Below are 111698 nucleotides of genomic sequence, written 5' to 3' on the forward strand. Positions count from 1 at the left end.
ACGAGGGGGGAGATTGGATGTCGCGACCGCTTCGCCAATTTTCAGCGTTGCAAGACGAGAGCCGGCGCCGCAACTGCCAAACTCCCCCCTCGTGGGGGAGATGTCCGGCAGGACAGAGGGGGGCGCGTAGAGTGCCAGCAAGAGAATTTCTGATGCGGACAGCGATTTGACCACCAACCCGCTCCTTGACGCCACCGGCGTCGCCAAGAATTACGGTGCAGTTGCAGCACTTCGCAACGCTTCGCTGTCGGTGCTGCCGGGCGAGGTCCATGCGCTGATGGGCGCCAACGGCGCCGGCAAGTCGACGCTGGTGAAGATCCTGACCGGCGCTATCCACGCGGACGCTGGCCGCGTACTGATCCGCGGCGAGACGCGCGACATACGCTCGCCCGCCGCCGCGCGCCGCGCCGGCCTGCTTCCCGTCTACCAGGAGCCGTCGCTGATCCTCGATCTCGACGTGCTCTCCAATCTGCGCCTGACCGGCACTCCGGTCGAGCCGTTCCGCGCCTGGGTGCGCGAGCTCGGCATTCCCGACCTCGACCTGCGCGACACCGCACGCGACATCCCGCTCGCCGTTTTGCGCGTGCTCGACCTGGCGCGCGCGCTGGCCGTCGAGCCCGACGTGCTGCTGCTCGACGAGATGACGGCGGCGCTGCCCGCGAACCTCGCCGAAAAAGTGCTGGAGGTGGTGCGCCGGCAGGGCGACAGCGGCCGCTCGGTGATCTTCATTTCGCACCGCTTCGTCGAGATCTCGGCGCTGTGCGACCGCGCCACCGTGCTGCGTGACGGCGAGACTGTCGGCGTCGTCGACATCGTGCCCGGCGTCGAGGAAAAGATCGTCGAACTGATGCTCGGCGCCAGGATCGTCAAGACCCAAATGGCCGCGCGCCAGGCGAGCCAAGTCGCATCGCCGGCCGCAAGCCGCCCGCGCCTTGGCGTGCGCAATCTGCGCGTCGGTTCCAAGCTCAACGACGTCTCCTTCGACCTCGCCAATGGCGAAGTCGTGGGCGTCGTTGCGCTCGAGGGCCAGGGCCAGGATGAACTCTTTGCCGCCCTTGCCGGCTCCATCCGCCCCTCGGGCGGTACGATCGAAGTGGACGGCCAGGGCGTAAAATTCACCCACCCGAGCGACGCCATTCGCGCCGGCATCGCCTATGTGCCGGGCGACCGCACCGAGGCGCTCGCCATGCAGCGCTCGGTGCACGAGAACATCGCGCTGCCCTTCAGCGCGGCACTGCGCAAGTGGGGACCGATCCGGGTGCACAAGGAGCGTACGGTGGTCGCCAGCGCCATCGCCCGCCTGCAGATCGACACCCGCGCGCAAGGCGAGGTGCAGCGGCTCTCGGGCGGCAACCAGCAGAAGGTAACGATCGCCCGCTGGATCGCCGCCAACGCCCGCACCATCCTGTGCTTCGACCCGACGCGCGGCATCGACGTCGGCACCAAGCAGGAGATCTACAAATTGCTGCGCGAGCTCGCCGGCCTGGACAAGTCGGTGCTGTTCTATACCTCCGAACTGGAAGAGGTGCAGCGTGTCTGCGACCGCGTCATCGTCATCTTCGGCGGGCATGTCGTCGACATCTTCCCCGTCGAACTCGCCGACGAGCCGGCGCTGATGCGTGCCGCCTACGGCCTGCCGCGCGGCGTCACCGCCGATGTCGGCATCCTGGCCGACCCGACGTCGAAACCGCCGCAGACCCCGGAGGCGGCCCCTTGACCCGCTTCTTCCGCAACCAGGGCTGGGTCGCCGGCCTGTTCACCCTCTTCGTGCTGCTGTTCGTGCTCACCAAGCTGATCCAGCCGGGCTATGGCAGCGGCGATTTCGGCTCGCTGGTGCGCGCCGTGCTGCCCTACGCCTTTGCGGTGGCCGCCCAGACCGTCGTCGTCATCGCCGGCGGCATCGACCTCTCGGTCGCCGCCATGATGGCGCTGACCAGCGTCACCGCCGCCTCGATGATGAACGGCGCCAGCGAGGAATACGCACTGTTCGTGGTGCCCTTCGTGCTGGCCATGGGGCTGGTGCTCGGCGCGCTCAACGGCATCCTGATCGTCGTCACCCGCGTGCCCGACATCGTCGTCACCTTGGCCACTTTGTTCGTGCTGCAGGGCGCGGCGCTGCTGGTGCTCGGCGCGCCGGGTGGTGCTGCCGCCGAATGGCTGAAGGCCAGTATCGTCGGCACGCTGCCGATCCCCAGCCTGCCCGACAGCATTGACGCCTGGGTGCCGAAGGCGCTGGTGCTGCTGGTCGTCTGCCTCTGCATCATCTGGATACCGCTAAGGCGCTCAAAGCTCGGCCTCTCCATCTACGCCATCGGCTCGAGCGAGCTGGCCGCCTTCCGCAGCGGCGTGCCGGTCGCGCGCACCCGCATCATCGCCTACGCGCTGTCGGGCCTGTTCGCCGCCATGGGCGGGCTGGCACTGACCATGAGCACCGGCATCGGCGCGCCCATCCCCGGCCCCTATCTGCTGGCCAGCGTCGCCGCGGTGGTGCTCGGCGGCGTCGCACTTGGCGGCGGCAAGGGCGGCCTGCTCGGCCCGATCGTCGCCGTCTTCGTGCTGCGGCTGGTGCGCACCGATCTGACGCTGCTCGCCATCGACCCCAATGTCACCGCCATCATCGAGGGCGCCATCATGGTCGCCGTGGTGATGTTCGGCGCCTTCATCACGATAAGAGGCCGCCCGGCAGGAGCAATGCCATGACGCTGGCGTATCGGCATGAAGTAGGGCGTAGCGATCCTTCGCGCCCCCCTCTGTCCTGCCGGACATCTCCCCCACGAGGGGGGAGATTGTATGTCGCCACGGCCTTCGCCAATCTCCGAAGGTGCAAGAAGGGCGCCGAGGGTGAAGCCGCCAATCTCCCCCCTCGTGGGGGAGATGTCCGGCAGGACAGAGGGGGGCGCCGTAGAGCACCATCCTCACGAAACGCCACCAACATCAGGCGAAACCAGTCGCCACCACGAGCCGCCCCATGAGCGCCACCGCGATCACCCCCGTCCCCTTCGGCCGCCGCGTAAAACGCTTCATGGCCGACCGGCCGCTCGTTCCCCTGATCATCCTGCTCGTCATCCTGGTGGTGATCCTGCAGATCCTGCGGCCCGGCATCGTCAACGAGCGCTGGCTCGCCAACACGGTGAAGTTCGCCATCCCGCTGGCGATCCTCGCCGGCTGCCAGACCATGACCATGCTGACCGGCGGCATCGATCTCTCGGTCGGCACGGTGGCGACGATGAGCGCCTTCATCATGGCGACCCAAATCGTCAGCCAGGACCCGGCGGTGGCCTTCCTGCTGGCGATGATGCCGGCGATACTGATCGGCCTGATCAACGGCATCGGCGTCGGCGTCTTCCGTGTCCATCCGCTGATCATGACGCTCGGCACCAGCCTGATCGGCACCGGCTGCCTGCAGGTCTACCAGCGCACGGTGATCGCTTCCGGCGCCAAGATCCCGGATTTCCTGAACTGGCTGGGCACCGGCCTGACCTACGGCTTCCCCAACGCGCTGCTTTTGTTCGTGCCGCTGGCGGTGCTGATCGTCTTCACGCTGCGCCGCACCGGCTTCGGCCGCCTGCTCTACGCCGTCGGCGACAATGAACGCGCGGCGCGCTTGTCGGGCGTGCGCTACTGGCAGGTCATCACCGCGCTCTACGTCATCTCCAGCCTGCTCGCCGGCATCACCGGCCTGCTCTACATCGGCCTGATCAAGGCGCCGTCCCTGTCGCTCGCCGAACCGCTGGTGCTGCCTTCGGTGGCCGCCGCCGTGATCGGCGGCACCTCGATCTTCGGCGGCCGCGGCGGCTACACCGGCACCATCATCGGTGCGCTGATCCTCACCGTGCTGACGACGCTGCTGACCATCCTGCAGATGCCGGAAGGGGCAAGGCGGATATTGTTTGGGCTGATCGTGCTGTTCGTGACGGCGGCGTATTTGCGGATTGTGGAGGAGCGGTAGGGGAAGCGCTGACGCGGCATTCAGCGGGGTTCTTCTTCCGGCCTCACGATTTTCAGAACCGGATGTATCCAAACACGGGGATATTGCGGGCACGTCCTTGGGCACCGTTCACTGAAGGGAGGGGTCATGACATGCAGGCAATGCCGATAGCACATCACACGGAGCAAGCTGCCGCTGGCCCCATGTCCTCTATGACCGGTGGCCAAATGGGTTGCGCCTGAAATGCCGCCCTGGGGCCTCTGCTTCTGGCGGTTGGCCCTGGCCTGCGCCATCCTGCTACCGATCGTGCACCGTCATCACGACGCGATGATAGGGCTTGTACGATCCCGGGCGGTGGAGATCGTCGCCGTCGGAGCGATCGGCCTCACGCTGTGCCAGGGCATGATCTACCACGGCCTCAGTGACACCGACGCAACCACGGCCGGCATCATCATGGCGCTGTCCCCTGTCATGACGATGGTGCTCGCGCGTTTTGTTCTTGGCGAGCCGCTCGGGCTTTGGAAGTCGCTTGGCGCGCTGCTCGCTTTGGCCGGGATGATGGTCATCGTCGCGCACGGGAACCTGACGGCGCTCCTTCAACTCCGGTTCAATCCCGGCGAGTTGTGGATTGTCGGCAGCGCCTTCTGCTGGGGTCTGTACACCGTGCTTTTGCGCCGTTCCAAATTCGGCCTCGAACTCCTGCCCCTGGTCGTGCTCCTGCTCGGAGCCGGCGCGCTGGTCGCTTTGCCTTTCCACCTGTGGGAACTGTTCAACGACGAACGCTCCGCCATGAACATCAATGGCTTGCTCGCGCTCGCCTATCTGGCAGGCCCGGGCGGCGCCTTGATGTACTACCTCTACAACCGAAGCGTGGAAACGCTTGGCGCGAGCAGGGTCAGCATGCTGCTCTATCTGCAAACGATGTTCGTCGCCATACTCGCCTATCTGTTGCTTGGAGAGAGCTTGCACGATTACGATCTGATTGGCGCTGCCTTTATCGTTGCGGGAATCGTGCTCGCCACTGTGCTCAAACCTAAGACGAGTCACGCCCGCATCTCGTAAAAATCTACCGAGTGACAGGGCGAGGAATTGGCCGTTCTGGAATGCCCGCTCCAACTGCCCCCAAGCGGACTCACTTCTTCTTAACCCTTGCCGCTGAGTTGTGTCCGGGGGCCTCTGGAGGATAGCAATTATTCTGCTGAGGGGCTTTTCATCATGACAACCCGCTTGGGTCTGCTGGCAATCTCTTGCTTGATCGTCGCAGGTTTATTTCTGCCCTTGGTTGCTACCGTATCGCATGCCGCAAAGCAGCAGACGCCCGAAGAATGGCCGATGAATTTCGCTCTGGTTAGGAACGGCGATTGCAAAGTAAGTTGCGTCCAATGGATATCTGCCGAAGGCACGATAACAGCTGACACAGCTACGCAATTTAAGAAGTTTCTGAGGCGCCTGAAGGGCCAAAGACTTCCTGTCGTGTTTCAGTCTCGCGGCGGGTACGTGGACTCCGCGCTCGCGATTGGACGTATGATCCGGGCCGCTGGCCTCGAAACCGCGGTGGGCAGGACGCAGTTGAACGGCTGCCCGATGCTGGTGCCGCGCTGTCCGGAAAAGATCGTCAAGAACGGCTGGTCGGAAGGCGAAGTTCACGCAGGCGGGGCGTACTGTTTCTCGGCTTGCCCCTTCGCGTTGGCTGGGGGGTCAGGTCCGCGCCGCGGCTGTCGGTGCCAGGATCGCCTCCATCAAATAACGGACGGCAGGAAAAGAGCGCCTGCACCGACGGGGCACAGAAACCTCGATGAAATTTCGACGAGGCCCGATCCGGCCCTGAAGCGGATGCTTTCCGACTATTTCGACGAAATGGGCGTCCGCAGCGGCGATGTGTTTGCCATGATGGGCCTGGCAACGCCGGAGGGCCTCTATAACGTCTGGAGCGAAGCGCTCAAATCAGGCATCATTACGAAAGTCTTCTCATACTCGGACGAACCGGGCTACGTCATTGGTGGAACCGATGACGAACCGGGCGACGTCATCAATATCCCGCCTGGGATCGAGCATTTGCTCAAATAGGCGGCCAGCCCGGGAGCCAATCAACCCAGAAGGTTGCGCGCCGTGCGCATGAATATTCTGGATCCGATCGGGATCAAATCGTCTGGAAAGTCATAGTCGGGATTGTGCAGCGCCGGGTAGCGCTCGCCGGCACCGAGGAAGAACATCGCCGACTTGGCCTTGTGGCCAAAGATGCCAAAATCTTCCGAGGCGCGCATCGGCAGGGCTTCCTCTGTGCGTGGCACGCCTTCTTCGTCCAGCGCGCGCTGCAGATGGTTCACGGCATCCGGCGCGTTGACGCTAGCAACGAAGATCTCGTGGTAGTCATAGCGGGCCGAAAGGCGATGCTCTCCCGCGATCCTTGTGGCCAGCGCTTGCGCGGCGGCGCACAGGTCCGCCATGCGCTCGTCGCGCCTTGTGCGCAGCGTCGCCCACACTTCTGCATGTCCCGGCGCAATGCCGAACACGGCTTCGCCCATCAGGGCATGGGTGACGGTCACCATGCTGAAGTCGTCGTCGGCAAAGGTTCCGTGCCCGAGCGCAGGCAGCGCCGGCATCAGCTGGCTCACCGCCAGCATTGGCGAGACGCCCGTTTCGGGCATCGACGAATGCGCGGTCTTGCCCTCCAGCACGATCCGCATGCCGCGTGAGGCACAGTTGACCACGCCGGGTTTGATGCGCACCTCGCCGAACGGCACGCCGGGCAGATTGTGCAGCGAGAAGGCGAAATCCGGCGCGATCTCGGAAAAGCGCGGATCGGCGACGACGCCGGCGGCGCCATTGCCGGTTTCTTCGGCCGGCTGGAACATCAGCACGACGCGGCCGCGGGCAGGTCTTTCGCGCCCGAACTGGCGGCCAAGTGCGGCGAGGATCGCGGTATGTCCGTCATGGCCGCACATATGCGACTTTCCCGGCACCAGCGATGCATGAGAAACGCCTGAAAGCTCGTAGATCGGCAGCGCATCGAGTTCCGACCGGAACAGGACCGTCGGTCCGGCCTTGCCGCTTTCGTAGACCGCCGCCACACCGTGGCCGCCCAATCCGGTCAGCACCTTGTCCGGCTCCGTGTCGGCGAGGAAGTCGACAACCTCGCTCGCGGTCTTCTCTTCCTCGTTCGAGATTTCCGGATGCTGGTGCAGCTTGCGGCGCCATGCCGTCAGCTCGACAATGTCTCGATTGGTCAGGGTCATGTTTTCCTGCTCCGCTTGGCACAATTCCAGGAAAAACGCGTAACGGTTTTCCGTCCGGAATTGCGTAAAACAAATACTCTAGCGCTGCCGTCTCCATAGCACGCCCAACTGGAGCACGATGCCATCACCTGCAATTTCGAACCAGGAGGACAGCGCCATCCGCCTGTCGGCTATGCCGGCAGGCAAGCACGAAAAATCACAGCCCCTTGCAGATCGGCACCGGCTGCGGCGGCGGTGCTGGATGATCCTTCCTGTACTGGGCGATGATCGGCTCGAGCGTTTTCCGCGGCCAGAATTTCGGCGTACCGATCTCCTTCAGGCAGGATGCATTCCAATAGGCGCCTGCTTTCGCGACGGCGGCGATGTCGCGCGATTCTGGATAGATGTAGAGCGTCGTCGGGTTGTTCTTCACCATCGCGATCATCTGCCGGGCATCCGCCGACGACCAGCTGGTGCAGCCATTGCTGCGCCCGCCGGCGTAATCCACCAGCTTGCCGAACGGCACGTAGCCGTCATGGTCGGCGTAGGAGCTTTTCGGGCTTTTGCGAAGGCACATTCCCCTCAGCACCTGCGCCGCGTGCCCGCCGATCACCCGCTGCCTGGCGTTGGCGGCTTCGCCTTCGCCGTCGAACTGTATGAAGGTGCGCAACAGCACCGTGTCCTGTTTCGCGCCGACGCGGTAATAGCCCTTGAACGAGGTTTTCGCCTCGCCGGTCATATAGGCGCCGCCGGTCGTCAGTGACGAATCCAACGCATTGCCGAAGTTTTTCGCGCAGCGTCTTCCGTTGGAGAAATCGACGACGCCTTTCAAATTGCGGCCGCTGCCGTGACCCGACGAAATCGCACGAAACGACTGCTCGGCCTCGCAGATGACGTAGTATCGACGCCCCAGCACGCCATTGCCCATATCGCCAGGGCGCGTCGCGTCCATGGCGAAGTAGCAGGGGTTTTTGACGGCGCCCTGGCCCACTTTCTTCAGGTAGAGCGCGCGGGCCCGCTCCAGCACCACTTGCGCGACTTGCCCGTCGCCGGCGCCGACATGGGCCTGCAGCCAGCCGGGGATATCGGATCGTGCGGCGAAAGACCGGGCCGACGCCGTCAAGGCGATGACGGCGACGAGGAGGCCGAGGATACTGACGACACCCAGCGGAACAGATCTCAACCGCACCGGATCAATTCTCCTGCCAAAACCGTTCTGCGAATCATCGCTGCGTTAGCATAAAAGGCCTCGCGCCAATCGGCGAAACACTTCTGGTTTAGCGCGCGTCATCGATCACAGCGCCAGGCTCCCCTGCTCCGCCTCCTCGGCGTTGGGGTCGCCCGGGGCCGTTGCCCAGGCGAGTTCGACCAGCGTCACCGTGCGCCGGCCGGTGCCGTCGAGCTGGCACACGATGAGGCCCTGCTCCTCGATGTAGGTCAGCAAACGCCGGGCGCGGCGCAGCGAGTGCGAGCCATAGGCGCGGGCGATCGCGGCGTCGCTGGGACAAGGCCAGCCCTCCTTCGCCGCACGGGCGATCATCATGAACACGCCCTGCATATCCTCGGGCAGCAGCGAGGCGCGCACCGAGACGTCCTGCCAGGCGTCATCCTGCGCCACATCCGAGCCAAGGCCGGCGCGGGCGCGTGTCAGCATGCGGCGGAACGCCGGAAGATCGGGCACGACCGAGGCAAGGCCCTCAATGCGGCAGCGGACGACGAACTCCTGATAGAGCACGCCGATCACGCGAAAACCCGCATCAGGCTCCGCCAGCACGGCACGCAGAACCCGGTCCACCCGCTCGCGGCGCTCCGCCAGATCCTCGGCGCTGATCGGCGCCTCCGCCGGTTCGGGACGGATGTCCAGCGCCGCCGACTTCGCCGCCATCAATTGATCGAGTAGGTCCGGCGACGCCGCCCGCCGCTGCGGCCGCACAGGCTCGGGCGGCGGGGCGGCCAGAATGATCGCGCGGGCGTCCTCGAGGGCTGCCTCCGGCAGCGGCATCAGCCGCGGCGTGCCATTGCGCGGATTTGTATCGGTCGGGCCGATGCGCAAGCCCAGCGGCCGGCGCGACAGCGCCGGGCCGAGCGCCATGAACTGCCCGCGCTCCAGGTCGCGAAACGCCTCCGCCTGGCGCCGCTCCATGCCCAGAAGATCGGCCGCGCGCGCCATGTCGATATCGAGGAAAGTCCGGCCCATGAGGAAATTGGAAGCCTCGGCCGCGACGTTCTTGGCGAGCTTGGCCAGCCGCTGGGTGGCGATGATCCCGGCCAGCCCGCGCTTGCGGCCGCGGCACATCAGGTTGGTCATGGCGCCGAGCGAGAGTTTTCGCGCCTCGTCCGATACCTCGCCGGCGACGGCCGGCGCGAACAGCTGCGCCTCGTCCACCACCACCAGCATCGGGTACCAATGGTCGCGAGCGACCTCGAACAGCCCGCCGAGGAAGGCGGCGGCGCGCCGCATCTGGTTCTCGGCGTCGAGCCCTTCGAGATTGAGCACCGTGGAGACGCGATGGATGCGCGCCCGCTCGCCGGCGCTCTGCAGGCCGCGCTCGGTATGCTCCTCGGCATCGATCACCAGATGGCCGAAACGCTCGCCCAACGAGACGAAATCGCCTTCGGGGTCGATGATGGTCTGCTGCACCCAGGGCGCGCTCTGTTCGAGCAGCCGGCGCAACAGATGCGACTTGCCGGAGCCCGAATTGCCCTGCACCAGCAGGCGGGTCGCCAGCAGCTCCTCAAGGTCGAGGGCCGCCGGCGCGCCCGCAATCGTGTGTCCCATCTCGATCGCAACGGTCATGTCGACTCAAGGCTCTCCTTCGCAGACGGGCTTATCAACCGCATGGCAGCCCGTCGAGCGCGCAGAGCCGGCCGCTCCGTGTTGCGCACAAGCTGGGCGATCGCCATCAGCCTAGATGGGCAGCAAACCCCAGATGCCGGCCTGCCTGGCCTCTTCGACACCGCCTCACGCAGGCTTGACCGGCGCCAATGGCGGCGCATCCAGCCCCTTGAAGGGGTCGCACCAGGCGTCGATGTCTTCGAGCTGGCCATACCAGCTGAGGACGGAAGGATAATCATCGAGGGGCAACCCGGCGGCATCGTTGAAGGGCAGGAACGTGGCCATGCGGAAATCGGCATAGGAAACGGAATTTCCGACCAGCCATTGCCGCCGGGAGAGCTCCGCCTCGAGGATCGCAGCCGCCTTGCGGAACTCTGCCAGCCCCTCCTCGATCTTTTCCGGATCGATCGGGCCAAGCCCATAGCGCTGCTTGGTGCCGCGCTCGAAATGCACGGTGTCGCAGGCCCACACAAAATTCTCCTTGCCCCAGCTCAGCCAGCGGATCATGTCGGGTTCGTCATCGCCGCTGCGCCAGAAATCCGAATTCGCGTCGCGCGAAAGCCGGCAGGCAATGGCGTCGGCCTCCCAGAGGCTGTCTCTCGAACCTGCCAATATGGGCAAGGTAAGATTGGGGTTGAGCGGCAGAAATCGCTCGGCCTGCCCGGGCGCCATGGGTGCGGCGAATTCAAACTCGACCTTCGCCTCGAGGGCGCGCGCGACCGCCACCGCGAGGCGAGGATTTGGATTGCGGCTGAAGAACAGTTTCATCTCGAATGACGGTCCTGGATGGGGTATCGGCTCGACCTTATCACACGCAGAATTGCGCCTGCCTTCCTCTCTTGTTCGGCCAGCCGACAACGCGCCTTGCCAACTGGTCGGACCACCATTTCGCTGGCGGAAATTGCCGTTCGGCGTATCATCCTTTTCGGGAGGGTTCATGGCAGGAGGTGGCCAATGAACGTCGTGCTGAACGTGCCTGTCATCGACATGACGGCGCAAGAACTTGTTTCTTCTGCGCTTTCAAGATTCCGCGCCGGCGACACCATTTCGACCAGGGCGGCGATCGAGGCGATCCGCCGGATCAGCCCGGCCTGCGAGGACAGCGACGACGATCTCGTCGAACTCATCGTGATGGCGGCAATTGGTAAGACCATGGGGGTGGTGTTCGATCACCGGACCCACTGAGCAATTCCGGGAAAAGTGCGAAGCGGTTTTCCGTCCGGAATGCGTCAAAGCATATGGGGGGAGCCGCAGTTTCGACTGCATGGGAACGAATAGCCTGTTGCGCCGTTCGATTCGTTGGAATCGAGGAGTGGCGTCAATGCGTGATGAACAATTCGACGTTCCCGTGACCATCGAAACTGAACGAACAGGTCGGTTCCTGACCGTAACCGGCACGGTCCAGGCCGCCTCGCTGCTGGTCGACAAATGGCCGCAGGCAAAGCGCGGCCCGAAATACCGCTCGGCCTTGAAAGCGATGATGGATGCGATGGAGCAGCGGCGGGCGGTTGGCACCGCGCGGCGGGCATTCACCGCCGCCGCCAGGGAGGCGCATGTCTTCGTCGGCGAAGGCCGACACTAGCCTGGCTCGGATTGCGCCTGGGAACTCCTGGAAATCTTGCTCGTTATGCTCTTGGTTGAAACGAGGGACGCAGTCATGGCCGATGACAAGACCAAGACCGACAACCGCGACCGCTCGCAAGTGGCCCGCGACGAGGACTACGAGGTCCGGCATTTCGCCGAGGAGGCGGGCATCACGCCGGAGCAGGCCCGGACACTCATCAAACGGCATGGCACCGATCGCAAGGTGCTGCACGAAATAGCCGAGAGCATCAAGGGATCGTAGAAACGTCCTAGGGCCCGATCGGCGGCGACGCTGCTAGCTGCCTAACGGATGCGGCATATAGCCGACAAATCCCGCTATCTTCCAGCGGCCGCTGACTTTCGTGCAGAAATAGAGGGTCTGCCATTTCAACCGGTCGACGCTGCCGTCGGCCTTGGCGACGGAACCGTTGAACTTCTTGTGCAGCACCGCACGGTCGCCGTCGACATCGATGTCGCGCATGTTGGTGACCCGAAACAGCGCCTCGCGCAGCGGCTCGGCAAATGCCGTCGCAGCGGTCTCCCTGGCTTGGCGCAGCCATTCGTCGCGATAGGCAGCAAGCGTCGGGAACTGCAGGCGCCAGGCGTCGGCATCGCTAAGAAAATGCGCGTGCATGCCGAAGAAGCTTTCGGCAACAAAGTCGTCCTCGACCATCGACCAGTCCTGTCCGAGAAACGCGTCGATGTCGCGCCGCACCAGCATCTCCCACAGCGCGTTGCGATCGGCGTCGCCGGCCGGAAACGGGTTCTTGTCGAGAGTCATTTTCTTTCTCCTGGCTGGAAACGCGCCGGCAGGCACCGACCCCGCTTCGCCAAGGGTGATCGCATTCGGCAGTGGCGGGCGCAAGATGCTGGGCCGCCTGCAGAAAAGCAACATCGGTTTTCGAAAATGTTGCTTTCCAACTGGGCCTCTATGAGGATCGCGCCGATAGGCGTAGAGGGTCGGCAACGGCGCGACCACGAACGGTCCTGCTAGGTCTGAACAGGAGTTTTTTCTTGCCCAAGCAGTGTTTTGGAACATCCCATGTGCCGCTCTCGCCCGCCGTGCGGGCCGGTGACTTTGTCTATGTCTCAGGCCAGGTGCCGGTCGGCAGCGATGGCGTGGTGGTCACGGGCGGCATCACCGAACAGACCGAGCAGGTGCTTTCGAACATCAGGTCGGCACTGGCGCTGGCCGGCTGCACCATGGACGACGTCGTCAAGACCACGGTCTGGCTCGAGGATGCGCGCGATTTCAGCGCCTTCAACACCGTCTATGCCCGGCATTTTCCGAAGGATCCGCCGGCCCGCACCACGGTCGAATCGCGGCTGATGATCGACATCAAGATCGAGGTCGAAGCCGTCGCCTACCGGCCGCTCTGACCGGACAGTGCAACGCAACGGAGGCTGGCCGATGCAATTCGATCTCCTGGTAAAAGGCGGCCGCCTCATCGATCCGGCCTCAGGCCTCGACGCGTCGCGCGATCTCGCCATCGCCGACGGCAGGATCGCGGCGATCGATGCAGCCATCGATGCCGAACATGCCACTCGAATCATCGATGCCAGGGATTGTATCGTCACCCCCGGCCTCATCGACCTGCATAGCCATGTCTATTGGGGCGGCACCTCGCTCGGCGTCGACGCCGACCGCCTCGCCGCCAAGAGCGGCACCACCACCTTCGTCGACGCCGGCAGCGCCGGCGCCGGCAATTTTTTGGGCTTTCGCCGCCACGTCATCGAGCGCTCGAAAGTCCGCATCCTCGCCTACGTCAACATCTCCTTCGCCGGCATATTCGGCTTTTCGCAGACGGTTTCCGTCGGCGAATGCAGCGATCTGGGGCTCTGCGAGCCGCGCGAGGTCGTGGCGGCAGTGCGCGAGCACGCAGACGTGGTCGTCGGCGTCAAGGTCCGCTCCGGCCGCCATGCCGGCGGCACCAGCGGCATCGCGCCAGTCGATCTCGCGCTCGAGGCCGCCGACAAATCAGGCATGCCGCTGATGGCGCATATCGACGAGCCCCCACCTGGCCGCTCCGAAGTGCTGCCCCGGCTGCGCAAGGGCGACATCCTCACCCACTGCTTCCGGCCGTTCCCCAACGCGCCGGTCTTTGCCTCGGGCGCGGTGCGCCCCGACATGCGGCTGGCGCGCGAGCGCGGCGTCATCTTCGACATCGGCCACGGCATGGGCTCCTTCGACTTTGAGGTGGCGAGAGCCATGCTCAGGGAGGGGCTGGCGCCCGATGTGATCAGCAGCGACGTGCATCTCTACTGTGTCGACGGTCCCGCCTTCGACATCCTGGTCTGCATGTCGAAATTGCTGGCGCTCGGCATGCCGCTGGTCGAGGTGCTGCGCGCCGCCACACAGCGGCCGGCCGAAGCGATCGCGAGGCCCGATCTCGGCACGCTCAAAGTCGGCGGCATAGGCGACGTCGCTGTGCTCAGGCAGGTACCAGGCCGCTTCACCTTCGTCGACGCCGTCGGCGCCTCGCTGGTCGCCGAGCAGCGGCTGGTCTCGGATGGCATCGTCATCGGCGGCAAATGGTGGCCGAACGAGGCGGCCGGCGATGTCAGTGAGACCGAGCGTTTCGAGGCGCATAGCCACCACACCCATGTCGAGGTTACGGCCAGGCATTTCGGCCACAGCCACGAGTAGCGCTCGGAGTCAGGTGCCGAAGTTACTCGGCGCCCCATAAACCGGCGTTGCAATCCCTTCCATCCGCGCCTTGATCTGCAGCGCCACATATTTCGAATAGAACCGCGACAGCGCCAGATTGCCGCCATGGAACCACAGCGCGTCCTGCGCCGTCGGCTTCCACATGTTGCGCAATTCGCCCTGCCACGGTCCTGGATCGCCTTTCACGCCGGAACCCAGCCCCCAGCATGGACCGACCTTATCGGCAACCTCGCGCGAGACGATCGCGGCAACTGTCTCGTTCATCGACTGGTAGCCGGTGCACGAGATGATTGCGTCGGCGGCAAGCTCGCTGCCGTCTTCGAAGAGAATGCCGCTCGGCGTCAGCGACTTGATCCCGACACCGCTGCGCACGCCGATCTCGCCATTGATGATCAGCTCGCAGGCGCCGACATCGATGTAGAAGCCCGAGCCGGTGCGATAGGCCTTCATCAACAGCCCGGTCTCGTCCTCGCCGAAATCGATAGCGAAGCCCGTGGCCCGCAAGCGGTCGTAGAACGCAGCATCACGCGTCCTGATGACATCGTAGAGCGCCCGCTGCCCCTTGGGCACCAGCGCGAACGGCGTCGAGGCGACGATCATATCGGCCTTCTCGGTAGAGATGCCGCGCGCCAGCGCCTTCTCGGAAAAGATCTCGAAGCCGACCTCCATCAGCGTATCGGATTTGACCACAGTCGTCGGCGAGCGCTGGACCATGGTCACCTCGGCGCCGCTCTCCCAGAGGTCGACGCTGACATCATGCCCCGAACTTGCCGCACCTATGACCGCAACACGTCTGCCACGGAATTTCTCGCCGCTGGAATATTGGCTGGAATGCAGCAGTTCGCCTCGGAAGGTCTCGGCGCCCGGCAGCGCGATCTGCCGGGGCGGACCGTAGGCGCCGGTGGCGAAGACGATATGCTTCGGCTTCAGCGTGATGTGCTGGCCGACCCGATCGACCACGACCGTCCAGACCTTCTCGGCTTCGTCATAGCTGGCGCTGACGCATTTGGTGGCGACCCAGTAATTGAGCTCCATGACCCGCGTATACATCTCCAGCCAGTCGCCCATCTTGTCCTTGGGCGTGAACACCGGCCAGTTCTCCGGGAAAGGAATGTAGGGGAGATGGTCGTACCAGACCGGGTCGTGCAGCACGAGCGAGCGGTAGCGGTTGCGCCAGGAATCGCCGGGGCGCGCGTTCCTCTCGATGATGAGGGAGGGCACGCCGAGTTGCCTCAGCCGCGCGCCCAGCATGATGCCGCCCTGGCCGCCGCCGATGACCAGGCAATAGGGCTGCTCGCGCACGCCGAGGTCGCGCGCCTCGCGCGCCCTCGCCTCCGCCCAGGTCTCGCGACCGGGATCGGCCTTGTGGCGGATGCCGAGCGGCCGCGCCGGACCCTTCTGCTCCTCGAAGCCCTTCAACTCGCTCATCGCGGTGAACAGCGTCCGGCAGCGGCCGTCCTGCAGCCGCACAATGCCCTCGCCTCGCGCCACGTCCGTTTCGAAGCTGAACCAGGCCTCGACAATGCCCTCGTCCGCGCTCGTCTCACCGGACAGGTGCCAGTGAGACGGCTTCGCGGTCGCCAGCGTCGCCTCCAGCATCTCGCGGATCGCCGCCCGGCCTTCCATGGTCTTGATGTTCCAGGTGAAGGTCAAAAGATCGCGCCAGTAGCAATCCTCGACGAAGAGGTTGGTCACGGCGTCGACATCGCCCGCTTCGAGTGCCCGGCCGAAGGAGCCGAGCCAGGTGGCTGCCTGCTGCGATGGTGCGATGTCGAGCATCTGTCTTCCTTCGTCAGTTCCCGATGCGCCGACAGGATGCTCGGTCGCCGCGTCGTCGCAAGGTAGGATAATTGGAGCCGACCTGTCACGCTGCAGCTCTGATCACATTCATGGCCGACCGACAGGACGACAATCCCATGCGGGCCGCGAAGCGGCGCGTGGCGCTTTTCGACACCAGCCCTGAAATCAGGGCACCAAAACGTTTATAGGATTCCTATTTCTTTCCGCCCTGCCCCGTCTCGAACCTTTATGGCGATCGGGTCCATATTCCATCACGAGCAAAACGCCCCGGACGCCGTGACCGTTCAAGGTACGGCGGGCGTTTTCATGGAATTTATGACCTGCCAGGCGCGATCGCCAAGCACAAAACGAAAGCAAGGAACATCACAATGGACGTTGTTGTCATCGGCATAGGGGTTTTGTTCTTCGCCCTTTCCTTCGCCTACATCAAAGCCTGCGACAATCTCTGAGCAGAAGGATCGAAAAATGCTTCTCGACTACATCCTCGGTGGCGGTGTGACCTTGTTCCTCCTCGTCTACCTGACATACGCCCTCGTTCGCCCAGAACGCTTCTGACAGCAACTGGCGCCAGGCACGGAAAGCCACTCTCATGACCCTCATCGGATGGATACAGATCCTTCTCTACTGCGTGATCGTCGTTTTGCTGGTGAAGCCGCTCGGCGGCTACATGTACCGCGTCTTCAACGGCGATCGCACATTTCTCTCGCCCATACTCGGCCCGGTTGAACGCGGCCTCTATCGCATCTCGGGAACCAGCGAGCGCGAAGAGCAGCACTGGACCACTTACGCGGCCGGCATCATGTTCTTCAGCCTGGTCAGTTTCCTGGTGCTGTATGTCATGCAGCGCCTGCAAGGGATCCTGCCCTATAATCCGGCCGGCATGACCGCCGTCGAACCCAACCTTGCCTTCAACACCGCCGTCAGCTTCCCGACCAACACCAACTGGCAGAATTACGGCGGCGAAAGCACGATGTCCTATCTCGTGCAGATGGCCGGGCTGACCGTGCAGAACTTCATGTCGGCCGCCGTCGGCATCGCCATTGCGGTGGCGCTGATCCGCGGCTTTGCCCGCGCCTCGGTCAAATCGATCGGCAATTTCTGGGTCGATATGACCCGCTGCACCCTCTACATCCTTTTGCCGCTCTCTATCGTGCTGACCCTCGTCTATGTCTGGCTCGGCATACCGCAGACGCTCGGCCCCTATGTTGACGCCACAACGCTCGAGGGCGCGAAGCAGACGATCGCGCTCGGCCCGGTCGCCTCGCAGATCGCCATCAAGATGCTCGGCACCAATGGCGGCGGCTTTTTCAACGCCAACGCCGCGCATCCGTTCGAAAACCCCGACGCGATCTCCAACCTGATCCAGATGGTGACGATCTTTGCCCTAGGTGCGGCACTCACCAACGTTTTTGGGCGTATGGTCGGCAACCAGCGTCAGGGCTGGGCGATCCTGGCCGCCATGGGCACTCTCTTCATCGCCGGTGTCGCCGTCTGCTACTGGGCCGAGGCATCAGGCAATCCGCTCGTCCATGCGCTGGGCATCGACGGCGGCAACATGGAAGGCAAGGAGACCCGCTTCGGCATCGCGCTATCGGCGCTGTTTGCGGTCATCACCACGGCCGCATCCTGCGGCGCGGTGAACGCCATGCATGACAGCTTCACTGCCATCGGCGGCCTGATCCCGATCCTCAACATGCAGCTTGGCGAGGTCATCGTCGGCGGCGTCGGCGCCGGCTTCTACGGCATCTTGATGTTCATCGTCATCACCGTATTCGTTGCCGGACTGATGGTCGGGCGCACGCCCGAATATCTCGGCAAGAAGATCGAGGCCAAGGAGGTCAAGATGGCAATGCTGGCCATCCTATGCCTGCCGCTGGCGATGCTGATCTTCACGGCCATCGCGGTGGTGCTGCCCACCGGTGTCGCTTCCATGGCCAATGGCGGCCCGCATGGCTTCTCCGAGGTGCTCTATGCCTACACTTCGGCCGCGGCCAACAATGGCTCGGCCTTTGGCGGCCTCAGCGGCAATACACCCTGGTACAACATCACGCTCGGCATCGGCATGCTGATGGGCCGCTTCCTGGTCATTGTCCCGGCCCTCGCCATCGCCGGCTCGCTGGTGGCGAAGAAGTCGGTCCCGGCCTCCGCCGGCACCTTCCCGACCGACGGTCCGCTGTTCGTCGGCCTGCTGGTCGGCGTCATCCTGATCGTCGCCGGCCTCACCTTCTTCCCGGCGCTGGCGATCGGACCGATCGTCGAGCATTTGGCGATGATCCACGGGCAGACTTTCTGATACGGCCCACCTTGGATAAAAATCATGTCCTGGTTCAACATCGGGCGTCGCAAGGCCCGGTCCCGAGCCGACAATGAGGGGGAGGCAACCCCCCCTCCCTTCCCGACCTTGTCCACCTTCATCGGCATCGCGGCGGTCATGATCGTCATCTGGCTGCTGGCCTACGGGCCACCGCATCTTTTTTCGGCATCCGATCGATCGGCGCCGTCCAACACCATCGATACTGGAGCCACCAAATGAGCCAGTCCAAATCCGCTGTAATCATGGATGCCCGCATCCTGTGGCCCGCAATAGGCGGCGCCTTCAAAAAACTGGACCCGCGTACCCTGATCAAGAACCCGGTGATGTTCGTCGTCGCCATCGTGTCGCTGCTCACCTCGGTCCTCTTCCTCAGGGACCTGGCGACCGGTGGCGGCGACTTCGGCTTCACCCTGCAGATCATCATCTGGCTGTGGTTCACCGTGCTGTTCGCCAACTTCGCCGAAGCCGTCGCCGAGGGGCGCGGCAAGGCGCAGGCCAACTCGCTGCGCAAGGCGCGCACCGAGACCCAGGCCAAGCTCTTGAACGGCGAGGGCCGCGCCAAGTTCAAGCTGGTGCCCGGCACCAGCCTGAAGGTCGGCGACATCGTGCTCGTTGAAGCCGGCGACATCATCCCGTCCGACGGCGAGGTGATCGAGGGCGTCGCCTCCGTCAACGAGGCTGCGATCACCGGTGAATCCGCGCCGGTCATCCGCGAATCCGGCGGCGACCGTTCGGCGGTGACCGGCGGCACGCAGGTGCTGTCCGACTGGATCCGCGTGCGCATCACCGCCGCTTCAGGCCACACCTTCCTGGACCGCATGATCTCGCTGGTCGAGGGTGCCGCGCGCCAGAAGACACCCAACGAGATCGCGCTCAACATCCTGCTCGTCGGCATGACGCTGATTTTCGTGCTGGCCACCGCAACGATCCCGAGCTTCGCCTCCTATTCGGGCGGATATATCTCGGTGACCGTTCTCGTCGCGCTGTTCGTAACCCTGATCCCGACCACCATCGGCGCGCTGCTGTCGGCCATCGGCATCGCCGGCATGGACCGCCTGGTGCGCTTCAACGTGCTGGCCATGTCGGGCCGCGCTGTCGAGGCGGCGGGCGACGTCGACACGCTGCTGCTCGACAAGACCGGCACCATCACGCTCGGCAACCGCCAGGCCACCGAGTTCCGCCCGGTCAAGGGTGTCACCGAGCAGGAGCTGGCCGATGCGGCACAGCTCGCCTCGCTTGCCGACGAAACGCCGGAAGGCCGTTCGATCGTCGTGCTGGCCAAGGAGAAATACGCCATCCGCGCACGCGACATGGCGACCCTGCACGCCACCTTCGTGCCCTTCACCGCGCAGACTCGCATGAGCGGCGTCGATATCGACGGCTCGTCGATCCGCAAGGGCGCGGTCGATTCGGTACTCGCCCATGTCAATCAGTCGACGCTCGCCAGCAGCGGCACGCGGCCCGGCAGCGACGCCGTCCGCGACCTGCAGGCGATCGCCGATGAGGTCGCGAAGTCGGGCGGCACGCCATTGGCGGTCGAGCGCGACGGGCGCCTGCTCGGCATCGTCCACCTTAAGGACATCGTCAAGGGCGGTATCCGCGAGCGCTTTGCCGAACTGCGCAAGATGGGCATTCGCACGGTGATGATCACCGGCGACAACCCGATGACGGCGGCGGCGATCGCGGCGGAAGCCGGCGTCGACGACTTCCTCGCCCAGGCGACACCCGAGGACAAGCTGAAGCTGATCCGCGACGAACAGGCCAAGGGCAAGCTGGTCGCCATGTGCGGCGACGGCACCAACGATGCGCCCGCCCTTGCCCAGGCCGATGTCGGCGTCGCCATGAACACCGGCACGGTCGCCGCGCGCGAAGCCGGCAACATGGTCGACCTCGACAGCGACCCGACCAAGCTGATCGAGATCGTCGAGATCGGCAAGGCGCTGCTGATGACGCGCGGTTCGCTGACGACCTTCTCGATCGCCAACGACGTCGCCAAATACTTCGCCATCATCCCGGCGATGTTCGCCGTCTTCTACATCGCGCCGGGCCAGACCACCGGGCCGCTGCAAGCGCTCAACATCATGCATCTGGCGACGCCGCAAAGCGCCATCCTGTCGGCCATCATCTTCAACGCGCTGATCATCATCGCGCTGATCCCGCTGTCGCTGAGGGGCGTCAAATACCGCGCCATCGGTGCCGGCGCGCTGCTCAGCCGCAACCTGCTCGTCTACGGCCTCGGCGGCATCATCGTTCCGTTCGTCGGCATCAAGGCGATCGACATGATCATCACCGCCATCGGCCTCGCCTAAGGAACCACGTCCATGCTCACCCAAATCAGACCTGCGATCATCATGATCGTCTTCTTCACCGTGCTGACCGGCCTCATCTATCCGATCGGCATGACCGGCGTCGCCCAGGCGCTGTTTCCGCGCCAGGCCAATGGCAGCATGATCGAGAAGGACGGCAAGGTCGTCGGTTCCGAACTGATCGGCCAGGCCTTCGCCAGCGACCATTATTTCCACGGCCGCCCGTCGGCTGCCGGCGACGGCTACAACGCGACCTCCTCCAGCGGTTCGAATCTCGGCCCCACCAACCAGAAGCTGATCGACCGCATCAAGGGCGACGCCGAGAAGCTGAAGGCGGAGAACCCGAACCAGCCGGTTCCGATAGATCTGGTGACGACCTCCAGCAGCGGCCTCGACCCGCATATCAGCCCGGAAGCGGCCTATTTCCAAATTGCCAGGGTGGCCAAGGCCAGGGGCGTCGATGAAGCCAAGATCAAGGCGCTTGTCGACAGCCATGTCGAGGCCCGCGAGCTTGGCTTCATGGGCGAGCCCGTGGTCAACGTGCTGGCCCTCAACCTTGCGCTGGACGAGACCACGAAGCAGTGAATGGCATCGGCCGGGGTCGACAGCGTCCCCGGCGCCGTCCATATCTAGAGCAATTCCAGGAAAAAGTGCGCAGCGGTTTTCCGTCCGGAATTGCGTGAAAACAAAGAGATAGAGCGGTTCTGCGTTTCCGTGAAACGTTGGCCCGCTAGGATCAAATGCCAGAGGACAGAAGCAACGACAACAGACCCTCTCCGGACGCCCTGCTGGAGCATGCGGAGCGGGAGGAGCGCGGCCGCCTGAGGATATTCCTCGGCGCCGCACCCGGTGTCGGCAAGACCTACGAGATGCTGATGGCGGGCCGCGCCAGGCTGGCCGACGGCACGGACGTGGTGATTGGCGTCGTCGAGACGCACGGCCGCAAGGAAACCCTGGCGCTGGTGGCAGGCTACGAGGTCATCCCGCGCCAAAAGGTCGACTACAAGGGGCGCGTGCTGGACGAGATGGACATCGATGCCATCCTCGCCCGCCGCCCCAAGCTGGTTCTCGTCGACGAACTCGCCCACACCAACGCGCCGGGCAGTCGCCATCCCAAGCGCTATCTCGATGTCCAGGAAATCCTGGCGAACGGCATCGACGTCTACACGACGCTCAACATCCAGCATGTCGAGAGTCTGAACGATGTCGTGGCGCAGATCACCCATGTCAGGGTGCGCGAGACGGTTCCCGACTCCATCATCGACCAGGCCGACGACATAGAGATCATCGATCTCACCCCCGACGACCTGATCCAGCGGCTGAGGGAAGGCAAGGTCTATTTTCCCAACACCGCCCAGCGCGCCATCGAGAACTATTTCTCGCCGGGCAATCTGACGGCACTTCGGGAACTGGCGCTGCGGCGCACGGCCCAGCGCGTCGACGAGCAGTTGCTCAACCACATGCAGGCGAACGCCATTCCAGGGCCGTGGGCGGCAGGCGAAAGGGTCCTCGTCTGCGTCGACGCACGTCCGGGCGGGGCGGCTCGCGTCCGCTATGCGCGCAGATTGGCCGATCGGCTCCGCGCGCCCTGGACGGCGCTTCACGTCGATACACCTCGTTCGGCTGTCGTGTCCGAGGAGGACAAGGATCGGCTGGCGACATTGCTGCGCCTTGCCGAGCAACTCGGCGCCGAGGTGACGACGATTCCTGGTCAGTACGTCGCGCAGGACATCGTCCGCCACGCGACTGCGAACAATTTCACCCATATCGTCATCGGTAGGCCGACCCGATCGCGCTGGCGCGAACTGATCGAAGGTTCCCTCACCTACGATCTCATCCGCAATGCCGGCGACATCAGCGTCCATGTCATTTCGGGAACCGAGCGGGGCATCGAGGCCAACGCCAGGAGCGTCAAGGCGGCGGACGAGCAGTGGCAGTTCGATATCTGGCCCTATCTCAAGGCCACGGCCTTCGTCACCGGCTCGCTCGCCTTTGCCGTGCTTCTCGACCAGTTTCTCGACGTCCGCAATCTCGCGATCATCTTCCTCATCGGGGTGTTGACGTCGGCGGTGACCGGCGGGCTCTGGCCGGCGCTGTACGCCTGTTTCGTCAGCGCCCTTGCCTTCAACTTCTTTTTCCTGGAGCCGCGCTACACGCTGACGATCCGGGACCCGGAAAGCATTGTCGCGCTTGCCGTCTTCCTCGTTGTCGCCGTCATCGCCAGCAACCTGACGGCGCGCGTTCAGCGCCAGGCGATCGCCGCCCGCTCCCGCGCACGGGCCACGGAAGATATTTATCTCTTTTCAAAGAAGCTCGCCGGCGCCGGCACGCTGGACGACGTGCTGTGGGCCACCGCCTTCCAGATCGCCTCGATGCTGAAGCTGCGGGTCGTGCTGCTCCTGCCCGAGAACGGCACGATCACCGTCAAGGCCGGCTATCCGCCCGACGACACGCTGGCCGAGGCGGACATCGCGGCCGCCCGCTGGGCCTGGGAGCACGACCGCGCCGCGGGACGCGGCGCCGACACGCTGCCCGGCGCAAAACGCCTCTACCTTCCCCTGCGCACGGGACGCACGGCCGTCGGCGTCGTCGGCCTCGACAATGACAAGCAGGGGCCGCTGCTGACACCGGAGCAGCAGCGTCTGCTCGACGCGCTCGCCGACCAGGCAGCCGTCGCCATCGAGCGCATCCAACTTGTCGCCGACGTCGACCGCGCCAAGCTCGCGGCCGAGGCCGACCGTTTGCGCTCAGCGCTGCTGACCTCGATCTCGCATGACCTAAAGACGCCGCTCGCCGCCATCATGGGCGCCGCCGGCACGCTCCGCGAATTCGCGCCGGCGCTGCCCGAGAAGGACCGGGCCGAGCTGTTGTCGACCGTGCTCGATGAATCCGAGCGGCTGAACCGCTTCATTGCCAATTTGCTCGACATGACCAAGATCGAATCCGGCGCCATGGAGCCGAACTACGCCTTCCACTTTGTCGGCGACATCGTCGGTTCGGCTTTGAGCCGGGCGCACAAGATCATCGGGGAGCACAAGACCGAGATAGACATCCCCTCCGATCTGCCGATGCTGCGGCTCGACCCCGTCCTGTTCGAGCAGGCGCTGTTCAATCTCCTCGACAACGCCGCGAAATATGCGCCGCCCGGATCGACGATCCGGCTGCAGGCCTGGGTCGACAATGGTTTTGTCATCCTGCAGATCATGGACGAGGGTCTGGGCATTCCACCCGCCGATCTGGAGCGGATTTTCGACAGCTTCTACCGGGTGCGCAAGCGCGACCAGGTGCGCGCCGGCACCGGCCTTGGCCTGTCGATCTGCCGTGGTTTCATCGAAGCGATGGGAGGCACCATCTCGGCGGCAAACCGGACAGACCGCCCGGGCGCGATCTTCACCATCCGCATGCCGGTGCCGACGGAGCTGCCTGAGGTGACCGAGCCCAAATCGGACGACCAGACTGTTGGTGATTTGGCATGACGCATCAGAACGTCACCATATTGGTCGTCGATGACGAACCGCCGATCCGCAAACTGCTTCGCGTCGGCCTCGGCAGCCAGGGCTATGCGGTCTCGGAGGCGCCAAACGCAAAGGCGGCGATTGAGCTCATGGAAACGGAGCGCCCTGACCTGATCCTGCTCGATCTCGGCCTGCCCGGCATGACCGGCCACGAGCTGCTCGGCAAGTGGCGCGACGACGGCCTCGATATTCCCGTGGTCATCCTGTCCAGCCGTACCGACGAGACCGGCATCGTCCAGGCGCTCGAGCTCGGCGCCGATGATTATGTCACCAAGCCGTTCGGCATGAACGAGCTCGTCGCGCGCATCCGCGTGGCGCTGCGCCACAAGTTCCAGCAGCAGGGCGAGAAGCCGGTGTTCCACACCGGCGACCTCATGGTCGACCTGGTCAAGCGCATCGTCAAGGTCGAAGGCAAGGAGGTAAAACTCTCGCCGAAGGAATACGACATATTGCGCATCCTGGTGCAGCACGCCGGCAAGGTGCTGACCCACCATTTCCTGCTGAAGCAGGTCTGGGGCGATTCCACCGATGTGCAATATCTCAGGGTCTACGTCCGCCAGCTCAGGCAGAAGATCGAGAGGACGCCCGACCAGCCGCGCTACATCACCACCGAGACCGGCGTCGGATATCGCCTGCGCGAGGTCGACTGAGCGCGCTCAAACACGCCTTCTGAGCGTTCGCGCGGGCGGCGCTCAGTCGGCCGAGAGTTCGGCAGTTCTGGCCAGCGCGCCGCCGAAGCCGTTGAGCGAGATGGCGAAGCTGATCGGTTGTCCCGAATCCACCGCGACCGCATTGATCTTCAAGGTGGTGCCGTCTGCAGCAGTGGCATGATGTCGGCGTTGAACGCCACCGGCACCAGGCCCCATCGCCCATGGCACCGCCGGTCAAATGCCCTATATAAATGGCAGGTTCTTCACGCGGGAGCGGATCGATGCCGCAGCTTCGTCTATCGACGGTCTTCATGTCGGCCATGCTGGCAACAGTCATGCTGCCGGTTGCAGCCCCGTATGCCTTGGCGCAAGCCGTTACTCCAACAAATCGTAATATTCTGATCCAGCAGAACGACTTGCAGGCCTTGCAAAACAGGATGCAGCGGCGGCAATTCCAGCAACAGCAGCAGCAATATCGCGCCGAGGATCGTCAAATCGTGCCGCAGCCTCGACCGCAGGTGCCGGTGGTCAAGCCGCCTTGCACGGTGCTGGGCAACGCAGTTCTAACGGGCTGCCGCTGACAAGCCGGCATTTTCGATTTATTTAGCCGACTTATCTGCCGGAAATGTCACATTGCATCGAGGGCGGGTTTGGGGTTTGCACGACGGCAGCTCTCTCGCGCAACGGAGATGCTGTCTCGACTGGGTTTTGGGCAAATGGCGCCGACCAAGAAGAAAGCGGTACGCAGGGCAAAAAAGGGTGACCGGATCCGCCAGGTCGCGGCCATTCCCTTTCGGCTGGGCGCGGATGGCGATATCGAGGTCATGCTGGTCACGTCGCGCACGACCAGGCGGTTCATCGTGCCCAAGGGCTGGCCGATGAAGGGCAAGAGCGGGCGCAAGGCAGCCATGATCGAGGCGCGGGAGGAAGCCGGCGTTCTCGGCAAGACATTGAAAGACCCGGCCGGCAGCTATTCCTACTGGAAAAGGCTGGCTAGCGGCTTCATCCGTGTCGACGTCATTGTCTACCTGCTGGAAGTGACCGAGGAACTGGCGAACTGGCAGGAGGCCGAAAGCCGACAGCGGGCATGGCTGGCGCCGGAAGACGCGGCGCTGCTCATCGACGAGCCGGATCTTTCCACGCTGCTCAGGGATTTGAAGCTCCCCCAGGCTGAGCCCGCCGGCGGGCTCTGACGCGTCGCCTCAGTGGCTTTCCTCGTCGCGCCCGGGAAATGGCCGCACAGGCGTGCCTGTATAGGCCCACAGCCATTCCCGTGGCAGTGGCCCCTTGTTGCGGTCGCTCTGCTGCGATTGCTCCCACGCATGCGCCAATATGCCCACCGAGCGCGACAGCACGAACAGGCCGCGCGTCAGCGCCGGCGGAAAGCCGAGCTCGCCATAGATCACGGCGGTAGCGCCATCGATGTTGAGCGGGATAGTTTTGCCCTTGCGCTGCGCAAGCTCGACCTCAATCGCTTCGGCGATGTCGGCGAAGCGCCCGCCGATGACGCTGCGCGCGGCAAAATCGCGGGTCACTTCGATCAGGCGCGGGGCGCGTGGATCGATGGGATGGAAGCGATGGCCGAAACCCGGCACATAGCCCTTTTCCTCGGCGAGGAACCGATCGAGCCGCGCCGTCACGGCATCGGCAAGCGCCGTGCCTTGATCCATAGCCGCGGCAACATCGCCATAGAAGGAAAGCGCCTGTTCGCCGGCGCCGCCATGCACGTCGCCGAGCACATTGATGGCCGAGGCCATGGCGCTGTTGATGCCGACGCCGCAGGTCGCTGCCATGCGGGCAATGGCGATCGATGGCGCCTGCGGACCGTGATCGACGGCCGCGCCCAGCGCGATGCCAAGCAGCGCCGCCTGCTCCTCGCCTGGCAGTTCGCCGCGCAGCATCAGCCAGATCATCGCCGGAAAACTGACGCGGCCGATCAGCTCCTGGATTTCATAGCCGCGCAGCCGGATCACGCCTGGCCGCATCTCGATGATATCGGTCTGCCACCACTCCTCGCCGCGCTCGCGGCCGGTCTTCTTCTCCGGACCGCTCATGCCCGCGCCCTTGTCTTGGCTCGCGGCGGCAGGTCGGCGAAAATCTCGTCCATGTGCTCGCCCAGCACCGGTGGCGCCCTGGTCGGCAAGGGGGCCGCGCCGTCGACCATGAAACCGCCGCGCACGACGGTCAGCGGCCTGTCCAGGCCGGGCAGGCCATCGAAGCGCGTGGTCATGTCGCGTTCGATGACTTGCTTTTCGTCGAGCACTTGCGGGATCGTCAGCACCCGCCCCGCCGGCACGCCGGCGCGGCTGAGCTTCTCTTCCCAGACGGCGGCCGAGGCGCCCGCCAGGGCTTCCTCGATCAGCCCTTTCAGCGCAACGCGGTTCCTCTTGCGCGTCTCGCGCTCGGCAAAGCGCGGATCCGACACCAGTTCCGGCCGACCGATCAACTGGCACAGCGTAACGAACTGCTCCTGCTTGTTGGCGGCGATGTTGAGCAGGCCGTCGCCGGTGCGGAACGCGCCGGAAGGAGCCGCCGTCATGTTCTCATTGCCCATCGGTTGCGGCTCGACGCCGGCCGTCAGATAGTTGGACACCGGCCAGCCCAATGCCGAGAGCGTGCATTCCAGCATCGACACGTCCAGGAAGGCGCCCTCGCCGGACACTCTCTGCTTCACCAGTGCCGCGGCGATCGCAAACGCCCCGACCAGCCCGCCCAGCGTGTCGGCGACCGGGTAGCCGACGCGCAATGGCGCCGTCTCCGGCGTGCCGGTGATGCTCATGATGCCGGAAAGGCCCTGGATGATCTGGTCATAGGCTGGATTGTCGCGCATCGGCCCGGTCTGGCCGAACCCCGATATGGCGCAATAGACTAGGCCGGGGCGGACCTCTTTCAGCCTCTCATAGCCGAGGCCAAGTCGGTCCATGACCCCCGGCCGGAAATTCTCGACCAGTGCGTCGGCGGAGGCGACCAGATCGAGGAAGCGCTCGCGATCGACTTCCTTCTTCAGATCGAGCACCACCGATCGTTTGCCGGCGTTCTGCGCCAGGAACGAGGCGCCCATGCCGGCCTGGTTAAGTTTCGGCGAGGCACCGAGCTGACGCGCCAGGTCGCCGCCTTGCGGCGCCTCGACCTTGATTACATCGGCGCCGAGCAGTGCTAGCTGGTAGGCGCAGTACGGGCCGGCCAGCACATTGGTCAGATCGAGGACGCGGATGCCGGAAAGCAGATCGGTCATGATGCTCCAGACAGGTCAGGCATCGCCGGGCACATTCTCTGGCCCGCGCCGCCGGCGATGCTCGATGAAGGCCCAGATATGCGGCCCCGCCAGGCCGATGAAGGCCAGCGTCAGCAGCGTCAGCGACAGCTTGTGCGTGTAGAACACCGACCAGTCGCCATTTGAGATGGTCATCGCCCGACGGAACTGCGTCTCGGCGAGTGGCCCGAGGATCATGCCGATGATCACAGGCGCGGTCGGGAAATCGAAGCGCCGCATCAGGAAGCCGGCAGCACCCAGCAGATAGAGGATGACGAGATCGATCGGCGATTGCGAGATGCCGTAGGTGCCGACGGTGGCAAAGACCAGGATGCCCGCATAGAGCTGCGGCGCCGGGATTTTCAACAGCCGCACCCAGAGCCCGATCAGCGGCAGGTTGAGGATGACCAGGATGACGTTGGCGATGAACAGGCTGGCGATCAGGCCCCAAACCAGATTGGCCTGCGTCGTCAAGAGCAGCGGCCCTGGATTGATGCCGTAGCTCTGGAAGGCCGACAGCATGATCGCCGCGGTCGCCGAGGTCGGCAGGCCGAGCGTCAGCATCGGCACCAGCACGCCGGCGGCCGAGGCATTGTTGGCCGCTTCCGGACCGGCAACGCCTTCGATGGCGCCGACCGTGCCGAACTCCTCCTTGTGTTTCGAAAGCTTCTTCTCGATGGCGTAGGACAGGAAGGTCGGGATTTCGGCGCCGCCGGCCGGCATGGCGCCGATCGGAAAGCCGATCGCCGCACCGCGCAGCCACGCCTTCCACGAGCGACCCCATTCGGCCGCGGTCATGTAGAGCGAGCCTTTCAGCGGCACGATCTCGTCCTTGCCGGCGTAGCGGCGCGACGCCATGTAGAGCGTCTCGCCGACCGCGAACAGGCCGACCGCAACGATGATGACGTCGACACCGTCGAGCAGTTCGCCCATGCCGAAAGTGAAGCGTGGCTGGCCGGTCTGCAGGTCGACGCCGATCATGCCAATGACGAAGCCGGCGAACAGGCTGGTGAGCCCCCGCACCGACGACGAGCCGAGCACCGCCGACACGGTGATGAAGGCCAGCACCATCAGCGAGAAATACTCGGCCGGCCCGAATGCCAGCGCGAACTTGACCACGATCGGCGCCAGGAAGGCGACGCCGAGCGTGCCGATGGTGCCGGCGACAAAGGAGCCGATCGCCGACGTCGCCAATGCCGCGCCGCCGCGGCCGGAGCGTGCCATCCTGTTGCCTTCCAGCGCCGTGACGATGGTGGCGCTTTCGCCCGGCGTGTTGAGCAGGATCGACGTCGTCGAGCCGCCATACATGGCGCCGTAATAGATACCGGCGAACAGGATGAAGGAGGCTTCCGGCGCCACCTGGTAGGTGATCGGCAAAAGCAAGGCGATGGTCAGCGCCGGCCCGAGGCCGGGCAGCACGCCGATCGCCGTTCCCAATGTCGTGCCGAGCAGGCACCACATGAGGTTGACCGGCGTGAAGGCGACCGAAAATCCATGGGCGAGTTGATTGAGGGTTTCCATCGCTTCAGCCCCTCGCCATGCCGATGATCGCGTTGATGACCGTGTTCAGCTGGTTCTCGATGAAGCCGGCACCAATGTTGACGCCGAGCGCTCTGGCGAAACCGAAATAGGCCGCGAGCGCCAGGATCAGTCCAAGCAGTGCATCGCGCAACGGATGCTTGCTGCCGAACCCGTAGCAGATGAGGACGAACATGATCACCGAGGCGGCGGTGAAGCCCAGCGGATGGATCAGCAGCAGGTTGGCGACCAGTCCGGCAGCCACGAAGCCCATCGCCTTCCAGTCGGTCGGCGTTTCCTTTTCCTCCTCCGGCTGCCAGCCGCCCCTCAGCGCGGCGACGATGAGGAGCAGGGAAAGCACCAACATGCCTGTCATGGTGAGATAGGGAAAGACGGTCGGGCCGACCTTGGAGTAAAGCGGCGATACCGGGATCGCCAACGTCTGCCAGGCCACGGCCGCGGCGCAGGCGAGAAGCCCGATGCCGATCAACAATTCGGGCATTGCAAGGTGCCGCGGCGGCGCCTGCTGGTCGCTGGTGCTCATGAATGTCCTCCCAAGATGGCCAGCCTCCCACGGCCGGCCCTGACCGCAGTCTCACCCGCGATGGATCGCATGTCCATGCGGTTGCGGAGCCTCCAGAAAGGGGCGGCGCGGGCCGCCCCCTTGGGAAGCATCAGGCGAGGCCGAGATCCTTGAGGATCGCAGTGATACGGGCAGTGTCCTCGATGAGGAACTTGGCATAGTCGTCACCGGTGAGCAGGATCTGCGTCCAGTTGCGGTTCTTGCACTCCGTTGCCCAGGCCTCGCTCTTGGCCATTGTCTCGACCAACTTGACCATCGCCGCCTTGTCAGCGTCGGAGACACCGGGCGGTGCAAAGACGCCGCGCCAGTTGAACAGTTCGACATCGATGCCGGCCTCCTTCAGCGTCGGCGCGTCGATGCCATCCTGGCGCTTGTCGGCCGAGATCGCGAGCAGCCGCAGCGCGCCCGCCTTGACCTGTTCGGCGAACTCGCCATAACCGGAAATGCCGGCCGCGACCTGGTTGCCGAGCAAAGCCGAGAGTGCCTCGCCACCGCCGGCGAACGGCACGTAGGAAAGGTTGGTCGCCGGCACGCCGGCCGTCTTGGCGATCAGGCCGAACAGGATATGGTCCGAGCCGCCGGCGGAGCCGCCGGCCACCGGCACCTTGGTCGGGTCCGCCTTCAGCGCGGTGACGAAATCGGCGGCCGTCTTGAACGGCGAGGCGGCCGGCACCACCAGCGCTTCGAATTCCCCGGTGAGGCGTGCGATCGGCGTCACCTCGGTGAGGTTGTTGGCCGACTTGTTGGCGATGATGGCACCGACCATGACCATGCCGGCCACCATCAGCGAATTGCCCTTGCCGTTCCACTGGTTGACGAACTGCGGCAGGCCGACCGTGCCGCCGGCGCCGCCGACATTGGTGATCTGCGAGCCGGAAATCAATTTTTCAGAACGCAGCACCTGGTCGATAGTGCGCGCCGTCTGGTCCCAGCCGCCACCGGGCGCAGCCGGCACGAAGATCTGGATCTGCGGTGCGTCCTGTGCGAAAGCGGGTGTGAAGTGCAGTGCGGCGAAACCGGCGGCGCCTGCCGCGGCGGTGCTCGTCAGGAATTTGCGTCTGTTCAGCATGGGATTCCTCCAAATCGCGACACCTCCTCCGGTGCCTGCCAGAAACGTGGCCTGAATTCAGACCCGCCTCCAAGTTCAAGCAGATGTTACCGCGTTCTGTCAACAGGAACAGCATTCTACTGGACAGAATGCGTGGCATCCGGCATAGTTTGCCCGGTTGGGGTCTTCGTCCGAACCGGGAACCGAAACGAAATCGTCAAACAGATGAATGACATACGGCCCAGATCCGCATCAGCGGACGGCGTTGCCGCACTCGATCGCGCCATCGCCATTCTCGACGCCTTCGCCTCGGTTGACAAGTCGCTCAGCCTTGCCGAAATCGCCGCACGCACCGGTCTCTACAAGAGCACGATCCTGAGGCTGGCGGGTTCGCTGCTGCGCGGTCAATTGCTGGAACGCCTGGATGACGGCCGCTACCGCGTCGGCCCGGCAACCTTCCGGCTTGGCGCGATCTACCAGCGTTCGGTGGCGGCGGTCGACATCCTGCTGCCGATCATGCGCGACCTGGCCGAGCAGAGCTGGGAGAGCGTCGCCTTCTACGTCCGCTCGGGCGATTTCCGCACCTGTCTCTACCGTGTCGAATCCAAGCATCCGATCCGCTACACCATCAGGGAAGGCGACGTGCTGCCGCTGCGACTGGGTTCGGGAGGCCGCGTGCTGGCGGCGTTCTCCGGCGAGCCGGGCGAGCCCTACGAAACCATCCGCGCGACCTATCATTATCTGTCGGTGGGCGACCGCGACCCCGAGACGGCGGGCGTGTCCGCACCGGTGTTCGGCCCGGGGCGCACTCTGCTTGGCGTGCTGACGCTGGCCGGCCCGAGCACACGTGTCGATGCGGCCTTTCTGCGGCGCATGACGCCATCCCTGCTGGCGGCGGCAGCCCGCGCCACGCGCGCTTTCGGGGAAGACGCATCGATGCTCGAACATGCCCTATCGAAAGCCGATCCCCACGCGTAAAGCGCCGGCGTGTCCACGGTTTCTGGTCTGTGCCTGCTCTCCTGCATTACAGACGTCAGACAGTTAAGAGCATTCAAAACCAATCGGATGCAACGAAATGGCCTGGGTGCAACGCCTGCACGCCGCGCTGGAAGAGGACCGCTTCAAGCTTCATGCGCAGAAGATCTGGCCGCTCAACGCCGCCGCGGCCGAGGCCGGTGCCCATGTCGAAATACTGCTGCGGTTGACCGACGAGGATGGCCTCATCGTTTCGCCGGCCAGCTTCATTCCGGCAGCCGAGCGTTATGGCCTGATGCCGTCGATCGACCGCTGGGTCGTGCGCAACACTTTCGGCGTTTTGGCTGCCCGCCTTGCCAACCCGCAGGCCGCTCCCATCGCCACCTGCGCGGTCAATCTATCCGGCGCAAGTTTCGGCGACGACACCTTCCTCGGCTTCCTGCGCGAACAATTCGACGTCCATGGCATTCCGCCGGGCATGATCTGCCTGGAGATCACGGAGACCAGCGCGATTGCCGACCTCACCAACGCCATGCGTTTCAAAGCCGACCTGCGCGAACTGGGCTGCCGCTTCGCCCTCGACGACTTCGGCTCCGGCATGTCGTCCTTCGCTTATCTGAAGCACCTGCCCGTCGACTATCTGAAAATCGACGGCAGCTTCGTCAAGGACATGCTGGACGATCGGATCGACCGCGCCATGGTCGAGATGATCCATCATATCGGCAAGGTGATGGGCAAGCGCACCATTGCTGAGTTCGTCGAAAGCGAAAGCATCGTCGAGGCCTTGAAGACAATCGGCGTCGACTATGCGCAAGGCTATGCGATCGCCGGACCGCAACCTTTCGACGCTTCGACGCCCCTGCTGAAACCTGGTGCAGGACCGGGCATCGACGACCCTTGGAGCGAGCTTGCGCGCAAGTTGCGCAAGCTCGGATAACGGGGCCGCTGAGCACTTTCCTGGAATTGCTCTAAGCCTGCCGTTCCAGGAGGATCGTCGCCGCATCGTGATAGGTGGTCCGCAGCAATTCCTTGTAGCCGCACTTTGCCGCGACATTCAGCGATGCGGTGTTTTCCGGATCGATGATGCAGACGGTTCTTGCACCCTTGAACATCTCGTCGCCCCAGGCGAGAACCCGTCTCACGACTTCGCTGGCCAATCCCTGGCCGTGCGCCTCAGGTGCCAGCGCCCAGCCGGCCTCCGGCACGCCCTCGATCGACGGCTCGATATCGCGCTTGAGGTCGTGGAAGCCGGCCTCGCCGATGAAGCTGCCGGTGGCCTTGTCCTCGATTGCCCAGAAGCCGTAGCCCAGAAGCGACCACAGGCCGGCATGGCGCAGGAAACGCATCCAGCTTTCCTCGCGCGTGCGCGGCTTGCCGCCGATGAAACGGGTGACGCCGGGATCGGCCCACATGGCGACATAGGTGTCGAAATCATCCAGCCGGTGCGTCCTGAGAATGGTGCGCGCCGTTTCGATGACCGGTGCGCCGGCTGCCTTTGGACTGACCATGGGATTTGCCTCGGTTGAGCTGTCCTGCGCCTAGCAAATGGCTTGCGTGGGGCAAGGGCCACGACAGCATGGATCATCTTCCAGGACGACCGGACTGTCAGCAGATGGCGTCAATAGCGCCGACGGCCAGATGTCCACCACCGGCGTATCTGGGAATTTTGATCGACGATGCTACTCTTCGGCCGGTGCCGATTCAGGCGCTCCTTGCCGCGCCGTCCGATCGAAGGGAGAAAGCATGGATACCACCGACCTCGTGCTGGCCATCATCCATCATCTGCTGGTGTTTTCGCTGGCCGGCATCATCGGCGCCGAATTTGTGCTGATCCGCAGCGACCTGCCCGCCGCGACGCTCAAGCGGCTTGCCGGTATCGATCGCCATTACGGCATCATCGCCACGCTGATCATCATCGTCGGCATCGGTCGCGTCTTCTATGGCCTGAAGGGCTGGGAATTCTATGCCTACAACTGGATGTTCTGGGCCAAGATGGCGGCCTTCGCCACCGTCGGTCTGCTGTCGATCATCCCGACCGTCCGCTTCATCTCCTGGAACAGGCAGGTAGCCCCGGCTTCCGGGTACCGGCGGCGGAACTCGCATCCGCGCGCAGCTATGTGCGCGCCGAAGCGTTCATCTTCCTGCTGATCCCGGTCTTTGCGGCGGCAATGGCACGCGGCTACGGCTACTAGATTGCGCATCCCTTCACCCATTGGGTGCGGACAGTTGCGGATATCAGCAGTTTGCCGTTTCAGTCCGATTGCAATCTGCTAGCTTGCGCTAATTATTGCTCTATCCACAGCCGGTGTTGAGAGGAACTCCGCGCAGTGGTTGCAGATCAGAATTCTGGGAGGAACCACTATGAGAAAATTTGTCGCCGCTCTCGCAGCCGCCGCTGCTGCCATCCTTTATCCGTTCGCCGCAGGCGCCCAGACCTATCCCGAACGCACCATCACTGTCGTGGTGCCGTTTGCGGCCGGTGGCCCGACCGACACGGTGACGCGCCTCGTCGCGGAAGCCATGTCGAAGGATCTCGGCCAGCAGGTCATCGTCGAGAATGTCGGCGGTGCCGGCGGCACGCTGGGCGCCGGTCGCGTCGCTAAAGCGGAGCCGGACGGCTATACGCTGCTCCTGCATCATATCGGCATGGCGACCAGTGCGACGCTATACCGGAAGCTCGCATACGACACGCTGAACGCCTTCGAATATGTTGGCCTCGTCACCGAGGTGCCGATGACCATTGTTGGCCGCAAGGACCTCGAGCCGACCGACTTGAAGGGGCTGGTCGAGTACGCCAAGGCCAACAAGGACAGCATCACCGTGGCCAATGCCGGCATAGGTGCGGCCTCGCATCTGTGTGGCATGCTGTTCATGAGCGGCATCAAGACGCCGCTGGTTACCGTGCCATACAAGGGCACTGGCCCGGCGATGACCGACCTTCTCGGCGGCCAGGTCGACATCATGTGCGACCAGACGACCAATACCACGAAGCAGATCAAGGGCGGCACGATCAAGGCCTACGCAGTGACCTCGCCGGAACGCCTCGACGTGCTGCCGGACGTCCCCACGACGACGGAAGGCGGCCTTCCCGAGGTGCAGGTCGGCATCTGGCACGGCATCTATGCCCCCAAGGGCACGCCGGCCGAGATCACCGAACGGCTGTCGAAATCGCTGCAGGTCGCACTGAAGGACCAGAACGTCGCCGCCCGTTTCGCCGAACTCGGCACCAAGCCGTCACCCGAGGCCGACGCGACGCCGGCCGCGCTGAAGGCCAAGCTGGAAGGCGAGATCGGGCGCTGGAAGCCGATCATCGAAGCCGCCGGCCAGTACGCCGACTGAGATTTCGAACGGGCCGCCACCAGCGCCCCGTTTTCGCTTCGGCCCCGTTTTCGCATGCAGCGTCTCGCGCTCCAGACGCGAGCCTGGGAGGAACGTCATGAAACCTTTCGCAATCGACAGGACCAACGGCCTATGCGCCGCGCTGTTCATCGCTTTCGGCGCATTTTTCGCGGCTCAGTCGCTCGGTCTCGAAATCGGCACCGCCTTCCGCATGGGGCCAGGCTATTTCCCGTTGGCCCTGGCGGTCGTGCTGATCCTGCTTGGCGTCGTCATCCTCGTCCAGGCGGTGCGCTTCGAGAGCGAGCCGATCGGCCACATTGCTTGGCGCGGCATGTTGTTCATCCTCCCCGCTCCGATCTTCTTCGGCCTGACGGTGCGCGGCCTCGGCTTCATCCCGTCGATCTTCCTGACGGCGCTGATCGCATCGTTTGCCAGCGCCCGCATGAAGCCGCTGACCGCGCTCATGCTGTCGGCCGGCCTGACGCTGTTTGCGTTCCTCGTCTTCAGTTACGCACTCGGCCTGCCGTTCCAGCGCTTTGGCCCGTGGCTGCCAATGTGAGGAGATGACCATGGAACTCCTCGCCAACCTTGCGCTCGGCTTTTCGACGGCGACATCGCTGACAAATCTTGGTTTCTGCCTGATCGGCGTCCTTCTCGGCACGCTGATCGGCGTCCTGCCCGGCATCGGCGCCACCGCAACCATCGCCATGCTCTTGCCGATCACCTTCCAGATCGGTGACCCGGTGTCCTCCCTCATCATGCTCGCCGGCATCTATTACGGCGCGCAATATGGCGGCTCCACCACCGCCATTCTCATCAATATGCCCGGCGAATCCTCTTCGGCAGTCACCGCAATCGACGGCTATCAGATGGCCAAGAATGGCCGCGCCGGGGCGGCACTCGCGATCGCGGCGATAGGCTCGTTCTTTGCCGGCACGGTGTCGACCTTCCTCGTCGCCATCTTTGCCCCGCCGCTGACGGCGATCGCGCTGGAATTCGGCGCGGCCGAATATTTTTCGCTGATGATCGTCGGCCTCGTCTCGTCCGTCGCGCTTGCCCATGGCTCGATCGTCAAGGCGCTGGCGATGGTCGTGCTCGGCCTGCTGCTCGGCATTGTCGGCACCGACATCTACACCGGCACGCCGCGCTTCACGCTCGGCATCACCGAATATGCGGACGGGCTGAATTTCGTCGCGGTGGCGGTCGGCGTCTTCGGCGTCGCCGAGATCCTGCGCAACCTCGAGAACGAGCATGAGCGCTCCGTGCTGATCCGCAAGGTCTCCGGCCTCATGCCGACCCGCGAGGATTTTCGGCGCATGGCGGCGCCCATCGTGCGCGGAACGATCATCGGTTCGGCGCTCGGCATCCTGCCGGGAGGCGGCGCGATCCTTGCCGCCTTTGCCTCCTACACGGTCGAAAAGCGCGTATCGAAAAATCCGGGGGAATTCGGCAAGGGCGCCATCGAAGGCGTCGCAGGACCGGAATCGGCCAACAATGCCGGCGCCCAGACCTCCTTCATCCCGATGCTGACGCTCGGCATTCCGGCCAACCCGGTGATGGCGCTGATGATCGGCGCGATGATCATCCAGGGCATCGTACCCGGCCCCAATGTCGCGACCGAACAGCCGGCCCTGTTTTGGGGCATCATCGCCTCGATGTGGATCGGCAATCTGATGCTGATCGTCCTGAACCTGCCGCTGATCGGGCTTTGGGTGAAGCTCCTCACGATCCCTTACTACGTGCTCTTCCCGATCATTATGGCGTTCTGCTCGATCGGCGTTTACAGCGTCAGCACCAACGTGTTCGACCTCTACGCCGTCGCCTTCTTCGGCATCCTCGGCTACCTCCTGACCAAGCTGCGCTGCGAACCCGCGCCATTGCTGCTCGGCTTCGTGCTTGGCCCGCTGCTTGAGGAAAACCTGCGCCGCGCCATGATTCTCTCGCGCGGCGACCCGAGCACCTTCGTGACGAGACCGATCAGTGCCGGCCTGCTTTTCATTGCGCTCGCCGTGCTCGTCATCGTCTTCCTGCCCGCGGTCAAGAAGAAGCGCGAAGAGGTGTTCGTGGAGGAGAATTAGCCACTTCGTCCGCCAGACCGAGCGGCCCGATCGGCACCAGCGGCGCCGGCACATCGGTCGTCTTCTCCGCCGCCTTGCAGATGTCGGCGATGACGCAGGCCGGACAATTCGGCTTGCGCGCCTTGCAGACATAGCGGCCATGCAGGATCAACCAGTGATGCGCGTGGCGCATGTATTCGTCCGGTATGATCTTCAGCAGCCCTTGCTCGACTTGCTCCGGCGTCTTGCCGGGCGCCAGGCCGAGCCGGTTGCCGATGCGCAGTATATGCGTGTCGACCGCCATCGTGTGCTGACCGAAGGCCATGTTGAGCACGACGTTGGCGGTCTTGCGCCCGACCCCCGGCAACTTGACCAGTTGCTCGCGGTCGTCGGGCACCTCGCCGCCATGGTCCGCGATCAAGGCCTGCGACAGCGCAATGACGTTCCTGGCCTTGTTGCGCCAGAGCCCTATCGTGCGGATGTAGTCGCCGACCTTGGCCTCGCCCAGCGCCAGCATCTTTTGCGGCGTATCGGCGACCTTGAACAGCGCCCGCGTCGCCTTGTTGACGCCGGCATCGGTGGCTTGAGCCGAAAGCACCACCGCCACCAGCAGCGTGAAGGCGTTGACATGCTCGAGCTCGCCCTTCGGCTCCGGCCGCTGTATGGAAAAGCGCCGGAAGATCTCATGCACTTCGGCCGCGCTGTAGAGCGACCGTGATCTGACCGGCCTCGGTCGCGGCTTGGCGTTCGAGCCGTCGCGCCGGCCGGGCGGCAATTCCTTCTTGGGCATCGGGGAATTTTTGGGCATCGGGGATTTTTTGGACTTGGGGCTCGCCATACCCTTCCTATAATATCCCGGCATGAGCGATACAAACGCCTCTTTCCAGGCCGACGAGCCCTTCTTCCACGTTTTGCTGACACCGCACCGTTCGCTCGGCCGCACCGGCTTTTTCGTGCTGATGGGCACGCTGCTGTTCGGCTGGCTGGTGACAGGGGCGTTCTTCCTGTCGCGCGGCGCATGGCCGGTGTTCGGCTTCTTCGGCCTCGACGTGATCGGCGTCTACATCGCCTTCCGCGCCAACTACCGCGCCGCCCGCGCCCGCGAGGAGGTGTCGGTCTCCCGAACCAGCCTCGACATCCGCAAGACGGCGCCGTCAGGCAAATCGGAAGCGCATCGCTTCAATCCGTTCTGGTCGCGTTTCTCGATCGCCCGCCATGCCGAGATCGGCATCACCAGGATGGTGGTGGAGGCTCAAGGGAAGTCCGTCTCGATCGGCACCTTCCTCAACCCCGACGACCGCGAGAGCTTTGCCACGGCCTTTTCACGCGCGCTGGCAACCGCCAAGGCGCGCTGAACCAGCGCTTCAGAACCGATAGCGCAAAAGCCTGCCGATCTTGCGCAGTGCGGGAATGTATTTCCAAAGGCGAACGAACAATTTCGCTACCCTGCCCATGCGGGCGGCGTGTTCCGGCTTGTAGGCCGAGATGTCCTCGACGAACCGCAGCTTCGGAACGGCGCGCTCCAGTTCGTGCGGATCCTCGATGGCCCAGTGGACCTCGGCGCCCGTCGCCCTGACCGACGGATTGAGGCGAAGCAGCTTCAGGCCGAAATGGCTGTAGGCGTCGAACATCAGCTCGCCACTGGCAAGATGCGAGACAAGCCGTGAAAACAAACGTGGCCCTTCCTCGGCGGCGAGATAGGGTGTCAATCCTTCCGCCACCACCATGGCCGGGCGATTTCGGGGCACCTCAGTCAGCCAGTCCAGTTCCGTCACCGACGAAGCGATCAAATGGTAATGCTGCCGGGACGGGTAAAGCCTGCGCCTGAGCGCGATGACGTCCGGATAGTCGACATCGAACCAGTCCACGCCTTCTGGCGGATCGACGCGAAATATGCGGGTATCGAGCCCACAGCCCAGATGCAGCACGATGGCGTCGGGATTTCTGGCGAAAAAGTCCTGAACGTGGACGTCTAGCGTCTTTGCTCTGATCGCCAGCCCGATGCCGAGATTGCTATCAACCTTGAGCCTGGAAAAATCATAATCGATCTTGCGCACCGCCTCGTCGGCGAACCGATCCTCAAGCAGCGAATGGGGTAGCCGGCTCTCCAGCGCCTTGCCGTAGAGCGTCAACAGCAAGGTCTCCCTTGCCCCGGTCAGATTTACCTTCTCGCCGAACATGATTGTCCACTTCCGTTCGAGCCGACTCTATCTGGGTACGGGCAGCGGGAAGGCAAGTTTCGGGTGGTGGCAAAGGGCAGGAAGAACGATATTCGCGGTCAAGGAGATATTGCCATGAACGCCCAGATGACCATGAATACCCGCATGAAACCGACCGCGATCCTTGAGAACGACATCACGCCCGAAGGCAGCGACTATGAGGTGGTCCGCCGCGCCATCGAGAAGATCAGTCTCGACTATCGCGACCAGCCCTCGCTGGAGATTCTGGCCGAGGAGGTCGGCGAGACCCCGACCGGCCTGCAAAAACTGTTCACCCGCTGGGCCGGTCTGTCGCCCAAGGCCTTCCTGCAGGCGGTTACGCTCGACCATGCGCGCAAGCTGCTCGATTCAGGCATGCCGCTGCTCGAAACCTCGTTCGAGCTTGGCATGTCAGGACCTGGCCGGCTGCACGATCTCTTCGTCACCCACGAAGCGATGTCGCCGGGCGACTACAAGACGCGTGGCGCCGGCCTCACCATCCGCTACGGCTACCACATCTCGCCCTTCGGCATCGCCTTGATCATGGTCACCGACCGTGGGCTGGCCGGTCTCGCCTTCAACGATCCAGGCGGCGAGCGGGCGGCCTTCGCCGACATGTCCAGCCGCTGGCCGAACGCCAACTATGTCGAGGACATGAGCGCCACCGCGCCTTATGCGGCGCGCATCTTCGATCCGACGCTGTGGCGCGCCGACCAGCCGCTGCGCGTGGTGATGATCGGTACCGACTTCCAGCTGCGCGTCTGGGAAGCCCTGTTGCGCATCCCGATGGGCAAGGCCTGCACCTACTCCTCGATCGCCGAAAGGATCGGCGCACCGAACGCCAGCCGAGCTGTGGGCGCAGCGGTCGGCGCCAACCCGATGTCTTTCGTCGTGCCGTGCCATCGCGCACTTGGCAAATCCGGAGCGCTTACCGGCTATCACTGGGGCCTGACACGCAAGCGCGCCATCCTCGGCTGGGAAGCAGGGCAGGTCGCGTCCTGAAACGTCGATTTTTTCCGTTTCAGTTGCATAAAACCGCAGATATCAGTATCAACAAGTATTCCTATAATTACTCTCCAGCGATTAGAAGCTATACAACCGGCGACAACCTATGGTTTCGCCGGTTTTCTTTGTTACGCCGAAGCAATATTATTTAAGTTTACCCTAAATTAACCACGATAAAGCGAGGATACCTTTGGATTAGGTCGGACTGTCCGGCTTGATAGGAGGATTCGATGAAGCTCTTCCGCACCGCCATCGGTGCAGCTGTTCTTGTTGCCTGTATCGACCAGACGGCATCGGCCGCGACCGGAAACGTCCTGTTCAACGGCACCATAACCGCGACCTGCACGCTGACGGTGAATTCCAACGGCACGATGACCGTCAGCACCAACCTTCAGTCGCTGAGCTCCCACAATGCCGGCGGTTCGGCCGGCAGCGTCCAGGTGGACACCACGGGCGGTGTCTCGCTCAGCGTCGATCCGGTCACATCCACCACCGTGCCCGCCTCTGATGTCACGGCCACCACCTGGACGCCGACCTTCGCCTCCACCGGTGCCCACACCATTGCGGAAACCGGCACCACGACCGCGCTTGCCGCGCCCGGCACTTCGACCGTCGCGGTCAATCTCGCCGGCACCAAGGGCGGCAGCAACCGCTTCTCCGCCGGCAACTATCAGGCAACGGTCACGCTTCGCTGCGAATGACACCCTCGCGAAAGGAGGGAGCTTTGACACATGTTCGAATTCTGGCGGCGGCACTGGCTGTCGCCCTCGTTCCCATTGCCGCGTCGGGCCAGTCGATGACGCCGATGCGCGGCGAGGTCAGGTCCTTTACCGACGCCTTCGCCGTGCGGGTCTTCCCGGGCAACCCGTATGACCAGCGCATACGCGTCGAAATCCATGTCTATGACCAGAATTTCCAACCCGTCGATGCCAGGATCACGCCGAACGCCTTCCTGCTGGCTGGCCAGGCATCGCGCCCAGTTCTGGTGGTCGTGCCGTTCGACGGCGCGACCGAGCGTAAAGTGCGTATCTGTACCGAGAGTATCCCCTTTCCAAGCGAGCAGACGCAAATAAGGGCACAGATATGCGGAAAGTTTTTCGGGCATCGCAGGTTCTGACCCTTTCCTTGCTGCCCGCTTGGGCGGTCGTAAATCAGGGGTTTGCCGAGGATATCCTGAACCTGAACCAGAACCAGACGGGCTTCACTCTGCCCGGCGTCACCTTGCCCCAGGGCCAGGACGAGGTTCATGCGTCCGACGGCACGACCTGCCGCTCCGCAGTTTCCGGCAGCGGCGCCTATCTCGACGTCGGCGTCATCAGAGGCAACAGCAACAGCCAGTCGAACAGTGACCTCGCCACTTACGGCCGCGTGGTGATCCCGATGGGGCGGAAGCCGAAGCGCGTCGATTGCAGCCGCCTCTACGAGCTCGAGGTCGAGCGACTGCAGCTTGAACTGAAGCTGCTGAAGATGGGCCTCGGCGCCGACGGCCAGACGGCAAGTGTGACCCCCGCCCCTGCCGCCACATCACCCGGATGGGCCGACGAAGGCTGGAGCATCAGAACCGGAAACGGCCATGGCAAGAAAAAGAAGAAGAAATAGCAGCGCGCTGCTTGCCTTCGCCGCGCTCGCCGGCTTCTGCCTGCCGGCACAGTCGGCGATCATCGGCACCTGCATGATCATGATCGGCGCCTCGGGAACGATGACGCCGAACCCGGCGATCAACATATTCGGCTCCAAGCAGGCCGGCGGGTCGAGCGCCGGCGCCACCATCACCGCAAGCTCCCTGCTCTGCTCCATACTCAATTTGCTCGATTGCTTTTCGGTTTCGGCGCCGCCGCCTATCGCCTTTACCTCCGCGCCAAGCGGCGGCGACACCAACACCACTTTCGCCACCGTCTTCCGCCTCGATGGCTCGGGCACCGACATCCCAGGCAGTTCGCCGCAGCGCGTCACCAACGGCACCCACACCATCCAGGTCGACCTCGCCGCAACCAAATCTTCAGGCATCTTTCCGGCCGGCAACTATCAGGGCATGGTCACGGTGCGCTGCGAATGACAAGAGACGCACGCGGCACCCGGATGGACTGGCAACCGGCAGTCTTACGGGTTAGCCTCCCGCGCAATCAGCAGGAGGCACTTCTTGATTATCGTTGTCGGCTCGATCAACCTCGACCTCATCGCCAATGTCGACCGCTTGCCAGCACCTGGCGAGACGGTGCGCGGCTCGCATTTCGCCACCGCGCCCGGCGGCAAGGGCGCCAACCAGGCATTGGCTGCCGCGCGCGCCGGCGCCAAGGTGCGCATGGTGGGCGCGATCGGCAAGGATAGTTTCGCCGCCGAGGCAACCGCATTGCTCAGGGACGGGAAAGTCGATCTGTCTGGCGTCGGAGAGAGCTTCGCCTCGACTGGCACGGCGCTGATCCTGGTCGGCGCCGACGGCGAGAACGTCATCGCCGTGGTGCCGGGCGCCAACGATTCGGTGCTGCCGGCCGACATTACCAAAGCCCTGCTGAAAAAGAACGATGTCGTGCTGCTGCAGCACGAGATCCCGCTGCAGACCGTCGAGGCCGCGCTCGACGCGACCCGGGCGGCCGGCGCGATCAGTGTGCTCAACACCGCGCCGTTTCTCGCGGAGGCGTCCGACCTGCTTGCCAAGGCCGACTATGCCGTCGCCAACGAAACCGAATTCGACCTCTATGGCGAGGCGCTGTCGCTCGCCGGCCGCGACCGCTCGGCGCGGATGCGCGACTATGCCGGCAAGACCGGGCGCACCATCGTCGTCACGCTCGGCGGTGACGGCGTGCTGGCCGCGACGCCGGACGATTTCCTGACGGTGCCGGCGCTGAAGATCACCCCGGTCGACACCGTCGGCGCCGGCGACACCTTTTGCGGCTATTTCGGCGCCGGCCTGTCGTCCGGCCTGCCGCTCGAGCAGGCGCTCGTCCGCGCCGCCGCCGCCGGCTCGCTTGCTTGCCTGAAGCCCGGCGCCCAGCCGGCGATCCCGCTGGCAAAAGATGTCGACGCCGCCTTGCAAGAACCTGCCAGCTAGACCTGCGGGCTTAAGGGGATGACAGCCATGCGACCCGTGACGAAACATGCCGTGGCGCCGGCCAGCGAGATTTGCCGGCTGTCCGCCATGGAGCTTGCCGAGGCAATCAGGCGACGGCGCCTGTCGGTGCGTGAGGTGGTCGCGGCCTTCCTCGACCGCATCGAGGCGGTGAACCCACAGGTCAACGCCATCGTGTCGCTGCGCGAACCCGCCGACATCCTGGCGGAAGCCGACAGGGCCGATGCCCACCTGGCGCGAGGCGGCGAGGCTGGATCCCTATTCGGCCTGCCGATCGCCATCAAGGACCTTGCCTTGACCAAGGGCCTCAGAACCACCTTCGGCTCGCCGATCTTTGCCGATTTCGTCCCCGGGGAGGACGATTTCTTCGTCGAGCGCGTGCGCAAGGCCGGCGCCATCATCATCGGCAAGACCAATGTTCCCGAATTCGGATTGGGTTCGAACACCTACAACAGCGTGTTCGGCCCGACGCTCAATGCCTTCGACCCGGCCTTGACCGCCGGCGGCTCGAGCGGTGGTGCTGCGGTCGCGCTGGCGCTCGACATGCTCCCCGTCGCCGACGGCAGCGACTTCGGCGGCTCGCTGCGCAATCCAGCCGCCTACAACAATGTCTACGGCTTCCGCCCATCGCAGGGGCTTGTCCCGGCCGGTCCCGACATCGATGTCTTCCATGCGCAGATGGGCGTGGAAGGTCCGATGGGCCGCAATGTGCGCGACATCGCACTGCTGCTCGACGAGCAGGCCGGCTACCATCCGCGCGCGCCGCTCTCGCATCATAAGCAGGGCTCTTTCCTGGAAGGACTGCAAACGCCGGCGGGCGGCGGCCGCATCGCCTGGTTCGGCGATCTCGGTGGCCATCTGCCGGTGGAAGCAGGCATTCTCGATCTTTGCGAGGCAGCTTTGGGCAGGATCGCCGGCGCGTCGTTCCAAAGCGAGGCGCTGGTGCCGGATGTCGACTTCGAAGCGCTGTGGCAGGCTTTTGTCACGTTGCGCCAGGCAAGCAGCGGCTGCGCGCTGAAAGCCCACTACGACGATCCGGCAAAGCGCAAACTTCTCAAGCCCGAGGCCGTGTGGGAAGTGGAGCAGGCGCTGCACCTCACCGCGCCGCAAATCCACTCCGCAACGGTGCGGCGCTCGTCGTGGCACAAAACGCTGCTGTCGCTGTTCGAGCGCTTCGACCTCGTCGCGCTGCCGACCGCGCAGGTCTTTCCCTTCGCGGTCTCCACCCACTGGCCGAACCAGGTGGCCGGGCGCGACATGGACAGCTATCACCGCTGGATGCAGGTTTCCGCCTTCGCCACGCTGGGCGGCTGTCCGGCCCTCAACGTGCCGGTCGGTTTCGACGAGAGGGGCCGGCCGATGGGCATGCAGCTGATTGGACGGCCGCGCGGCGACCTTGCCGTGCTCAAGGCGGGAGCGGCCTATGAGGCGACGCTGCCATGGCAGGTCGCCTCCTCCTGAAGCCAGCCTGGTTCTATCGGTGCCAATTCCACCGGCTTGCGCCGACGGCGATCCCATGCATTGATTTGACATGGCCGCGTCGCATAGCGGCATTCTGTCGAGGAAACCCCCATGTCGCTGGAACTCTACGCCGCCTATCTGCTTGCCTGTCTCGTCATAATCCTGGTGCCCGGACCGACAGTGACGCTGATCATCGCCAACAGCATCCGTCACGGCTCGCGCGCCGGCCTTGCCAATGTCGCCGGCACCCAGGCCGGGCTTGCCATCATGATCGCCATTGTCGGCATCGGCCTGACCTCGCTGATCGCGGGCATGGGCCATTGGTTCGAATGGGTGAGGCTGATCGGCGCCGCCTATCTGATCTGGATGGGCGTGCAGATGTTCCGCTCGAAGGGCACGCTGAACGCCGACGGGACGGCGCGGAAGCCGCGCGGCGGCTTCTTCCTGCAGGGCCTGCTGGTGGCGCTGAGCAACCCGAAGACGCTGGTGTTCTTCGGCGCCTTCTTCCCGCAATTTATTTCCCCGGAAGGCAACTATGCGCTGCAGATCACGGTCATGGGCCTCACCGCGATGATCTTCGCCGCCGTGTCGGATTCGACCTACGCACTCGCCTCCGCCCGCGCCGGACGCCTGCTGTCGGCCAGCCGGGTCAAGCTGCTGTCGCGGATCAGCGGCAGCTTCCTGGTCGGCGGCGGCCTGTGGCTGGCTTTTTCGAAGGCGAAGTGAGCGCACCCTTCCCTCACCCGTTTACGGGGAGAGGGTGGTCGCGCAGCGACCGGGTGAGGGGCAGCTCCGGTGTTGCAGGCAATTATCGACGTTTGCGCGGCCCCTCATCCCCCTGCCGGGACCTTCTCCCCGTGAACGGGGAGAAGGAGGCTTTCAGAGCCGCCCCAGCCTCTCCAGCAGCAGCGCGAAAAACGCGTCGTGGTCGATGTCACGCATCACCATGGCGTTCTGCGGCCGCTTGGTCACACCCCACCAGTCGATCACGGTCATGCCCATGGTCAGCTCGGACGAGGTTTCGACCGTCACGTTGCAGTTGCGGCCCTTGAACAGCTCCGGCTTCAGCAGATAGGCGATGACGCAGGGGTCGTGCAGCGGCCCGCCGTCGGTGCCGTATTTCTCCTCGTCGAAGCGCTCGAAGAACTCCAGCATCTCCGCCGTCGCCGTGCCGACCCTGGTGCCAAGCTTGCGGAAAGCCTGGGTGCGCGTGGCGGTGGTCAGCGCCTTGTGGGTGACGTCGAGCGGCATCATGACGATCGGAATGCCGGCCTTGAACACGACATCGGCGGCATGCGGGTCGACATAGATGTTGAATTCGGCAGTCGGCGTGACATTGCCGCCCTCGAAGAAGCCGCCGCCCATCAAAACGATCTCCTTGATGCGCGGCGCGATCCTCGGCTCGCGGATCAGCGCCAGCGCGACGTTGGTGAGCGGCCCGAGCGCGCAGAGCGTGATCGTGCCGCTCGGCTCGTTGATCAGCGTCTCGACGATGAAATCGACCGCATACTGGTCCTGCAGCGTCATCGTAGGGTCGGGCAGCTGCGGCCCGTTGAGGCCGGTCTTGCCATGCACTTCCTCGGCGGTGACCAGTTCGCGTGCCAGCGGCCGGATGGCGCCGGCATAGACCTTGATATCGGGCCGTCCGGCCAGCTCGCAGATCTTGCGTGCATTCTTTTCGGTAAGGTTCAACGGCACGTTGCCGGCAACAGCTGATATGCCGACGATGTCCAGCTCGGCGCTGCCGAGCGCCAGCAATATGGCGACGGCATCATCCTGGCCGGGATCCGTGTCGATGATGATCTTGCGGGTATGGGGCATTTCAATTCCTTGTCTGGGAGTCTTTTTGGGCGGGGTTTTTGATGGCTTGAACTTGGCCGGGGGGCAGACCATATCAAGACCATCGGGAAAAATGCCATCTGGGTTTTTCCAGTTTATGTCGCTCTTGAGAGGACACTGTAACATGAGCCGAATGACGCCCTTTTCGAGTCCGCTTCTCCTTGGCTTCGACGCCATGGAAAAGACGCTCGAACGCCTGGCGAAGTCCGGCGACAGCTACCCTCCCTATAACATCGAGCGCCTCAGCGGTGCTGACGGCAATGCCGAAAGGCTGCGCATCACGCTTGCCGTCGCAGGCTTCGCCGAAAGCGATCTCGATGTCACCACGGAGGAGAACCAGCTCATCGTGCGCGGCCGTCAAAATGACGACACCGAGCGCGAATTCCTCCACCGCGGCATCGCCGCGCGCCAGTTCCAGCGGTGTTTCGTGCTGGCCGACGGCATGCGGGTGATCGCGGCGGAGCTGAAGAACGGCCTGCTGTCGATCGATCTCGACCGCCCGGAGGCCGAGCGGCTGGTACGGAAAATAAACATATCGGTGAAAGACTGATCCTCACCGATGGCTCTCATGCGAGGCGGCCTTGAGCGGCGTCCTCGCGTCAAGGAGGCTTGAAATGACCAGAACTGACGAAAATCTCGCCATGTCCAGCGGCGAATTCGCCCATCTCGGCGAAGGTACGGTCGCCTATCTGAGGAAAGTGTCGAGCGACGATCTGCGCGGGCGCTTCCCCGGCCTCGGCGAAATCGCGCCCGGCATGGAGCTGTGGGCGCTGTTTGCCGCCAACGGCCAGCCGATCCTGCTTTCGGATGCCCGTGACCGGGCTCTGGCGGGCGCGCTTGAGAACGACCTGACCACCGTCGCTATCCACTAAAGCGACTGCTGGCCACTGAAATGGACAGGGCCGCCTGCGGCGGACCTTGGAAGATTTATCCCAAAGAAACTTCAGGCCGCGTGCGAGGCCTGTGTGTCCGACAAAAGCGCATGGATCGCGACCGCGTCGCGCGTGCCCCTGATCTTGGCCACCGTGTCGGCATCGCGCAGCACACGCGCGATGCGCGACAAGGCCTTGAGGTGGTCGGCGCCCGCACCTTCCGGCGCCAAGAGCAGGAACACCAGATCGACCGGCTGATCGTCCAGTGCCTCGAAATCGACCGGTGTCTCCAACCGGGCAAAGACGCCCGCAATGCGCTTCACCCCGGCCAGCTTGCCATGCGGAATGGCGATGCCGTTGCCGACGCCGGTGGAACCCAACCGCTCGCGCTGCAGGATGGTGTCGAACACCTCCCGCTCCGGAATGCCGGAAATCCCCGCCGCCCTTTCGGACAGCAATTGCAGCAGCTGCTTCTTTGAGTTCGCCTTCAACGCCGGCATGATCGCCGGAACGTTGATCAGATCGCTCAGATCCATGCTTGAAATTCCCTTGTTCGCCCGCCGCCCGCCAGTCCTCGCCCCCTCGCGCGGCTGGCTTCTTATCCCTGTGCGACTTTGGTCGTGGACGGATCGATCCAGCCGATGTTCCCATCCGGCCGGCGATAGACGATGTTGAGATGATCGTTCCCGGCATTGCGGAAGACGAAAACCGGGCTGTCCTTCGTGTCGAGCTCGATGACGGCCGACGCCACCGACATGGTGCGCAGCGTCATTGTCGATTCGGCGACGATGGCCGGCGCGAAATTGTCCGGTATCTCCTCGTCGTCATCGGCAAGCGGGGCCATCACCGTATAGGCGATGTCGGTGGGTTCGCCGTTTCCATTGCCGGAATTGTGCGACTTCAGCCGGCGCTTGTAGCGCCGAAGCCGCGTCTCCAGGCGGTCTGCCGCAGCCTCGAAGGCCAGCGTCGGATCCTGGGCGTCGCCGGTCGCCTGCAGCGATGCGCCGGAATCGAGCCGGATCATGCAGTCGGCGGAATAGCGCGACCCTGATTTGATGACCGTGACATGCCCTGAAAAACCGCGGTCGAAATATTTTCCGATCGCCTCGCCGACACGGTCGTTGATGCGCGTACGAAACGCATCGCCGATATCCATGTGTTTTCCCGATATGCGCAGTTTCATCTGAAAACTGACCTTCCCTGCTCAGGCTTCAAACTGCCCCGAGTTTATACTCGTGGTCCGTGCGCACAAGCTTTGCGGCGGCACTCCCGCTGTTTTTAAATCCGGACTTTCCGATTGATCACAAGCCGCCTTCTTGGCCGTCCCGTGGCCTTCACCGTGACGGACCATTCGCATGCGGGCTTCGAGCCCGTCTCATGCGGGCGGGCTTCTAGCCACTTCATTGCGGCTTGTCAATGAAGCACGAGAACTGTGGAAATCCGGCCGTCTCGCAGGGCCCGTTTTGGGACCGTATCAACGCCCGACGCTGGCCAGGGCCCGTTTTTCGCGCCGCCGCTGCACCGACGAGGGAATGTTCATGCCTTCCCGGTACTTGGCGACGGTGCGCCGCGCGATGTCGACGCCGCTTTCCCTCAGCATATCGACAATGGCGTCGTCGGAAAGCACGTCGACGGGCTTTTCCTCGTCGATCAGTTGCTTGATGCGGTCGCGCACCGCTTCCGAGGAATGAGCATCACCGCCTCCCGCCGAAGCGATCGAGGCGGTGAAGAAATAACGCAACTCGAACACGCCGCGCGGCGTCAGCATGTATTTCTTCGCCGTGACCCGGCTGACGGTCGATTCGTGCATGCCGATGGCATCGGCCACCGTGCGCAAATTGAGCGGCTTCAGCTGACGCACGCCATGGACCAGAAACGCGTCCTGCTGGCGCACGATTTCCGACGCCACCTTGAGAATGGTCTTCGCCCGCTGATCAAGGCTGCGCGTCAGCCAGTTGGCGTTCTGCAGGCACTCGGCCAGGAAATCCTTTTCCGTCTGGTTTTTCGCGTGGCCGGAAACCCGCGCGAAATAGATATGGTCGACCAGCACGCGCGGCAGCGTCTCGGCATTGAGCTCCACCGTCCAGCTGCCATCATTGGCCGCCCGCACCTCGACGTCGGCGACGATCGCGTCACTGGCGCCGCCCAGGAATGCCGTGCCGGGCCGCGGGTCGAGCGCCCGGATTTCGGCCAGCATGTCGAGAAGATCCTCCTCGTCGACACCGCAGATGCGTTTCAGCGTCTGGAAATCGCGCCGCGCCAAAAGCTCCAGATTGGCGACCAGCGCCTTCATCGCCGGATCGAGCCGGTCACGCACGGCAAGCTGCAGCGACAGGCATTCCGCAAGGTCGCGGGCAAACAGGCCGGCGGGCTCGAATGTCTGGCAAACGTCAAGCACCTTGGCCACCGCCGCCGCGTTCGCGCCGAGACGGACGGCGATTTCGGCGGTGTCGGCGCGCAGGTAGCCGGCCTCGTCGAGGCCGTCGGCAAGCTCGCCGGCGATCAGCCGCGCCGCCGGATCGGCGAAGGCAAGGGCGATCTGCTCGCCGACATGTTCGCGCAGCGTGATTGCCGTGGCCGCCATGTCGCCGACGTCGAAGCCCTCGGACGACGATCCGCCGGCGTTGCCGCCGGAGGCCGATTTCCATTGCGCCGTAAGGTCGGGCCCGAGCCGTTCGCTGGTGCCGGGATCGTCCGGAAAAAGGTTTTCCAGCGAGGAGTCGAGCTTGTCCGAGATCGCCTCGGCGCTCCATTGCGTCTCGGCTTCGAACCAGTCCCCGTCTGAAGCGGGCTCAGGCGCGGCGTCGTTCTTCTGCGCCTGGTCGCTCGCCGCATCGTCCTGCGGCTCGGCGCGCTCAAGCAGCGGATTGCGTTCGATCTCGTCGTCGATGAAGCGGTCCAGCTCGACATGAGTAAGCTGCAGCAGCCGAATCGACTGCATCAGCTGCGGCGTCATCACCAGCGACTGGGACTGTCGTAGCTGTAGCTTTGCCGCCAGAGCCATGGTTCGGTTTCAAACGCCTTCTCTACCCACTGGGAAGTCTACGCATCGGAACAGCCGGAACAAATTTTCCGACCGGGCATAGAGACTGGCCCGGCTTTTGCTTGTCAAGCGAAACGCTAGCAAGAGTCGCTTACCGGAGCGTTATCCGGGCGAAAAAAAGCAAAAAACAACCGAGAATTGCCCCAAATTCACTGCGGGGAAACGTATTTCACGCTCAGAGCGTAAAACCCTCGCCGAGATAGAGACGACGCACATCCGCATTGGCGACCACTTCGTCGGCGCGGCCATGCGTCAGCACCTGGCCGGCATGGATGATGTAGGCGCGGTCGATGAGGCCGAGCGTCTCGCGCACATTGTGGTCGGTGATCAGCACACCGATGCCGCGCGCCGTCAAATGGCGCACAAGCTGCTGGATGTCGGCGACGGCAATCGGGTCGATGCCGGCGAAAGGCTCGTCGAGCAGCATGTAGGCCGGGCGCGTCGCCAGGGCGCGGGCGATCTCGAGGCGACGCCGTTCGCCGCCGGAAAGCGACAGCGACGGCGCCTTGCGCAGATGGCTGATGTGGAACTCCTCGAGCAGTTCGTCGAGGCTGCGCTCGCGCTCCTTGCGGCTCTTCTCGACCACTTCGAGCACGGCGCGGATGTTCTGTTCGACGCTCAGACCACGGAAGATCGATGCTTCCTGCGGAAGGTAGCCGATGCCGAGCCGGGCACGGCGATACATCGGCATCGAGGTGACGTCGAAGCCGTCGATCTCGATCGTGCCTTCATCCACCGGCACCAGGCCGGTGACCATGTAGAAACAGGTGGTCTTGCCGGCGCCGTTCGGGCCGAGCAGCCCGACCGCCTCGCCGGCACGCACGCCGATGGTCACGCCGCTGACGACCTTGCGGCCCTTGTAGCTCTTGGTCAGGCCCTTGGCGATCAAGGTGCCCTTGAACTTCGCGGAATCGACGTTGGCCGTGGCCGGTGTCCCTAATTTGCCGGCGGCCCGCCCCGGAAGGCGGGCCAGCAGCGACGCTACGCCGGCCATTAGTTCTTCGGCGCTCCCTGCTTCGGTGGCGGTGTCATCGACATGATGACGCGCCCGCCGCAGCCGTCGACATTGGCAAGGCCGGTCTTCATCTGCACGGTGAGCTTGCAGCCCTTCAGCACGTTGGGGCCTTGCGACAGCACCACTTCCTTGCCGGACAGAACGAGCACCTGCGTCTTCATGTCGAAAGTACCGTTGTCGCCGGTGGCGATCTGGTCATCCGACTTCATATAGACTTTGTTCTCGACCACCAGATGGTCGATGTTGGCCGAGCCGGTCATCGCCGAGGCTCCTGCGGCCGCGCCCTTTGCGGCATTGGGATCCTTGACATAGTACACTGTCATCTTGCCGGCCTTGAGCATGGTCGGCCCCTGCGTGACGGTAACGTTGCCGCTGAACACGGCGACACTATCCGCCTGGCGGACTTCCAGCTTGTCGCTTTCGATCTGGATCGGCTGGTCGCCCGACAGTTTGAGGCCGGACTGACTGGTCGCGCCGGACTGGGCAAACGAAGGCACCAGGCCGAGCAGCAGGAGCGCCGATGCCGCGCCCACAAGCCGTGCCGAACTACTGGGACGCATTCGATTCTCCGCTCTTTGCCTCCGCCGCCTTCAGGCTGGCGGCGTCGATGTTGACGCGCACTCTGTTTTCGAAAACCAGCACCTTGCCATTGTCCTGGATCGACATCGTGTCCGCCGTGATCCGCGAGCCGCCGCGGCTGACATCGACCGGATCATTCGTCTTCATAGTGCCTTTGCCCATGTCGAGGAAGATGGATTTGAGCTTGGCCTCGATGCCATCGGTTGTCGTCACCGTGATGTCGCTGGTCAGGTTCATCGTGTTGCCGTCACGATCGTAGATGCCGCGCGTCGCGTTGACGGTCGCCACGTTGTCGGGCGCCAGCGGCAATTTGGCATTGATGCCTTCCAGATCGATGATGCCTTGCTTGCCGACGTCCTGGATGGCCCGCAGCGCCGTCAGCGAATAGGGCAGCTTCTGCTTGGTGAAGCCGTTAAGCTTGGGATTGGCCATCACCAGCTTGCCGTCGGAGAAGGCGCTGCCGTCGGCCTGCACCGAGATCGACACGGGCGCGGCGAGATAGGAGTAGACCGGAAAGGCAACGGCGATGATGGCTGCAAGCAGCGGTACCGCGAATTTCAGCACCCGCACCCGGCGCGAATGCCGCTGCGCGAGGTCGAAGGCGTCACCACGCGTGCCGGCTGGCGCCGCAGGCGCCAAAGCCGTCTCGGCATTGGTCTGTTCGTTCGATCGCGCTAGCATGACTATTTTCTAATAAACCCTTGCCCGCCAAAACACCGCCTATAGGTGGGATGCCGGTCCCCGCAAGCAAGCACAAGCCGAGGAAAACCGCAAAAATATGACGGCCGCTGTCTTACAAACGGAAATGAAGGCGACACAATTTCCGCACTTCATAGCAGATAGGGACAGGCAGCGTTAATTTTTCGTGAAACGCCGCTTCGCAGCCGCAGACAATCTTGTGTCCTGCGCAAACCTTAGGAAACGGTAGCCGGGCGTTGGCGCTTGCTTTAAAAGCATCTCTTCCCATCGACCGTGAGGCTGACCATGGCACTGAGAGCCGACGACCTGATCGACCGCCGCCGTTTGCGCCGCAAGCTGACATTCTGGCGCGTTGCCGCGCTCGGCGTCGCGGCGGCCGCACTGATCGCGCTGTCGGCGTGGGTCTACAGCGACGACTTCACCGGTTCGGCGGTCGACCACATCGCCAAGGTCAGGATCGAAGGCACCATCACCGAGGACGAGGATCTGATCAAACGGCTGGAAACCATCCGCCAGTCCGCGAAGGTGAAAGGCGTCATCCTGTCGATCGATTCCCCCGGCGGCACCACGGTCGGCGGCGAATCGATCTTCGAAGAGGTGCGCAAGCTCGCCGCCGACAAGCCCGTGGTGGCGGAGGTCGGCACGCTCGCCGCATCCGCCGGCTACATGATCGCAAGTGCCGCCGACCACATCGTCGCCCGCAAATCCTCCATCGTCGGCTCGATCGGCGTGCTGATCCAGTATCCCGACGTCAGTGGCTTGATGGACAAGCTCGGCATCAAGCTGGAGGAAGTGAAATCCTCGCCGCTGAAGGCCTCGCCCTCGCCCTTCAAGCCGACCAATGACGACGAGCGCGCCATGGTCCGCAAGCTCATCCTCGACAGCTACGACTGGTTCGTCGGCATCGTCGCCGAACGGCGCAAGATGACCCGCGAGCAGGCGCTGGCGCTTGCCGACGGCTCGATCTTCACCGGCCGCCAGGCGCTTGCCAACCACCTGATCGACGCCGTCGGCGGCGAAACCGAGGCGATCGACTGGCTGGCGACCAAGGGCGTCGACGCCAAGCTCAAGGTGGTGGAATGGAAGGACACGGAAGGGCGCGGCAGCTTCCTGTTCTCCAAGACAATGGCCAGGACGATTGCCGGCGCGCTCGGCCTCCCCGACGCCGGCGGTGACGTGATTCAAGAAATTGGAGCGGACCGCTTGTTTCTTGACGGTCTCGTTTCGGTCTGGCACCCTTGACGGGCCGTTTGGGACGGATGAAAAAGCAAATAAAATCATCCTCATAATTTGACCGCAGTGCTTTCACGGGGACCGTTCTCATGATCAAATCCGAACTTGTGCAGATCATTGCCACGCGCAATCCGCATCTTTTCCTGCGCGACGTCGAAAACATCGTCGGCGCCATTTTCGACGAGATCACCGACGCCCTTGCCGAAGGCAACCGGGTCGAACTGCGCGGTTTCGGCGCTTTTTCGGTGAAAAACCGCCCCGCCCGCACCGGACGCAACCCCCGCACCGGCGAATCCGTCGAGGTCGAGGAGAAGTGGGTGCCGTTCTTCAAGACCGGCAAGGAGTTGCGTGAAAGGCTGAACGGCGGCAAATAGGCGCCGCGCGGGGTCAACCCGGCCTTTCGACAGGAAACCTTATGTTCAATCGCTTCATGCTCATCGTGGTCTTCGTGCCGCTGGCCGTCATCCTGATCGCGCTGGCCGTCGCCAACCGCGAACTGGTCGCCTTCACGCTGGATCCGTTCAATCCCGGCAACCCGGCGCTGACGCTCACGCTGCCCCTCTTCATCTTCCTGTTCCTGGCTCTCGCCGTCGGCATGGTCGTCGGCAGCCTGGCGACTTGGGTCAAGCAGGGCCGCTACCGCAAGCTGGCGCGCCAGCGCGGGGTCGAGGCCGAGAACCTGCGCCAGGCGGTCAGCCGCGCCCCTGCGGCGCCGCAAGGGCCGGCCCAAGGGACAGCTTTGCCGAAGCCGACGGCCTGAAGCACGGTTTGGTGCCTTTCGCTCCACGGAGTTTTTCATGCTGACCATTTCGGCCGCCGAGGTCGACCATGCCCTGAGCTTCAAGGGACTGGTCGAGACGTTGCGCAGTGCCTTTCGCGACGGCGCTCTGCAGCCGGTCCGTCACCATCACACCATCGAACGGCCCGATGGTGCGGCCTCTACGTTGCTGCTGATGCCGGCCTGGACCGATTTCAACGCTGCCGGCATCTCGGCGGGCGGCCATATCGGCGTCAAGATCGTCACCGTATCGCCCGACAACAACGCCATCGGCAAACCCGCAGTGATGGGGCTTTATCTCCTGCTCGATGGCGCGACCGGTGAGCCCGAGGCCATGATCGACGGCCAGCGGCTGACGCAGTGGCGCACCGCCTGCGCCTCGGCGCTGGCCGCGTCCTACCTCGCCCGCGAGGATGCGTCGCGGCTGCTGGTGGTCGGCGCCGGCGCGCTGTCGCCGTTCCTCGCCAAGGCGCACTCGGCGGTACGGCCGATCAAGACCATCCGCATCTGGAACCGCACGCCGGCCAATGCCGAAAAGGTCGCGGCTGAATTGCGCGCGGAGGGTTTCCCGGCCAGCGCCGCCGGCGACCTCGATGCCGAACTCGGCGAGGCCGACATTGTCTCGTCGGCGACCATCACGACGGCGCCGCTGATCAGGGGCGCACTGCTGAAACCAGGCGCTCATGTCGACCTGGTCGGCGGCTTCACGCCGACGATGCGCGAAAGCGACGACGAGGCGATTGCGCGCGCCCGCGTCTATGTCGACACCCGCGCCGGCGCCACCAAGGAAGCGGGCGATATCGTCCAGCCGCTGGCCTCCGGCGTGCTGAAACCGGAAGCCATCGTCGCCGATCTGCATGAACTGGCCCGCGGTGAAAAGCAGGGCCGGCAGAGCGCCGACGAGATCACGCTGTTCAAATCGGTCGGCGCAGCCCTCGAGGACCTCGCCGCCGGCATCGCCGTCTACAAGGCGCTCAAGCGCTAAGACGGTGTAGACGAGTAGGGGGATAGGCCTGTCCTACTGCCCTGCCTCTTTCAGCCAGTAGACGCGCAGCCGGTGATTGTCGGGGTCGAGCGCGACGAAGGTTCGGCCGAAATCCATGTCGGTTGGCCTCTGCAAGATGTTCAGGCCTCGCCCGGCCCAGTCTTCATGGGCGGCGTCGACCGCATCAGGCGTATCCAGCGCAAAGACCAGCTCGGCGCCGCCACCCGCCGCCGCGGCCGCCGGCTCCACAGTGTGGCGCGACCACAGGCCGAGCTTGAAGCCGCCGTCGAGCACGAACAGCACGAAGGTTGGCGACGCCTCGACCGGCTGGTGTCCGAGCAGCGCGCCATAGAAGGCGCCGCTTCGCTCGGGGCTGTCGACATAGAGGATGACGAAATTAGGGGGGTTCATGCCTGCTCTCCAGAGTGTTTCGATTGGAGGAACATAGGCGGTCCCACTGTCAGATTCTGGCAGCAGCCGATTTGAAGAACACGAAAAAGTTCGGACGGGATCAACCGCCAGGCGGGAACCGCGGCGTATCCAGCGTCGTTCGCCATTCCCTGAGCAAGGCCTGCCGCCGGCGCGGGTAGCGGACATCGGTGGCGTTGGAGCCCGGAGATGCGATCGGCGCGAAAATGACGAAAATCCTGCCTCGCCTCGCACCAGGCCACGACGACCCGCACGTTGGCGAAGAAGCCGAGTGCAAACGGCCAGACCATGCGCTCGGAGGCAGCACCGCCGGCGTCACGGTAGAGGAAGCCGAGCTTGCGCTCATTGCGGATGGCCTGCCGCACCAGGCTGAGATCTATGCCTTCGACGGCGCCAGCGGCCGGCCCGACCAGCAGCGTGCTGGCATCGAGGTCCTCGCGCAGATCGTCCGGCAGCACCGCGGCGATCTTGGCCAGCGCGTCTGTGGCGGCGGCCGATAGCCGCGAATCCGGCTGCTTGGCCACCCAGCGCGAGCCGAGCACGATGGCCTCGATCTCTTCATCGGTGAACATCAGCGGCGGCAGCATGAAGCCGAGCACATAGCCCAGCCCCGCCTCGCCCTCGATTGGCGCGCCCTGCCCCTGCAGCGTCGCGATGTCGCGGTAGAGCGTGCGGATCGAGATGCCCATTTCGCTGGCAAGCGTGCGCCCGCTCACTGGCCGGCGATGGCGGCGCAGGATCTGGATCAGGTCGAGCAGGCGTTCGGAGCGGGACATGATCCCAGATTTGCCTGTTTCCTCGGGCGAGGTCCATCGCATGCGCCGGACCATTTTGTTGCGAAGCCGGTGGCCCTATGTCAAAAGCGGCCTGCCGTTCCGGAGACCTTTCTTGAAATCCTTTCGCGACCGAAACCGCGACAACCGCCCGCGCCAGCCTGCGAGATCCGGGACGGAGCAGTCACGCCCACGCGACGGCGGTCATCCGGTCAAGCGGTCGCCAAAGCCTGACGAAAGAAACGAGATACGAGCGCAGGACCGGTCCGAACCGAAGCCTACACCGCGCATCCTTGCCCGCCGCGACGGCGTCTTGCCCGCCGAACGGCTGCCGCTGATCCTCGAAGTTGCGCCCAATGGCGATTATGCGCTGCTCGACAGCGGCGCCGGCCAAAAACTCGAGCAATATGGCCCCTATCGCATCGTGCGGCCCGAGGGCCAGGCGATCTGGCAGAAAGCGCTGCCGGCAAGAGACTGGGAGTGCGCCGACGCCATCTTCACCGGCGACACCGACGAGGAAGGCATCGGCCGCTGGCGCTTCCCGCGGACGCCGCTCGGCGAGACCTGGCCGATGAAGCATGACGGCATCGACTATCTCGGCCGCTTCACCTCGTTTCGCCATGTCGGCGTCTTTCCCGAGCAGGCTTCGCACTGGGACCATATGGCCGGCCTGATCGCGGCGGCGAAGCGGCCGGTCAAGGTGCTGAACCTGTTCGGCTACACCGGGCTTGCCTCGCTGGTGGCGGCCCGCGCCGGGGCCAAGGTCACCCATGTCGATGCCTCCAAGAAGGCGATCGGCTGGGCGCGCGAGAACCAGGAGATGGCCGGGCTGGGCAACAAGCCGATCCGCTGGATCGTCGACGACGCGGTGAAGTTCGCTGAGCGCGAGGAGCGCCGGGGCAGCCGCTACGACATCGTCCTGTTCGACCCGCCCGCCTATGGCCGCGGGCCCAAGGGCGAGGTCTGGCAATTGTTCGAGGATCTGCCGGGCCTGACCGACCTCTGCCGCGCGATCCTGACGCCCAAACCGCTCGCCGTGGTGCTGACCGCCTATTCGATCCGCGCCTCCTTCTTCGCCATCCACGCCTTGATGCGCGACACTTTTGCCGGCATGGGCGGCACGGTGGAGTCGGGCGAATTGATCATCCGCGAGAAATCCGCCGGCCGGGCGCTGTCCACCTCGCTATTTTCGCGCTGGGTGGCCTGAATGAGCGAGCGACACGCAGGCGCGCCAGGGCAGGTCAAGGAAGTCACCAGCCTCGCCAATCCGCTGGTCAAGGACATCAAGGCGCTCGCCTTGAAGAAATTCCGCGACCAGCAGAATGCCTTCATGGCCGAGGGCCTCAAGCTGGTCATCGACGCGCTCGACCTCGGCTGGTCGATCAAGACGCTGATCTTCGCCAAGGCAGGGCGCGGCAATGCGGCGGTCGAAAAGGTCGCGGCGCGCACCGTCGCCGCCGGTGGCACCGTGCTCGAAGTTTCCGAAAAGGTGCTGACGGCGATTACCCGCCGCGACAATCCGCAAATGGTGGTCGGCGTCTTTGCCCAGAAACTCCTGCCGCTGAAGGACATCCGCGCCAGGGACGGCGATGTCTGGGTGGCGCTCGACCGGGTGCGCGACCCCGGTAATCTCGGCACCGTCATCCGCACCGTCGATGCCGTCGGCGCCAAGGGCGTCATCCTGGTCGGCGAAACCACCGATCCGTTCTCCGTCGAGACGGTGCGCGCCACCATGGGCTCGATCTTCGCCGTGCCTGTGGCCAAGGCGACGCCCGAAGCCTTCCTCGCCTGGCGAAAGAGCTTTTCCGGCCTCGTCGCCGGAACGCATCTGAAGGGCGCGGTCGACTACCGCTCGGTCGATTTCTCCAGGAGCCCGGTGCTGCTGTTGATGGGGAACGAGCAGCAGGGCCTGCCCGACAGCCTGGCCGAAAGCTGCGACCGGTTGCTCAGGATCCCGCAGGCCGGCCGCGCCGATTCGCTCAACCTCGCAGTGGCGACGGGCGTCATGCTGTACGAGATCCGGCGCGGCGCGCTGAAGCTGGGGCTGGAGAACACCAAATCGTGAAGTCATGGTCCCCCTATGCCGTGCTGGTCGTCGTCGCCATCGGGCTCGACCAGTGGATAAAACAACTGGTCGAGACCGGCCTCGCCTTTCAGGAGAAGGTCGACCTGGTACCGTTCCTGGCGCTCTTTCGCACCTACAACACCGGTATCGCCTTCTCGATGTTCTCGTCCTTCGGCGACACCGGCCTGGTGGTCATTGCCGCCCTCGTCGTCGCCTTCGTGCTCTATCTCGCGACGCGCACGCCGGCCGGCCATGTCCTTTCGCGCACCGGCTTTGCCCTGATCATCGGCGGCGCGCTCGGCAATCTGATCGACCGCGCCGTCTATGGCCACGTCATCGACTACATATTGTTCCACACGCCGGTTTGGTCCTTCGCCGTCTTCAACCTCGCCGACGCCTTCATCTCGGTTGGCGCAGCACTGGTCGTCTTCGACGAACTGATCGGCTGGCGGCGCGAAGCCAAGCCCCAGGGGCCGGACGCCTGAACGCCCGACTCGCTTGAAAGATTGACCTCGCCGGGCCGTCGCCGCACAGTCCGCGCATCGCAATTTCGAGGAGAAAAAAGTGTCCAAAACCTTCAAAGCCATCCTCGTTTCGCGCGACGCAGAGAAAAAGCAGTCAGTGGCGGTGACCGACCTAACCGAGACCGAGCTAATGGAAGGCGACGTCACCGTCGCGGTCGAAGCGACGACGGTCAACTACAAGGATGGGCTGGCCATCACCGGCAAGGCGCCGGTCATCCGGCGCTGGCCGCTGGTGCCGGGCATCGATTTCGCCGGCACCGTCGTCTCCTCGTCCCATGCCGACTGGCGCAAGGGCGACAAGGTCATCCTAAACGGCTGGGGCGTCGGCGAGACGCATTTCGGCGCTTACGCCGGTCGCGCCCGCGTCAACGGCGACTGGCTGGTGCCGCTGCCTGAGGGCATGAGCCCGCATGATGCGATGGCGGTCGGCACGGCAGGCTATACCGCCATGCTTTGCGTCATCGCGCTCGAGCGGCACGGCATCGTGCCCGATCGCGGCCCGGTGGTGGTGACCGGTGCCGCCGGCGGCGTCGGCTCGGTCGCGGTCTCGCTCCTGTCCAGCCTCGGCTACCATGTCATCGCCTCGACCGGCCGTAATGCCGAAAGCCCCTACCTGATCGATCTCGGGGCTGCCGAAGTGATCTCACGCGATGAGCTTGCCCAGCCGGCAAAGCCGCTGGCCAAGGAGCGCTGGGCCGGCGGCGTCGACGCGGTCGGCAGCCATACGCTGGCCAACGTGCTGTCGATGACGTCCTATGGCGGCGCGGTTGCCGCCTGCGGGTTGGCCGGCGGCATGGACCTGCCTGCGAGCGTCGCACCCTTCATCCTGCGCGGCGTCTCATTGCTCGGCATCGATTCAGTCATGGCGCCGAAGCCGGTCCGACTCGAGGCATGGCGCCGTATCGGCACCGATCTCGACCATAAGAAGCTCGCCACGCTTTCCACGACCATCGGTTTCGACGGTATTGTCGCGGCCGCGCGCGACATCGTCGACGGCAAGATCAGGGGCCGCGTCGTGGTCGATATGCAGCGTTGACAAGGCAAAACGGCGCGATCGCTAAAATTCGAACGATCCGCCGCAGTCTTCCATAATCTCTCTGTGGCAAGGCTTTCCGCATGATCGCGGAATCCGGCATCAGAGCTCCGAGCAGTGCCGAAGGCGTCGACGGGCCGGGCCCCGAGGCGCCAAAGCGGCTGCTTATCGCACCGCCGCCGCTGGCACCCGCATCGCCGCCGGCCAACCCCGAAGGCCTGCCCTTCCTGACCATCGTCGCCACCGCCGTGTTGGCTGGACTGGCTCACCTGACCGGCGCACCGATCTTCGTCACCATCGGTTTGCTAGCGACCGGCCTGGCCGGTCTCGGCATGCACCTGCGAGCCAAGCGCAATGAACGCCGCACGGCGGCCCTGCTCGACGAGACCGCCGCCCGCAGCCGCGCCGAGATCGAGACGCTGGCCGACCGCATGTGGGAGATGCAGGAGAGCGAGGAGCGCTTCCGCGGGCTGATCGACGCACTCGGCGATCTCGTTGTCCATCGCGATCGCGACGGCAACATCGTCTTTGCCAACAAGGTTTTCGCCGATCTCGTCGAGATCGACCAGCGGCACCTTGCCGGCAAGACCTTGTCCGAGCTTGGCATCGATGTCGGCATCGTTCCCGACGCCGCCTTCTCGGATCACGAATGCCTGAGTTCCACCGACGTCGCAATTCGCACGCCGAGCGGCCCGCGCTGGTTTTCATGGATCGAGCTGTCGGTACGCGACAAGGACAACGGCACCGTCTCCCATCGCGCGATCGCCCGCGACATCACCGCACGCAAGCGCGCCGAATCCTCGCTGATCACCGCCCGCGAGCGGGCCGAATATGCCAGCCAGGCGAAGTCGCGCTTCCTGGCCACCGTCAGCCACGAGATCCGCACGCCGATGAACGGCATCATGGGCATGGCCAAGCTCCTGGTCGACACCGATCTGTCGCCCGAGCAGCGGACCTATGTCGGCGCCGTCTCGACCTCGGCCAGCGCCCTGCTGGCGCTGATCGAGGACCTGCTCGACTATTCCAAGATCGAGGCCGGCCGTTTCGACCCGGAACCGCAGCCGACATCGCTGCGCGAGATCGCCGACAACATCATCGAACTCATGGCGGCGCGCGCCTTCGGCAAGAACATCGGGCTTGGCTGCTATGTCGAGCTCGACGTGCCGCAGATGATCACCGCCGATCCCGGCCGGGTGCGCCAGGTGCTGCTCAACCTCATCGGCAACGCCATCAAATTCACCGACACCGGCGGCGTGCTGGTGAGCGTGGCGCGGGCGCGCACCGAGACCACCGACCGTATCTGTTTCACCGTCACCGACACCGGTCCCGGCCTGCGCGAGGAGGACATGGAACGCATCTTCGAGGAGTTCGAGCAGTCCGACGGCACCTCGACCCGGGTGCATGGCGGCGCCGGCCTCGGCCTCGCCATCTCAAGGCGCCTGGTCAATGCCATGGGTGGCTCGATCTTGGTGTCGAGCCGGCTTGGCGAGGGATCCGAATTCGTCTTCGAGCTCCCCGCCACTGCGGCAACCGAGCCGCCGCAGAACCGGCAGAGCATCCTGGCCGGCCGCCGTGCCGTGATCGTTTCGAAGAACGCCATCGAGGCGGACGCCATCGCCCGCACCATCCGCGCCCATGGCGGCGCGGTCGATCTGGCGACGACGCTTGCCCAAGCGACACCTTTCGCCGCCGGCTGCGACGTGCTGCTGGTCGATGCGGCGATGGAAAACAGCGATGGACGCCTGCTCAAGCGCTTGCGCCAGAACGGCTTTGCCGATTGCGAGGCGATCACGCTGATCGCGCCGACCGATCGCGGCATGCTTGGCGAGTTCCGCGCCAATGGCTATGCCACCTTCCTGGCCAGGCCGGTGCGCGGCGAGACGCTGCTGCGCGTGCTGTTGACCAGCCATGCGCCGGTCCTGCCCCAGCCGAAATCGGACAAGCACGGCGCCCCGCCCGTGCGTGCCGGCGCTGGCCGCCGCGAGCACGGCCTGTCGGTGCTGATCGCCGAAGACAACGACATCAACGCCATGCTTGCCCGCGCCACGCTTCTCAAGGCCGGGCACCGCGTCAAGGTGGTCGGCAACGGCAAGGCAGCCGTCGAGGCCATCACCGATGCCGGGCTCAAGCACCGCTTCGACGTGGTGCTGATGGACCTGCATATGCCGGTCATGGACGGGCTGGACGCGATAGCCGCCATCCGCCGCCATGAAGAAGAGATGGCCGTGCCGCCGGTTCCGATCATGGTGCTGTCGGCCGATAGCCAGGAAAAGACCCGTCACGCGGTGCTCGCCCACGGCGCCAGCGGCTTCGTCACCAAGCCTCTCGACCCCGACGCCCTGGTCCACGCCGTCGAGGGTCAGGTCGCGGCCTGACGCCCGCATCGGCTGTCTCTCATCACGTAAACGTAGCCGGTTGACCGTATTCGCCAGCCGACGAAGTATTGCTCGTCGCGCCGTATCACGGTACTGTCACAATCCTGTTGCACCTACACCGTATCCCCGTGCCAAGAGGGATGGCTCGAAGGAGAATCACTCGTGCATACAGTTATGCCTGAATGTGACACTCGGCCGAACGCCGGCGGCGCCATGCTCGCCGCGCGGACCGCCGATGCCGTCGCAACTGGGGCACCTCTGGGCCGTATCGGCAATCTCGAAGTGCGGTTGGCCCGCAATGCGGCCGAAATCGCCGCCGCGCAGGAAGTGCGCTACCGGGTATTCTATGACGAGCTTGGAGCCAGGAAGGATCTGTTCCAGGCGCAGGATCGTCGCGACGCCGACCGTTTCGACCCGCTCTGCGATCATCTGCTCGTCCTCGACACTTCGCTTGCCGGCCCCGAGCACCGCCGCATCGTCGGCACCTACCGGCTGCTGCGGCAGGAAATCGCGGCGACGGCCGGCGGCTTCTATTCCGAAGGCGAGTTCGAACTGACCAAGCTGATCGCCCGCCACCCCGGCCAGCGCTTCCTCGAACTCGGCCGCTCCTGCGTCCTGCCGCAATATCGCTCCAAGCGCACCATCGAGGCGCTGTGGCAAGGCATCTGGGCATATATCAACCATTACGGCATCGGCGTGATGACCGGCTGCGCCTCGTTCCATGGCGTCGTGCCGGCGGCGCATGCCGAGGCGCTCACCTATCTTGCCCATCACTGCCGCACCGACTCGGCCTGGGATGTCCGGGCAGTCGCCGGCCGCTACTGCTCGATGGACCTGATGCCGATCGAGGCAATCAACGCCAAGGCGGCGATCGCGGCGATGCCGCCGCTGGTCAAGGGCTATTTGCGCGTCGGCGCCCGCATCGGCGACGGCTGCGTCATCGATCACGAATTCTCGACCGTCGACGTGTTCGTGGTCATGCCGGTCAAGGAGATCGGCGCCCGCTACGTCAACTACTATGGCGGGGAAGCCCAGCGCTTCGCCGCCTGAGACGTTGGGCAACGATCTTTCCGGTGCTTTGCAGACATTGCGGCTTGCCGCGCGCGACCTGCCGGACGTCATCGAAAGCACATCCTATGGCACGCCGGCGCTGAAGGTCGGCAAGAAGCTGCTGGCCAGGGTAAAGGATGCCGACACCGTTGTGCTGATGTGTCCGCTCGACGAGAAGGAGATGCTGCTCGAAGCAGCACCGGAAATCTATTTCGAGACCGATCACTACAAGGGTTGGCCGGCGATCCTCGTCAGGGTGCATGTGATTGCACCCGACGAATTGCGTCACCGGCTCGAACGCACTTTTATGGCGCAAGCGCCGAAGGCGCTGCTCAAGGCGTGGCAGGCATCTCGCTCAGCATCCTGATTTTCAGGGGATGTCTTCTGGCCTCCGGCCGGGCCGGCTCTTGTAGGACGGAAAGGTCCAACCGAATTTGAGCGCGCCGCCGCGCACCAGGAACGCCGCGGCAAAGCCCGCCAGGCCGGATGCCAGTGGCGGCAGCCGGGCAAGATCGCCGAGTGTAAACAGCGTGGCACCCGCAAGGGCGGCCGTGACGTAGATCTCCGGCCTCAGGAGCACCGACGGCTCGCCGGCCAGCAGATCGCGCAGGATGCCGCCGAAAGTGGCCGTCAGCACGCCGGTGACAACGGAGACGACCGGCGACCCGGTAATCGCCAGACCCTTGGCCGCGCCCATCACCGAAAAGGCGGCAAGGCCGATGGCGTCGAGCCAAAGCAGCAGTTTCCAGCGCGATTCCACCCGGTGTGCGCTGAAGAAGACCAGCACCGCGACCACCATGCAGATCAGCACATAACTGGAGTTGCCGACCCAGAACACCGGCAGGTTGAGGATGACGTCGCGAAACGTGCCTCCGCCGATGGCGGTGACGCTGGCCAGGAACAGGAAGCCGATAATGTCGAGTTGCTTGCGCGAGGCCGCAAGTGCCCCGCTCGCCGCAAAGACGGCGACGCCAGCATAGTCGAGAAGGTCGATCGGGTTCATGGGTGAATAATGAAATAGTGAGCGGGGAATAGCGAGTGGCCCCCACGAAACTGGATTGACCTTAGGCAAATTAAATGATTGAATAGTTCATTCAAATTTTTCGAGTGAGCGACTATGTCTCCTCGCCGCTACAGCATGGGTTCCCGGACTGTCGCCTTCGCCAAGACGCGGCAGCGGATTCTCGAAGCGACAATCAAGCTGCACACCCAGAACGGGATCTTTGGCACGACTTGGAAGGACATCGCCACGGAGGCCGATGTCGCCGTTGGCACCGTCTACAAGCATTTTCCTACCCTGGATGACCTGGTGCCTGCCTGCGGCGAATTGCTGATGGAGCGCCTGCGTCCTCCGTCGCCCGAAACAGTGACCGAGATAATCGGCGGGGCGACAGACCCAAAAGAGCGGTTACGCCGGGTCGCGAACGCGCTATTCGCCTTCTACCATCGTGGTGGACGGCATCTCGAGAGCGACCTGCGCGAGCGGGAGCTTCCGGCCATGCGGGAATGGGAAGAGTATCTGCGGAACATGGTGGCCGGCTTCGTGCGCGAGGCACTGGCGAAGGACGATCCCGGCGATGATGTCGTTCAGGCAATCAGCTTCCTGTTCGACTTTCCGACGTTCAGCGCGATGCGGATACGCGGCATGACGGTGGATCTCGCCGCCGAAACGGCAACGGGAATGGCGCTCTGCTGGCTCAAGGGCAAGGGCCGGACGAGCACATCTTGAACGAAGAGAATGAGGAGGCGAAACAAGGGCGAAAGCCAGATTGCGAAGGAGGAAGTCATGGACACGAAAGTCGTTGAAGTCACCGAATTTGCATTGAAGCCCGGATTCACCGAGCAGATGTTCTTGCAAACCAGGGATGAAGTGAATGACGAGGTGCGGAAGCTCAAGGGTTTCCTCAATCGTCGCCTCCTCAAATCCGCGGGAGGCTGGACGGAGATATTTGAATGGGCGGACATGGACAGCGCAAAGGCGGCTCGAGAGGTCTGGGCCACGCTGCCCGGCATCACAAACTATTGCTCGATGGTCAACATCGCCTCGCTCAAGGTCGGCTACCACTCTGTCGCGGCAGTGGCAGGCGGTGAAGCTGACAGGGGCATCCCCAGCGCCTTTTGCAGCCACGCCCTAGAAGGAGAGGCGCGCTGGTGGCTTGGCTCGCTGGCGGTGATCAAGGCGACGGCAGCCCAGACGGCGGGCCAGTTCACGCTGATCGAAGTGCTCGAGAACGAAGGCGAGGCGCCGCTGCATGTCCATCATCGCGAGGACGAGTCATTCCAGGTGATGGAAGGCGAGATCGAGTTCGAGATCGGCGGCAAGAAGATAATGGCTGGGCCCGGTTCGTTTCTCTTTGGGCCACGCGATGTGCCGCACCGCTATACGGTCAAGCGTGGGCCGGCCCGGATGCTGTTTTTCTTCACGCCCGGTGGTTTCGAGGACCTTTTGAGGGCAACCAGTGTGCCCGCCAACGACAGGCGCATTCCTCCGGACGGCGAAGGAATGCCGGACATGGAGACATTTCCCGATGTGGTCAGGCGCTATGGGTGCGAACTGCTTGGTTGAGGACATGGCAAGCGCTGCACAGCAGAAGTGGCGACTGGGTTGATCGCCCCTGAAATCGGACAGGTTTCGGGGGCGTCGTCGATCATACCTCCGGCTTTGATGGTGGTTGCGGCGGCCGAATAGCGCGCTATTCCCCGGTCATGCGTCCTTTTCCGCCTGCTCATTCACCGGTCCCGGCTCGACCGGTGCTTCGCCGGCCGCCTGCTTGGGGCCGCCCTTGGCGACGCCGACCATCGCCGGCCTGAGCACGCGCTCGCCGATCGAATAGCCCGGCTGCACCACCTGGACGACGGTGCCGGCGGGAACCTCGGGATTTGGCACCTCGAACATCGCCTGATGGAAGTTCGGGTCGAACTTCTCACCTTCCGGCGCGAGCTTTTTCACCCCATGCCGCTCCAGTGCCGACAGCATGGCGCGCTCGGTGAGGTCGACGCCCTCGATCAGCGCCTTGAAACCGGCGTCGCCCGCGGCCTTGGCCTCGGCCGGGACGGCATCGAGCGCGCGGCGCAGATTGTCCGACACCGACAGCATGTCGCGAGCGAAATTGGCAACCGCATAGGTGCGCGCGTCATGCACGTCGCGCGCGGTGCGGCGGCGCAGGTTCTCCATCTCAGCGGCAACGCGAAGGGCCCGATCTTTCAGTTCCTCGTTTTCCTTCAGCAGCCGCACAAGCGCTTCGTAGTCGCCGTCGACGCTGCCTTCGGTACGTTCGCCCGCCGCCGCCTCAGTGGCTTCGATTTCCTCGGGCGCGCGTTCGTCTTTTGCCTGGTCGCTCATCGCCGTTTCCCGTCATTTTCGAATGGTCTGGATTTGCGCCCGATATCGAGGTTTGGCGGCCAAAAATCAAGGGGCAAGCCATATTGGAGGCTGCCGGCGCTCTTTCGATATTAATTCAAATTTTACCGTAACGGCCGGGTTTTCTTGCCAGGCCGCTGCAATGCGGGAACCATTACCGGCCTGGAGGAGTTTCGAAGCCAACACAGGATTTTGGGACAATGACAGGCAACAAGCGCGACAGGCGCGAGGAACTCGCCGCCGATATCAAGCGCCAGGTCGGCACCGAGACGACGAAGCGGTTCCTGCGCACCCTGCCGGCATTCCGCCTGCAGGCCGACCTGCCCGAGCATCTCAGGGAGTTGCTCGACCGTCTTGACGGGGCGGAGGCCAGCGTGGCCGCCAGCGAGCGCCACTAGGCGTGTATTCCTGAAGACGGGAACATCGGTCGCAGCCGCCATGGCCTGCCATCGCGCGACAATTACGCGCAGTAATTTTGCGTGAGCTTTGCCTTGCGGCGGCGGGGCCTGTTGCTTATGCTTCCTGATGAACATGATTTCCCCCGAGGCGGTTGCCAATAGCAAGCGCGCCTGGCTGAAGATTCTGGCGCGCTACAAGAAGCCTGACCGGCGGCGCAGCGCGCTCGAACTCGCCATCACCCTCATCCCCTTCGTGACGCTCTGGGCGCTCTCCTCGGCCGCTTATTCCTACGGCCACTGGTGGGGTTTGATCCTCATTCTTCCCGCGGCCGGGTTTCTGGTGCGCATCTTCATGATCCAGCATGATTGCGGCCATGGCTCCTTCTTCGCCAATCGCTATGCGGACGACTGGATCGGCCGCGCGCTCGGCGTCCTGACGCTGACGCCCTATGATTGCTGGCGGCGCGCCCATGCCACCCATCACGCCAGCGCCGGCAATCTCGACGAGCGCGGCATGGGCGACATCAAGACCCTGACCGTCGCCGAATACCGGCAAATGTCATGGCGGGGCCGGCTTGCTTACCGGCTCTATCGCCATCCGCTGGTCATGTTCGGCCTAGGGCCGATCTGGCTTTTCATCTTCGAGCAAAGGCTGCCGGTCGGCATGATGCGGGGCGGCCTGACGCCCTGGGTGTCGTCCATGGCGACCAATCTCGGCATCGCGCTTGTCGCCGCGATCCTCATCTGGTTCGTCGGGCTAGGCGCGTTCCTGGTTGTCCACTTGCCGATCGTCATTCTCGCCGGTTCGGCCGGCGTCTGGCTGTTCTACGTCCAGCACCAGTTCGAAGAGACGGAATGGGCGAAGGATACCGAATGGGAATTCCAGCATGCCGCGCTGCATGGATCGTCCTACTACGACTTGCCGGCCGTGCTGAACTGGTTCACCGGCAATATCGGCGTCCATCACGTCCACCACCTCTCGGCCAAGGTGCCGTGCTACCGGCTTCCGGAAGTGCTGCGCGATTTTCCGGAACTGCGCGACATCGGCCGCGTCACGCTTCTCGACAGCCTGCGCTGCGTCAAGCTTGCGCTGTGGGACGAGAGCCGCCGGAAACTTGTGTCGTTCCGCGAAGCCCGAATGGCCGCGTAAAGAAGACCGCCGCACCAGTGGTGCGGCGGCATTCTCACCTAAGTCAGCTCAGGCCGCCTTGCGCTCGTCGCGCATCAGGGCCTTGCCGTCGCGGATCTCGGTGCCGAGCACCTTCAGGCATTCGCGCATGAAGGCGGCGAGGCCCGGCCAGCCCTTGGCCGACACCAGATTGCCGTCGACATGGGCGCCGGTCGGCGCAACATCGATGTAGATGCCGCCGGCCAGCGTAACCTCCGGTTCGCAATATTGCAGGGCCGCGACTTCCCTGCCACGCACCACGCCGTCGACCGCGATCAGGATCTGCACGCCGTGGCAGATGGTGAAGATTGGCTTGCCGGTCTCATGGAAATGCCTGACCAGCGCCTGCACCCGCTTATCGATGCGGATATATTCCGGCCCGCGCCCGCCGGCCGCATAGACGGCGTCGTATTCGGCCGGGTTCACCTCGGCGAAGGTCTTGTTCAGGATGTAGTCGTGGCCGAGCTTTTCCGTATAGGTCTGATGGCCTTCGAAATCGTGTAGCGACGTTTTCAATATGTCGCCGGCCTTCTTGTCGGGGCACACGACATGGACCGTATGGCCAACCGCATGCATGGCCTGTTCGAAGACGAAAATCTCGTATTCCTCGCTGAACTCGCCAACGAGCATCAATATCTTCTTGCCTGCCATTCTGGTTCCTCCCTTGCTGGCCATTTATTTCGGGTCACGAAATAATAGATCTATCCTAAGGGCAAGACGTCGAAAGGAAAAGCGCAAATCGCACAATTGGTCAGACCAGATTGATTTGCACTTGCTAAAAAGCCCGGCCAGACCCTTGTCCCCGGCTTCCGCATGACAATCCTGGTCCGACCAATAAAACCGTTCAGGCTGCGGCGCGGATCATATCCGCAGCCTTTTCGGCGATCATGATCGTCGGCGCATTGGTGTTGCCGCCGATCAGGGTCGGCATCACCGAAGCATCGACGACGCGCAGCCCCTGCATCCCGCGTACCTTGAGTTGCGGGTCGACGACGGCCATCTCATCGACACCCATCCTGCAGGTGCCGGCCGGGTGGTAGATCGTGTCGGCGCGCGCCCTGATATGCGCCATCAGTTCGTCATCGCTTGAAACGCCGGCGGTGTAGATTTCCTTGCGACGGTATTTCGCCAGCGCCGGCGCCTCCAATATGCCGCGCATCGTCTTGACCCCCTTGAGCAGAAGGGTGGCATCGCGTTCGTCCTCGAGAAAGCGCGGGTCGATGCGCGGCGGCGCCAGCGGGTCCGGCGTCGACAGCCCGACCTCGCCGCGCGAATAGGGCCGGAGCACGCAGACATGGCAGGAAAAGCCGTAGCCCATATGCAGCTTGCGGCCGTGATCGTCGACGATTGCGATGCAGAAATGCAGCTGCAGGTCGGGCCTTCCGATCGTCGGATCGGATTTGAGGAAGGCGCCGGCTTCCGCGTAGGGCGTGGCGATCATGCCGGTGCCGTTCTTGCGCCAGCGCAGCATATGCCCGAGCAGGCCGGGCGTGCCGCGCAGGCCGATGCCCATCATGTCGGCATCTCGCGACGTCCAGGCCATGATGAAGTCGAGATGGTCCTGCAGGTTCTTGCCGACGCCAGGCACCTCATGGACGACCGGAATCCGTGCATCGCCAGTTCGGCCGCCGGGCCGATGCCGGACAACAACAGCAGCTGCGGCGAGCCAAAGGCGCCGCCGCAGACGATGACCTCGCGCTTGGCTTGCGCCACCGCCTCGTTCTTGCCCACGCGGTAGCGCAGGCCCGTGGCGCGCTTGCCGTCAAGGACGATGCCGGTGGCATGCGCTCCGGTGACAACGGTCAGGTTCGGCCGGTCCATCGCCGGATGCAGATAGGCGGCGGCCGCCGAACAGCGCTCGCCATTGCGGCGCTCTCCCCAGAATTGCGTCACCTGGTAGAGCCCTGCCCCTTCCTGCTCGTCCCCGTTGAAGTCATCGTTGTATCGGATCTGGTTTTCGCCGCAGGCCTCGACAAAGGCGCGGGCGACGGGACGCGGCTCCTGCTGCTCGCCGACTCGCAACGGCCCGTCGCCGCCATGCAGCGCGTCAGTGCCGCGCTGATTGCCTTCGGCGCGCCGGAAATAGGGCAGCACCTCGTCCCACGACCAGCCGTCGCAGCCGACGTCGGCCCATCCGTCATAGTCGCTGCGATGCCCGCGAATGTAGAGCATGGCGTTAATGGCGCTGGAGCCGCCGAGCGTCTTGCCGCGCGGCTGGTAGCCCTTGCGGCCGCCAAGTCCTGGCTGCGGCACCGTCTCGAAGGCCCAGTTGTTGAGCTTCGGCCGGCCCGGCAGCAGCGCAATCACGCCTGCCGGCGCGCGGATGAACAGGTCCTTGCCGACGCCGCCGGCTTCGATCAGGCACACCGTTTTGGAGGGATCTTCAGAGAGCCTTGCCGCCAGCGTGCAGCCGGCGGAACCGCCACCGGCGATGACATAGTCGTAGCGCATGCTCTCCTCCCGATCATCCGGCGGATGTTTCCGTCCGGATGCCGGAGAGAAGGCCTGCTTGCGAGCGTTGTAAAGACGTCAACGCGTTACCGCAGGGTCAGCCCGTGCGTTTGCGTCGCCAGGAGTATTTCGGCCCCTTGGCCTCCGGCTCGGCGGCCGGCTGATAATAAAGCGGCAGGCCGCCGGTGCGGCCTTCCTCGAGCCGCTTCAGCAGCACCGGGTTCGACACTTCGAATTCGTCGAAGCCGAGTCGCAGCATGTGCGGCAGTTGATCGACCAGAACCTGGCCGGTGGCGCGCACGGCACCCTGGAAATGATAGCGCGTGCGCAGCAATTCGCCCTTGGAGAAGGACCGCCCGTCATTGAACGCCGGAAAAGCCAGCGCCACCAGCGACAACTGGTCGAGCAGCCCGGCGATCTTGTCCAGTTCGTCGCCAGGCAGAAGCTGGACGCCAAGGCGCTCCTTCGCCGATCGGCGCACATCCGCGTCGAGCCCCAGAAACGCCTGCAGCGGCAGGATGAAGCGGCCATTGCCGGTAAGCGCATCGGCGCTTTCGGCATGAACCCACTCGTCCTCGCGAAAACCCGTCGGGGTCCAGAGGCGGGTCTCCGTCGTCAATTCAGTCATCAAGAAGTCCTAAAGCTCAAAATTTCTGGAGCGGCGCGCCAGTCAGCGACTTTGGTACGTGAGCACCGGAAGCGCAGGAACCACCGTTTGCAGGCCGGCTGAACACCAACATACCCTAAAGCGATGCGTCGGTCAGCGACTTCTCCAGTCCGGAAAGATGGATGCCGCACTCGGTCTTGGCGTGCCCAGCCCAGCGGCCGCTGCGCGCGTCCTCGCCCGGCTGCACCGGCTGCGTGCAGGGGAAGCAACCGATCGACAGATAGCCATAGGCGACCAGCGGATTTTCGCGCAGCGCATGCGCGCGCATGTAGGCGGCCTGGTCCGACGTCGTCCAATGCGCCAGCGGGTTGATGCGGATGCGCGAACCGACCGCTTCGAAGACAGGAAGTGCCGCGCGCGTCGAGGCCTGGAAGCGCTTGCGTCCGGTGAACCAGGCGCGGAACGGTTCGACGCCGCGCGCCAGCGGCTCGACCTTGCGCACATTGCAGCAGGCGTCGGTGTTGGTCTCGTTGAGGTTGCCGGTCGGATCGACCCTTTCGAGCGCGGCCTCCTCGGGCTTGATCACCCTGATATCGGTCAATCCGAAATCGGCCGCCAGCGCGTCGCGATAGCCGAGCGTCTCCTCGAAATGCTTGCCGGTATCGAGGAAGATCACCGGCAGCGTGCGGTCGATCTCGGCGATCATATGCAGGAGCACGGCCGAATCGGCGCCGAACGAGGACACGGCGGCGATGCCGCCGCGAAAGATCTCCCGCGTCGAACGCTCGATGATCTGCAGCGGGTTCAGGTGACCATAGAGCGCGTCGAGCCCCGCCGCCTCGGCGGCGATGCCGGCCTCGACGTCGACGATCCGCTCAAGCGGCCTTGGTTTCGCCAGCATAGAGCGCCTCCTTGAACGGCGCGGGACCGACTCTGCGGTAGGCGTCGATGAATCGTTCTGAGGGATCGAGGCGAAGGCCGAGATAGGTTTCGACAATCTGCTCGATGGCGTCGGTGATCTCCTCCGACGAGAAGCCGCGGCCGATGATCTCGCCGACCGAGGTGTTCTCGTCGGCCGAACCGCCGAGCGTGACCTGGTAGAGCTCGGCACCCTTCTTCTCGACACCGAGAATGCCGATATGACCGACATGGTGGTGGCCGCAGGCGTTGATGCAGCCGGAGATCTTCAGCTTCAGCTCGCCGATCTCGCGCTGGCGCTCTAGCGAGGCGAAGCGCTGCGAGATTTCCTGCGCCACCGGAATGGAGCGCGCCGTGGCCAGCGCGCAATAGTCGAGGCCAGGGCACGAGATGATGTCGCTGATCAGGTTGGAGTTGGCCGTCGCCAGGCCGATATCGACCAGCGCATCGTATACCGCCTTGAGGTCGGCGCGCGCGACATGCGGCAGGATCAGGTTCTGCTCATGGCTGACACGCAACTCGTCGAATGCGTATTTCTCGGCGATGTCGGCAACCGCTTCCATCTGGCTGTCGGAAGCGTCGCCCGGCACCTCGCCGATGCCCTTCAGCGAGATCGTCACTGCCGCATAGTCGGGATGGCGGTGGGTCACGACATTCTGGTCGAGCCATTCGGAGAAGCTTTTGGAATCGAGCCGTGCCAGCTTCACCGCCGCATCGCCTTCCGGCCGCGCGGTCAGCCGAGGCGGCGCGAAATAGGCGTCGATGGCGCGGATGTCGGCTTCCGGGAGCTTCAGCTCGGCGTCCTTCAGTTCCTGCCATTCGGCCTCGATCTGGCGGGTGATCTCCTCGACCCCGGTCTCGTGGACGAGGATCTTGATGCGCGCCTTGTACTTGTTGTCGCGGCGGCCGTAGAGGTTGTAAACGCGCAGGATCGCCGTGCAGTAGGAGAGAAGATCGGCTTCCGGCAGAAAGTCGCGGATCTTCTTGGCGACCATAGGCGTGCGGCCCTGGCCACCGCCGACATAGACGGCGAAACCGAGTTCGCCGGCCGCGTTCTTCTTCAAATGCAAGCCGATGTCGTGCGTCTGGATGGCGGCGCGGTCGCGCTCGGCACCGGTCACCGCGATCTTGAACTTGCGCGGCAGGAACGAAAACTCCGGATGCACCGACGACCATTGCCGCAGGATTTCGGCATAGGGGCGCGGATCGGCGACCTCGTCGGCGGCGGCACCCGCGAAATGATCGGCGGTGACATTGCGTATGCAGTTGCCGCTGGTCTGGATGGCGTGCATCTCGACGCTGGCCAGATCGGCCAGGATCGCCGGGATGTCCGACAGCGCCGGCCAGTTGAACTGGATGTTCTGCCGCGTCGTGAAATGGCCATAGCCCTTGTCGTATTTGCGGGCGATATGGCCGAGCATGCGCAGCTGCTGGCTGTTCAGCGTGCCATAGGGCACCGCTATGCGCAGCATATAGGCGTGCAGCTGCAAATAGACACCGTTCATCAGCCTGAGCGGCCGGAACTGGTCCTCGGTGATCTCGCCGGCAAGCCGCCGCTGGACCTGGTCGCTGAACTCGGCGACACGGGCCTGAACGAAATCTTGGTCGAACTCATCGTAACGGTACATGCTTCGTCTTTCAGGGCGCGTCCGCCCGCTTTCACATTATGCCCGGATCGTTTCCGGATGGGCCTGTTTGCCGAGGTCGCCACGGATGGTCGGGCCAGCGGCGCGGATCTTTTCGCGCAGCCGCACCGCTTCGACCACGCCGTCAACCACGGTGACGTCGATCAAATTGACGTCGACTACCTCATTGTTGGCGTAGGCCGCGGCACCGATCGCCTCCAGCCGGTCCTCGGCCGCCTTGTCATGGGCGAGGTCGGCATTGCCGATCGTCTCGGCCCAGCCGCCATCGGCGTACCAGACGGCGATGCCGTCGGTAAGCCTGTTTGCGGTCAGAACCTTCATTGCTCAACTCCTTCGGCGGCCGTGCTGGCAACGCCCTCATGCCTGTGTGCCGCGAGCGGCTCGGAACGTTCAAAATTGGCGCCGGCGACCGCATCGCCGATGATGGTCATCACCGGGCCGGTGAGGTCGGCGCGCGCCTCCAGCGACGGCAAATCGGCCAGCGTGCCGTGGAAGCGCCGGCGGTTGCCGAGGCTGGCATTCTCGACCACGGCGACCGCCGTGTCCGGCGACAGACCGGCTTCGATCAGCCGTCCCGCAACCTCGGCCGCGACCGAGCGGCCCATATAGACGGCGACCGTTGCGCCGGAGATGGCGAGCTTGGCCCAGTCCGGCAGCGAATTGCCCTTAAGATCGTGGCCGGTCGTGAACACCATCGACGAGGACACGCCACGCAGCGTCAGCGGCAGTTCGAAATCGGCGGCTGCGGCAAAGGCCGCGGTGACGCCGGGAACCACTTCATAGGCGATGCCGGCGTCGCGAAGTGCGGCCATTTCCTCGCCAGCCCGGCCGAACACCAGCGGGTCGCCCGACTTCAGCCGCACGACGCGCTTGCCGGCATGGCCAAGCTCGACCAGCAGCGCATTGATCTCGGCCTGGCTCTTCGAATGGCAGCCCTTGCGCTTGCCGACCGGCAGGCGCTCGGCGTCGCGACGGCCCATGACGACGATCGCCTCCGGAACCAGCGCGTCATAGACGATGACGTCGGCTTCCATCAAAAACCGATGCGCCCGCAGCGTCAAAAGGTCTTCCGCGCCCGGCCCCGCTCCGACCAGCGCGATGTGGCCTGCAGCCGGCGCGTTGGAGACAAGCAGGTCGAGTGCTGCATCATGCGCCTGCGAAAGCTCTCCGGCCTCTACGGCGCGTGCCGGCGCGCCGGCGAAGAAATCGCTCCAGAAGCGGCGGCGGCCATTGCCCTTCGGCAGTCGCTCGGCAGCACCTCGGAACGAAGCGGCAAGCGTCGCCAGCGCACCGAGCGACGGCGACAGCATGCGGTCGATACGGCTGCGCAGAATCTGGGCAAGCACCGGGCCTGCCCCTTCGGTGCCGATGGCAATCGCGACCGGGGCGCGGTTGACCAGCGCCGGCGTGAAGAAATCGCAAAGCTCGGGCCGGTCGACTGCATTGACCGGAATGCCCAGCCGGCGCGCGTCGGCGGCGACGCGGCGGTCGTGCGCTTCCTCGCCGCTGGCGGCAAACACCAAGGTCGCGCCTTCCAGATGCGCGGCATCGTAGGCGGCATCGATGTGGACGGCGCTGGTGGCAGCGATGAAGCTCAGCAACTCGGCTTCGGCGGCATCGGTGATGATGCGCAGCACCGCGCTTGACTGGTCGAGCAGCCGGGCCTTGGCCAGTGCCTCCTCGCCGCCGCCGACGATGGCCACCGCTTCGCCCTCGACCCGCATGAAAACGGGAAAGGCGTTGAGCTTGGCATTGGCCTCAGGCATGACGACAAGGAATCCTGGAACAGTCTGCCAGTTTTACGCGGCGGCGCGAAAAACCAGAAGGAAAGCACTCGCGCATCCGGCGATGGCAGGCAATCGCTTTTTCGCAACTGCGAAGGGCAGGAGAAAATTATTCCACAGCCGGGAGCCGGGTGGATTCAATATGCTGTTGCTGGCCCCGATCTGCGGCCCTTTTAGTCGCTTGCGCTCGGCGTCGCAAAACGTTTTTTTCTAAATTCTACCAAATTAGTAGATTAATGCTGCAGGGCGTTGACTGCGGTCTTAGACCAGCGATGAGCCATCGTCTCGGAACGAATTTGGCGGAGCCGACGTTTGCCATGCAAGCCCCGGACTGCAGGGCATCGGGCCATGCGGCCTCATCTGGGGTCGGTCAGGAAACGGAGGAGCCGATATGAGCGACATCAAGCTGAAGCATGGGCTGTGGATTGTGGTCGCCGACGGTGAGAAGGCGCTGTTCCTGCGCAACCGGGGCGACACGCGATTCCCCGACCTGCAAGTGGTACAGGAAATGGAGCAGGAAAATCCCGCCACCCGCGAACAAGGCAGCGACCGCCCGGGCCGCTACAATGACGGCCCCTCGGTCCATCGCAGTGCGGTTCAGGACACCGATTGGCATCGTATCGGCAAGGAGCGCTTCGCCGACGATATCGCCGAGCGGCTCTACCGGCTTGCACATCGCGGCGCCTTCGAGGAGATCGTGCTGATCGCGCCGCCCCAAGTGCTGGGCGAGATGCGCCGGAAGCTGCACAAGGAGGTCGGCGACAGGGTGCAGGCGGAAATTCCGAAGACGCTGACCAACCACACCATCTTCGAGATCGAGAGTCTGCTGCAGGCCGCCTGAGCGGACCGCCGGAAGCACCTGTTCGCCTGGCTGCACGCAACTGTCGTCTTGCTATCGGTTTTCACGGCAGCGCGGGTTGCCTCGCGCCTATGACAGCCCCCATATTGCAAAGGGCGGCGGCCTCGGGCCGTCCTATCCGACATCGCAATTTCTGAAAGGCGCTCCATAGGCAATGCCGCATGACACGCCCCTTATCGCCACCATCGTCGCCGGTCTGGGGCTGGCTTTCGTCTTCGGCGCGCTCGCCAACCGCTTCCGTATCCCGCCGCTGGTCGGCTATCTCATAGCCGGCGTGCTGGTCGGGCCGAACACGCCCGGCTTCGTCGCCGATGCCGGCCTTGCCAACGAGCTCGCCGAAATCGGCGTCATCCTCTTGATGTTCGGCGTCGGCCTGCATTTTTCGCTGAAGGACCTTTTGTCGGTCCGCGCCATCGCCATACCCGGCGCCGTCGTGCAGATCGGCTTTGCCACTGCCCTTGGCGCCGGCCTTGCCTGGCTGCTCGGCTGGTCGATGGGCGCCGGGCTGGTCTTCGGCCTGGCGCTTTCCGTCGCCTCGACCGTGGTGCTGCTGCGTGCTTTGCAGGAGCGGCGGCTGATCGAGACCGAGCGCGGCCGCATCGCTGTCGGCTGGCTGATCGTCGAGGACCTCGCCATGGTGCTGGCGCTGGTGTTGTTGCCGGCCCTGGCCGGCGTGCTCGGCGGCCAGCCGCAGGTGGACAGCCACGCCAGCGGTCTGCTGGCGCTGCCCGCCAGCTATGGCATCTGGGGTGTCGTCGGCATCACCCTGGCCAAGGTCGCCGCCTTCGTTGTCGTCATGCTGGTGGTCGGCCGCAGACTCATTCCCTGGATCCTGCACTATGTCGCCCATACTGGATCGCGCGAACTGTTCCGGCTGGCGGTGCTGGCCATAGCACTTGGCGTTGCCTTCGGGGCGGCAAAGCTGTTCGGCGTCTCGCTGGCGCTCGGCGCCTTCTTCGCCGGCATGATCATGAGCGAGTCCGAGCTCAGCCATCGCGCGGCCGAGGAATCGCTGCCGCTGCGCGATGCTTTCTCGGTGCTGTTCTTCGTTTCGGTCGGCATGCTGTTCGACCCGTTCAGCCTGATGAGCAATGGCCTGCCGATCCTGGCGACGCTGGCCATCATCGTGCTTGGCAAGTCGTTGGCGGCGTTCGTCATCGTCGTCGCCTTCGGCTATCCGATTGCCACCGCACTGATGATTTCGGCCAGCCTTGCGCAGATCGGCGAATTCTCCTTCATCCTGGCCGAACTCGGCGTCGGGCTCGGCCTGTTGCCCGAACAGGGGCGCGACCTGATCCTGGCCGGCGCCATCCTGTCGATCGTGCTCAACCCGCTGATGTTCCTCGCCATCGACTGGATGAAGCCATGGCTGGAGGCGCGTGCGGCCAAAGCGGCGCCACCGGTCGAGCCAAGGCCGATCGGCCCGGCGACCGCACCCGGAGAAGTGGCGTCGGTCGCGCCGGAAAGGGAAGATGGGCCGCCGCCGAAGACAAAGCTCACCGGCCACGCCATCCTGATCGGCTACGGCCGCGTCGGCAGCCTCGTTGGCGCCGCGCTGAAGGACGCCGCCATGCCCTTCCTCGTCATCGAGGATGCCGACAAGGCGCTGGCCAAGCTCAGGGCCGACGGAATCGAAACCGTCGCTGGCAATGCGGCCAACGCCGACGTGTTCGCCGCCGCCAATCCGGAAGGCGCAAAGCGATTGATCCTCGCCATTCCCAATGCCTTCGAAGCGGGACAGGTCGTGCTGCGCGCACGAGCCGCCAATCCCGGGATAAGCGTCATCGCCCGGGCTCATTCCGATGCCGAGGTCGAGCATCTCAAGGGGCTCGGCGCCGACACGGTGATCATGGGCGAGCGCGAGATCGCCCGCGGCATCGTGGAAGAGGTGCTTGGCCACAAGCCGGAAGCGGCTGAACCGTCCGCAGCCTGACCAAGCCTACGCCATGTACTGTCAATGCAATCGTCTCGACTGCGTTCGCAATCGGGTTGATCAGGCGACGAATGCAGAGCCGCCGTTTTGCGCGATACTGCTGAGGTATCTTGCCGGCGGCATCCCAAGCGCCTTCTTGAACATGGTGATGAAAGCCGTGACGGAACCATAGCCGAGATCGCCCGAAACCTGCTGCACGCTCGCACCGGAGGCCAATTCTCGAATTGCGACGATCAGATGCAATTGCTGGCGCCAGCGCCCGAAGCTCAGCCCTGTTTCCTTCACGACGAGACGCGCCAGGCTGCTCTCGCTAAGCGCAACGCGACTGGCCCATTCTGCCAGTGTGCTGCGGTCGGCAGGGTCTTGCGCCAACGCTTCGGCGATCTTCCTCAAGCGTGGCTCGGATGAAAACGGCAGATGCAGCCGCTGGACAGGCATACGCGGCAACTCGGTAAGCAGGGCCCTGGTCAAAAGCTCATCCCTCGCCGGATCGTCCTGCACGCCATCGGACAGCTCGATGATCAGTTCGCGCAGCAGCGGCGAGATCGAAAGCGTGCAGCACCGGTCCGGCAGACTGGCGGCTCCCGGCTCGATGTACACGAAAAAAATCCTGGCGTTGGCCGTCGCAACATTGCTGTGCTCCATGTCGCCGGGAATCCAGACTCCGCAATGAGGCGGCACCATCCACAGGCCGCTTGGGACGTGGCATGTGACGCCGCCTCCGAGCGCGAAGACGAGTTGACCCTTGCGGTGCCGATGGGCGGGTACCTCCGCCCTGGTCTCGGGGACATCAACGCGCACGGCAATCGCCGGCGCGGAAGGGTCATCCACATCGAGATCAAGCCAAGGGTAGCGGAGGGGTTGTCTCATGATTGACTGTTTTTAGCGATCAAATGCATCAATATCTAGATTATTCAAGGGAGAAAATCGATAGGTTCCGCTTGCGAATGAACAACTCTGGAGCGTGCGGAGGTGGCGACTTTCTTCGGCCGGCGGCCGCTGGCGCTCCAAGTCGAACCAGCAAGACCGGGCATGGCAACTGCCCGGAGGCTGTGCGTCCACCGCGCAGCAGTGAGGTATGAACTATGCTCGCCCTCGTCATCTCTTCCGATAGCGCGACCGGACTGAGGATCGCGGAGCTCGCCGAGCCTCAAGCGGCCTCGAACGAGGCGCTTGTCTCGGTCCACGCAACCTCGTTGAACCGCGGCGAACTGCGCCTGCTCGCCATACGTCCGAATGGCTGGATACCCGGCCAGGACATCGTTGGGGTTGTCGATCGGGCAGCAGCCGATGGCTCCGGGCCAGTTGTAGGCGCGCGGGTTGCGGCTCTGGTCGACCAGGCCGGCTGGGCCGAACGTGTCGCCGTTTCGACCGACCGTCTCGCCGTACTGCCGGATGACGTCAGCTTCGTTTCTGCGGCCACGCTTCCTGTCGCGGGCACGACGGCGCTGAGGACTTTGCGCCATGGCGGCGACCTGGCCGGCCAGCAGGTCCTGATCACCGGCGCAAGCGGTGCGGTCGGTCGTTTCCAAATCCAGATCGCCCGCGAGCAGGGTGCGTCGGTCACCGCAGTCGCCGCATCCCGGCACGGCGAGGATCTCTGCCACCTGGGCGCCGAGCAGGTTGTCCAGTCGATCGAGCTGGCTGAGGGGCCGTTTTCGCTGATCACCGAGTCAGTCGGCGGTGAAAGCCTCGCACACGCGATCGAACGCGTCGCCCCTGGCGGCACCATCGTCATGTTCGGTTCGAGCAGCGGCGAACTCACGCCCGTCGGATTCCGTCAGTTCGTTCCGGGTCACGAGGGGGCGAGGCTTCAGACTTTCGCGTACTACACTTCCGGCTCGGGCATTGGCGCGGACATCGCATCGCTGCTCGCTCTGGTCGCGGCTGGCCGGCTGGAAACCCGCGTGGCCTTGACCGTGCCGTGGACAGACATCGCCCAAGCCCTGGAAGCACTGCGACAGCGCAGCATCAGCGGCAAGGCTGTTCTCACCATAAGCGGATGAGCAATCCTTAGCCAACAGGCTCACACGTGTTGGCCGCCATTGATGTGGATTTCCGAGCCCGTCACATAAGACGCCTGCCCGGAACACAGGAAGAAGATGATGTCGGCGACCTCGGCCGTAGCGCCGAGCCTTCTCAGCGGGATGGTCTCGACGATCTTGTCGGTGCCCGGCGACAGGATCGCCGTGTCGATCTCGCCCGGCGCAATCGCATTGACGCGGATGCCGTGCGGGCCGAAATCATGCGCCATCTCGCGCGTCAGCGAACCGAGTGCAGCCTTCGATGTCGCATAGGCCGTACCGGCGAAAGGATGAACGCGGGTGCCGGCGATCGAAGTGACGTTGACGATCGAACCTTTCGCCGATGCCAGCTCCTTGAACAAGCCGCGCGCCAGCATGATCGGCGCGAAGAAATTGACCTGGAACACATCGCGCCAGACATGCATCGGCGTCTCGATCGAGTTCATCCGGCTGTTGCCGTCGCTGAGCTTCGGCGAGATGCCGGCGTTGTTGACCAGCGCATTGAGGTGCCCGCCATGCGCCTCCAGCCGGTGACGGATTTCCGAAACGGCGATGCCGACATCTTCCTGGTCGGCCAGATCGACCTTGATGTGGTCCTCAGGCCCCGCCGGCCACGGACAGTCCTCGGCAAAAGCCTGGCGCGAGCAAGTGATGACGCGCCAGCCCTCGCGCGAGAAACGCTTGACGGTGGCATGACCGATGCCGCGGCTGGCGCCGGTAAGCACGATGGTCTTTCTGGTGTCGAGTTCAGCCATGTCGCGGTCTCCAGCCGGACATTTAGCGGAACGCCGATGCCGTGGCGAGAGGCGAGTTGCCGCTTAGACCATGATCCCGAAAAGTGGAATCCGGTTTTCGGAAAAGATCATGGACAAACAAAGGGGTAGATCCATCCCGATTCCATCGGGATGGATCAGGCTCTAACCCCCGGTGAGGATGTCGAGGATCGACGTCTGCCGCTTCTTGATCGGGCCGCCGACATTGCCGGGCGGCACGGGATGCCCGACCGAAGCGGTGGTCCCACCGTCGCCCGGCATGTCGAAACCGTCGGCATCGACCGTTTGGGCGGGCCGTGCAGGGCGGGCTGGCGCTTGGGCGGCAGGCTGGGACTGGCCGACCGAAGCCTGCGGCACCGGCGCCGGTCCGGCATCGGCCGACGGTATGTCGTCCGGCACGATCGTGTCCGATGGCGTCGACTTCCAGGTTCCGGGCAATGGCCGCACCGGCACGCCTTCATGCGCCGCGACCATGAATTCGTGCCAGGCCTGCGCCGGCAGCGCGCCGCCGGTGACCTTCTTCATCGCGCTGCCGTCGTCATTGCCGAACCACACGCCGGTGGTCAGGTTGGCGGTGTAGCCGACGAACCAGGCGTCGCGCGAATTCTGGCTGGTACCGGTCTTGCCGGCCGACGGCCAGGCAAAGGCCGCCTTCTTGGCGGTACCGATCTCGACCGTGCCGGTCATCATCGAGTTCATCATGCCGACGATCTCTGGCTTGATGACGCGCGGCGCGCCGCCGCCACTGGCGTCATAGAGCACCTTGCCCTCGGTCGTGGTGATGCGGCGGATGAAATGGATGTCCGGCTTGTAGCCGCCATTGGCGAAGGGAACATAGGCCGAGGTCAGCTCGAGCGGCGTCACTTCGGAAGTGCCAAGCGCGATCGAAGTGTTGGCCTGCAGCTCGGACTGGATGCCCATGCGGTGCGCCGCCTCGACCACCGCGTCGGGCCCGACCTCCATGGTCAGCTGTGCCGCGACCGAGTTCAGCGACTTCGCCAGTGCCGTCGCCAGCGTCACCTTGCCGAAATACTTGCCGCCGTAATTGTCCGGCGTCCATTTGCCGATCTTGATCGGCGCATCGTTGCGCACGCTGTCCGGCGTGCGTCCGGCCTCAAGTGCGGCCATGTAGACGAACGGCTTGAAGGCGGAGCCGGGCTGCCGGCGGGCTTCGGAGGCGCGGTCGAACTGGCTGGTCGAATAGTCGTAGCCGCCGACCATGGCGCGCACGGCGCCGGAATCGTCGATCGACACCAGCGCGCCCTGGCTGACATTGAGCTTCTTGCCGCTCTCGTCGATTAGCCGCCGGATCGACTGTTCGGCGAGCTTCTGCAGCGTCAGGTCGACCGTGCTGTCGATGACGATGTCGCCGCGCACGTCGCCGATCAGGTCGGGCAGTTCTTCCATGATGGTATCGGCGACATAGTTTTCCGAGCCGGTCCAGTAGGACGGCGCACGCGTTGCCGGCGCACTCATCGCCGACGTCAGTTCCTTGGCGCTGATCTTGCCTTCGTCGCGCATGGCGGCGAGCACCAGCTGCGCCCGGTCCTCGGCCGCCTTCGGGTCGCGCGCCGGCGACAGCCGCGACGGCGCTTTCAACAGGCCGGCCAGAAGCGCTGCCTCGGACAGAGTGACGTCGCGCGCACTCTTGCCGAAATAGCGCCGCGAGGCCGCTTCGACGCCATAGGCGCCGGAGCCGAAATAGACCCGGTTGAGGTACATTTCGAGGATCTGGTCCTTGGTGTGCTTGTGCTCCAGCCACAGCGCCAGCAGCACTTCCTGCACCTTGCGCTCGAGCGTGCGGTCCGGCGTCAGGAACAGGTTCTTGGCGAGCTGCTGGGTCAGCGTCGAGCCACCTTGCGAGAAATGCCCGCCGAGCACATTGGTGACCATGGCGCGCGACAGGCCGATCGGGTCGATGCCGAAATGCGAATAGAAGCGGCGGTCCTCGATGGCGATGACGGCTTCGGGAATATAGGGCGACATTTCGTGCAGGCCGACCGCCTCGCCGCCGCTCATGCCACGATTGGCGAGCAATTGTCCGTCGGCCGAGACGATCTTGATGTTGGGTGCACGGTCGGGGATCGACCAGGTCGTGGCCGCGGGCATCTTCGCGCCGTAGTAGACGACGATGCCGGCCGCCGCGATGCCGCCCCAGATGCAGAGCACGAAGCACCAGTAGACTAGGCGGCCAAGCGCACCGAACAGGCCGCGCCGGTTTCGGCCGCGTCCACGCCGCGATGATTTTGCCTTTCCGGCTTTACGACCAGCGGAGGATTTGCGATTGCCCGGCACGACGCGATCCTCCTCGCTCACCGAAAACCCGGCCGAGGTTTTTGCCTGTGACGGCCCCTCGAAGCTGGGTTCGATGCGACTGTCTCTGCGGTTCGCCATGCGCTGTGCTATTTGTCCCGTGCCTATGGCGCTCCGGTTGCAGAGTAGATGCGGCGGTTTAAAGGCGCGTTAAAGCGGCGGATTCGCAGCCTGTTGAATTGCCTTGGAAATTTCGAAACCCGCTACTGCCCGTTGTCGCCGCCGTTACCGATGCTTTCCCGCGCGAAACAGGTTCTTTCATGCCGACATAAGCCTTTCGTCCTGGTTTGCGCGGCGCGGTCAAATCCTGATCGATGTTATTCCTGGGGTTCCCTTGGCCGCGCAATGTGAACTCGCGAGGGAAAAAGTATTCGCCGCATACCTGGCCTGTGGCTCGGTCACTGCTTGCCTTCGGCATCATCTTGCATTAGCGCGAAGATTTTCGGGGGCTTGGCGCTGCGAACATGAAGATTTCAGAAAAGCCAGTAGTCCTGGTGCTGACGCGCAATGAAAAGCTTGGGGACGCGATTTTGCGGGTTCCAGTTTACCGCGCGCTGAGGCTGGCTTTGCCCGCTCATTGGATCGTCTGCGCATCGGATTTGGACACGGTATGGCGCACAACATTGGCCCCCGTTCAACCCGAGCTTATCGATGAAATTCTAGTCGATCAGCGCCTGTCCAGCATTTCCCAGATGCGTGCGCTGATGCGCCGACTTGGCACGGTGGACCTCGTGTTGGATCTTCGCTCAAGCAAGGAAACACCCCGGAGCTATGTTGCAGCGGCAGGACTGCCTGCGCGCTACATGGCCAATTCGGTAGGCTTCGCTCTGCGGCGCAATATTGCCGGCTTTTTCGAGCCCCGCCCCCCTACCAACGCCCTGCGATGGCATCGAATGGTCGAACTGGCCATTGGCCGCCTTTTGCCTTTCGACGCCAAATTGCCCGTGTTCGAAAAGGCACGCGACGAGGCTTTGCGTCTCATTCCATCGGGCGAGCGCTTCATAGGCCTGTCTCCCGGCCCGACTATGAACAAGTTCTGGCATCGGCAGAAATGGACGGACCTCGCCAAACACATTGCCAGCGATGGCATCCTTCCTGTTTTCCTGCTCGGGCCTCAAGAAACCGAGCAGCGCAACTGGATTGAAAAGGACGGCGTGTCGAAGATTGTCGATGTCGGTTCGGTCCAGGATTCGGCGTTGCTTCCTTGGCTGTTCCACGCCCTCGCCGATCGTGCGATCTGCATTGTTGCCGCGGAGAGCGGGCTTGGACATCTGGTGGCCACTCGGCAAGGTGCACTGCTTACATTGGCAGGCCCGTCGAAAGCCCGCCTCTGGCGCCCGCTCACCCCGTATCATTGGGTAGTGGAAGCGCGCGAGTTCGGGTCGAGGAAAACCGAGGATATACCTCTTGATGTCGTGGTTGCTCGCGTCCGAGAGACAGTTCGGTGGGCGTCGAACTCGGCGCCAGGCTCAACCCCTCATGACCAACCGAAAGTTGGCGTTGCTGATGTTCAGCTTGTCGGGGCGGCACCTGTCCCAATCATTTCAAATACTACCCTTAGAGGCGCGTAATGTCCGCTTCGAGCCGCTGCGCTGCCCGCCCGATGATCGACGCCAGCGAATAAAACGCCAGCGTCTGCTCTTCGCAAGTCAACGCAACGACATTGTTCGAGCGGTCGATGTCGAGGCCCTTCGGACCGCCTTCCTCGTCGCTGTTCCTGCCGCGCAGGAAGGTCTCGTCGTCGAGGACGACAAGCGAGCGCGACGGTGTGCGGCGTCCGCTCCAGCCGCCCTCGCTGTCATAGACGTGCAGCCTTGGACTGCCGGCGTCGGCGACAAGAACATGCCGGTCGTCAGCGGTGAAGCGCAGGCCGTGCGGGTAGTTGGCGTTCTCGAGAATCCCGGCCGGCTCGGTGTCGGGTCCGAGCGGTCCCGGCAGGCTGTAGACTTTCACATCCTGGGTGCCATGGCTGCTGATGGCGACCCACTGGCCGTCATGGCTGAGCGCGATGCCGTCGGGAATATCGAGGCCCCGTTTCAGCAGCACCTGGTTCCTCAGCGCACGATATCCCAGCCGCCGGTCGACGACATGACGGGTGACCCGGTGCGTATAGTTGTTGCAGACCAGCAGGCTGGTCCGGCTGGGTGACTCCCGCCTGACTGCGATCGAACCGGGCGTCCTCAGCTTGCAGAACAGCCCGCTCTTGATCTGGCGACGCGGCGAGATTTCAAGGCTTCTGCCGGCAGGCTCTCCCGCCGGCAGCGAAAATATCCCAACCAGCCCGTCGCGATTGGCGACAGCCAGGGTCCGGCCGTCGATGAAATCGAGGCCATGAACCTCGCCGATGCAGTCGGATGTCAGTTCCATGTAATCATGGATCGTGACCTCGGGGCCATCGGAGGCTGGCTCGACCTCGATCCGCAGGATCAGGCAGCGCTTTCGCCCAAAGCCGGCGATTGCCAAGAGCCGGTTGTCGGGCGAAAAGCGCACATCTTCCGTGCGCCCGATTGCCGAAAGCACGGCTCGGACAGCATCGCTGGCCCTGAAGTCGATCCGGGGTATCACCTGAGGCCTGACCTGAAGAGAGGAAGGAATGGAAGATGCCCGCTGCCGCCTTGGCTTGAGACGCGATGACAAGGCCTGATCCGCGGTTGTCCGGTCAAGCCGGTCAGCCCGATCACGGCAATCCGGCGTGAATCAATTCTGCTGGATCGAAATGCCCTTGTCGTCGATCTTCAGCTCCACGCCCTTCGGCTTGGTCTGCTCGCGATAGACATAGATGCCAAGGGCGATGACGACCACGACGAGCGCGCCGATGATCAAATAGAGCATGTTCTGTTTCATGGCGCGCCCTTTTGCTGTCGTGCGTCAGGCTCGTTTCAAGACCTTGACCACCAGCAACAGGATGATGGCGCCGATCGTGGCATTGATGATGGCGGCGAGGATGCCGCCGCCAATGGCAAAGCCGAGCCTGGGGAAAAGCCAGCCGGCGATGAAGGCGCCGATAATGCCGACGATGATGTTGCCGACCAGGCCGAAGCCGAAGCCTGAGACGACGAGGCCGGCCAGCCAGCCGGCGAAGGCGCCGATGATGATGAAGATGATTAGGCTTTCGATACCCATTAGTTCCTCCGAGCAAAGGGCGACGGCGGAGCGAAAGCCCCGAATCGGCCTCGATATCAACGACTTCAGGCTATGCGAAAGCAGCCGGCCCCGCCAGCGGGGTCAGTCGTCGTCACTCTCCTCAGAGGTGGGCCGCCAGCTCGTCGGTTCGACCCGCTTTTGCGTATCGCTGTCGATATAGGTCCACCAGGCACCGTCGCGGTACTGCGCGATGGATTCGTTGATCACGCTGTTGGCGTCTTTCCAGTAGACGGTAACCCTGGAACCGTCCGTCGGCGCGGTCGATATAGGCTTGCGGTCTGCCATGTCTTCCCTCTTCGAGGTCATGCCTCCTTGAGCCGACGGAACGCGGCCAGCGGCGCCCTGGTTCCGGAGCCATCAGCTATGGGCGAAGATGTCCTCTTCCGCCCAGCCCATCAGGTCGAGCTTGGCACGCGTCGGCAGGAAGCGGAAGCAGGCATCGGCCTCCCTCGTCCTGTTCTCGCGCGCCAGCCGGGCAGCCAGCACCTCGCGCAGCTGGTGCAGGTAGAGCACGTCGGAGGCGGCATATTCGAGCTGTTCCGGCGACAGCGTCTCGGCTGCCCAGTCCGACGATTGCTGCGCCTTCGACAGGCCGATGCCGAGCAGCTCGTTGCAGATGTCCTTCAGCCCATGCCGGTCGGTATAGGTGCGGGTCAGCCGCGAGGCGATCTTGGTGCAGAACACCGGCTCCGGCATGACGCCGAAGGCATTGTAGAGCACGGCGAGATCGAAGCGGCCGAAATGGAACAGCTTGGTGATGCCCCTGTTCCTGAGCAGGCTGACGAGGTTCGGCGCTTTCTTCTGGCCGGGCGCGATCTGGATGACGTCGGCCGAGCCGTCGCCGGGCGAAATCTGCACCACGCAGAGCCGGTCGCGATGCGGGTTCAGCCCCAGCGTCTCGGTGTCGATGGCCACCGCCCCGACATTGTAGTGCGAAAGGTCGGGCAGGTCATTTTTGTGGAAGCGGATATCGCTCATCGTCTTCTCCGGTCGCGGCGTGATCCCTCGTCGCCGCGATCGGCAGAAAAATCAATAGAAAGTTGAATTCACGCCATTCGTGATTCCCGCGTCAGCGCGTCAGCGCGTCGAGAATGCGGGCCCAGGAGCGCTGGCCTTTATGGAAGGAAGTGAGCTCGTATTTCTCGTTGGGCGAATGGATGCGGTCGTCGTCGAGGCCGAAGCCGACCAGCAGCGATTCGATGCCGAGATAGGTCTGGAAATCGCCGACCACCGGGATCGAACCACCGCCGCCCGTCGTCACCGCCTGTTTCGCCCATTCGTCGGACAGCGCGTCCTTGGCCTTGGCCAGGAACGGCGAGTCGTAGGAGAGCTGGATCGCCGGCGAGCCGCCATGCGGGTGGAACTCGACCGAGCAATCGGCCGGAATGCGTTCCTTGACGAAAGCCTGGAAAGCGGCGCGGATCTTCTTCGGGTCCTGCTTGTGGACCAGACGGAACGACACTTTCGCCGAGGCTTCAGCGGCGATCACCGTCTTGAAGCCTTTTCCCGTATAACCACCAATGATGCCGTTGAACTCGGCGGTCGGCCGCGCCCAGGTCAACTCGAGCACCGAACGGCCCTTTTCGCCGGCTGGGATGGAAAGTCCGACGGGGCCGAGGAATGTCTCGGCGGTCTCGCCGAGCGTCTCCCATGATTTCAGGATTTGCGAGGGCGTCTCCTCGACCCCGTCATAGAAGCTGGGAATGGTCACGCGGCCGTCCTTGTCATGGATGTCGGCCAGGATTTTCGCCAGGATGCGGATCGGGTTGGCTGCAGGGCCGCCATAAAGCCCGGAATGCAGATCGCGACTGGCCGCCTTGACCGTGATCTCCTCGCCGACCATGCCGCGCAGCGAAACGCAGATCGACGGCGTCTCGCGGTCCCACATGCTGGTATCGCAAACCAGCGCGAAGTCGGTCTTGAGTTCGGCCCTGTTGGCGTCGAGGAACGGCTTCAGCGACGGCGAGCCGGATTCCTCCTCGCCTTCGAACAGGATGGTGATGCTGCAAGGCAGGCTGCCATGCACCTGCTTCCAGGCGCGGCAGGCCTCGACGAAGGTCATCAATTGACCCTTGTCGTCGGCCGAGCCGCGGCCGGTGATCACCTTGTGGCCGGGCGCAATCTCCTTCACCGCCGGCGCGAACGGGTCGTTTTCCCAGAGTTCGATCGGATCGACCGGCTGCACATCGTAATGGCCGTAGAACAGCACATGCGGCGCCCCTGCCGGTCCTTCATGATGCGCCACCACCATCGGATGTCCAGGCGTGTCGCGCACGCTGGCGTCGAAACCGATCAGCTTGAGCTCGGCCACCAGCCATTCCGCCGCTTTACGGCAGTCGGCGGCGTAGCTTGGGTCGGTGGAGATCGACTTGATGCTGAGCAGGCCGAACAGCCGCTCCAGGCTCTGGTCGAGATTGCTGTCGAGACGATCGAGGACGGGAGAAACTCTGGACATTCATTGGCCTTTCGATTTTGCGCCGACCCTAAAGCGACGAGCCGAAAACGAAAAGCCGGGAACGTTGGACCAGCGCCTTTGCTGTTGGAAATGTCAAGATGAACGGCAAAAGCCGGAAGGCAAAAAAGAGCCGCCGTGGTGGAGGGGGAACCACGGCGGCCTTTTACTCGAAACGTTGCGGCAGCCCGGAGAGGGGGGATAGGCTGCCGCAGGTGTCCGGGATAGGCGGGGGACGGGCCTTGCTCCGGACTTCGGCGAAAACTGCCGATGACGTGTATTTGGGTCCTTGAACGTGGCGATTCAAGGGCACCAAAATTACACTTTTGTAACATACTTGTGAGCGCCCGGCCCATCAGCGCCGGGTTCTGTCAGGGTATTGCCGGAACCGTTGACAGAAGCCGCCTTTGGCATGGACCGCGCAGCCGCGCCGCGCTATCCCTGCCGGCATGAAAAAAGGCGATCATCTCTTCCTTATCGACGGCTCCGGCTACATTTTTCGCGCCTATCACGCGCTGCCGCCGCTGACCCGCAAATCGGACGGTCTGCCGGTCGGCGCCGTTTCCGGTTTCTGCAACATGCTGTGGAAGCTGATGCAGGACGCCCGCAACACCGATGTCGGTGTGGTGCCGACGCATTTCGCCGTCATCTTCGACTATTCGTCAAAAACCTTCCGCAATGAGCTCTACCCCGAATACAAGGCCAACCGCTCGGCCCCGCCCGAAGACTTGATCCCGCAATTCGGCCTCATCCGCCAGGCGACCAAGGCCTTCAACCTGCCTTGCATCGAGATGGAAGGTTTTGAGGCCGACGACCTCATCGCCACCTATTGCAAGCTTGCCTGTGAGGCCGGCGGCGACACCACGATCATCTCCTCCGACAAGGATCTGATGCAGCTGGTTGGCGACACGGTCGGCATGTACGACCCGATGAAGGACCGCCAGATCGGCATTCCCGAGGTGGTCGAGAAATGGGGCGTGCCGCCGGAAAAGATGATCGATCTGCAGGCGCTGACCGGCGACTCCGTCGACAACGTGCCGGGCGTGCCGGGCATCGGGCCGAAGACGGCCGCGCAATTGCTGGAACAGTTCGGCGACCTCGACGGGCTGCTCGAGCGCGCCGGCGAGATCAAGCAGGACAAAAGGCGGGAATCGATCATCGCCAATGCCGACAAGGCTCGCATTTCGCGCCAGCTGGTGACGTTGAAGAACGACGTGCCGGTGGCCGAGGGGCTCGACGATTTCGTGCTGCATGCGCCGGACGGACCGAAGCTGATCGGCTTCCTCAAGACGATGGAATTCACCTCGCTGACCCGCCGTGTGGCGGAAGCGACCGGCACCGAGGCCGGCGATGTCCAGGCCGTTGCCGTCACGGTCGAACGCGCTGACACCGCGCATGGTCCCGATGTCGGCGCCGGCGCACCGGCAGCAGCCCCAAGCGCGGCGGGCGCGGGGACGAACGAAGCCGGAGCAGCGCCGGCTGCAGGCAAGGCGGAGGCGGCCAAGGCAGGCGATACCCCTTCCCTGCTCGCCGCCCTTCGCCTCGAAGCGGCTTCCGCCGCCAGGATCAACGCCGGCGCCTATGTCGCGGTCCGCGATATCGCGACGCTGAAGGCCTGGCTGGCTGAGGCGAGAGAGACCGGCGTCGTTGCCTTCGACACCGAGACCACGTCGTCCGACCCGATGCTGGCCGACCTCATCGGTTTTTCGATGGCGATTGCGCCCGGTCGCGCCGCCTATGTGCCGCTCGCCCACAAGAGCGGCGCCGGCGACCTGCTCGGCGGCGGAATGCTGGAGAACCAGGTACCCATCCGCGAGGCGCTGGCGCTGCTAAAACCCCTGCTGGAGGACAGATCGGTCCTCAAGATCGTCCAAGACGTGAAATACGATATCGTCGTCATGAGCCGCCATGGCGTCGACGTCGCGCCCTTCGACGACACCATGCTGATCTCCTACGTACTCGACGCCGGCACCGGCCACCACACCTTGTCGGCTCTTTCCGACAAATGGCTCGGCCACTCAACGACCCCTCTCAAGGATCTCGCAGGCTCCGGAAGAAGCTCGGTCGGTTTCGAGCAGGTCGACATCGACAGGGCGACCGCCTACGCCGCCGGGCACGCCGATGTGGCATTGAGGCTGTGGCAGGTGCTGAAGCCTCGGCTCGCCGCCAAGGGGCTGGTTTCGGTCTATGAACGGCTGGAGCGGCCGCTGGTGCCGGTGCTGGCCAGGATGGAACAGCGCGGCATCTCGGTCGACCGCCAGATCCTGTCGCGGCTCTCCGGTGAACTGGCGCAGGGTGCGGCACGGCTGGAGGAAGAAATCTACGGCCTCGTCGGCGAGCGCATCAACATCGGTTCGCCGAAGCAATTGGGCGACATATTGTTCGGCCGCATGGGCCTACCGGGCGGCTCAAAGACCAAGACCGGCCAATGGTCGACTTCGGCGCAGCTGCTGGAAGACCTCGCCGCCGAAGGCCACGAATTGCCGCGCAAGATCGTCGACTGGCGCCAGCTCACCAAGCTGAAATCGACCTATACCGACGCGCTGCCCGGCTTCATCCATCCCGACACCAGGCGCGTGCACACCTCCTATGCGCTCGCCGCGACGACGACGGGCCGGCTGTCGTCCTCCGACCCCAATCTGCAGAACATCCCGGTGCGCACCGCCGAGGGGCGCAAGATCAGGACCGCCTTCATCGCCGACAAGGGCCACAAGCTGGTTTCGGCCGACTACAGCCAGATCGAATTGCGCGTGCTTGCCCATGTCGCCGAGATCCCGCAACTGACGCAGGCCTTCGCCGACGGCGCCGACATCCACGCCATCACCGCCTCGGAAATGTTCAACGTGCCGGTCGAAGGCATGCCTTCGGAAGTGCGGCGCCGCGCCAAGGCGATCAATTTCGGCATCATCTACGGCATTTCGGCCTTTGGTTTGGCCAACCAGCTGTCGATCCCGCGCGAGGAAGCCGGCGCCTACATCAAGAAGTATTTCGAGCGCTTCCCCGGCATCCGCGACTATATCGATGCGACCAAGGCCTATGCCCGCGAACATGGCTTCGTCGAAACCATCTTCGGCCGCCGCATCCATTACCCGGAGATACGATCGTCGAATCCTTCGATCCGCGCCTTCAACGAGCGCGCCTCGATCAATGCCAGGTTGCAGGGCACCGCCGCCGATATCATCCGCCGCGCCATGGTGCATATGGACGAGGCGCTGGAGAAGGCAGGGCTTTCCGCCCGCATGCTGCTGCAGGTGCATGACGAGTTGATCTTCGAGACGGTGGAGGCGGAAGTCGAGGCGACGATCCCGGTCGTGCGCCGCGTGATGGAGAACGCGCCGATGCCGGCGGTCTCGATGTCGGTGCCGCTGCATGTCGATGCGCGGGCCGCCAACAACTGGGACGAGGCGCATTAAAGCGCCGAAGCCAAGGTGTGTTGAGATTCAGGTCAGGCCGAGCCGGAGTCGAAGACGGGCGCGAAGCGACCAAACAAGGTGATTTCCGAGAACCGGAGCGGAGCGTACTTGAAGTACGTGAGAACCGGAAGCGCAGGAAGCCGCCATTTGCAGGCCGGCATCACCTGAATATCAATACACCTTAAGCGGCCTCAGCCAGGCACTTCGCACACGTCCCGCGAAATTCGATCACCGCCTTCTTGGCGGCGAAGCCGGTCGAACGCACCCATTCGTCGAGCCTATGATCGACATCGTGGTCGGACATTTCCGTCACCTGACCGCAGGTGTCGCAGATGGCGAAGGCGGTCATCGAATGGCTGTGGTCGTGCGGCTCGGCGCAGGCGACGAAGGAGTTGAGGCTTTCCAGCCTATGCACGAAACCGGACTTCACCAGCGTGTCGAGCGCCCGGTAGACCTGAAGCGGCGCGCGAAAACCGCGCTCGCGAAGCTGGTCGAGCAGCGTATAGGCGCTGAGCGGCCCGCTGGCGGCTTCGAGTTTTTCGAGCACGCACAGCTGGTTCTTCGTCAGCACATCCCTTGCCGCCATGGTCCTGCTTCCAATCATTCCCTGCCGCTCGCACGTCATTTCCGCATGCGGGCGGTCTCAATTCCACTGAGATAGCGACGAACCGGCCTTTTTGCCACTGTTTCCGTCATCTCCATCTGGTGCCGGCACGGCGAAGAAGCCCTGAGAACAAGCGCATATGAAGACGGCGGGAATGTTCCCGCCGTTTTTATATTTTGCCGGCTTTGTATTCCGGCGCTTGCTACTTCCTTGGCGGGCCCTTGCGCTCGGCCGAGGCCGCCCACAGATTGATGTCGGCCTCGCGCGCGTAGGTATCGATTTCCGCGAGTTCGGCATCGCTGAAGTCGAGCGCCTTCAGAGCCCCGACGCAATCCTCGACCTGTTCCGGCCGGCTGGCGCCGATCAGCGCCGAGGTCACCCGGCCCTTGCGCAGCACCCAGGCCAGCGCCATCTGCGCCAGCGTCTGGCCGCGACGGCCGGCAATCGCGTTCAGCGCCTTGATGTTGTCGATGGACTTGTCGTTGATGAAGGCGGGCCGCAGCGACTTGCCCTGGGCAGCGCGGCTGCCGTCAGGGATGCCACCGAGATATTTGTCGGTCAGCATGCCTTGCGCCAGCGGCGAGAACACGATCGAGCCGACGCCGAGCCCTTCCAGCGTGTCGAGCAGCCCGTCCTCCTCGACCCAGCGGTTGAGCATCGAATAGCTCGGCTGGTGGATGACGCAGGGCGTGCCGAGCTGCTTCAATATGTCCGCCGCCTCGCGCGTGCGCTGCGAATTGTAGGACGAGATGCCGGCGTAGAGCGCCTTGCCCGAGCGCACCGCATGGTCGAGCGCGCCCATCGTCTCCTCCAGCGGCGTATCGGGGTCGAAACGATGCGAATAGAAGATATCGACATAGTCGAGCCCCATCCGCTTCAGGCTCTGGTCGAGGCTGGCCAGCACATATTTGCGGCCACCCCATTCGCCGTAGGGACCTGCCCACATCTCGTAGCCGGCCTTGGTCGAGATGATCATCTCGTCGCGATAGGCGGCAAAGTCGGTGCACAAGATTTCGCCGAAGGCGGTCTCCGCCGAGCCGGGAGGCGGACCGTAATTGTTGGCGAGGTCGAAATGCGTGATGCCGAGGTCGAATGCCTTGCGCACGATGGCCTGCTTGGTCTTGTGCGGCGTGTCGTTACCGAAATTGTGCCACAGCCCGAGCGAGATGACCGGCAGCTTCAGGCCGGACCGCCCACAGCGGTTGTAGATCATTTTCTCATAGCGGTTTTCGGCGGCGACATAGGGCATGGGGAATATCCTCGATATCTGAAACAGACCGGGCACGGCCATCGCATGCGCGATGAGCAGGGCCCCGCACCCCACCCTTTACCCTCTCCCCGGGAGAAGGGGGAGAGGGGCAAAGTCAAAATTATCGATAATCGCTGCAGCCTACTTTTTCTTGGCCATCAGTTCCTTCGCCTCCTTGACGCCGAGAGCCGCCGGCCGCTCGCAGGTCGTCTGCATGGCGACGAACTTGCCGGTCTCGCCGGAGCGCAATATGCCGGTCATCACGTCGACGGCATGCAGCGCCAGCTCCATCGAGCAGCGGTGCGGTCGACCTTCGGCAATTGCGATCGCCATGTCGGCAAGGCCGGCGGTGCGATAGTTGGCCATCATGCCTTGTCCGTGCATTTCATTGGGAACGCCGAACGGATGCTTCCATTTCGGCAGTTTCTTGACCGGCTTGGCCGCTTCGGTGAGACGCACGTCGCCGCCGAAGAAGTTCGGATCCGGCACGAACACCGTGCCCGCCTCGCCATAGAGTTCCATCGGCGCGTGGCCATGGCTCCAGACGTCCCAGCTGGTGTTGAGCGTGATGACGGCGCCGTTCTCGAACTCCAGCAGGCCGTGGATGGTCGTCGGCGTGTTGACCGGGATTTTTTCGCCCGCGCGCGGCTTCGACGAAATCGTCCGCTCCGTCGCCGGGATCGAAGCGAACGCCGCCACCTGCTTCACCGGCCCGATCAGCTGGATCAGATTGGTGATGTAGTAGGGTCCGATATCGAGCACCGGACCGGCGCCCGGCTGAAAGAAGAAGTCCGGATTGGGATGCCAGTGCTCCATGCCGTGGCCCATCACATGGCAGGTGCCGCTGGTGATCTTGCCGAGTGTGCCGTTATCGATCAGCTCGCGCACAAGCTGGTGCGCGCCGCCGAGGAAGGTGTCGGGTGCCGAGCCGATGCGCAGCCCCTTTTTCTCCGCCCGGCTCTTCAGGTCGAGCCCTTCCTTGATCGACAGCACGAACGGCTTTTCCGAATAGACGTGCTTGCCCGCGTCGAGGATCTGCTTCGACACCTCGTAGTGCACCGCCGGAATGGTGAGGTTGACGATGATGTCGATGTCGTCGGCCTTGAGCAGATCTTCGACGGTCCCGGCGCGCAGCTTGAATTCCTTCGCCCGCGCCTTCGCAGCGTCCATGTTGATGTCGGCGCAAGTACGCATCTCGATGCCGCGAAACAGCGGCGCCAGCGAGAAATACGCCTTCGAGATGTTGCCGCAGCCGATGACGCCGATACCCAGTTTCTTTGCCATGATGATTGTTCCTAGTAAGCCTTGACGGATGCGAGCGAGCGGCGGGCGAAGCGTTCGATGTCGTTGGGGTTGTCCTGTTCCATGACGTAGTACTTGGCGACGCTCTTGGCGCGCAAGGCCTTGATCAGCCCGGCCCAGTCGATGGTGCCGTGGCCGACATCCGACCAGCCGTCCTCGTCCAGCCCCTCGCCTGGCTTGGCCATGTCCTTGACATGGACTGCGCTGATGCGCTTGCCGTGCTTTTCGATCCAGGGCAGCGGATCGACGCCGCCGCGCACTACCCAGGCGACGTCCATCTCCCAGCCGATGTCGGGCGCCGAGGACAGGATATGGTCCTGCGGCACCGAGCCGTCGACAAGCGTCTTGAATTCGAAATCATGATTATGCCAGGCAAAGCCGTAGCCGGCCTTTTGCGCCGTCTCGCCGACCTTGGCCAGCCGCTCGCCGAAGCCGCGCCAGCCGGCGGCATCGGCCGGCCTCTGCTCGGCGAGCAGATAGGGGCAGATGACGAGCGTGATGCCGAGCGCGTCGGCTGTTCTGCGCACGCCGTCGAAATCGTTCTCCAGCGCGTCGATCGAAAAATGCCCGGTCGGCATCGAAAGCCCGTTCTTGTCGAGTTCGGCGCGGAAGGCCTTGGGATTGTCATAGACGCCGCCGAACCCTTCGACTTCCTTGTAGCCGAGTTCGCCGAGCGTCTTGAGCACGCCCTCCCAGGGCTGGAAATTGCGGGCGCTGTAAAGTTGGAATGACCAGTTCATCGTCTCTGTCCGTTTTCTCTTGGGGGGGGATGGATCTTGGGAGAAGTTAAAGGCGGTTGCCGGTTTGAGCGTCGAAGAGCGAGGCCCGCATCGGATCGAAACCGATGCTGACCGTGTCCGCATTGTTCGGCGTGCGCTCCGAGGTCACCCTGACGGTGAAGTTCTGCTTGCCAAGCTTCAGCCAGACCAGCGTATCGGAGCCCATCGGCTCGACGACCTCGACATTTGCCGTCGCCGTGAACGGCCAGCCTGCGCCGCTGTTGAAGGCGACATGCTCGGGGCGCATGCCGAACACGGCCGGCCCCGGCGTCGGTTCCTTCTCGAAGGCGTAGGTCGCGAGCGGGATGCGCACGTCCTCGAAGGCGAACTGCCAGTCGCTGCCCACCTTCTCCAACCTGCCATCGATGAAGTTCATCGCCGGCGAGCCGAGAAAGCCGGCGACGAAGCGATTGACCGGGCGGTTGTAGATAGTCTGCGGCGCGTCGAGCTGCTGGATGACGCCGCCCTTCATCACCGCGATGCGGTCGGCCAGCGTCATCGCCTCGATCTGGTCGTGGGTGACGTAGATCATGGTGTTCTGCAGCTTGCGATGCAGCAGCTTGATTTCGACGCGCAGTTCCGCTCGCAACTTGGCGTCGAGGTTGGAAAGCGGCTCGTCGAACAGGAAGACGTCGACGTCACGCACCAGCGCCCGCCCGATCGCCACGCGCTGGCGCTGGCCGCCCGAGAGCGCCGACGGCTTGCGCTGCAAAAGCGGCTCGATCTGCAGGATCTCGGCGGCGCGCGCGATGCGCTTGTCGATCTCCTCCTTGGGCAGACCGGCGACGCGCAGGCCAAAGGACAGATTCCGCTCCACCGTCATTTGCGGATAGAGCGCATAGGATTGGAACACCATGCCGATGCCGCGGTCCTTGGGCTCCTCCCAGGTGACGTTCTTGCCCTTGATGAAGATGCGGCCTTCGGAAATGTCGAGCAAGCCGGCGATGCAGTTGAGCAAGGTCGACTTGCCGCAGCCCGACGGCCCGAGCAGCACGATGAACTCGCCCTCGGCAACATCGAGATTGAGCGTGTGCAGCACCGAGATGGCGCCGAAACTCAGCGACAGGTCCTGGATCGAAACGCTGGTACCGTTCTGCGCCATATCCACTAGCCTTTCACCGCGCCGGCGGCGATGCCGCGCACGAACCATCTTCCGGAGACGAAGTAGATAATCAGGGGCACCGCAGCCGTCAGAATGGTGGCCGCCATGTTGACATTGTACTCCCGCACGCCTGTCGTGGTGTTGACGATGTTGTTGAGCTGCACCGTCATCGGCCAGTTGGGCCGCCCTGCAAACACGATGCCGAACAGGAAGTCGTTCCAGATGCCGGTAACCTGCAGGATGACGGCGACGACCGTGATCGGCAGCGACATCGGCAGCATGATGTGGAAAAAGATGCGCCAGAAACCCGCGCCGTCGACACGCGCCGCCTTGAACAGCTCGACCGGTATTGCCGCATAGAAATTGCGGAACAGCAGCGTCAGGATGGGCATTCCGAAGATCGTGTGAACGATGATGATGCCGGGCAGGGACGCGAACAGGCCGACCGAGCTCAGTCCGATGATCAATGGATAGATCACCACCTGGTAGGGCACGAAGGCACCAAACACGAGCAACCCGAAGAGCAGGTTCGCCCCCTTGTATGGCCAGAAGGTCAGCGCATAACCGTTGATCGACGCGCAGATGATCGAGATGACCACGCTGGGCAGGGTGATCTTCACTGAATTGTAAAAACCTGGACTGAGGCCGTTGCAGTCGCGACCGGTGCAGGCATGGAGCCAGGCGTCGGCCCAGGGTTGAAAGGTCGGCTCGCCTGGAAGGTTGAAAAGATGTCCCAGCCGGATCTCCGGCATACCCTTCAGCGATGTGACGATCATGATGTAGACCGGGATGAGGAAGAAGAGAGCCGCGACGACCAGGAAAGCATAGAGGCCGATGCGGCCGGCCGACATCCGACGCGGTTTCGGCCCGAAGGGGCCCGCGCCGGCCTGATCCGGCGCTTCCTGGACTGGCTGAATTGCGGTGATCTGGCCGGCGGTCATGCGCTCGCTTCCCGATTTCGCCGCCACAGCAGAATGCCGCTGAGCGCCAGCACGACCAGGACCGGCAGCAGCATCATCGTTGCCGCGGCCATGCCCTGGCCGACGTTCTGGCGGACTGTGATGAGCTGGATGACGTAGACTGCCGGCATCGACGTGGCGATGCCGGGACCGCCGCCGGTCATGGCGATAACCAGGTCGTAGACGCGCACCACGCCTACGCACTGGAGAACGAAGGCGGTGGCGAAGGCACCCTTTATCATTGGCGCCACGATGGACATGTGCGTTCTCCACGTCGGGATGCCGTCGACCCTCGCCGCTTTCCAGATCTCCTCGTCAACGCCGCGCAGGCCGGCAAGCAGGATCGCCATCGTCACGCCCGAGCCTTGCCAGATGCCCGCCACGACCAGCGCGTAGAGCGCCGTCTCGGCATCGACCAGCGGGGCGAAGCTGAAGCTCGACCAGCCCAAATTGCGGAGCGCCGCCTGCAAGCCGAGATTGGGGTCGAGCACCCATTGCCACACGAGACCGGTGACGATCAGCGACATGGCGAAAGGATAGAGGAAGATCGAGCGGAACAGGTCTTCCTGGCGGATGCGCTGGTCCATGAAAACGGCGAGCAGGTAGCCGAACACCATGTTGCAGGTGATGGACATCAGGCCGAAGAACCAGATGTTGTTGACCGAGACGAGCCAGCGGCTATCGGCCCAAAGGCGCCTATACTGCGCCAGGCCGACGAAATCGTAGGTGGGGAACAGCTTCGAACTGGTGAAGGACCATAGCACCGAGAAGCCGATGCCGATCACGAACACGCCGACGGCGACGAGGATCATCGGTATCGTCCCGATGACGGCGGGCAGGTGAAATCTGCGCCTCCAACTCTTCTGCATCGTCCGTCTTTCTCCGCTTCCACCGACACTCTGGGGCAGTCTGCCGACGTGAAAGTCAGCGCTGTCCGAACGACCGGGCTCCGAACCGCCGCGACTTCTCGTCCTGCCATTGTCAGCCCGTCGCCGAGAAACAGTTTCTTCTCTCGGGCCGGGACGCGACCGAGGCGCCGCCGCAAGGGCGGCGCCTCTGGGTACTGATCGGTTCCTAAAGCATGATCCCGAAAAGTGGGTACCGGTTTTCGGAAAAGATCATGCTCAAGCACTGAGATAGAGCCCCATCCCGATTCTGTCGGGATGGAACAGGCTCTAGTCGGAGTTGCCGATGATGGTAGAAAACTTCGCAGTGGCGTCGTCAGCGGTCATGGAGTCGTCCGCGAAATATTGCGAGACGAGCTCATTGATCTGCTGATTGGTGTTCTCGGTGATGAAGCGGTTCGTGGCAGTGACGATGTTGGACGGGTTTTCCACCGCTTTCAGGGACTTCTGCATGCACGGGTCGGCCGTCGACATGTCGACATCGCCACGCACGGGCATGGAACCCTTGGCGTTGTTGAAGGCGACCTGAACCTCCGGGCTGATGAGGAGCGCCGCAAGACGCTTCTGCGCTGCTTCGACGTCCGGATTGTCCTGCTTGAAGAAGACGATGATGTCGCCGTCGGTGCTGACCACCGGCTTGTCCTCGTTCAGGCCGATCATGCAGCCGAAATCCTTGACGCCGGTCATGCCGGCGGCTGCGAACTCGCCGCGAGCCCAGTCGCCCATCACCTGAAGTCCGGCCTTGCCGGTGATCACCAGGTTGGTGGTATCGTTCCAGTTGCGGTTGGCATAGCCGTTGTCGGTGAACTGCTTCAGGGTCCGCAACTGCGTGAAGACGCCTTTCATCTCGGCGCCGCCGGCAATTTCGGCGCTCTTCTTGGTGTACATCTCGTCACGTTTGGCGACGCCGAGAGCCTCGGTGACCATGTCCTGGAACAGCAACTGGATCTGCCAGCCGTTTCCGTCGCCGCCGATGGCGAAGGGAATGAGGCCCGCCTCCTTGATCTTCGGCGCGGCCGCGATGAAATCGGCCAGGCTCTTCGGCTCCGGCACGCCCGCTTTCTCGAAAACCGGCTTGGAGTACCAGGCCCAGTAGTTCGAATGGATGTTGACCGGAACGCACCACCAGTGGCCGTCGACGAGGCAGGCGCTGCCGATTGCCTTCGGGCGAATGACCTCATCCCACTTGCCAGCGGTCGCGACGTCCGTGAGATCGAGCAGCTTGCCGCCCGAAATCAGTTCCTCGTACTGCCGGCCGGGATTGAACTGAGCCGCACCGGGCGGATCGCCGCCGAGCACGCGCTGCATGACGGTCGAGCGGGCGGTTTCGCCGAGTGCGACCGCGCTGTCCACCCACTTGTCGCCGTGGCCGTCATTGTCAAAGGCCTTTGCAAACTGCGAGACCGCCGCCGACTCGCCCTTCGACGTCCACCAGTGAATCACTTCTAGATCGGCCGCGGCCGCCGAACCGGCGAGCTGCAGCGCCGCCGTCGCCGCCAGCGCGGCAGTCAAGAGTTTATATTGCATTTCGGTTCCTCCCAGAATCTGAAACGTTACAGATTTTCGATACGGCAATTGCGTGACGTACGCAACCCCTCGCGCGAAAGCCGTCCGGATATTTTTCGAGCTGCGAACAAAATCCTTCCGCCAGCACCCCATTGTGCATCGCAGCACGCAAAGTTGCACCGCAAAACAACGAAAGCTGGCAAAGAATTCGCCTGAAAGGTCTTCTCCGCTGATTTCCAATGGTTTTCTGTCCCGGCAGCACAGCAGACCTAAGCCGGCCTGCCCCAGCCGCGCATGTATCGCTCGTGACAATCTGTAACGTTTCAGTGTATTGAGGTTTCGCCAGGTGGAAGTCGCGCTATCGCGGCCCCGGCGATTGCCGGCCTGCCCGGCAACTGCTATGCGCCTGACGGGCGGGACGAATGGACAGGGATCAGACAGACAAGGACGACGAGGCGTCGGCGCACGAGCGCCCGACGCTGAAGACGCTAGCCTTCATGACCGGGCTTGGCGTCACCACCGTATCGCGGGCGCTGAAGGACGCGCCCGAGATCGGCGCCGAGACCAGGCGCCGTGTCCAACTCGTCGCCAGGCAGATCGGCTACCGGCCGAACCGCGCCGGCGTGCGCCTCAGAACTGGCAAGACCAATGTCATCAGCCTCGTGCTCAACACCGAGCGCGAGATCATGAGTTTTGTCTCGGACATCATCTACGGCGTCTCGGAAGTCATCGCCGACACGCCCTACCACCTGATCGTCACGCCCTACTCGCGCTCACAGGATCCGCTGGACCCGATCCGCTATCTGGTGGAAACCGGCTCCGCAGACGGCGTCATCATTTCGCGCACGCAACCGAACGACCCCAGGGCCCGCTACATGCTGGAGCGCGGCATCCCCTTCGCCACGCATGGCCGCACCGATATGGGGCTGATCCACCCCTACCACGACTTCGACAATTATGCCTTCGCGGCCGAGGCAGTGCGTCATCTGGCCGGCATCGGCCGCCGCAGGCTCGCTCTTCTAACGCCGCCCGTCGGCCTGACCTATCACGGCCACACGGTGAACGGTTTTGCCGATGCGCTGAGCGAGGTCGGCGCCAGCGAGGTGCCGTTCAACACCGTTTCGATCGACCATTCGATCGAGCAGATCAGGATGCGCACCGCGCAGCTGATGCGCCGCGACGACAGGCCGGACGGCTTCGTCAGCAGCGCCGCGGCCGCGACGCTGGCCGTCGTCGCCGGCATCGAGGACGCCGGCTTGAAGCTAGGCCGCGACGTCGATGTCGTGTCGAAACAGTCGTCCGACCTGTTGCATCTGTTCCGGCGCGAATTGCTGGTCGTCAACGAGAACTTCCGGCTGGCCGGCTCCGAACTCGCCCGCTCGGTGCTCGGCTTGATCGGCGGCGCCGCCCCCGGTTCGCTGCAAAGCCTGAGTCTGCCTGGCGACGTCGTGGCCTATCGCGGCTAACCGGCAGCGCCGCTGCCCCACGGGCCATGAAAAGCGCCCTGCTCGCCAATGCGCTCGAAGCCGTGCGCGCCGAAGAAATCGCGCTGCGCCTGGATCAGGTTCGAGGTGCCGCGGCCCTGGCGGTAGCTGTCGAAATAGGCGAGCGCCGAAGACAGCGCCGGCACCGGCGCGCCGGCCTCGGATGCTCGCGCAACAATGCGCCGCAGTGAGGGATGCGCCTCCTGCATCATGGCGATGAAGGCCGGCGCCATCAAAAGGTTGGTGGAAGCGCCGCCGGAGCCGAAAGCCTCCGCCATCGTATCCAGCATTTGCGAGCGGATGATGCAGCCGGCCCGCCATATCTTGGCGATGGTCGGCATCGGCAGGTTCCAGTTGAATTCCTTCGAGGCGCCGCTCATGACAGCGAAACCTTGCGCATAGGCGGCGATCTTGCCGGCGAACAGCGCCAGTTCGAGATCCTTGAGCAGCGCGGCCTTGTCACCGGAAATCCTCGTCACGCCGCTGTTGCCATAGGCTTTTTCCGCGGCCTGCCGCTCGTCCTTGATCGACGACAGCACGCGCGCCGCCACCGCCGCCTCGATCGCTGTGGCCGGAATGCCGAGTTGCTGCGCCTCGATCACCGACCATTTGCCGGTGCCTTTCTGGCCAGCGCGGTCGAGGATGATGTCGACCACCGGCTTGCCGGTCTTCGGATCGTCGGCGGCCAGCACTTTGGCGGTGATCTCGATCAGGTAGGAGTTGAGCCGGCCCTTGTTCCAGTCGGCGAAGACGGTGCCGATCTCCTTCGGCCCCATGCCGAGGCCGTCGCGCAGGATGCCGTAGATCTCGGCGATCATCTGCATGTCGGCATATTCGATGCCGTTGTGGATGGTCTTGACGAAATGGCCGGCGCCATCGGTGCCGAGCCAGGCGGCACAGGGTTCGTCCTTGAACTTGGCGGAAATTGCGACCAGCACCTTTTCGACGCGCTTCCAGCTCTCTTCGGTGCCGCCGACCATGATCGATGGCCCGTGCCGTGCGCCCTCCTCGCCACCGGACACCCCCATGCCGATGAAGGTGAGGCCCGAGCCGTGGAGCTCGGAGAAGCGCCGCATCGTGTCGCGGAAATTGGCGTTGCCGGCATCGATGACGATGTCGTTGTCGGACAGCACGCCGCGCAGTGCCGCGATCTGTTCGTCGACCGGCTTGCCGGCCAGCACCATGATGATGATCGGACGCGGGGGCCGGATCGCGGCGGCCAGCTCCTCCAGACTATAACAGGGCACCACCATGTCCTTCAGCGCGCCGGCGCTCTCGACAAAGGCGTCGGTGCGCGCCGCGGTACGGTTGAAGACGGCGATGCGGTGCCCGTGCTCGGCGATGTTGAGCGCCAGGTTGGAGCCCATCGTGCCAAGGCCGATCAGGCCGATTTCGGCTTTTTCCATCGTTTCTTCCCTGCTTTCGGATCTTTTGTTGAGGCCGCGATTTTGGGGGGGACGCCCCTATTCCCGTGATGAATGACGGGCCTTCGCGGCGGCGTCAACCGCCTCGCCGAATTGTGTCCGCCAGACCGCTTATTCCGCTCTGATATCGATCGGCGCTTCGATCTTCACCATCTCGAAGTCCGAGACGAGGATGTCGAGCCGCGCCGTCCACCGGCCGGGAACGGGGATGACGAGATCATCGACACGCCAACTGCCGTCGCCCGGCTTGGTCGCCGGCCGCTTGATCGGTTCGATGCCGGAATCGGGCTTCGACAGCACCAGCGTCACCTGCTTGGCGTCGAGCGGTCCGAAATCGCCGGTCATGATCACCATCGAGGCGATGACCGGCCCGGCATGGCCGGGCGTGATGCTGAGGTCTGCCATCGCCTTCAGCGTATGGATATGCACCGACGCCGGCTGCGCCGCGGCGATCGCCAGCGCGCGCGGCGGCGGCGTGAAACGCCAGCCGGCGGCGACGGCGAAGATGGCGAGCACGATCAGCACTTCGGCGCCGATCGAGCGCACCAGCCGTCGTTGCACCTCGGTCGCGCCGGCTTCGGCGGGCGCGGTAAGCGTCCACCGGTTGACGGTGGCGAGCGTGAAGAGAAAGAGCAGCAACACCAGCTTGACCAGCAAAAGCCGGCCATAGCCGGTGTTGACCAGCGCCGCGGGCGTCTGCACCTGGATGACGGCAAGCACGATGCCGGCGGCGATGAGCACGGCAACGACCGGCAGGATCGCGCGGGAAAATCGCCGCAGGAACGGCCCGGCCTCTCCCGATTGCCGCCGCACCGCAAGGCCGAGCGGCGCCAGCGCGCCGGCCCAGAAGGCGATACCTATGCCATGCAGGAACACCATCGGCCGCGTCAGCCATTGCGGTTCGGCGGCACTGGCATGGCCGCTGGCTGCAAGTGCGGCACCGACGCCGGCCAGCCCAGCAAGGGCGAACGGTTTTGCGCCGATGCGCGGCCCGGCCAGCGACAGCAGGGCGAGCCCCAGCGCCATCAGGCCGATCAGCACCGTCCAGCCGAAGCTGGTGCCGAATGCCGTGCGCCAGACCACTGGCTGCGCCAGCCCGGCGAGCGGCGCGCCGAGCGCGTCCAGCCCCTGCAAGCCGAGCGAAACCGGCGCGGCGACCAGCCCGCAGAACAGCGCGGCGATGACGAAGCGCCGGCCGCACCGCCCGCTCTCGGCCAGCCAGGCAAGCGCGAAGGCGCCGCCGACGCCGAGGAACAGGCCAATGTAGAGAAAAACCTTGCCGAGCCAGATCGCCGAGCGCAAATCCCAATCGACCGGCTCGGCCGCCACTGGCGGCGTGCTCGGCGCGCCGATGGAAAACAGCACCGAGCCGCCGACCGGATGACCGTCGGTGGAAATCACCCGCCAGCTCAGCACATGCGTGCCGGATTTCAACTTCTGCGGATTGTCGATGGCGACGGTCTGGTCGCTCAGGCGAAAGGAAGTCAGCGCAACCGATGTGCCGTCGGGCCGCACAAGGGTGAGCACGAGCGGCGACACCGGCTCGCTGAAGGTCAGCGAGAATTGCCCCGGGCCTTGCGCCAGCACCGCGCCGTCAACCGGATCCGTTTTGATCAGCGCCGCGTGGGCCAATGCCCGGTCCGGCAGGCCGAGAACCGCGAGCAGCACAAGGACAGCCAAAAGCCCAGCGGCAAGGCGACCGACGCGCTTGTCGAACCTGCCAGTCTTCCACGGGAAAGATAGCGCGCTCATGCCACCATCACACAAAAATAGCGGCACGCTCCGTCGAATGAAGCGCGCCGCCAAAGGGATCATTTTTTCGGCAGCAGCTTGAGGCCGGGCGCCGGATTTTCCAGCGCGTCCTCGTCCTGCCCGGCCGCCGGAATCTCGATCCAGCGCTCGGCAGCCCCCTCGCATTCCTGCACCACCGGGAAATACAGCGTCTCGCCGGCCGGCAGGTCCGCCGCCAGCGTGCCGCGGAAGACGAACTCGTCGTGGAACTCGTCCGGCAAGCTGCCGCCGCTCCAGTCGACTTCCTTGACGCCTGACGTCACCGCCTCGCCATAGAGCTGGTAGGATTTTTCGTACCTGCCCTTCTTGGTCTGCAGCGTCCAGCCAGGCTTGGGCATCGGCTTGACCGAAATCACCCCTTCCGGGATCTGCACCCGCACGGCGGTCGTCGCCTTGCCCTCGCAGCCATGCGGGACGCGCAGGACTGCCTTGTAGGTCGAACCGACGGGCGCTTCCTGGGTTTCGAGCGTGATGTGGGCGAAGGCAGCACTTGTCCCGATGAAAAACGCCCCGGCGGACAAAAGATATTTGTTCACGATGGTCCCTCTGATTCTCAAAATTTGTGGAAGCTGGTCGGCTCAATTGGCGTGATCGTCCATGCCACCCGTTTCGCCCATGCCTTCGACGGCGAACTCGACGGTAACGGCACCGGCCTTCTCGAAGGTCAGCGTGACGGAGAACTTCTCGCCTTGCTTGGGCTGGCGCTTCAGGCCCATGAACATCAGATGATAGGCGCCGGGCTTCAGCGCGACCTTGCCGCCGGCAGGGATTTCGAGGCCGCCGCTGACCGGCCGCATGGTCATAACGCCGTCCTTGACGCCCATCTCATGCAGTTCGGCCTTGTCCGACACATCGGATGAAATCGACAGCAGCCGGTCCGGCGCGCTGCCTTTGTTGGTGACGGTGAAATAGCCGCCCGCCACCTTGGCGCCGGCAGGCGTTGCCCGCGACCAGGGATGTTCGATCTCGAGATCACCGACCTTGAATTCATGCGCGAAGGCCGACTGGGCGCCGACGAACAGCAAGGCGAGAGCGAAGACAAGGATACCGAGGCGTTGCTCGGGCAGGAGGGTGTTTCTATGGCCGGGCGCGCGCGCATGCGCGGCGGCACGGAAAAACTGAGACATGATAGCTCCATGGATACGGTATCGCGCCGTTGGCCGGTCGCGATCAGTTCAGCGTTGGATGAGTGCGCCCGCGAAAGGTTCCGCGAGGCCGCGCTGGCTCAAGCCGGTGGCGCACGCGGGTTCGATGGAGAGCGATCACGGGCGAAATCGAGATGCCTGAAGGCCGGCAGCACGAAGGCGACGGCCTCGAAGGAGAGACTCGTCGCCAATGCGCCGGCATCGGGCGGCGGCGCATGAGCCGCGGAAGTCATGCTGCAGCCGAGCATGCAGCAGACCGGCATATGCTGCTGGTGCGGATCGCCGCCGGAAGGCTGGGCAGCGCCCTCATGGGCGCAGATGACGTTGCCGAAGGCGTCGAGCAGCGCAGCATCCTGCGCCGTGGCGAAAGCGAACGCGCCCAGCGTCGTCTGGATGAGCAGCAGATAGGCCGCGACAAGCGCGGCCGGCATGCTCCATCGTCTCCGCCGGATGTTCAAGGACCCGCCTCTTTGATCAGCAACGGCAGATACCTAGCACGCGGCCGACCGGGCGAAAATCGTCAAATCATTGCTGCGGCAACGCGGCGCGACCAATGCATGTCGCCCAACAGTGTGCAGCGGTTTTGGGACAACGACATGCATAGAAGCGCGTCGCATCGATCCGGTCAGGCACGGCGCGCATCAGGCACGTTGCGGCTGCCGGCCTCGGGGATGGAGGTCAAGAGCGTGTTGCGCGCCGACTTCAGATGCTTGCGGCAAGCGGCATCGACCTTGCCGAGGTCGCGCGATTTGAGCGCCGCGATATAAACCAGATGCTCGGCGACAGCGACTTCGTTGCGCTCGCGCTCCTGCGCCTTGTTCCACTGGTAGTGGTAGTGGAAGATCATGGCGATGACGTCATAGAAATCGACGATGAAGCGGTTGTGCGAGGCGCGGTGGATCAGCCGGTGGAAGCGCTCGTCCAGCTCGGAAAACTCGTTGAAGCGGGAGGCGATCTCGCGCGCCAGCAGACGATGCTCGTCCTCCAGCCGGTAGAGATCGGCCCAGACCGGGCTTTCTTCCGGCAAGGCGGCAAACGCTGCCGCCGAGCGCAGTTCGAACATCTCGCGGATTTCGGTCAGTTCGAGCGCGAAGGCTCGCGTAAAACCCTTCAGCACCCAGTGGCTGTTGCGCCGCTTCTCGATCAGGCCGAAGCGGGAAAAGCGGATCAGGAACTCGCGCACGCTGGTGGTGCCGACGCCGATCTCGCGCGCCAGCTCAAGCTCGTTAATCTGCATGCCGGCTTCCGCGCCGCCGGCGAGCAGCCTCCGCATGAAGGAGCGCTCGATGATCTCGGCCAGCGTGTCGGTTTCTTCTTCGGGAAAGAAATCGTCCGGCCGCGGCGCGCGCAGAACCGTCTTGCTGCGCTTGTTCCAGGCGATCAGCCCGGTTTCTTCCATGCGCGCCAGGATGCTGCGCACCGTCGTGCGGCTGACGCCGAGCAGCGTGCCTAGCTCCGGCTCCGACGGCAGGCTCTTCGTTTCATCGAGCAGCCGCAAACAGCGGTTGTAGGCGTCCTTGTAGACGTTGTTGCTCTTCGACATCCCCTGCCCCGTTGCGCGCCGGCGCTTGCCGTGGCCGGCTTGAAGCGCGCTATGACAGATGTTCCTAGCGCATGCCTAGGAAAAGCGGAATCGCTTTCCGTGTCAGGCGCCGCTCCCTATCCTCCATGCATCCACCGGGCGCACGGCCTTTCGAAAAAACGATTGACGTAAAAATGTTTTTTCACGATAAAAGACATTATCTGCTAACAGGCTGATGTCAATCCGCCAGCGCATCCCAGGAACCCCTAGGAAACTGCCCGTGAACGCCGCAAACAGCATTCTTCTTTCCCCGGCCGACAATGTCGCGGTCGCCAACGGCCGCATCGAGATCGGCACGGTGCTGCCGGGCGGCGCCGTCGCCGCCGCGCTGATCGAGCCCGGCCACAAGGTGGCGATCAAGCCGATCACCGCCGGCGAGGCGGTGGTGAAGTATGCCCAGGCGATCGGCCGCGCCACGCAGGACATCGCGCCCGGCGAACATGTGCATTCGCACAATCTGGTCTTCGAGTCCGGCCGCCTGCCGGTGGTGCCGCCGAGTGAGGCCGAGCACGCGACGGAAACCGACCGCGCCCGCACTTTCATGGGCTATCGCCGTGCCGATGGCCGCGCCGGGACGCGCAACTTCATCGGCATCGTCGCCAGCGTCAATTGCTCGGCCACCGTCTGCCACGCCATCGCCGACCAGGCCAACCGCGAGCTGCTGCCGAAATATCCGGGGATCGACGGCTTCGTGCCGATCGTCCACGGCCAAGGCTGCGGCATGAGCGGCACCGGCGACGGCATGATGGTTTTGCATCGCACGCTGGCCGGCTATGCCCGCCATCCGAATTTCGGCGGCGTGCTGATGGTGGGCCTGGGCTGCGAGGTCAACCAGCTTACCCTTTACGGCCAGAAGGGTGTCGCTGCCGGCAAACGGCATTTCAACATCCAGGAGGCCGGCGGCTCGCGCAAATCGGTCGAAAAGGCGATGGGCGTGCTGGCCGAGATCGCCGAGGAAGTCGGCCAGCTGAGGCGAGAGCCGATCCCGGTCAGCGAGATCGTCGTCGGCCTGCAATGCGGCGGCTCCGACGGCATGTCCGGCATCACCGCCAATCCGGCATTGGGCGCCGCCGTCGATATCCTCGCCGACGTCGGCGGCATCGGTATCCTGTCCGAGACGACGGAGATCTACGGCGCCGAGCATCTGCTTGCCTACCGCGCCGCGAGCCCGGAAATCGCCGCCAAGCTCGACGGTTATATCAAATGGTGGGAGGATCATGTCGCCAAGCATGGCGCCTCGATCGATAACAACCCCTCGCCCGGCAACAAGCGCGGCGGGCTGACCACCATCCTGGAGAAGTCGCTGGGCGCGGTCGCCAAAGGCGGCCAGACGCCGCTCAACGGCGTCTTCGGCTATGCCGAGAAGGTCAGCGGACACGGCCTGGTGTTCATGGATACGCCCGGCTACGACCCGGTCTCGGCCACTGGCCAGGTGGCGGGCGGCGCCAACGTCATCGTCTTCACCACCGGCCGCGGCTCCTGTTTCGGCTGCCGGCCGACGCCGTCGATCAAGGTCGCCAGCAACTCGACCATGTATCACACCATGGAAGAGGACATGGACGTCAACTGCGGCGTCATCGCTTCGGGTGAGAAGACCATCGCCGGCATGGGTCGCGAGATCTTCGAACTGATCGTCGAGACGGCATCGGGGCGCAAGACCAAGAGCGAGGCGTTCGGCTACGGCGACAACGAGTTCGTGCCCTGGCACCTCGGAGCGACGCTGTAGACCAGCCACGACCAACCAGACATGTTTTAACCGGCCAGCGGCCGGAAGGGGAGGCTTTGCAATGGACAAGCGCCGCATCGGCACAACTGCGCTCGACGTCACCGAGATTAGCTTCGGCGGCGCGGCGATCGGCGGGCTCTACCGGGCCTGTTCGCGCGATGTGGCGATGGAAACGCTGCAGACCGCCTGGGACGCCGGCCTGCGCTATTTCGATACCGCGCCCTTCTATGGCTTCGGCCTGTCGGAACGCCGCTTCGGCGACTTCCTGCGCTATAAGCCGCGCG

The 111698-nt window shown here is 64.0% G+C and carries 112 protein-coding genes and 3 pseudogenes (1 of these 115 running past the window's edge); 59 read left to right on the forward strand and 56 right to left on the reverse strand.

Annotation, left to right across the window (positions count from 1 at the left end):
• The first annotated feature begins 166 nt into the window (after positions 1-166).
• From ACFX5Q_RS11955 to ACFX5Q_RS11975, 5 genes are all read left to right on the forward strand, one after another.
• A complete protein-coding gene (locus tag ACFX5Q_RS11955; protein ID WP_404277967.1) occupies positions 167-1717 on the forward strand; it encodes a sugar ABC transporter ATP-binding protein in 1551 nt (516 codons plus the stop codon).
• Positions 1714-2700 carry an ABC transporter permease gene (locus ACFX5Q_RS11960; RefSeq protein WP_404277969.1) on the forward strand — a complete coding sequence of 329 codons (987 nt, stop codon included), beginning with the start codon at positions 1714-1716 and terminating at the stop codon, positions 2698-2700. The genes ACFX5Q_RS11955 and ACFX5Q_RS11960 overlap by 4 nt, the downstream gene beginning before the upstream one ends.
• Before the next feature lie 268 nt (positions 2701-2968).
• Entirely contained in the window at positions 2969-3949 is a 981-nt protein-coding gene (locus ACFX5Q_RS11965; protein ID WP_404277971.1) for an ABC transporter permease, read from the forward strand.
• A 198-nt stretch (positions 3950-4147) separates the two neighbouring features.
• Positions 4148-4990 (forward strand): DMT family transporter, encoded by an 843-nt coding sequence (locus tag ACFX5Q_RS11970; RefSeq protein WP_404277973.1) that lies wholly within the window; start codon positions 4148-4150, stop codon positions 4988-4990.
• Between the two features lie 153 nt (positions 4991-5143).
• Positions 5144-5995, forward strand: coding sequence for a hypothetical protein (locus ACFX5Q_RS11975; RefSeq protein WP_404277975.1), 852 nt, complete (start codon positions 5144-5146; stop codon positions 5993-5995).
• 20 nt (positions 5996-6015) lie between these two features.
• On the opposite strand, the gene ACFX5Q_RS11980 is transcribed toward ACFX5Q_RS11975, so the two are convergent.
• From ACFX5Q_RS11980 to ACFX5Q_RS11995, 4 genes are all read right to left on the reverse strand, one after another.
• A complete protein-coding gene (locus ACFX5Q_RS11980; protein WP_404277976.1) occupies positions 6016-7164 on the reverse strand; it encodes an amidohydrolase in 1149 nt (382 codons plus the stop codon).
• A gap of 196 nt (positions 7165-7360) precedes the next feature.
• On the reverse strand, positions 7361-8332 hold the full coding sequence (locus ACFX5Q_RS11985; RefSeq protein WP_404277978.1) for a hypothetical protein: 972 nt from the start codon (positions 8330-8332) through the stop codon (positions 7361-7363).
• A gap of 105 nt (positions 8333-8437) precedes the next feature.
• The gene (locus ACFX5Q_RS11990; RefSeq protein WP_404277980.1) at positions 8438-9940 is read right to left on the reverse strand and encodes a helicase HerA domain-containing protein; all 1503 of its coding nucleotides are present in this window, start codon (positions 9938-9940) and stop codon (positions 8438-8440) included.
• Between the two features lie 165 nt (positions 9941-10105).
• Entirely contained in the window at positions 10106-10747 is a 642-nt protein-coding gene (locus ACFX5Q_RS11995) for a glutathione S-transferase family protein (RefSeq protein ID WP_404277982.1), read from the reverse strand.
• A 186-nt stretch (positions 10748-10933) separates the two neighbouring features.
• Between ACFX5Q_RS11995 and ACFX5Q_RS12000 the strand changes: the two genes are divergently transcribed.
• From ACFX5Q_RS12000 to ACFX5Q_RS12010, 3 genes are all read left to right on the forward strand, one after another.
• The gene (locus ACFX5Q_RS12000) at positions 10934-11164 is read left to right on the forward strand and encodes a hypothetical protein (RefSeq protein WP_404277984.1); all 231 of its coding nucleotides are present in this window, start codon (positions 10934-10936) and stop codon (positions 11162-11164) included.
• 136 nt (positions 11165-11300) lie between these two features.
• A complete protein-coding gene (locus ACFX5Q_RS12005) occupies positions 11301-11561 on the forward strand; it encodes a DUF982 domain-containing protein (RefSeq protein WP_404277986.1) in 261 nt (86 codons plus the stop codon).
• Positions 11562-11636: 75 nt separating this feature from the next.
• Complete coding sequence (locus ACFX5Q_RS12010) at positions 11637-11825, forward strand: DUF3606 domain-containing protein (RefSeq protein WP_404277988.1); 189 nt, start codon at positions 11637-11639, stop codon at positions 11823-11825.
• A gap of 33 nt (positions 11826-11858) precedes the next feature.
• On the opposite strand, the gene ACFX5Q_RS12015 is transcribed toward ACFX5Q_RS12010, so the two are convergent.
• Positions 11859-12344 (reverse strand): hypothetical protein, encoded by a 486-nt coding sequence (locus ACFX5Q_RS12015; protein ID WP_404277991.1) that lies wholly within the window; start codon positions 12342-12344, stop codon positions 11859-11861.
• Between the two features lie 233 nt (positions 12345-12577).
• Between ACFX5Q_RS12015 and ACFX5Q_RS12020 the strand changes: the two genes are divergently transcribed.
• Positions 12578-12943 (forward strand): RidA family protein, encoded by a 366-nt coding sequence (locus ACFX5Q_RS12020; RefSeq protein WP_404277993.1) that lies wholly within the window; start codon positions 12578-12580, stop codon positions 12941-12943.
• A gap of 31 nt (positions 12944-12974) precedes the next feature.
• Complete coding sequence (locus ACFX5Q_RS12025) at positions 12975-14210, forward strand: amidohydrolase/deacetylase family metallohydrolase (RefSeq protein WP_404277995.1); 1236 nt, start codon at positions 12975-12977, stop codon at positions 14208-14210.
• A gap of 9 nt (positions 14211-14219) precedes the next feature.
• Here ACFX5Q_RS12025 and ACFX5Q_RS12030 read toward each other — a convergent pair whose 3' ends face one another.
• Positions 14220-16010, reverse strand: coding sequence for an NAD(P)-binding domain-containing protein (locus tag ACFX5Q_RS12030; RefSeq protein WP_404277997.1), 1791 nt, complete (start codon positions 16008-16010; stop codon positions 14220-14222).
• A gap of 486 nt (positions 16011-16496) precedes the next feature.
• On the opposite strand from ACFX5Q_RS12030, the gene ACFX5Q_RS12035 reads away from it, so the two are divergent.
• From ACFX5Q_RS12035 to ACFX5Q_RS12075, 9 genes are all read left to right on the forward strand, one after another.
• Complete coding sequence (locus tag ACFX5Q_RS12035; protein ID WP_064992041.1) at positions 16497-16586, forward strand: K(+)-transporting ATPase subunit F; 90 nt, start codon at positions 16497-16499, stop codon at positions 16584-16586.
• Between the two features lie 34 nt (positions 16587-16620).
• Entirely contained in the window at positions 16621-18324 is a 1704-nt protein-coding gene (gene kdpA / locus ACFX5Q_RS12040) for a potassium-transporting ATPase subunit KdpA (RefSeq protein WP_404277999.1), read from the forward strand.
• Positions 18325-18348: 24 nt separating this feature from the next.
• Positions 18349-18564, forward strand: a complete 216-nt coding sequence (locus tag ACFX5Q_RS12045) for a hypothetical protein (protein ID WP_404278002.1) — start codon at positions 18349-18351, stop codon at positions 18562-18564.
• Positions 18561-20654 carry a potassium-transporting ATPase subunit KdpB gene (gene kdpB / locus ACFX5Q_RS12050; protein ID WP_404278004.1) on the forward strand — a complete coding sequence of 698 codons (2094 nt, stop codon included), beginning with the start codon at positions 18561-18563 and terminating at the stop codon, positions 20652-20654. Before ACFX5Q_RS12045 ends, kdpB begins: the two co-directional genes overlap by 4 nt.
• A gap of 12 nt (positions 20655-20666) precedes the next feature.
• Positions 20667-21236, forward strand: a complete 570-nt coding sequence (gene kdpC, locus ACFX5Q_RS12055; protein WP_404278006.1) for a potassium-transporting ATPase subunit KdpC — start codon at positions 20667-20669, stop codon at positions 21234-21236.
• Between the two features lie 155 nt (positions 21237-21391).
• Complete coding sequence (locus ACFX5Q_RS12060) at positions 21392-24127, forward strand: DUF4118 domain-containing protein (protein ID WP_404278008.1); 2736 nt, start codon at positions 21392-21394, stop codon at positions 24125-24127.
• Positions 24124-24816, forward strand: a complete 693-nt coding sequence (locus ACFX5Q_RS12065; protein ID WP_404278010.1) for a response regulator transcription factor — start codon at positions 24124-24126, stop codon at positions 24814-24816. Before ACFX5Q_RS12060 ends, ACFX5Q_RS12065 begins: the two co-directional genes overlap by 4 nt.
• 281 nt (positions 24817-25097) lie before the next feature.
• Positions 25098-25397, forward strand: coding sequence for a hypothetical protein (locus ACFX5Q_RS12070; RefSeq protein WP_404278012.1), 300 nt, complete (start codon positions 25098-25100; stop codon positions 25395-25397).
• A gap of 135 nt (positions 25398-25532) precedes the next feature.
• The gene (locus tag ACFX5Q_RS12075; protein ID WP_404278014.1) at positions 25533-26009 is read left to right on the forward strand and encodes an NUDIX hydrolase; all 477 of its coding nucleotides are present in this window, start codon (positions 25533-25535) and stop codon (positions 26007-26009) included.
• A gap of 9 nt (positions 26010-26018) precedes the next feature.
• On the opposite strand, the gene ACFX5Q_RS12080 is transcribed toward ACFX5Q_RS12075, so the two are convergent.
• The 5 genes from ACFX5Q_RS12080 to ACFX5Q_RS12100 all read right to left on the reverse strand — a co-directional run bounded on the left by ACFX5Q_RS12080 (position 26019) and on the right by ACFX5Q_RS12100 (position 31239).
• Positions 26019-26870, reverse strand: coding sequence for a citryl-CoA lyase (locus tag ACFX5Q_RS12080; protein WP_404278016.1), 852 nt, complete (start codon positions 26868-26870; stop codon positions 26019-26021).
• A complete protein-coding gene (locus tag ACFX5Q_RS12085) occupies positions 26867-28051 on the reverse strand; it encodes a CaiB/BaiF CoA transferase family protein (protein WP_404278018.1) in 1185 nt (394 codons plus the stop codon). Before ACFX5Q_RS12085 ends, ACFX5Q_RS12080 begins: the two co-directional genes overlap by 4 nt.
• A gap of 15 nt (positions 28052-28066) precedes the next feature.
• Positions 28067-29590 (reverse strand): tripartite tricarboxylate transporter permease, encoded by a 1524-nt coding sequence (locus ACFX5Q_RS12090; RefSeq protein ID WP_192183370.1) that lies wholly within the window; start codon positions 29588-29590, stop codon positions 28067-28069.
• 4 nt (positions 29591-29594) lie between these two features.
• Positions 29595-30131, reverse strand: coding sequence for a tripartite tricarboxylate transporter TctB family protein (locus ACFX5Q_RS12095; protein WP_404278021.1), 537 nt, complete (start codon positions 30129-30131; stop codon positions 29595-29597).
• Positions 30132-30261: 130 nt separating this feature from the next.
• Entirely contained in the window at positions 30262-31239 is a 978-nt protein-coding gene (locus ACFX5Q_RS12100) for a Bug family tripartite tricarboxylate transporter substrate binding protein (protein ID WP_404278023.1), read from the reverse strand.
• Positions 31240-31443: 204 nt separating this feature from the next.
• Here ACFX5Q_RS12100 and ACFX5Q_RS12105 point away from each other — a divergent pair, with 204 nt between their 5' ends.
• Both ACFX5Q_RS12105 and ACFX5Q_RS12110 read left to right on the forward strand, forming a co-directional pair.
• Positions 31444-32196 (forward strand): IclR family transcriptional regulator, encoded by a 753-nt coding sequence (locus ACFX5Q_RS12105; protein ID WP_404278025.1) that lies wholly within the window; start codon positions 31444-31446, stop codon positions 32194-32196.
• 94 nt (positions 32197-32290) lie between these two features.
• Positions 32291-33130 (forward strand): annotated as a pseudogene (locus ACFX5Q_RS12110) (EAL domain-containing protein); the annotation flags it as partial.
• 31 nt (positions 33131-33161) lie between these two features.
• Here the strand turns inward: ACFX5Q_RS12110 and ACFX5Q_RS12115 are convergent.
• Entirely contained in the window at positions 33162-33701 is a 540-nt protein-coding gene (locus ACFX5Q_RS12115; protein WP_404278027.1) for a GNAT family N-acetyltransferase, read from the reverse strand.
• A gap of 235 nt (positions 33702-33936) precedes the next feature.
• On the opposite strand from ACFX5Q_RS12115, the gene ACFX5Q_RS12120 reads away from it, so the two are divergent.
• The 4 genes from ACFX5Q_RS12120 to ACFX5Q_RS12135 all read left to right on the forward strand — a co-directional run bounded on the left by ACFX5Q_RS12120 (position 33937) and on the right by ACFX5Q_RS12135 (position 37610).
• The gene (locus tag ACFX5Q_RS12120; protein WP_404278029.1) at positions 33937-34341 is read left to right on the forward strand and encodes a DUF2214 family protein; all 405 of its coding nucleotides are present in this window, start codon (positions 33937-33939) and stop codon (positions 34339-34341) included.
• Between the two features lie 213 nt (positions 34342-34554).
• Complete coding sequence (locus ACFX5Q_RS12125; RefSeq protein ID WP_404278031.1) at positions 34555-35532, forward strand: tripartite tricarboxylate transporter substrate-binding protein; 978 nt, start codon at positions 34555-34557, stop codon at positions 35530-35532.
• 97 nt (positions 35533-35629) lie between these two features.
• On the forward strand, positions 35630-36091 hold the full coding sequence (locus ACFX5Q_RS12130; RefSeq protein WP_404278033.1) for a tripartite tricarboxylate transporter TctB family protein: 462 nt from the start codon (positions 35630-35632) through the stop codon (positions 36089-36091).
• A gap of 10 nt (positions 36092-36101) precedes the next feature.
• Positions 36102-37610, forward strand: coding sequence for a tripartite tricarboxylate transporter permease (locus ACFX5Q_RS12135; protein WP_404278035.1), 1509 nt, complete (start codon positions 36102-36104; stop codon positions 37608-37610).
• Here ACFX5Q_RS12135 and nth read toward each other — a convergent pair.
• Positions 37570-38427 carry an endonuclease III gene (gene nth / locus ACFX5Q_RS12140; RefSeq protein WP_404278037.1) on the reverse strand — a complete coding sequence of 286 codons (858 nt, stop codon included), beginning with the start codon at positions 38425-38427 and terminating at the stop codon, positions 37570-37572. The genes ACFX5Q_RS12135 and nth overlap by 41 nt on opposite strands.
• Positions 38428-38449: 22 nt before the next feature.
• Between nth and ACFX5Q_RS12145 the strand changes: the two genes are divergently transcribed.
• Positions 38450-38944, forward strand: a complete 495-nt coding sequence (locus ACFX5Q_RS12145; protein WP_404278039.1) for a DUF2244 domain-containing protein — start codon at positions 38450-38452, stop codon at positions 38942-38944.
• A gap of 9 nt (positions 38945-38953) precedes the next feature.
• On the opposite strand, the gene ACFX5Q_RS12150 is transcribed toward ACFX5Q_RS12145, so the two are convergent.
• Entirely contained in the window at positions 38954-39769 is an 816-nt protein-coding gene (locus ACFX5Q_RS12150; RefSeq protein WP_404278041.1) for a class I SAM-dependent methyltransferase, read from the reverse strand.
• Positions 39770-39883: 114 nt separating this feature from the next.
• On the opposite strand from ACFX5Q_RS12150, the gene ACFX5Q_RS12155 reads away from it, so the two are divergent.
• The 8 genes from ACFX5Q_RS12155 (at position 39884) to ACFX5Q_RS12190 (ending at position 46046) form a co-directional block, all read left to right on the forward strand.
• The gene (locus ACFX5Q_RS12155) at positions 39884-40789 is read left to right on the forward strand and encodes a methylated-DNA--[protein]-cysteine S-methyltransferase (RefSeq protein WP_404278043.1); all 906 of its coding nucleotides are present in this window, start codon (positions 39884-39886) and stop codon (positions 40787-40789) included.
• Positions 40790-41022: 233 nt separating this feature from the next.
• Positions 41023-41493 (forward strand): hypothetical protein, encoded by a 471-nt coding sequence (locus ACFX5Q_RS12160; protein ID WP_404278045.1) that lies wholly within the window; start codon positions 41023-41025, stop codon positions 41491-41493.
• 23 nt (positions 41494-41516) lie between these two features.
• The gene (locus ACFX5Q_RS12165) at positions 41517-41909 is read left to right on the forward strand and encodes a hypothetical protein (protein WP_404278047.1); all 393 of its coding nucleotides are present in this window, start codon (positions 41517-41519) and stop codon (positions 41907-41909) included.
• A complete protein-coding gene (locus ACFX5Q_RS12170; protein WP_404278049.1) occupies positions 41876-42391 on the forward strand; it encodes a hypothetical protein in 516 nt (171 codons plus the stop codon). Before ACFX5Q_RS12165 ends, ACFX5Q_RS12170 begins: the two co-directional genes overlap by 34 nt.
• Positions 42366-42848, forward strand: coding sequence for a hypothetical protein (locus ACFX5Q_RS12175; RefSeq protein ID WP_404278051.1), 483 nt, complete (start codon positions 42366-42368; stop codon positions 42846-42848). The genes ACFX5Q_RS12170 and ACFX5Q_RS12175 overlap by 26 nt, the downstream gene beginning before the upstream one ends.
• Positions 42849-42932: 84 nt before the next feature.
• Positions 42933-43841, forward strand: coding sequence for a ribokinase (locus ACFX5Q_RS12180; protein WP_404278054.1), 909 nt, complete (start codon positions 42933-42935; stop codon positions 43839-43841).
• Between the two features lie 18 nt (positions 43842-43859).
• Positions 43860-45320: an amidase gene (locus tag ACFX5Q_RS12185; RefSeq protein ID WP_404278056.1), complete on the forward strand. Its 1461-nt coding sequence runs from the start codon at positions 43860-43862 to the stop codon at positions 45318-45320.
• 111 nt (positions 45321-45431) lie between these two features.
• Positions 45432-46046 (forward strand): LysE family translocator, encoded by a 615-nt coding sequence (locus ACFX5Q_RS12190; RefSeq protein WP_006200381.1) that lies wholly within the window; start codon positions 45432-45434, stop codon positions 46044-46046.
• 153 nt (positions 46047-46199) lie between these two features.
• On the opposite strand, the gene ACFX5Q_RS12195 is transcribed toward ACFX5Q_RS12190, so the two are convergent.
• Complete coding sequence (locus tag ACFX5Q_RS12195) at positions 46200-47141, reverse strand: nucleoside hydrolase (protein WP_404278058.1); 942 nt, start codon at positions 47139-47141, stop codon at positions 46200-46202.
• 142 nt (positions 47142-47283) lie between these two features.
• Between ACFX5Q_RS12195 and ACFX5Q_RS12200 the strand changes: the two genes are divergently transcribed.
• Complete coding sequence (locus ACFX5Q_RS12200; protein ID WP_192183391.1) at positions 47284-47709, forward strand: Hsp20 family protein; 426 nt, start codon at positions 47284-47286, stop codon at positions 47707-47709.
• A 64-nt stretch (positions 47710-47773) separates the two neighbouring features.
• Positions 47774-48031 (forward strand): DUF1150 family protein, encoded by a 258-nt coding sequence (locus tag ACFX5Q_RS12205; RefSeq protein ID WP_404278060.1) that lies wholly within the window; start codon positions 47774-47776, stop codon positions 48029-48031.
• A 71-nt stretch (positions 48032-48102) separates the two neighbouring features.
• Here ACFX5Q_RS12205 and ptsN read toward each other — a convergent pair whose 3' ends face one another.
• From ptsN to lptC, 6 genes are all read right to left on the reverse strand, one after another.
• Positions 48103-48567 (reverse strand): PTS IIA-like nitrogen regulatory protein PtsN, encoded by a 465-nt coding sequence (gene ptsN, locus ACFX5Q_RS12210; RefSeq protein WP_404278062.1) that lies wholly within the window; start codon positions 48565-48567, stop codon positions 48103-48105.
• 62 nt (positions 48568-48629) lie between these two features.
• Positions 48630-49214, reverse strand: a complete 585-nt coding sequence (hpf, locus tag ACFX5Q_RS12215) for a ribosome hibernation-promoting factor, HPF/YfiA family (RefSeq protein ID WP_040582113.1) — start codon at positions 49212-49214, stop codon at positions 48630-48632.
• Between the two features lie 291 nt (positions 49215-49505).
• Complete coding sequence (rpoN, locus tag ACFX5Q_RS12220) at positions 49506-51035, reverse strand: RNA polymerase factor sigma-54 (RefSeq protein WP_404278064.1); 1530 nt, start codon at positions 51033-51035, stop codon at positions 49506-49508.
• A 214-nt stretch (positions 51036-51249) separates the two neighbouring features.
• Positions 51250-52068 carry an LPS export ABC transporter ATP-binding protein gene (gene lptB, locus ACFX5Q_RS12225; RefSeq protein WP_006200390.1) on the reverse strand — a complete coding sequence of 273 codons (819 nt, stop codon included), beginning with the start codon at positions 52066-52068 and terminating at the stop codon, positions 51250-51252.
• Positions 52068-52649, reverse strand: a complete 582-nt coding sequence (locus tag ACFX5Q_RS12230; RefSeq protein ID WP_120013968.1) for an LptA/OstA family protein — start codon at positions 52647-52649, stop codon at positions 52068-52070. Before ACFX5Q_RS12230 ends, lptB begins: the two co-directional genes overlap by 1 nt.
• The gene (lptC, locus tag ACFX5Q_RS12235) at positions 52636-53349 is read right to left on the reverse strand and encodes an LPS export ABC transporter periplasmic protein LptC (protein ID WP_404278067.1); all 714 of its coding nucleotides are present in this window, start codon (positions 53347-53349) and stop codon (positions 52636-52638) included. The genes ACFX5Q_RS12230 and lptC overlap by 14 nt, the downstream gene beginning before the upstream one ends.
• A 303-nt stretch (positions 53350-53652) precedes the next feature.
• Between lptC and sppA the strand changes: the two genes are divergently transcribed.
• The 4 genes from sppA (at position 53653) to ACFX5Q_RS12255 (ending at position 56363) form a co-directional block, all read left to right on the forward strand.
• The gene (sppA, locus tag ACFX5Q_RS12240; protein ID WP_404278069.1) at positions 53653-54609 is read left to right on the forward strand and encodes a signal peptide peptidase SppA; all 957 of its coding nucleotides are present in this window, start codon (positions 53653-53655) and stop codon (positions 54607-54609) included.
• Between the two features lie 80 nt (positions 54610-54689).
• Positions 54690-54974 (forward strand): integration host factor subunit beta, encoded by a 285-nt coding sequence (locus tag ACFX5Q_RS12245; RefSeq protein WP_006200394.1) that lies wholly within the window; start codon positions 54690-54692, stop codon positions 54972-54974.
• Positions 54975-55015: 41 nt separating this feature from the next.
• A complete protein-coding gene (locus ACFX5Q_RS12250) occupies positions 55016-55360 on the forward strand; it encodes a DUF1049 domain-containing protein (RefSeq protein ID WP_120013965.1) in 345 nt (114 codons plus the stop codon).
• Positions 55361-55397: 37 nt separating this feature from the next.
• Positions 55398-56363: an ornithine cyclodeaminase family protein gene (locus tag ACFX5Q_RS12255; RefSeq protein WP_404278080.1), complete on the forward strand. Its 966-nt coding sequence runs from the start codon at positions 55398-55400 to the stop codon at positions 56361-56363.
• Between the two features lie 33 nt (positions 56364-56396).
• Here the strand turns inward: ACFX5Q_RS12255 and ACFX5Q_RS12260 are convergent, their stop codons facing one another.
• Positions 56397-56774: a VOC family protein gene (locus ACFX5Q_RS12260; protein WP_404278082.1), complete on the reverse strand. Its 378-nt coding sequence runs from the start codon at positions 56772-56774 to the stop codon at positions 56397-56399.
• Between the two features lie 100 nt (positions 56775-56874).
• Positions 56875-57568 (reverse strand): annotated as a pseudogene (locus ACFX5Q_RS12265) (helix-turn-helix transcriptional regulator).
• Between the two features lie 112 nt (positions 57569-57680).
• Between ACFX5Q_RS12265 and ACFX5Q_RS12270 the strand changes: the two are divergent.
• The 7 genes from ACFX5Q_RS12270 to ACFX5Q_RS12300 all read left to right on the forward strand — a co-directional run bounded on the left by ACFX5Q_RS12270 (position 57681) and on the right by ACFX5Q_RS12300 (position 64979).
• A complete protein-coding gene (locus ACFX5Q_RS12270; protein ID WP_404278084.1) occupies positions 57681-58772 on the forward strand; it encodes an RsmD family RNA methyltransferase in 1092 nt (363 codons plus the stop codon).
• On the forward strand, positions 58773-59630 hold the full coding sequence (locus tag ACFX5Q_RS12275; protein ID WP_404278086.1) for a TrmH family RNA methyltransferase: 858 nt from the start codon (positions 58773-58775) through the stop codon (positions 59628-59630).
• On the forward strand, positions 59627-60115 hold the full coding sequence (lspA, locus tag ACFX5Q_RS12280) for a signal peptidase II (RefSeq protein WP_404278088.1): 489 nt from the start codon (positions 59627-59629) through the stop codon (positions 60113-60115). The genes ACFX5Q_RS12275 and lspA overlap by 4 nt, the downstream gene beginning before the upstream one ends.
• 79 nt (positions 60116-60194) lie before the next feature.
• Complete coding sequence (locus ACFX5Q_RS12285; protein WP_404278090.1) at positions 60195-61190, forward strand: MDR family oxidoreductase; 996 nt, start codon at positions 60195-60197, stop codon at positions 61188-61190.
• An 80-nt stretch (positions 61191-61270) separates the two neighbouring features.
• The gene (locus ACFX5Q_RS12290) at positions 61271-63562 is read left to right on the forward strand and encodes a response regulator (protein WP_404278092.1); all 2292 of its coding nucleotides are present in this window, start codon (positions 61271-61273) and stop codon (positions 63560-63562) included.
• A gap of 174 nt (positions 63563-63736) precedes the next feature.
• Positions 63737-64612 (forward strand): GNAT family N-acetyltransferase, encoded by an 876-nt coding sequence (locus tag ACFX5Q_RS12295; protein WP_404278321.1) that lies wholly within the window; start codon positions 63737-63739, stop codon positions 64610-64612.
• Positions 64613-64616: 4 nt separating this feature from the next.
• Entirely contained in the window at positions 64617-64979 is a 363-nt protein-coding gene (locus ACFX5Q_RS12300; RefSeq protein WP_404278094.1) for an MmcQ/YjbR family DNA-binding protein, read from the forward strand.
• Positions 64980-64982: 3 nt separating this feature from the next.
• Here the strand turns inward: ACFX5Q_RS12300 and ACFX5Q_RS12305 are convergent, their stop codons facing one another.
• Positions 64983-65615, reverse strand: coding sequence for a trimeric intracellular cation channel family protein (locus ACFX5Q_RS12305; RefSeq protein WP_404278096.1), 633 nt, complete (start codon positions 65613-65615; stop codon positions 64983-64985).
• 114 nt (positions 65616-65729) lie between these two features.
• On the opposite strand from ACFX5Q_RS12305, the gene ACFX5Q_RS12310 reads away from it, so the two are divergent.
• A complete protein-coding gene (locus ACFX5Q_RS12310) occupies positions 65730-66341 on the forward strand; it encodes a TetR/AcrR family transcriptional regulator (RefSeq protein ID WP_404278098.1) in 612 nt (203 codons plus the stop codon).
• Between the two features lie 57 nt (positions 66342-66398).
• The gene (locus tag ACFX5Q_RS12315) at positions 66399-67178 is read left to right on the forward strand and encodes a cupin domain-containing protein (protein ID WP_404278100.1); all 780 of its coding nucleotides are present in this window, start codon (positions 66399-66401) and stop codon (positions 67176-67178) included.
• A 138-nt stretch (positions 67179-67316) separates the two neighbouring features.
• Here ACFX5Q_RS12315 and grpE read toward each other — a convergent pair whose 3' ends face one another.
• Complete coding sequence (gene grpE / locus ACFX5Q_RS12320; RefSeq protein ID WP_404278102.1) at positions 67317-67955, reverse strand: nucleotide exchange factor GrpE; 639 nt, start codon at positions 67953-67955, stop codon at positions 67317-67319.
• Between the two features lie 218 nt (positions 67956-68173).
• On the opposite strand from grpE, the gene ACFX5Q_RS12325 reads away from it, so the two are divergent.
• Entirely contained in the window at positions 68174-68371 is a 198-nt protein-coding gene (locus tag ACFX5Q_RS12325; protein WP_404278104.1) for a hypothetical protein, read from the forward strand.
• A 127-nt stretch (positions 68372-68498) separates the two neighbouring features.
• Complete coding sequence (locus ACFX5Q_RS12330; protein ID WP_404278106.1) at positions 68499-69521, forward strand: fatty acid desaturase; 1023 nt, start codon at positions 68499-68501, stop codon at positions 69519-69521.
• A 48-nt stretch (positions 69522-69569) separates the two neighbouring features.
• Here the strand turns inward: ACFX5Q_RS12330 and ACFX5Q_RS12335 are convergent, their stop codons facing one another.
• The 7 genes and pseudogenes from ACFX5Q_RS12335 to cysG form a co-directional block, all read right to left on the reverse strand.
• A complete protein-coding gene (locus ACFX5Q_RS12335; protein ID WP_006200409.1) occupies positions 69570-70190 on the reverse strand; it encodes a DJ-1/PfpI family protein in 621 nt (206 codons plus the stop codon).
• A 193-nt stretch (positions 70191-70383) separates the two neighbouring features.
• Positions 70384-71990: pseudogene (locus ACFX5Q_RS12340) on the reverse strand (GMC family oxidoreductase).
• Between the two features lie 97 nt (positions 71991-72087).
• Positions 72088-72618 (reverse strand): DUF934 domain-containing protein, encoded by a 531-nt coding sequence (locus ACFX5Q_RS12345; protein ID WP_404278108.1) that lies wholly within the window; start codon positions 72616-72618, stop codon positions 72088-72090.
• 115 nt (positions 72619-72733) lie between these two features.
• Positions 72734-73498: a phosphoadenylyl-sulfate reductase gene (locus ACFX5Q_RS12350; RefSeq protein WP_404278110.1), complete on the reverse strand. Its 765-nt coding sequence runs from the start codon at positions 73496-73498 to the stop codon at positions 72734-72736.
• Positions 73473-75143 (reverse strand): nitrite/sulfite reductase, encoded by a 1671-nt coding sequence (locus ACFX5Q_RS12355; RefSeq protein ID WP_006200413.1) that lies wholly within the window; start codon positions 75141-75143, stop codon positions 73473-73475. Before ACFX5Q_RS12355 ends, ACFX5Q_RS12350 begins: the two co-directional genes overlap by 26 nt.
• A gap of 36 nt (positions 75144-75179) precedes the next feature.
• Positions 75180-75482: a DUF2849 domain-containing protein gene (locus ACFX5Q_RS12360; protein WP_006200414.1), complete on the reverse strand. Its 303-nt coding sequence runs from the start codon at positions 75480-75482 to the stop codon at positions 75180-75182.
• Positions 75479-76927 (reverse strand): siroheme synthase CysG, encoded by a 1449-nt coding sequence (cysG, locus tag ACFX5Q_RS12365; RefSeq protein ID WP_404278113.1) that lies wholly within the window; start codon positions 76925-76927, stop codon positions 75479-75481. The genes ACFX5Q_RS12360 and cysG overlap by 4 nt, the downstream gene beginning before the upstream one ends.
• A gap of 409 nt (positions 76928-77336) precedes the next feature.
• Here cysG and ACFX5Q_RS12370 point away from each other — a divergent pair, with 409 nt between their 5' ends.
• Both ACFX5Q_RS12370 and ACFX5Q_RS12375 read left to right on the forward strand, forming a co-directional pair.
• Entirely contained in the window at positions 77337-77786 is a 450-nt protein-coding gene (locus ACFX5Q_RS12370; RefSeq protein WP_404278115.1) for a host attachment protein, read from the forward strand.
• Between the two features lie 172 nt (positions 77787-77958).
• On the forward strand, positions 77959-79737 hold the full coding sequence (locus tag ACFX5Q_RS12375) for a cation:proton antiporter (protein ID WP_404278117.1): 1779 nt from the start codon (positions 77959-77961) through the stop codon (positions 79735-79737).
• A 60-nt stretch (positions 79738-79797) separates the two neighbouring features.
• Here the strand turns inward: ACFX5Q_RS12375 and ACFX5Q_RS12380 are convergent, their stop codons facing one another.
• Positions 79798-80607 carry an AraC family transcriptional regulator gene (locus tag ACFX5Q_RS12380; RefSeq protein ID WP_404278119.1) on the reverse strand — a complete coding sequence of 270 codons (810 nt, stop codon included), beginning with the start codon at positions 80605-80607 and terminating at the stop codon, positions 79798-79800.
• Positions 80608-80822: 215 nt separating this feature from the next.
• Here ACFX5Q_RS12380 and ACFX5Q_RS12385 point away from each other — a divergent pair, with 215 nt between their 5' ends.
• On the forward strand, positions 80823-81743 hold the full coding sequence (locus tag ACFX5Q_RS12385) for a zinc-binding dehydrogenase (protein ID WP_404278121.1): 921 nt from the start codon (positions 80823-80825) through the stop codon (positions 81741-81743).
• Positions 81744-81763: 20 nt separating this feature from the next.
• Here ACFX5Q_RS12385 and ACFX5Q_RS12390 read toward each other — a convergent pair whose 3' ends face one another.
• On the reverse strand, positions 81764-82516 hold the full coding sequence (locus tag ACFX5Q_RS12390) for an SDR family NAD(P)-dependent oxidoreductase (protein ID WP_404278123.1): 753 nt from the start codon (positions 82514-82516) through the stop codon (positions 81764-81766).
• 162 nt (positions 82517-82678) lie between these two features.
• Positions 82679-84928 carry a transglycosylase domain-containing protein gene (locus tag ACFX5Q_RS12395; RefSeq protein ID WP_404278125.1) on the reverse strand — a complete coding sequence of 750 codons (2250 nt, stop codon included), beginning with the start codon at positions 84926-84928 and terminating at the stop codon, positions 82679-82681.
• A gap of 383 nt (positions 84929-85311) precedes the next feature.
• Here ACFX5Q_RS12395 and ACFX5Q_RS12400 point away from each other — a divergent pair, with 383 nt between their 5' ends.
• Positions 85312-86418, forward strand: a complete 1107-nt coding sequence (locus tag ACFX5Q_RS12400; protein ID WP_404278127.1) for a glycosyltransferase family 9 protein — start codon at positions 85312-85314, stop codon at positions 86416-86418.
• On the opposite strand, the gene ACFX5Q_RS12405 is transcribed toward ACFX5Q_RS12400, so the two are convergent.
• From ACFX5Q_RS12405 to ACFX5Q_RS12430, 6 genes are all read right to left on the reverse strand, one after another.
• Entirely contained in the window at positions 86405-87367 is a 963-nt protein-coding gene (locus tag ACFX5Q_RS12405; protein ID WP_404278129.1) for a YncE family protein, read from the reverse strand. The genes ACFX5Q_RS12400 and ACFX5Q_RS12405 overlap by 14 nt on opposite strands.
• Before the next feature lie 177 nt (positions 87368-87544).
• Entirely contained in the window at positions 87545-87691 is a 147-nt protein-coding gene (locus ACFX5Q_RS12410; RefSeq protein ID WP_404278131.1) for a hypothetical protein, read from the reverse strand.
• Positions 87692-87715: 24 nt separating this feature from the next.
• Complete coding sequence (locus tag ACFX5Q_RS12415; RefSeq protein WP_404278133.1) at positions 87716-87970, reverse strand: GlsB/YeaQ/YmgE family stress response membrane protein; 255 nt, start codon at positions 87968-87970, stop codon at positions 87716-87718.
• Between the two features lie 102 nt (positions 87971-88072).
• Complete coding sequence (locus ACFX5Q_RS12420; protein ID WP_404278135.1) at positions 88073-88276, reverse strand: hypothetical protein; 204 nt, start codon at positions 88274-88276, stop codon at positions 88073-88075.
• Between the two features lie 72 nt (positions 88277-88348).
• Positions 88349-88969: a ribonuclease D gene (locus ACFX5Q_RS12425; RefSeq protein ID WP_404278137.1), complete on the reverse strand. Its 621-nt coding sequence runs from the start codon at positions 88967-88969 to the stop codon at positions 88349-88351.
• Positions 88970-89060: 91 nt separating this feature from the next.
• The gene (locus ACFX5Q_RS12430) at positions 89061-90446 is read right to left on the reverse strand and encodes a M20/M25/M40 family metallo-hydrolase (protein ID WP_404278140.1); all 1386 of its coding nucleotides are present in this window, start codon (positions 90444-90446) and stop codon (positions 89061-89063) included.
• A gap of 446 nt (positions 90447-90892) precedes the next feature.
• Between ACFX5Q_RS12430 and polA the strand changes: the two genes are divergently transcribed.
• The gene (gene polA / locus ACFX5Q_RS12435) at positions 90893-93856 is read left to right on the forward strand and encodes a DNA polymerase I (protein WP_404278323.1); all 2964 of its coding nucleotides are present in this window, start codon (positions 90893-90895) and stop codon (positions 93854-93856) included.
• A gap of 181 nt (positions 93857-94037) precedes the next feature.
• Here polA and ACFX5Q_RS12440 read toward each other — a convergent pair whose 3' ends face one another.
• From ACFX5Q_RS12440 to ACFX5Q_RS12475, 8 genes are all read right to left on the reverse strand, one after another.
• Positions 94038-94442: a Fur family transcriptional regulator gene (locus ACFX5Q_RS12440; RefSeq protein WP_006200431.1), complete on the reverse strand. Its 405-nt coding sequence runs from the start codon at positions 94440-94442 to the stop codon at positions 94038-94040.
• 220 nt (positions 94443-94662) lie between these two features.
• Positions 94663-95709, reverse strand: coding sequence for an L-glyceraldehyde 3-phosphate reductase (mgrA, locus tag ACFX5Q_RS12445; protein WP_404278142.1), 1047 nt, complete (start codon positions 95707-95709; stop codon positions 94663-94665).
• 141 nt (positions 95710-95850) lie between these two features.
• The gene (locus ACFX5Q_RS12450) at positions 95851-96993 is read right to left on the reverse strand and encodes a Gfo/Idh/MocA family protein (protein ID WP_404278145.1); all 1143 of its coding nucleotides are present in this window, start codon (positions 96991-96993) and stop codon (positions 95851-95853) included.
• Positions 96994-97004: 11 nt separating this feature from the next.
• Entirely contained in the window at positions 97005-97751 is a 747-nt protein-coding gene (locus ACFX5Q_RS12455; RefSeq protein ID WP_404278147.1) for a sugar phosphate isomerase/epimerase family protein, read from the reverse strand.
• A gap of 46 nt (positions 97752-97797) precedes the next feature.
• Entirely contained in the window at positions 97798-98892 is a 1095-nt protein-coding gene (locus ACFX5Q_RS12460) for an ABC transporter ATP-binding protein (protein ID WP_404278148.1), read from the reverse strand.
• Positions 98893-98897: 5 nt separating this feature from the next.
• Positions 98898-99833: a carbohydrate ABC transporter permease gene (locus tag ACFX5Q_RS12465; protein WP_404278150.1), complete on the reverse strand. Its 936-nt coding sequence runs from the start codon at positions 99831-99833 to the stop codon at positions 98898-98900.
• Positions 99830-100720: a carbohydrate ABC transporter permease gene (locus tag ACFX5Q_RS12470; RefSeq protein WP_404278152.1), complete on the reverse strand. Its 891-nt coding sequence runs from the start codon at positions 100718-100720 to the stop codon at positions 99830-99832. Before ACFX5Q_RS12470 ends, ACFX5Q_RS12465 begins: the two co-directional genes overlap by 4 nt.
• Before the next feature lie 306 nt (positions 100721-101026).
• The gene (locus tag ACFX5Q_RS12475) at positions 101027-102283 is read right to left on the reverse strand and encodes an ABC transporter substrate-binding protein (RefSeq protein ID WP_404278154.1); all 1257 of its coding nucleotides are present in this window, start codon (positions 102281-102283) and stop codon (positions 101027-101029) included.
• 401 nt (positions 102284-102684) lie between these two features.
• Here ACFX5Q_RS12475 and ACFX5Q_RS12480 point away from each other — a divergent pair, with 401 nt between their 5' ends.
• Entirely contained in the window at positions 102685-103728 is a 1044-nt protein-coding gene (locus ACFX5Q_RS12480) for a LacI family transcriptional regulator (RefSeq protein WP_404278156.1), read from the forward strand.
• Here the strand turns inward: ACFX5Q_RS12480 and gndA are convergent.
• The 7 genes from gndA to ACFX5Q_RS12515 form a co-directional block, all read right to left on the reverse strand.
• Complete coding sequence (gene gndA / locus ACFX5Q_RS12485; protein WP_404278158.1) at positions 103725-105152, reverse strand: NADP-dependent phosphogluconate dehydrogenase; 1428 nt, start codon at positions 105150-105152, stop codon at positions 103725-103727. The two genes, ACFX5Q_RS12480 and gndA, sit on opposite strands and share 4 nt — an antisense overlap.
• Positions 105153-105281: 129 nt before the next feature.
• Complete coding sequence (locus tag ACFX5Q_RS12490; protein WP_404278160.1) at positions 105282-106922, reverse strand: copper resistance CopC/CopD family protein; 1641 nt, start codon at positions 106920-106922, stop codon at positions 105282-105284.
• 59 nt (positions 106923-106981) lie between these two features.
• Complete coding sequence (locus ACFX5Q_RS12495; RefSeq protein WP_404278163.1) at positions 106982-107497, reverse strand: YcnI family protein; 516 nt, start codon at positions 107495-107497, stop codon at positions 106982-106984.
• A gap of 42 nt (positions 107498-107539) precedes the next feature.
• A complete protein-coding gene (locus ACFX5Q_RS12500; protein WP_404278165.1) occupies positions 107540-108088 on the reverse strand; it encodes a copper chaperone PCu(A)C in 549 nt (182 codons plus the stop codon).
• Between the two features lie 98 nt (positions 108089-108186).
• A complete protein-coding gene (locus tag ACFX5Q_RS12505; RefSeq protein ID WP_404278167.1) occupies positions 108187-108537 on the reverse strand; it encodes a DUF2946 family protein in 351 nt (116 codons plus the stop codon).
• Positions 108538-108731: 194 nt separating this feature from the next.
• Complete coding sequence (locus ACFX5Q_RS12510) at positions 108732-109649, reverse strand: FCD domain-containing protein (RefSeq protein WP_404278169.1); 918 nt, start codon at positions 109647-109649, stop codon at positions 108732-108734.
• Positions 109650-109751: 102 nt separating this feature from the next.
• Positions 109752-109928, reverse strand: a complete 177-nt coding sequence (locus tag ACFX5Q_RS12515; protein ID WP_404278171.1) for a hypothetical protein — start codon at positions 109926-109928, stop codon at positions 109752-109754.
• Here ACFX5Q_RS12515 and ACFX5Q_RS12520 point away from each other — a divergent pair.
• Both ACFX5Q_RS12520 and ACFX5Q_RS12525 read left to right on the forward strand, forming a co-directional pair.
• Positions 109909-111414: a UxaA family hydrolase gene (locus tag ACFX5Q_RS12520; RefSeq protein ID WP_404278173.1), complete on the forward strand. Its 1506-nt coding sequence runs from the start codon at positions 109909-109911 to the stop codon at positions 111412-111414. The two genes, ACFX5Q_RS12515 and ACFX5Q_RS12520, sit on opposite strands and share 20 nt — an antisense overlap.
• Before the next feature lie 61 nt (positions 111415-111475).
• Positions 111476-111698: the 5' portion of an aldo/keto reductase gene (locus tag ACFX5Q_RS12525; protein WP_404278175.1), read on the forward strand. The gene runs 776 nt beyond the window's last position; 223 of the gene's 999 nt are visible here — the first part of the coding sequence; it begins with the start codon at positions 111476-111478; its stop codon lies beyond the right edge, outside the window.

It is taken from the genome of Mesorhizobium sp. IMUNJ 23033, assembly GCF_044778005.1.
Lineage (GTDB): Bacteria > Pseudomonadota > Alphaproteobacteria > Rhizobiales > Rhizobiaceae > Mesorhizobium > Mesorhizobium amorphae_A.

Excerpts from the sequence above, each read along its gene's own strand:
- nth (WP_404278037.1), bottom strand. The coding sequence starts at position 38,427 with ATGGCGAGCCCCAAGTCCAAAAAATCCCCGATGCCCAAAAATTCCCCG.
- ACFX5Q_RS12015 (WP_404277991.1), bottom strand. The coding sequence starts at position 12,344 with ATGACTCTCGACAAGAACCCGTTTCCGGCCGGCGACGCCGATCGCAAC.
- mgrA (WP_404278142.1), bottom strand. The coding sequence starts at position 95,709 with ATGCCCTATGTCGCCGCCGAAAACCGCTATGAGAAAATGATCTACAAC.
- ACFX5Q_RS12345 (WP_404278108.1), bottom strand. The coding sequence starts at position 72,618 with ATGACTGAATTGACGACGGAGACCCGCCTCTGGACCCCGACGGGTTTT.
- ACFX5Q_RS12500 (WP_404278165.1), bottom strand. The coding sequence starts at position 108,088 with ATGTCTCAGTTTTTCCGTGCCGCCGCGCATGCGCGCGCGCCCGGCCAT.
- ACFX5Q_RS12120 (WP_404278029.1), top strand. The coding sequence starts at position 33,937 with ATGGATACCACCGACCTCGTGCTGGCCATCATCCATCATCTGCTGGTG.
- ACFX5Q_RS12160 (WP_404278045.1), top strand. The coding sequence starts at position 41,023 with ATGAAGCTCTTCCGCACCGCCATCGGTGCAGCTGTTCTTGTTGCCTGT.
- ACFX5Q_RS12480 (WP_404278156.1), top strand. The coding sequence starts at position 102,685 with ATGGACAGGGATCAGACAGACAAGGACGACGAGGCGTCGGCGCACGAG.
- ACFX5Q_RS12105 (WP_404278025.1), top strand. The coding sequence starts at position 31,444 with ATGAATGACATACGGCCCAGATCCGCATCAGCGGACGGCGTTGCCGCA.
- ACFX5Q_RS12470 (WP_404278152.1), bottom strand. The coding sequence starts at position 100,720 with ATGCAGAAGAGTTGGAGGCGCAGATTTCACCTGCCCGCCGTCATCGGG.
- ACFX5Q_RS12075 (WP_404278014.1), top strand. The coding sequence starts at position 25,533 with ATGGCGCCGACCAAGAAGAAAGCGGTACGCAGGGCAAAAAAGGGTGAC.
- kdpC (WP_404278006.1), top strand. The coding sequence starts at position 20,667 with ATGCTCACCCAAATCAGACCTGCGATCATCATGATCGTCTTCTTCACC.
- ACFX5Q_RS12330 (WP_404278106.1), top strand. The coding sequence starts at position 68,499 with ATGAACATGATTTCCCCCGAGGCGGTTGCCAATAGCAAGCGCGCCTGG.
- ACFX5Q_RS12410 (WP_404278131.1), bottom strand. The coding sequence starts at position 87,691 with ATGAAACAGAACATGCTCTATTTGATCATCGGCGCGCTCGTCGTGGTC.
- ACFX5Q_RS12440 (WP_006200431.1), bottom strand. The coding sequence starts at position 94,442 with ATGGCGGCAAGGGATGTGCTGACGAAGAACCAGCTGTGCGTGCTCGAA.
- ACFX5Q_RS12000 (WP_404277984.1), top strand. The coding sequence starts at position 10,934 with ATGAACGTCGTGCTGAACGTGCCTGTCATCGACATGACGGCGCAAGAA.
- ACFX5Q_RS12030 (WP_404277997.1), bottom strand. The coding sequence starts at position 16,010 with ATGCTCGACATCGCACCATCGCAGCAGGCAGCCACCTGGCTCGGCTCC.
- ACFX5Q_RS12490 (WP_404278160.1), bottom strand. The coding sequence starts at position 106,922 with ATGAGCGCGCTATCTTTCCCGTGGAAGACTGGCAGGTTCGACAAGCGC.
- ACFX5Q_RS12455 (WP_404278147.1), bottom strand. The coding sequence starts at position 97,751 with ATGAACTGGTCATTCCAACTTTACAGCGCCCGCAATTTCCAGCCCTGG.
- ACFX5Q_RS12275 (WP_404278086.1), top strand. The coding sequence starts at position 58,773 with ATGAGCGAGCGACACGCAGGCGCGCCAGGGCAGGTCAAGGAAGTCACC.
- ACFX5Q_RS12200 (WP_192183391.1), top strand. The coding sequence starts at position 47,284 with ATGAGCCGAATGACGCCCTTTTCGAGTCCGCTTCTCCTTGGCTTCGAC.
- ACFX5Q_RS12085 (WP_404278018.1), bottom strand. The coding sequence starts at position 28,051 with ATGACCGATCTGCTTTCCGGCATCCGCGTCCTCGATCTGACCAATGTG.
- ACFX5Q_RS12395 (WP_404278125.1), bottom strand. The coding sequence starts at position 84,928 with ATGGCGAACCGCAGAGACAGTCGCATCGAACCCAGCTTCGAGGGGCCG.
- polA (WP_404278323.1), top strand. The coding sequence starts at position 90,893 with ATGAAAAAAGGCGATCATCTCTTCCTTATCGACGGCTCCGGCTACATT.
- ACFX5Q_RS12415 (WP_404278133.1), bottom strand. The coding sequence starts at position 87,970 with ATGGGTATCGAAAGCCTAATCATCTTCATCATCATCGGCGCCTTCGCC.
- lptB (WP_006200390.1), bottom strand. The coding sequence starts at position 52,068 with ATGGCCGGCGTAGCGTCGCTGCTGGCCCGCCTTCCGGGGCGGGCCGCC.
- ACFX5Q_RS12295 (WP_404278321.1), top strand. The coding sequence starts at position 63,737 with ATGCCTGAATGTGACACTCGGCCGAACGCCGGCGGCGCCATGCTCGCC.
- ACFX5Q_RS12060 (WP_404278008.1), top strand. The coding sequence starts at position 21,392 with ATGCCAGAGGACAGAAGCAACGACAACAGACCCTCTCCGGACGCCCTG.
- ACFX5Q_RS12170 (WP_404278049.1), top strand. The coding sequence starts at position 41,876 with ATGCGGAAAGTTTTTCGGGCATCGCAGGTTCTGACCCTTTCCTTGCTG.
- ACFX5Q_RS11975 (WP_404277975.1), top strand. The coding sequence starts at position 5,144 with ATGACAACCCGCTTGGGTCTGCTGGCAATCTCTTGCTTGATCGTCGCA.
- cysG (WP_404278113.1), bottom strand. The coding sequence starts at position 76,927 with ATGCCTGAGGCCAATGCCAAGCTCAACGCCTTTCCCGTTTTCATGCGG.
- ACFX5Q_RS12375 (WP_404278117.1), top strand. The coding sequence starts at position 77,959 with ATGCCGCATGACACGCCCCTTATCGCCACCATCGTCGCCGGTCTGGGG.
- rpoN (WP_404278064.1), bottom strand. The coding sequence starts at position 51,035 with ATGGCTCTGGCGGCAAAGCTACAGCTACGACAGTCCCAGTCGCTGGTG.
- ACFX5Q_RS12065 (WP_404278010.1), top strand. The coding sequence starts at position 24,124 with ATGACGCATCAGAACGTCACCATATTGGTCGTCGATGACGAACCGCCG.
- ACFX5Q_RS12115 (WP_404278027.1), bottom strand. The coding sequence starts at position 33,701 with ATGGTCAGTCCAAAGGCAGCCGGCGCACCGGTCATCGAAACGGCGCGC.
- ACFX5Q_RS12350 (WP_404278110.1), bottom strand. The coding sequence starts at position 73,498 with ATGCTGGCGAAACCAAGGCCGCTTGAGCGGATCGTCGACGTCGAGGCC.
- ACFX5Q_RS12025 (WP_404277995.1), top strand. The coding sequence starts at position 12,975 with ATGCAATTCGATCTCCTGGTAAAAGGCGGCCGCCTCATCGATCCGGCC.
- ACFX5Q_RS12355 (WP_006200413.1), bottom strand. The coding sequence starts at position 75,143 with ATGTACCGTTACGATGAGTTCGACCAAGATTTCGTTCAGGCCCGTGTC.
- ACFX5Q_RS12185 (WP_404278056.1), top strand. The coding sequence starts at position 43,860 with ATGACAGCCATGCGACCCGTGACGAAACATGCCGTGGCGCCGGCCAGC.
- ACFX5Q_RS12195 (WP_404278058.1), bottom strand. The coding sequence starts at position 47,141 with ATGCCCCATACCCGCAAGATCATCATCGACACGGATCCCGGCCAGGAT.
- ACFX5Q_RS12100 (WP_404278023.1), bottom strand. The coding sequence starts at position 31,239 with ATGCTGAACAGACGCAAATTCCTGACGAGCACCGCCGCGGCAGGCGCC.
- ACFX5Q_RS12005 (WP_404277986.1), top strand. The coding sequence starts at position 11,301 with ATGCGTGATGAACAATTCGACGTTCCCGTGACCATCGAAACTGAACGA.
- ACFX5Q_RS12380 (WP_404278119.1), bottom strand. The coding sequence starts at position 80,607 with ATGAGACAACCCCTCCGCTACCCTTGGCTTGATCTCGATGTGGATGAC.
- ACFX5Q_RS12205 (WP_404278060.1), top strand. The coding sequence starts at position 47,774 with ATGACCAGAACTGACGAAAATCTCGCCATGTCCAGCGGCGAATTCGCC.
- ACFX5Q_RS11990 (WP_404277980.1), bottom strand. The coding sequence starts at position 9,940 with ATGACCGTTGCGATCGAGATGGGACACACGATTGCGGGCGCGCCGGCG.
- ACFX5Q_RS12035 (WP_064992041.1), top strand. The coding sequence starts at position 16,497 with ATGCTTCTCGACTACATCCTCGGTGGCGGTGTGACCTTGTTCCTCCTC.
- ACFX5Q_RS12510 (WP_404278169.1), bottom strand. The coding sequence starts at position 109,649 with ATGTCGAAGAGCAACAACGTCTACAAGGACGCCTACAACCGCTGTTTG.
- ACFX5Q_RS11995 (WP_404277982.1), bottom strand. The coding sequence starts at position 10,747 with ATGAAACTGTTCTTCAGCCGCAATCCAAATCCTCGCCTCGCGGTGGCG.
- ACFX5Q_RS12315 (WP_404278100.1), top strand. The coding sequence starts at position 66,399 with ATGGACACGAAAGTCGTTGAAGTCACCGAATTTGCATTGAAGCCCGGA.
- ACFX5Q_RS12400 (WP_404278127.1), top strand. The coding sequence starts at position 85,312 with ATGAAGATTTCAGAAAAGCCAGTAGTCCTGGTGCTGACGCGCAATGAA.
- ACFX5Q_RS12010 (WP_404277988.1), top strand. The coding sequence starts at position 11,637 with ATGGCCGATGACAAGACCAAGACCGACAACCGCGACCGCTCGCAAGTG.
- ACFX5Q_RS12515 (WP_404278171.1), bottom strand. The coding sequence starts at position 109,928 with ATGCTGTTTGCGGCGTTCACGGGCAGTTTCCTAGGGGTTCCTGGGATG.
- kdpA (WP_404277999.1), top strand. The coding sequence starts at position 16,621 with ATGACCCTCATCGGATGGATACAGATCCTTCTCTACTGCGTGATCGTC.
- sppA (WP_404278069.1), top strand. The coding sequence starts at position 53,653 with ATGGCACTGAGAGCCGACGACCTGATCGACCGCCGCCGTTTGCGCCGC.
- ACFX5Q_RS12370 (WP_404278115.1), top strand. The coding sequence starts at position 77,337 with ATGAGCGACATCAAGCTGAAGCATGGGCTGTGGATTGTGGTCGCCGAC.
- ACFX5Q_RS12145 (WP_404278039.1), top strand. The coding sequence starts at position 38,450 with ATGAGCGATACAAACGCCTCTTTCCAGGCCGACGAGCCCTTCTTCCAC.
- ACFX5Q_RS12070 (WP_404278012.1), top strand. The coding sequence starts at position 25,098 with ATGCCGCAGCTTCGTCTATCGACGGTCTTCATGTCGGCCATGCTGGCA.
- ACFX5Q_RS12310 (WP_404278098.1), top strand. The coding sequence starts at position 65,730 with ATGTCTCCTCGCCGCTACAGCATGGGTTCCCGGACTGTCGCCTTCGCC.
- ACFX5Q_RS12290 (WP_404278092.1), top strand. The coding sequence starts at position 61,271 with ATGATCGCGGAATCCGGCATCAGAGCTCCGAGCAGTGCCGAAGGCGTC.
- ACFX5Q_RS12305 (WP_404278096.1), bottom strand. The coding sequence starts at position 65,615 with ATGAACCCGATCGACCTTCTCGACTATGCTGGCGTCGCCGTCTTTGCG.
- ACFX5Q_RS12460 (WP_404278148.1), bottom strand. The coding sequence starts at position 98,892 with ATGGCGCAGAACGGTACCAGCGTTTCGATCCAGGACCTGTCGCTGAGT.
- kdpB (WP_404278004.1), top strand. The coding sequence starts at position 18,561 with ATGAGCCAGTCCAAATCCGCTGTAATCATGGATGCCCGCATCCTGTGG.
- ACFX5Q_RS12090 (WP_192183370.1), bottom strand. The coding sequence starts at position 29,590 with ATGGAAACCCTCAATCAACTCGCCCATGGATTTTCGGTCGCCTTCACG.
- ACFX5Q_RS12335 (WP_006200409.1), bottom strand. The coding sequence starts at position 70,190 with ATGGCAGGCAAGAAGATATTGATGCTCGTTGGCGAGTTCAGCGAGGAA.
- hpf (WP_040582113.1), bottom strand. The coding sequence starts at position 49,214 with ATGAAACTGCGCATATCGGGAAAACACATGGATATCGGCGATGCGTTT.
- ACFX5Q_RS12465 (WP_404278150.1), bottom strand. The coding sequence starts at position 99,833 with ATGACCGCCGGCCAGATCACCGCAATTCAGCCAGTCCAGGAAGCGCCG.
- ACFX5Q_RS12475 (WP_404278154.1), bottom strand. The coding sequence starts at position 102,283 with ATGCAATATAAACTCTTGACTGCCGCGCTGGCGGCGACGGCGGCGCTG.
- grpE (WP_404278102.1), bottom strand. The coding sequence starts at position 67,955 with ATGAGCGACCAGGCAAAAGACGAACGCGCGCCCGAGGAAATCGAAGCC.
- ACFX5Q_RS12095 (WP_404278021.1), bottom strand. The coding sequence starts at position 30,131 with ATGAGCACCAGCGACCAGCAGGCGCCGCCGCGGCACCTTGCAATGCCC.
- ACFX5Q_RS12045 (WP_404278002.1), top strand. The coding sequence starts at position 18,349 with ATGTCCTGGTTCAACATCGGGCGTCGCAAGGCCCGGTCCCGAGCCGAC.
- ACFX5Q_RS12250 (WP_120013965.1), top strand. The coding sequence starts at position 55,016 with ATGTTCAATCGCTTCATGCTCATCGTGGTCTTCGTGCCGCTGGCCGTC.
- gndA (WP_404278158.1), bottom strand. The coding sequence starts at position 105,152 with ATGGAAAAAGCCGAAATCGGCCTGATCGGCCTTGGCACGATGGGCTCC.
- ACFX5Q_RS12150 (WP_404278041.1), bottom strand. The coding sequence starts at position 39,769 with ATGTTCGGCGAGAAGGTAAATCTGACCGGGGCAAGGGAGACCTTGCTG.
- ACFX5Q_RS12175 (WP_404278051.1), top strand. The coding sequence starts at position 42,366 with ATGGCAAGAAAAAGAAGAAGAAATAGCAGCGCGCTGCTTGCCTTCGCC.
- ptsN (WP_404278062.1), bottom strand. The coding sequence starts at position 48,567 with ATGGATCTGAGCGATCTGATCAACGTTCCGGCGATCATGCCGGCGTTG.
- ACFX5Q_RS12230 (WP_120013968.1), bottom strand. The coding sequence starts at position 52,649 with ATGCGTCCCAGTAGTTCGGCACGGCTTGTGGGCGCGGCATCGGCGCTC.
- ACFX5Q_RS12450 (WP_404278145.1), bottom strand. The coding sequence starts at position 96,993 with ATGGCAAAGAAACTGGGTATCGGCGTCATCGGCTGCGGCAACATCTCG.
- ACFX5Q_RS12080 (WP_404278016.1), bottom strand. The coding sequence starts at position 26,870 with ATGAGCGGTCCGGAGAAGAAGACCGGCCGCGAGCGCGGCGAGGAGTGG.
- ACFX5Q_RS12360 (WP_006200414.1), bottom strand. The coding sequence starts at position 75,482 with ATGAAGGTTCTGACCGCAAACAGGCTTACCGACGGCATCGCCGTCTGG.
- ACFX5Q_RS12430 (WP_404278140.1), bottom strand. The coding sequence starts at position 90,446 with ATGTCCAGAGTTTCTCCCGTCCTCGATCGTCTCGACAGCAATCTCGAC.
- ACFX5Q_RS12420 (WP_404278135.1), bottom strand. The coding sequence starts at position 88,276 with ATGGCAGACCGCAAGCCTATATCGACCGCGCCGACGGACGGTTCCAGG.
- ACFX5Q_RS11980 (WP_404277976.1), bottom strand. The coding sequence starts at position 7,164 with ATGACCCTGACCAATCGAGACATTGTCGAGCTGACGGCATGGCGCCGC.
- ACFX5Q_RS12325 (WP_404278104.1), top strand. The coding sequence starts at position 68,174 with ATGACAGGCAACAAGCGCGACAGGCGCGAGGAACTCGCCGCCGATATC.
- ACFX5Q_RS12190 (WP_006200381.1), top strand. The coding sequence starts at position 45,432 with ATGTCGCTGGAACTCTACGCCGCCTATCTGCTTGCCTGTCTCGTCATA.
- ACFX5Q_RS12390 (WP_404278123.1), bottom strand. The coding sequence starts at position 82,516 with ATGGCTGAACTCGACACCAGAAAGACCATCGTGCTTACCGGCGCCAGC.
- ACFX5Q_RS12135 (WP_404278035.1), top strand. The coding sequence starts at position 36,102 with ATGGAACTCCTCGCCAACCTTGCGCTCGGCTTTTCGACGGCGACATCG.
- ACFX5Q_RS11965 (WP_404277971.1), top strand. The coding sequence starts at position 2,969 with ATGAGCGCCACCGCGATCACCCCCGTCCCCTTCGGCCGCCGCGTAAAA.
- ACFX5Q_RS12385 (WP_404278121.1), top strand. The coding sequence starts at position 80,823 with ATGCTCGCCCTCGTCATCTCTTCCGATAGCGCGACCGGACTGAGGATC.
- ACFX5Q_RS12425 (WP_404278137.1), bottom strand. The coding sequence starts at position 88,969 with ATGAGCGATATCCGCTTCCACAAAAATGACCTGCCCGACCTTTCGCAC.
- ACFX5Q_RS12505 (WP_404278167.1), bottom strand. The coding sequence starts at position 108,537 with ATGCCGGCCGCGCTTGTCGCGGCCTATCTGCTGCTCATCCAGACGACG.
- ACFX5Q_RS12260 (WP_404278082.1), bottom strand. The coding sequence starts at position 56,774 with ATGAACCCCCCTAATTTCGTCATCCTCTATGTCGACAGCCCCGAGCGA.
- ACFX5Q_RS12245 (WP_006200394.1), top strand. The coding sequence starts at position 54,690 with ATGATCAAATCCGAACTTGTGCAGATCATTGCCACGCGCAATCCGCAT.
- ACFX5Q_RS12125 (WP_404278031.1), top strand. The coding sequence starts at position 34,555 with ATGAGAAAATTTGTCGCCGCTCTCGCAGCCGCCGCTGCTGCCATCCTT.
- ACFX5Q_RS12155 (WP_404278043.1), top strand. The coding sequence starts at position 39,884 with ATGAACGCCCAGATGACCATGAATACCCGCATGAAACCGACCGCGATC.
- ACFX5Q_RS12130 (WP_404278033.1), top strand. The coding sequence starts at position 35,630 with ATGAAACCTTTCGCAATCGACAGGACCAACGGCCTATGCGCCGCGCTG.
- lptC (WP_404278067.1), bottom strand. The coding sequence starts at position 53,349 with ATGCTAGCGCGATCGAACGAACAGACCAATGCCGAGACGGCTTTGGCG.
- ACFX5Q_RS12255 (WP_404278080.1), top strand. The coding sequence starts at position 55,398 with ATGCTGACCATTTCGGCCGCCGAGGTCGACCATGCCCTGAGCTTCAAG.